This is a genomic window from Roseiarcus fermentans (genome assembly GCF_003315135.1).
Lineage (GTDB): Bacteria > Pseudomonadota > Alphaproteobacteria > Rhizobiales > Beijerinckiaceae > Roseiarcus > Roseiarcus fermentans.
Map to the genome: position 1 here is coordinate 1 of NZ_QNRK01000012.1, position 114293 is coordinate 114293.

General features: G+C 66.1%; 108 protein-coding genes and 2 pseudogenes. 63 read left to right on the plus strand and 47 right to left on the minus strand.

What is annotated here, in order from left to right:
• Nucleotides 1–84 precede the first annotated feature (84 nt).
• A pseudogene (locus tag DFR50_RS31365) lies at nucleotides 85–432 on the minus strand (ISAzo13 family transposase); the annotation flags it as partial.
• A 168-nt stretch (nucleotides 433–600) separates the two neighbouring features.
• On the opposite strand from DFR50_RS31365, the gene DFR50_RS32060 reads away from it, so the two are divergent.
• The 5 genes from DFR50_RS32060 to DFR50_RS12010 all read left to right on the plus strand — a co-directional run bounded on the left by DFR50_RS32060 (nucleotide 601) and on the right by DFR50_RS12010 (nucleotide 5705).
• Nucleotides 601–741 (plus strand): hypothetical protein, encoded by a 141-nt coding sequence (locus tag DFR50_RS32060; protein WP_170153183.1) that lies wholly within the window; start codon nucleotides 601–603, stop codon nucleotides 739–741.
• Nucleotides 742–762: 21 nt separating this feature from the next.
• Complete coding sequence (locus DFR50_RS11995) at nucleotides 763–1296, plus strand: CIA30 family protein (RefSeq protein ID WP_281015962.1); 534 nt, start codon at nucleotides 763–765, stop codon at nucleotides 1294–1296.
• Nucleotides 1293–1787: a DUF427 domain-containing protein gene (locus DFR50_RS12000; RefSeq protein ID WP_113889458.1), complete on the plus strand. Its 495-nt coding sequence runs from the start codon at nucleotides 1293–1295 to the stop codon at nucleotides 1785–1787. Before DFR50_RS11995 ends, DFR50_RS12000 begins: the two co-directional genes overlap by 4 nt.
• Before the next feature lie 272 nt (nucleotides 1788–2059).
• Nucleotides 2060–3280: an AAA family ATPase gene (locus DFR50_RS12005; protein WP_245427674.1), complete on the plus strand. Its 1221-nt coding sequence runs from the start codon at nucleotides 2060–2062 to the stop codon at nucleotides 3278–3280.
• A gap of 157 nt (nucleotides 3281–3437) precedes the next feature.
• The gene (locus tag DFR50_RS12010) at nucleotides 3438–5705 is read left to right on the plus strand and encodes a S8 family peptidase (protein WP_170153184.1); all 2268 of its coding nucleotides are present in this window, start codon (nucleotides 3438–3440) and stop codon (nucleotides 5703–5705) included.
• A gap of 44 nt (nucleotides 5706–5749) precedes the next feature.
• Here the strand turns inward: DFR50_RS12010 and DFR50_RS12015 are convergent, their stop codons facing one another.
• From DFR50_RS12015 to DFR50_RS12035, 5 genes are read right to left on the minus strand one after another with little or no spacing between them, the layout of a single operon-like run.
• Nucleotides 5750–7813 (minus strand): UvrD-helicase domain-containing protein, encoded by a 2064-nt coding sequence (locus DFR50_RS12015; RefSeq protein ID WP_113889459.1) that lies wholly within the window; start codon nucleotides 7811–7813, stop codon nucleotides 5750–5752.
• Between the two features lie 35 nt (nucleotides 7814–7848).
• Nucleotides 7849–9027, minus strand: a complete 1179-nt coding sequence (locus DFR50_RS12020) for a hypothetical protein (RefSeq protein ID WP_113889460.1) — start codon at nucleotides 9025–9027, stop codon at nucleotides 7849–7851.
• Nucleotides 9020–12124 carry a site-specific DNA-methyltransferase gene (locus DFR50_RS32935; protein ID WP_113889461.1) on the minus strand — a complete coding sequence of 1035 codons (3105 nt, stop codon included), beginning with the start codon at nucleotides 12122–12124 and terminating at the stop codon, nucleotides 9020–9022. The genes DFR50_RS12020 and DFR50_RS32935 overlap by 8 nt, the downstream gene beginning before the upstream one ends.
• Complete coding sequence (locus tag DFR50_RS12030) at nucleotides 12124–14007, minus strand: DUF262 domain-containing protein (protein ID WP_245427678.1); 1884 nt, start codon at nucleotides 14005–14007, stop codon at nucleotides 12124–12126. Before DFR50_RS12030 ends, DFR50_RS32935 begins: the two co-directional genes overlap by 1 nt.
• Complete coding sequence (locus tag DFR50_RS12035; protein WP_113889462.1) at nucleotides 14004–17000, minus strand: BPTD_3080 family restriction endonuclease; 2997 nt, start codon at nucleotides 16998–17000, stop codon at nucleotides 14004–14006. Before DFR50_RS12035 ends, DFR50_RS12030 begins: the two co-directional genes overlap by 4 nt.
• Nucleotides 17001–17347: 347 nt before the next feature.
• On the opposite strand from DFR50_RS12035, the gene DFR50_RS12040 reads away from it, so the two are divergent.
• Nucleotides 17348–20212: an ATP-binding protein gene (locus DFR50_RS12040; RefSeq protein WP_113889463.1), complete on the plus strand. Its 2865-nt coding sequence runs from the start codon at nucleotides 17348–17350 to the stop codon at nucleotides 20210–20212.
• Nucleotides 20196–21692 (plus strand): argonaute/piwi family protein, encoded by a 1497-nt coding sequence (locus DFR50_RS12045; protein ID WP_113889464.1) that lies wholly within the window; start codon nucleotides 20196–20198, stop codon nucleotides 21690–21692. Before DFR50_RS12040 ends, DFR50_RS12045 begins: the two co-directional genes overlap by 17 nt.
• A 96-nt stretch (nucleotides 21693–21788) precedes the next feature.
• Here DFR50_RS12045 and scpB read toward each other — a convergent pair whose 3' ends face one another.
• The gene (gene scpB, locus DFR50_RS12050) at nucleotides 21789–22478 is read right to left on the minus strand and encodes an SMC-Scp complex subunit ScpB (protein WP_113889465.1); all 690 of its coding nucleotides are present in this window, start codon (nucleotides 22476–22478) and stop codon (nucleotides 21789–21791) included.
• A 4-nt stretch (nucleotides 22479–22482) separates the two neighbouring features.
• Nucleotides 22483–23430 (minus strand): DUF1403 family protein, encoded by a 948-nt coding sequence (locus DFR50_RS12055; protein ID WP_113889466.1) that lies wholly within the window; start codon nucleotides 23428–23430, stop codon nucleotides 22483–22485.
• A gap of 298 nt (nucleotides 23431–23728) precedes the next feature.
• On the opposite strand from DFR50_RS12055, the gene DFR50_RS12060 reads away from it, so the two are divergent.
• From DFR50_RS12060 to repC, 9 genes are all read left to right on the plus strand, one after another.
• Complete coding sequence (locus DFR50_RS12060) at nucleotides 23729–23977, plus strand: type II toxin-antitoxin system VapB family antitoxin (protein WP_113889467.1); 249 nt, start codon at nucleotides 23729–23731, stop codon at nucleotides 23975–23977.
• Nucleotides 23974–24360 (plus strand): type II toxin-antitoxin system VapC family toxin, encoded by a 387-nt coding sequence (locus tag DFR50_RS12065; RefSeq protein WP_113889468.1) that lies wholly within the window; start codon nucleotides 23974–23976, stop codon nucleotides 24358–24360. Before DFR50_RS12060 ends, DFR50_RS12065 begins: the two co-directional genes overlap by 4 nt.
• Nucleotides 24361–24451: 91 nt before the next feature.
• Complete coding sequence (locus DFR50_RS12070; protein WP_113889469.1) at nucleotides 24452–25495, plus strand: tyrosine-type recombinase/integrase; 1044 nt, start codon at nucleotides 24452–24454, stop codon at nucleotides 25493–25495.
• Between the two features lie 255 nt (nucleotides 25496–25750).
• A complete protein-coding gene (locus tag DFR50_RS12075; RefSeq protein WP_113889470.1) occupies nucleotides 25751–26047 on the plus strand; it encodes a type II toxin-antitoxin system TacA family antitoxin in 297 nt (98 codons plus the stop codon).
• Nucleotides 26048–26049: 2 nt separating this feature from the next.
• Entirely contained in the window at nucleotides 26050–26544 is a 495-nt protein-coding gene (locus DFR50_RS12080; protein WP_245427680.1) for a GNAT family N-acetyltransferase, read from the plus strand.
• Between the two features lie 525 nt (nucleotides 26545–27069).
• Nucleotides 27070–27741, plus strand: a complete 672-nt coding sequence (locus tag DFR50_RS31370; protein WP_147262739.1) for a site-specific integrase — start codon at nucleotides 27070–27072, stop codon at nucleotides 27739–27741.
• 881 nt (nucleotides 27742–28622) lie between these two features.
• Nucleotides 28623–29828, plus strand: coding sequence for a plasmid partitioning protein RepA (gene repA / locus DFR50_RS12095; protein ID WP_113889472.1), 1206 nt, complete (start codon nucleotides 28623–28625; stop codon nucleotides 29826–29828).
• On the plus strand, nucleotides 29828–30847 hold the full coding sequence (gene repB / locus DFR50_RS12100; RefSeq protein ID WP_113889473.1) for a plasmid partitioning protein RepB: 1020 nt from the start codon (nucleotides 29828–29830) through the stop codon (nucleotides 30845–30847). Before repA ends, repB begins: the two co-directional genes overlap by 1 nt.
• A gap of 208 nt (nucleotides 30848–31055) precedes the next feature.
• Nucleotides 31056–32282, plus strand: coding sequence for a plasmid replication protein RepC (repC, locus tag DFR50_RS12105; RefSeq protein WP_113889474.1), 1227 nt, complete (start codon nucleotides 31056–31058; stop codon nucleotides 32280–32282).
• A 29-nt stretch (nucleotides 32283–32311) separates the two neighbouring features.
• Here repC and DFR50_RS12110 read toward each other — a convergent pair whose 3' ends face one another.
• A complete protein-coding gene (locus DFR50_RS12110; protein ID WP_113889475.1) occupies nucleotides 32312–32593 on the minus strand; it encodes a hypothetical protein in 282 nt (93 codons plus the stop codon).
• A gap of 1083 nt (nucleotides 32594–33676) precedes the next feature.
• Nucleotides 33677–33934 carry a hypothetical protein gene (locus tag DFR50_RS12120; protein ID WP_113889477.1) on the minus strand — a complete coding sequence of 86 codons (258 nt, stop codon included), beginning with the start codon at nucleotides 33932–33934 and terminating at the stop codon, nucleotides 33677–33679.
• 237 nt (nucleotides 33935–34171) lie between these two features.
• On the opposite strand from DFR50_RS12120, the gene DFR50_RS12125 reads away from it, so the two are divergent.
• The 25 genes and pseudogenes from DFR50_RS12125 (at nucleotide 34172) to DFR50_RS12245 (ending at nucleotide 58163) form a co-directional block, all read left to right on the plus strand.
• Nucleotides 34172–35122: a DUF3991 and TOPRIM domain-containing protein gene (locus DFR50_RS12125; RefSeq protein WP_113889478.1), complete on the plus strand. Its 951-nt coding sequence runs from the start codon at nucleotides 34172–34174 to the stop codon at nucleotides 35120–35122.
• The gene (locus tag DFR50_RS12130; RefSeq protein ID WP_210208872.1) at nucleotides 35119–35817 is read left to right on the plus strand and encodes a phosphohydrolase; all 699 of its coding nucleotides are present in this window, start codon (nucleotides 35119–35121) and stop codon (nucleotides 35815–35817) included. The genes DFR50_RS12125 and DFR50_RS12130 overlap by 4 nt, the downstream gene beginning before the upstream one ends.
• Nucleotides 35804–37954, plus strand: coding sequence for an ATP-dependent helicase (locus DFR50_RS12135; RefSeq protein WP_113889479.1), 2151 nt, complete (start codon nucleotides 35804–35806; stop codon nucleotides 37952–37954). Before DFR50_RS12130 ends, DFR50_RS12135 begins: the two co-directional genes overlap by 14 nt.
• A 387-nt stretch (nucleotides 37955–38341) precedes the next feature.
• Nucleotides 38342–38719 (plus strand): annotated as a pseudogene (locus tag DFR50_RS12145) (TSCPD domain-containing protein); the annotation flags it as partial.
• 123 nt (nucleotides 38720–38842) lie between these two features.
• Nucleotides 38843–39091: a WGR domain-containing protein gene (locus DFR50_RS12150; protein ID WP_245427681.1), complete on the plus strand. Its 249-nt coding sequence runs from the start codon at nucleotides 38843–38845 to the stop codon at nucleotides 39089–39091.
• Between the two features lie 378 nt (nucleotides 39092–39469).
• Complete coding sequence (locus DFR50_RS12155) at nucleotides 39470–40024, plus strand: helix-turn-helix domain-containing protein (RefSeq protein ID WP_113889481.1); 555 nt, start codon at nucleotides 39470–39472, stop codon at nucleotides 40022–40024.
• Between the two features lie 215 nt (nucleotides 40025–40239).
• A complete protein-coding gene (locus tag DFR50_RS12160) occupies nucleotides 40240–40650 on the plus strand; it encodes a hypothetical protein (protein WP_113889482.1) in 411 nt (136 codons plus the stop codon).
• On the plus strand, nucleotides 40647–41141 hold the full coding sequence (locus tag DFR50_RS12165; RefSeq protein WP_113889483.1) for a hypothetical protein: 495 nt from the start codon (nucleotides 40647–40649) through the stop codon (nucleotides 41139–41141). Before DFR50_RS12160 ends, DFR50_RS12165 begins: the two co-directional genes overlap by 4 nt.
• 335 nt (nucleotides 41142–41476) lie before the next feature.
• The gene (locus tag DFR50_RS12170) at nucleotides 41477–42427 is read left to right on the plus strand and encodes an ArdC family protein (protein ID WP_113889484.1); all 951 of its coding nucleotides are present in this window, start codon (nucleotides 41477–41479) and stop codon (nucleotides 42425–42427) included.
• 83 nt (nucleotides 42428–42510) lie between these two features.
• Nucleotides 42511–42777: a hypothetical protein gene (locus DFR50_RS12175; RefSeq protein WP_113889485.1), complete on the plus strand. Its 267-nt coding sequence runs from the start codon at nucleotides 42511–42513 to the stop codon at nucleotides 42775–42777.
• A gap of 25 nt (nucleotides 42778–42802) precedes the next feature.
• Nucleotides 42803–43150: a hypothetical protein gene (locus tag DFR50_RS12180; RefSeq protein ID WP_113889486.1), complete on the plus strand. Its 348-nt coding sequence runs from the start codon at nucleotides 42803–42805 to the stop codon at nucleotides 43148–43150.
• Entirely contained in the window at nucleotides 43147–43515 is a 369-nt protein-coding gene (locus tag DFR50_RS12185; RefSeq protein WP_113889487.1) for a hypothetical protein, read from the plus strand. The genes DFR50_RS12180 and DFR50_RS12185 overlap by 4 nt, the downstream gene beginning before the upstream one ends.
• Nucleotides 43516–43782: 267 nt before the next feature.
• Nucleotides 43783–44763 carry a hypothetical protein gene (locus tag DFR50_RS12190; protein ID WP_113889488.1) on the plus strand — a complete coding sequence of 327 codons (981 nt, stop codon included), beginning with the start codon at nucleotides 43783–43785 and terminating at the stop codon, nucleotides 44761–44763.
• A gap of 452 nt (nucleotides 44764–45215) precedes the next feature.
• The gene (locus DFR50_RS12195; RefSeq protein ID WP_113889489.1) at nucleotides 45216–45629 is read left to right on the plus strand and encodes a DUF3085 domain-containing protein; all 414 of its coding nucleotides are present in this window, start codon (nucleotides 45216–45218) and stop codon (nucleotides 45627–45629) included.
• Nucleotides 45626–45853: a hypothetical protein gene (locus tag DFR50_RS12200; RefSeq protein ID WP_113889490.1), complete on the plus strand. Its 228-nt coding sequence runs from the start codon at nucleotides 45626–45628 to the stop codon at nucleotides 45851–45853. Before DFR50_RS12195 ends, DFR50_RS12200 begins: the two co-directional genes overlap by 4 nt.
• A 245-nt stretch (nucleotides 45854–46098) precedes the next feature.
• Nucleotides 46099–47037: a Mom family adenine methylcarbamoylation protein gene (locus DFR50_RS12205; protein ID WP_113889491.1), complete on the plus strand. Its 939-nt coding sequence runs from the start codon at nucleotides 46099–46101 to the stop codon at nucleotides 47035–47037.
• Nucleotides 47038–47488: 451 nt separating this feature from the next.
• Complete coding sequence (locus DFR50_RS12215; RefSeq protein WP_113889493.1) at nucleotides 47489–47845, plus strand: hypothetical protein; 357 nt, start codon at nucleotides 47489–47491, stop codon at nucleotides 47843–47845.
• A 470-nt stretch (nucleotides 47846–48315) separates the two neighbouring features.
• Entirely contained in the window at nucleotides 48316–48891 is a 576-nt protein-coding gene (locus DFR50_RS12220; protein ID WP_113889494.1) for a hypothetical protein, read from the plus strand.
• Complete coding sequence (locus DFR50_RS31375) at nucleotides 48888–49292, plus strand: hypothetical protein (protein WP_147262740.1); 405 nt, start codon at nucleotides 48888–48890, stop codon at nucleotides 49290–49292. The genes DFR50_RS12220 and DFR50_RS31375 overlap by 4 nt, the downstream gene beginning before the upstream one ends.
• A gap of 173 nt (nucleotides 49293–49465) precedes the next feature.
• Complete coding sequence (locus DFR50_RS12225) at nucleotides 49466–54565, plus strand: lactate dehydrogenase (protein WP_113889495.1); 5100 nt, start codon at nucleotides 49466–49468, stop codon at nucleotides 54563–54565.
• Nucleotides 54566–54672: 107 nt separating this feature from the next.
• Nucleotides 54673–54870, plus strand: a complete 198-nt coding sequence (locus DFR50_RS12230) for a hypothetical protein (RefSeq protein ID WP_113889496.1) — start codon at nucleotides 54673–54675, stop codon at nucleotides 54868–54870.
• A gap of 4 nt (nucleotides 54871–54874) precedes the next feature.
• The gene (locus DFR50_RS31380) at nucleotides 54875–55192 is read left to right on the plus strand and encodes a hypothetical protein (protein WP_147262741.1); all 318 of its coding nucleotides are present in this window, start codon (nucleotides 54875–54877) and stop codon (nucleotides 55190–55192) included.
• 196 nt (nucleotides 55193–55388) lie between these two features.
• Nucleotides 55389–57158 carry a ParB N-terminal domain-containing protein gene (locus tag DFR50_RS12235; RefSeq protein ID WP_113889497.1) on the plus strand — a complete coding sequence of 590 codons (1770 nt, stop codon included), beginning with the start codon at nucleotides 55389–55391 and terminating at the stop codon, nucleotides 57156–57158.
• 187 nt (nucleotides 57159–57345) lie between these two features.
• The gene (locus tag DFR50_RS12240) at nucleotides 57346–57726 is read left to right on the plus strand and encodes a hypothetical protein (protein WP_113889498.1); all 381 of its coding nucleotides are present in this window, start codon (nucleotides 57346–57348) and stop codon (nucleotides 57724–57726) included.
• Nucleotides 57727–57761: 35 nt separating this feature from the next.
• The gene (locus DFR50_RS12245; protein WP_113889499.1) at nucleotides 57762–58163 is read left to right on the plus strand and encodes a hypothetical protein; all 402 of its coding nucleotides are present in this window, start codon (nucleotides 57762–57764) and stop codon (nucleotides 58161–58163) included.
• A gap of 298 nt (nucleotides 58164–58461) precedes the next feature.
• Here DFR50_RS12245 and DFR50_RS31385 read toward each other — a convergent pair whose 3' ends face one another.
• The 5 genes from DFR50_RS31385 to DFR50_RS12265 all read right to left on the minus strand — a co-directional run bounded on the left by DFR50_RS31385 (nucleotide 58462) and on the right by DFR50_RS12265 (nucleotide 62059).
• Nucleotides 58462–58926, minus strand: coding sequence for a hypothetical protein (locus tag DFR50_RS31385; protein WP_147262742.1), 465 nt, complete (start codon nucleotides 58924–58926; stop codon nucleotides 58462–58464).
• A 12-nt stretch (nucleotides 58927–58938) separates the two neighbouring features.
• Nucleotides 58939–59487, minus strand: coding sequence for a hypothetical protein (locus DFR50_RS12250; protein WP_147262743.1), 549 nt, complete (start codon nucleotides 59485–59487; stop codon nucleotides 58939–58941).
• Nucleotides 59488–60159: 672 nt separating this feature from the next.
• Nucleotides 60160–60597 carry a YqhG/Tai3 family protein gene (locus DFR50_RS12255; RefSeq protein WP_113889501.1) on the minus strand — a complete coding sequence of 146 codons (438 nt, stop codon included), beginning with the start codon at nucleotides 60595–60597 and terminating at the stop codon, nucleotides 60160–60162.
• 33 nt (nucleotides 60598–60630) lie between these two features.
• The gene (locus DFR50_RS12260; protein ID WP_113889502.1) at nucleotides 60631–61371 is read right to left on the minus strand and encodes a BPSL0067 family protein; all 741 of its coding nucleotides are present in this window, start codon (nucleotides 61369–61371) and stop codon (nucleotides 60631–60633) included.
• A 112-nt stretch (nucleotides 61372–61483) separates the two neighbouring features.
• Nucleotides 61484–62059 carry a hypothetical protein gene (locus DFR50_RS12265; RefSeq protein WP_113889503.1) on the minus strand — a complete coding sequence of 192 codons (576 nt, stop codon included), beginning with the start codon at nucleotides 62057–62059 and terminating at the stop codon, nucleotides 61484–61486.
• A 433-nt stretch (nucleotides 62060–62492) separates the two neighbouring features.
• Between DFR50_RS12265 and DFR50_RS12270 the strand changes: the two genes are divergently transcribed.
• The 7 genes from DFR50_RS12270 (at nucleotide 62493) to DFR50_RS12305 (ending at nucleotide 67462) form a co-directional block, all read left to right on the plus strand.
• Nucleotides 62493–62885 carry a single-stranded DNA-binding protein gene (locus tag DFR50_RS12270; RefSeq protein WP_113889504.1) on the plus strand — a complete coding sequence of 131 codons (393 nt, stop codon included), beginning with the start codon at nucleotides 62493–62495 and terminating at the stop codon, nucleotides 62883–62885.
• Between the two features lie 80 nt (nucleotides 62886–62965).
• Complete coding sequence (locus DFR50_RS12275; RefSeq protein WP_113889505.1) at nucleotides 62966–63373, plus strand: hypothetical protein; 408 nt, start codon at nucleotides 62966–62968, stop codon at nucleotides 63371–63373.
• A 93-nt stretch (nucleotides 63374–63466) separates the two neighbouring features.
• The gene (locus DFR50_RS12280; RefSeq protein WP_113889506.1) at nucleotides 63467–64042 is read left to right on the plus strand and encodes a Uma2 family endonuclease; all 576 of its coding nucleotides are present in this window, start codon (nucleotides 63467–63469) and stop codon (nucleotides 64040–64042) included.
• Nucleotides 64043–64198: 156 nt separating this feature from the next.
• Nucleotides 64199–64522 (plus strand): hypothetical protein, encoded by a 324-nt coding sequence (locus DFR50_RS12285; RefSeq protein ID WP_113889507.1) that lies wholly within the window; start codon nucleotides 64199–64201, stop codon nucleotides 64520–64522.
• Nucleotides 64519–65175 (plus strand): MT-A70 family methyltransferase, encoded by a 657-nt coding sequence (locus tag DFR50_RS12290; protein ID WP_113889508.1) that lies wholly within the window; start codon nucleotides 64519–64521, stop codon nucleotides 65173–65175. The genes DFR50_RS12285 and DFR50_RS12290 overlap by 4 nt, the downstream gene beginning before the upstream one ends.
• A 1271-nt stretch (nucleotides 65176–66446) precedes the next feature.
• A complete protein-coding gene (locus DFR50_RS12300) occupies nucleotides 66447–67025 on the plus strand; it encodes a hypothetical protein (protein WP_147262744.1) in 579 nt (192 codons plus the stop codon).
• Between the two features lie 65 nt (nucleotides 67026–67090).
• Nucleotides 67091–67462: a hypothetical protein gene (locus DFR50_RS12305; RefSeq protein ID WP_113889511.1), complete on the plus strand. Its 372-nt coding sequence runs from the start codon at nucleotides 67091–67093 to the stop codon at nucleotides 67460–67462.
• Between the two features lie 102 nt (nucleotides 67463–67564).
• Here the strand turns inward: DFR50_RS12305 and DFR50_RS12310 are convergent, their stop codons facing one another.
• The 3 genes from DFR50_RS12310 to DFR50_RS12320 are packed head-to-tail and all read right to left on the minus strand — an operon-like array spanning nucleotide 67565 to nucleotide 69662.
• On the minus strand, nucleotides 67565–68149 hold the full coding sequence (locus DFR50_RS12310; RefSeq protein WP_147262745.1) for a hypothetical protein: 585 nt from the start codon (nucleotides 68147–68149) through the stop codon (nucleotides 67565–67567).
• A gap of 56 nt (nucleotides 68150–68205) precedes the next feature.
• Nucleotides 68206–68991, minus strand: a complete 786-nt coding sequence (locus tag DFR50_RS12315; RefSeq protein ID WP_147262746.1) for a hypothetical protein — start codon at nucleotides 68989–68991, stop codon at nucleotides 68206–68208.
• On the minus strand, nucleotides 68988–69662 hold the full coding sequence (locus tag DFR50_RS12320) for a hypothetical protein (protein ID WP_170153185.1): 675 nt from the start codon (nucleotides 69660–69662) through the stop codon (nucleotides 68988–68990). The genes DFR50_RS12315 and DFR50_RS12320 overlap by 4 nt, the downstream gene beginning before the upstream one ends.
• A 651-nt stretch (nucleotides 69663–70313) precedes the next feature.
• Between DFR50_RS12320 and DFR50_RS12325 the strand changes: the two genes are divergently transcribed.
• The 4 genes from DFR50_RS12325 (at nucleotide 70314) to mobF (ending at nucleotide 74903) form a co-directional block, all read left to right on the plus strand.
• Entirely contained in the window at nucleotides 70314–71009 is a 696-nt protein-coding gene (locus DFR50_RS12325; RefSeq protein ID WP_113889515.1) for a BRO-N domain-containing protein, read from the plus strand.
• Between the two features lie 124 nt (nucleotides 71010–71133).
• Complete coding sequence (locus DFR50_RS12330; protein WP_113889516.1) at nucleotides 71134–71346, plus strand: hypothetical protein; 213 nt, start codon at nucleotides 71134–71136, stop codon at nucleotides 71344–71346.
• A 57-nt stretch (nucleotides 71347–71403) separates the two neighbouring features.
• Nucleotides 71404–71769: a hypothetical protein gene (locus DFR50_RS12335; protein ID WP_113889517.1), complete on the plus strand. Its 366-nt coding sequence runs from the start codon at nucleotides 71404–71406 to the stop codon at nucleotides 71767–71769.
• Nucleotides 71770–71777: 8 nt separating this feature from the next.
• Nucleotides 71778–74903 carry a MobF family relaxase gene (mobF, locus tag DFR50_RS12340; protein WP_210208873.1) on the plus strand — a complete coding sequence of 1042 codons (3126 nt, stop codon included), beginning with the start codon at nucleotides 71778–71780 and terminating at the stop codon, nucleotides 74901–74903.
• 312 nt (nucleotides 74904–75215) lie between these two features.
• Here the strand turns inward: mobF and DFR50_RS12345 are convergent, their stop codons facing one another.
• The 4 genes from DFR50_RS12345 to DFR50_RS12360 all read right to left on the minus strand — a co-directional run bounded on the left by DFR50_RS12345 (nucleotide 75216) and on the right by DFR50_RS12360 (nucleotide 79440).
• Nucleotides 75216–76277, minus strand: coding sequence for an HAD family hydrolase (locus DFR50_RS12345; protein ID WP_245427684.1), 1062 nt, complete (start codon nucleotides 76275–76277; stop codon nucleotides 75216–75218).
• A gap of 44 nt (nucleotides 76278–76321) precedes the next feature.
• Complete coding sequence (locus DFR50_RS12350; protein WP_147262748.1) at nucleotides 76322–77188, minus strand: transporter; 867 nt, start codon at nucleotides 77186–77188, stop codon at nucleotides 76322–76324.
• A gap of 24 nt (nucleotides 77189–77212) precedes the next feature.
• Nucleotides 77213–77647: a hypothetical protein gene (locus DFR50_RS12355; RefSeq protein WP_113889520.1), complete on the minus strand. Its 435-nt coding sequence runs from the start codon at nucleotides 77645–77647 to the stop codon at nucleotides 77213–77215.
• A 101-nt stretch (nucleotides 77648–77748) separates the two neighbouring features.
• The gene (locus DFR50_RS12360) at nucleotides 77749–79440 is read right to left on the minus strand and encodes an arylsulfatase (protein ID WP_113889521.1); all 1692 of its coding nucleotides are present in this window, start codon (nucleotides 79438–79440) and stop codon (nucleotides 77749–77751) included.
• Nucleotides 79441–79719: 279 nt separating this feature from the next.
• Between DFR50_RS12360 and DFR50_RS12365 the strand changes: the two genes are divergently transcribed.
• Together DFR50_RS12365 and DFR50_RS12370 are read left to right on the plus strand one after the other, a co-directional pair.
• Entirely contained in the window at nucleotides 79720–80754 is a 1035-nt protein-coding gene (locus DFR50_RS12365; protein WP_113889522.1) for an AraC family transcriptional regulator, read from the plus strand.
• 130 nt (nucleotides 80755–80884) lie between these two features.
• Nucleotides 80885–82258, plus strand: a complete 1374-nt coding sequence (locus DFR50_RS12370; RefSeq protein WP_113889523.1) for a transposase — start codon at nucleotides 80885–80887, stop codon at nucleotides 82256–82258.
• A 332-nt stretch (nucleotides 82259–82590) separates the two neighbouring features.
• On the opposite strand, the gene DFR50_RS32065 is transcribed toward DFR50_RS12370, so the two are convergent.
• The 22 genes from DFR50_RS32065 to DFR50_RS12475 form a co-directional block, all read right to left on the minus strand.
• Entirely contained in the window at nucleotides 82591–82746 is a 156-nt protein-coding gene (locus DFR50_RS32065; RefSeq protein ID WP_170153186.1) for a hypothetical protein, read from the minus strand.
• Nucleotides 82743–83000 (minus strand): DUF2726 domain-containing protein, encoded by a 258-nt coding sequence (locus tag DFR50_RS12375; RefSeq protein ID WP_113889524.1) that lies wholly within the window; start codon nucleotides 82998–83000, stop codon nucleotides 82743–82745. Before DFR50_RS12375 ends, DFR50_RS32065 begins: the two co-directional genes overlap by 4 nt.
• 8 nt (nucleotides 83001–83008) lie before the next feature.
• Nucleotides 83009–83371, minus strand: a complete 363-nt coding sequence (locus DFR50_RS12380; protein ID WP_113889525.1) for a hypothetical protein — start codon at nucleotides 83369–83371, stop codon at nucleotides 83009–83011.
• 13 nt (nucleotides 83372–83384) lie between these two features.
• Nucleotides 83385–85751, minus strand: coding sequence for a type IV secretory system conjugative DNA transfer family protein (locus tag DFR50_RS12385; protein WP_113889526.1), 2367 nt, complete (start codon nucleotides 85749–85751; stop codon nucleotides 83385–83387).
• A gap of 49 nt (nucleotides 85752–85800) precedes the next feature.
• Entirely contained in the window at nucleotides 85801–86274 is a 474-nt protein-coding gene (locus DFR50_RS12390) for a hypothetical protein (RefSeq protein ID WP_113889527.1), read from the minus strand.
• Between the two features lie 83 nt (nucleotides 86275–86357).
• On the minus strand, nucleotides 86358–87497 hold the full coding sequence (locus tag DFR50_RS12395) for a secretion/conjugation apparatus DotM-related subunit (RefSeq protein ID WP_113889528.1): 1140 nt from the start codon (nucleotides 87495–87497) through the stop codon (nucleotides 86358–86360).
• 2 nt (nucleotides 87498–87499) lie between these two features.
• The gene (locus DFR50_RS12400) at nucleotides 87500–88054 is read right to left on the minus strand and encodes a lytic transglycosylase domain-containing protein (RefSeq protein ID WP_113889529.1); all 555 of its coding nucleotides are present in this window, start codon (nucleotides 88052–88054) and stop codon (nucleotides 87500–87502) included.
• Nucleotides 88051–88482: a hypothetical protein gene (locus tag DFR50_RS12405; RefSeq protein WP_113889530.1), complete on the minus strand. Its 432-nt coding sequence runs from the start codon at nucleotides 88480–88482 to the stop codon at nucleotides 88051–88053. The genes DFR50_RS12400 and DFR50_RS12405 overlap by 4 nt, the downstream gene beginning before the upstream one ends.
• Entirely contained in the window at nucleotides 88479–88727 is a 249-nt protein-coding gene (gene icmT, locus DFR50_RS12410; protein ID WP_113889531.1) for an IcmT/TraK family protein, read from the minus strand. Before icmT ends, DFR50_RS12405 begins: the two co-directional genes overlap by 4 nt.
• Before the next feature lie 22 nt (nucleotides 88728–88749).
• Nucleotides 88750–89925, minus strand: a complete 1176-nt coding sequence (locus DFR50_RS12415; RefSeq protein WP_113889532.1) for a type IV pilus twitching motility protein PilT — start codon at nucleotides 89923–89925, stop codon at nucleotides 88750–88752.
• 8 nt (nucleotides 89926–89933) lie between these two features.
• Nucleotides 89934–90995: a type IV secretion system DotC family protein gene (locus DFR50_RS12420; RefSeq protein ID WP_113889533.1), complete on the minus strand. Its 1062-nt coding sequence runs from the start codon at nucleotides 90993–90995 to the stop codon at nucleotides 89934–89936.
• Nucleotides 90988–91461 (minus strand): DotD/TraH family lipoprotein, encoded by a 474-nt coding sequence (locus DFR50_RS12425; RefSeq protein ID WP_170153187.1) that lies wholly within the window; start codon nucleotides 91459–91461, stop codon nucleotides 90988–90990. The genes DFR50_RS12420 and DFR50_RS12425 overlap by 8 nt, the downstream gene beginning before the upstream one ends.
• Before the next feature lie 86 nt (nucleotides 91462–91547).
• Entirely contained in the window at nucleotides 91548–94601 is a 3054-nt protein-coding gene (locus tag DFR50_RS12430) for an ATP-binding protein (protein ID WP_113889537.1), read from the minus strand.
• Nucleotides 94602–94641: 40 nt separating this feature from the next.
• Nucleotides 94642–95199 (minus strand): hypothetical protein, encoded by a 558-nt coding sequence (locus DFR50_RS12435; RefSeq protein WP_113889539.1) that lies wholly within the window; start codon nucleotides 95197–95199, stop codon nucleotides 94642–94644.
• Between the two features lie 21 nt (nucleotides 95200–95220).
• The gene (locus tag DFR50_RS12440; RefSeq protein WP_113889541.1) at nucleotides 95221–95625 is read right to left on the minus strand and encodes a hypothetical protein; all 405 of its coding nucleotides are present in this window, start codon (nucleotides 95623–95625) and stop codon (nucleotides 95221–95223) included.
• A 250-nt stretch (nucleotides 95626–95875) separates the two neighbouring features.
• Nucleotides 95876–96415, minus strand: coding sequence for a hypothetical protein (locus DFR50_RS12445; protein ID WP_113889542.1), 540 nt, complete (start codon nucleotides 96413–96415; stop codon nucleotides 95876–95878).
• A 13-nt stretch (nucleotides 96416–96428) separates the two neighbouring features.
• A complete protein-coding gene (locus DFR50_RS12450; protein WP_147262749.1) occupies nucleotides 96429–98165 on the minus strand; it encodes a hypothetical protein in 1737 nt (578 codons plus the stop codon).
• Between the two features lie 132 nt (nucleotides 98166–98297).
• Entirely contained in the window at nucleotides 98298–99584 is a 1287-nt protein-coding gene (locus DFR50_RS12455) for a DotG/IcmE/VirB10 family type IV secretion system protein (RefSeq protein WP_113889545.1), read from the minus strand.
• A gap of 4 nt (nucleotides 99585–99588) precedes the next feature.
• Nucleotides 99589–100548, minus strand: a complete 960-nt coding sequence (locus DFR50_RS12460) for a DotH/IcmK family type IV secretion protein (RefSeq protein ID WP_113889546.1) — start codon at nucleotides 100546–100548, stop codon at nucleotides 99589–99591.
• A 10-nt stretch (nucleotides 100549–100558) separates the two neighbouring features.
• A complete protein-coding gene (locus DFR50_RS12465) occupies nucleotides 100559–101188 on the minus strand; it encodes a DotI/IcmL/TraM family protein (protein ID WP_113889548.1) in 630 nt (209 codons plus the stop codon).
• 371 nt (nucleotides 101189–101559) lie between these two features.
• Complete coding sequence (locus DFR50_RS12470) at nucleotides 101560–102567, minus strand: hypothetical protein (RefSeq protein ID WP_113889550.1); 1008 nt, start codon at nucleotides 102565–102567, stop codon at nucleotides 101560–101562.
• A gap of 199 nt (nucleotides 102568–102766) precedes the next feature.
• Complete coding sequence (locus DFR50_RS12475) at nucleotides 102767–103222, minus strand: helix-turn-helix domain-containing protein (protein WP_113889552.1); 456 nt, start codon at nucleotides 103220–103222, stop codon at nucleotides 102767–102769.
• 174 nt (nucleotides 103223–103396) lie between these two features.
• Between DFR50_RS12475 and DFR50_RS32525 the strand changes: the two genes are divergently transcribed.
• From DFR50_RS32525 to DFR50_RS12515, 9 genes are all read left to right on the plus strand, one after another.
• Nucleotides 103397–103804: a hypothetical protein gene (locus DFR50_RS32525; protein ID WP_210208874.1), complete on the plus strand. Its 408-nt coding sequence runs from the start codon at nucleotides 103397–103399 to the stop codon at nucleotides 103802–103804.
• An 86-nt stretch (nucleotides 103805–103890) separates the two neighbouring features.
• Nucleotides 103891–104310, plus strand: coding sequence for a hypothetical protein (locus DFR50_RS12485; protein ID WP_113889553.1), 420 nt, complete (start codon nucleotides 103891–103893; stop codon nucleotides 104308–104310).
• Nucleotides 104307–104843 (plus strand): hypothetical protein, encoded by a 537-nt coding sequence (locus DFR50_RS12490; RefSeq protein ID WP_113889555.1) that lies wholly within the window; start codon nucleotides 104307–104309, stop codon nucleotides 104841–104843. Before DFR50_RS12485 ends, DFR50_RS12490 begins: the two co-directional genes overlap by 4 nt.
• Before the next feature lie 10 nt (nucleotides 104844–104853).
• A complete protein-coding gene (locus tag DFR50_RS12495; protein ID WP_113889557.1) occupies nucleotides 104854–106047 on the plus strand; it encodes a TrbJ/VirB5 family protein in 1194 nt (397 codons plus the stop codon).
• Nucleotides 106048–106826: 779 nt separating this feature from the next.
• Nucleotides 106827–107450 carry a hypothetical protein gene (locus DFR50_RS32530; RefSeq protein ID WP_210208875.1) on the plus strand — a complete coding sequence of 208 codons (624 nt, stop codon included), beginning with the start codon at nucleotides 106827–106829 and terminating at the stop codon, nucleotides 107448–107450.
• 124 nt (nucleotides 107451–107574) lie between these two features.
• Nucleotides 107575–109917 (plus strand): DotA/TraY family protein, encoded by a 2343-nt coding sequence (locus tag DFR50_RS32075; RefSeq protein WP_170153189.1) that lies wholly within the window; start codon nucleotides 107575–107577, stop codon nucleotides 109915–109917.
• A complete protein-coding gene (locus DFR50_RS12505) occupies nucleotides 109914–110516 on the plus strand; it encodes a hypothetical protein (protein WP_113889561.1) in 603 nt (200 codons plus the stop codon). Before DFR50_RS32075 ends, DFR50_RS12505 begins: the two co-directional genes overlap by 4 nt.
• 61 nt (nucleotides 110517–110577) lie before the next feature.
• Nucleotides 110578–110883, plus strand: coding sequence for a hypothetical protein (locus tag DFR50_RS12510; RefSeq protein WP_113889562.1), 306 nt, complete (start codon nucleotides 110578–110580; stop codon nucleotides 110881–110883).
• A gap of 93 nt (nucleotides 110884–110976) precedes the next feature.
• Complete coding sequence (locus DFR50_RS12515; protein WP_113889563.1) at nucleotides 110977–111420, plus strand: DUF29 domain-containing protein; 444 nt, start codon at nucleotides 110977–110979, stop codon at nucleotides 111418–111420.
• Between the two features lie 6 nt (nucleotides 111421–111426).
• Here the strand turns inward: DFR50_RS12515 and DFR50_RS12520 are convergent, their stop codons facing one another.
• The 3 genes from DFR50_RS12520 to DFR50_RS12530 all read right to left on the minus strand — a co-directional run bounded on the left by DFR50_RS12520 (nucleotide 111427) and on the right by DFR50_RS12530 (nucleotide 113780).
• Nucleotides 111427–111945, minus strand: coding sequence for a hypothetical protein (locus DFR50_RS12520; RefSeq protein ID WP_113889565.1), 519 nt, complete (start codon nucleotides 111943–111945; stop codon nucleotides 111427–111429).
• Entirely contained in the window at nucleotides 111932–113035 is a 1104-nt protein-coding gene (locus tag DFR50_RS12525; protein WP_210208876.1) for a hypothetical protein, read from the minus strand. The genes DFR50_RS12520 and DFR50_RS12525 overlap by 14 nt, the downstream gene beginning before the upstream one ends.
• A 64-nt stretch (nucleotides 113036–113099) precedes the next feature.
• Nucleotides 113100–113780, minus strand: coding sequence for a hypothetical protein (locus DFR50_RS12530; protein ID WP_113889567.1), 681 nt, complete (start codon nucleotides 113778–113780; stop codon nucleotides 113100–113102).
• Nucleotides 113781–114293: the final 513 nt, after the last annotated feature.

Genomic DNA, 114293 nt, shown 5'->3' on the forward strand with positions numbered 1-114293 from the left:
AGCGATTCTCGGCGGAGTTCCGCGGCCCACACGGCGCAACGTTCTCTATTCGTCCCCTTATGCGTATCTGGTGGCCGTTTCGTTAGTTCGGGCCGTCCAGCGCAGCGGCGACATCGGATCGCCGCGCGTGTCGGGCTCGACCAGCGCGTTCAGATCGTCGAGCAAGCCGGGGTCCGTTTCCGTCAGCGATTTGCGTCCCCCTCCCGGACGGCGAACCAGACTGGGCGACGGCGGCGGCGCGTCGAGCTCCTTCAGCCCGCGTCCGATCGTGCTCGTGGCTATGCGCGTGACGCGGGAAACCGCGGCGATGCCCCCATGCCCCGCAGCCCTGGCTTCCGACGCAGCGAAAAGCCGTCGCTGCCGTTCATCCAGTTGAGGCAATATCGCCTCATGGCGCGCCCGCAGCTTTTGGAGAGAATCTTCATCAATCATCCCCAAAACTACGACGCCCAACCGCCCAAGGGAATCCCCGCCGCCTAACGTCGGCCGATTCAGCTATTGTCTGACGGGCCCTTAGGGTCGCCGGTCACGCTGGCGTGGTGGGCGGCATATTCACTGGCCTGCGCCAGCGCAGCGGCGGGGCCAGGTCTGATCTGGCAGATGGCGCATGTCAGCGCGGGCGCGCTAACCCTGCATGTCGGGCTGCTGACCGCGCTGATCCTGTTGTGGCGCGACCCTGTGGTCGGTGCGCGGCTGGCCATGATCGTCGCTGCGCGGCGGTCAGCATTGCGTTCGCGATAGGGCAACGTGCTTACGTCCGCGGTGATAGACGACCTAAGCCGCGCGCCGCCCGTTGCGACGATAGGGACCCACTGGCGGCTATTCACCGACCAGGTCATGGGGGGTGTCTCCATTGGCGCTATGGCGCGCGACGTGATTGCCGGCCGGCCGGCCATACGAATGCGTGGCGACGTCAGCCTCGAGAACAGTGGTGGTTTTGTTCAGATCGCCCTCGATCTCTCGCCTGATGCTGGGGTCGTCGACGCCAGCGTCTGGAGCGGGATCGAACTCGACGTATTCGGCAATGGCGAGGAGTACGGCGTTCACCTGCGGACTGCCGCCCTGATCAGGCCGTGGCAATCTTACCGCCAAGGTTTCACGGCCCACGCGGCGTGGCGGACGGTTCAGCTGCCGTTCGATCGCTTTGTTCCCTATCGCACCGGTATTCCGCTCGATACGCATCGGTTGCGGCGCATTGGTGTGGTCGCCATTGGCCGCGATTTTTCGTGCGATCTTGCTCTCGGTGGGCTGCGGTTTATGACATCGCCGCGGTCAGTGAAGGAGCCCTCTTCATGAAGGTCATCCGCGATCCTGCCGGTCCGGGACAGGAAAGCGTCTGGTCATATCCGCGGCCGGCAGTGGCTGAGCCAAGCCAACGCCGTCTCAGGATCGTGCATCGCGATGTCGTCATCGCTGACACGCGCAGAGGCGTGCGCACGTTGGAGACGAGTCATCCGCCGAGTTATTATTTTCCGATGGATGACATTGCAGCGTTCGTTCTGCGGCCGTCGCGCCGTCGCTCTGTCTGCGAGTGGAAGGGCGAAGCGACCTACTTCGATGTCCGCGTGAACGACGAAACGCTGCGCGATGTCGCCTGGAGCTATCCCAATCCGAACCCGGCCTTCAGGTCCTTGCGCAACCACGTCGCATTTTACGCGGGGCCGTTTGACGGCTGCTTTGTCGATAACGAGCGCGTGACCCCGCAACCGGGAAACTTCTATGGCGGGTGGATCACCTCTGACGTCTCCGGCCCCTTCAAGGGAGCGCCGGGCAGCCTGCTCTGGTGATGGGCAAGTCGGTCCTCGGAGAATGCTTCCTGCGGCGACGCCGAAAATCTGTCCACGCTTGATCCGCTGGAGCGAGCGAACCCATCGGCGGGGATTGCGTCGGACGCGCTCCAAGAGAGAGCAGCGCGTCCTCCGTTCGCGGAGATCGGGGGTCATGGAACCGGAATCGGCATAACGTTTGCTGCCGCAAGGCTTCTTGCATTCCTCCCACCTTGGCGACACCGCACCCGCGCGGCTTGTCAGGCCTTAGGCCAAATCCAATCAGGAGGCCCTTGACGGCGCATGATGGGACGTCGGAAGCGCCTCGATCTCCAATTTCTGGGATAGCGGCATTTCGGATCGCGCTTCGGGGTGTCACCGCTGCGCCCAAAATGTTAACCAATCCTTCGGTACTGATTTGCGGTTTCTGGATTCAGCCAGCGGTGGCCCGAAGCGACCTACTTCTCTCGATTGTGCGCGCCGGCGCGGCTGGTGACCGCAACGCATTGCGCTCGTCGGTCGAGGCCATTGTCGCAGAGGAACGGGGCAAGAATCATCACATTCTTGCAGACCGTCTCCAGCGAGCGCTAAGCGCGGTGTCCGTGACGCCCCCTTCCGCGCCGCAATCCGGCGGCCAGTCTGGCAAGGATACGATCCTTGAGAGCACACCCCGTCGACGGCTTGATGAGTTGATACTTCCGCTACCTGTGGGCGAACAGATCAAGCAGCTCGTGGAAGAGCAACACCGTGCTGATTTGCTTCGAGCTAACGGCATGCAACCGAGGCATCGAGTACTTCTTTCGGGCCCTCCCGGCAACGGCAAAACATCCGTAGCAGAAGCCGTCGCAGAGGCGCTCGCGGTGCAGTTCTTTACGGTCCGCTACGATGCGCTTGTGGGCTCGTATCTAGGCGAGACCAACGCACGTCTGGCACGCCTCTTCGACTACGCGCGTACCGTTCCGTGCGTATTGTTTTTCGATGAATTCGACTCAATCGGAAAGGAACGTGGTGACGTTCACGAAACGGGCGAAATCAAGCGTGTTGTATCCTTTCTCCTCATGCAAATCGACCAGTTGCCTAGTTATGTTGTAACCGTCGCGGCAACAAATCACGCAGAACTTCTGGACCGCGCGGTGTGGCGGCGGTTCCAGTTACGGCTAACAATGCCTCAGCCAACACGAGAAGGACTGGCGGTGTTTCTCGACCGCCAGCTTGATTGCTGGCCGGAGTCTGCAGGTATGGAAGCCTACAAACTCGCCACTTTCCTCGGTCCTGTCAGTTTCGCTGAAGCCCTTGAGTTTTGCCAGACTGTAAGGCGCCGGCACATTCTTTCCCTCGGCAACCAAACGCTGCGGGACATCCTCACCGAGCAAATCAATTTCTGGACTACCAGAGTCGCGCCGGAAGAAGCCGATGCCACACGATCCGGAGAAACCTCTCCTCCGTCTGAACGAACCAAGCGGCGCCGGAAGGCGACGCTCGCCCGCCGGGGGGAGTCGAGCCCGCGCATTTGACCGAGGCGCACAGGAACGTGCTCACGGTCCACTCTTTCGGCGGTTGCACACTATACTCGACAGAGCTGACGCAGCGCTTGAGTTGCGCGCAGATGCAAGTTCACTGGCACCAGAACGTCTGCTTGTTTTCGAAGTAACTGGGTCGATTCAGAACTTCGTGAACGCTATCTCCCGCATACCAGGATTAGAATTTGCCGGCGAAGAGGAGTTGGCACCGGACGAATTTGACAAGAATCCGGAATTCTATCTCCTTGTACCCCAACTCGATGCACTGAGGCAGATCGTTTCTCTTTGGGAAGGGTGGCAACGAGCCGGAACGGTGCCGAGGAACTACGGGCCATGGGCACAACTTTTTGCCCAGCTACGCATGATCCGACCCTGGGGACCGGCTGATCGCGTCTCTGAACAGAACCGAGAGTACTTCCGCCACGCCATTGACGGCGCGGCTGACGATGAACTGCTCAGAATCGAAATCGAGTTGGTTTTTCGGGCAAGCGGAGACACCGCACAAGCGGCCGAAGCGGCGATCGCCAACCAAATCACGCACAGCGGCGGTGCCATCATCGATCGATCACGGCATCCCGAATTCGGTTATCATGCGATCCTCGCTGACGTACCGGCAGCCGAAATCCGGCGTTTGGCCGAACTCGACCCCGGCTCGCTCGCAGGCGCAGATCCCGTCGCCGCAATCGTCCCTCAGAGCGTAGGAACGCCAATCGAGGCGGAAGACCAAACACCTGTCGATCAGGCCCGGCCGCATCCTCCGGTTGAAGATCCGATCGCGGCAGTCTTCGATGGCGTGCCAGTGCAGGCCCACCCGTTGCTCGCCGGTCGGCTTGCGATCGATGACCCCACCAATCTCGAAGCAAGAGCTGTTGGACAGCGGCTTCACGGCACAGCGATGGCGTCTATTGCGTTGCACGGCGATCTGAACGACCCCCCGACGCCGATTAGTCGTCGTGTCTATTTCCGTCCCGTCATGTATGCGCCGGCGATCGGTGATGAACTTTTCGATGGCGACCGGTTGGTGGTCGATGTTATCGTTGAGGCCGTTATAAGAATGCGAGCTAATGGCGGTGGAAACGTCATTATTGTCAATGTTTCCCTTGGTGATATAACAAAACCATTCACTGGCAAGATCTCCACATGGGCCAGGGCATTGGATTATCTCGCGTTCCGCTATGGAATTCTTTTCCTGGTGAGTGCGGGCAACGTGAATGCTGGCATCTCGATGCGAGACTTTGCAAATGCCGCGGAATTTGAGGCTGCGCGGTCGGCAGATCGTTCGAGGGGAGCATTGCGTGGCGTTGATGCGGCAAAAGCGGACCGACGGCTGCTGGCGCCGGCAGACAGTCTCAATTCACTAACTATCGGAGCTTGGCATCGCGACTCATCGTCTGAGGTGTTTGGTGGAGTAACTCCTTTCGTGCCCTATGACGGTGAGGAAATGCCGAACCTATCGTCACGCCTCGGGCCAGGCCTGCGGCGCAGTACGAAGCCCGAGGCGCTGTTTGCGGGTGGTCGGCAGCGAGGTCGGCTCGATCCGGTGGCAGCTCCTCCAATACTGCTGAGCCATCCCAATCCGAGTCGCTTTTGGGGTCTGAAGGTGGCGGCTCCTCCGGGAAACGGAGGAATGGGACTGCACTACACTATGGGAACCAGTGCAGCGACGGCGCTCGCGACACACTCGGCACATCGGATCTTCGACGCCCTCGAAAGGGCCTACCCCGCATTGATTGCTCAAATGCCCTTGGCGGAGCGCGCCGCATTGCTGAAGGCGTTACTGGTTCATGCTGCATCTTGGCGTGGCTCGGACAAATTTATCCGATCGGTCATCGATCCGGATGCAGAGATGCATCACGAGCATTGGCGGCGGGAGGTTTGCCGTCACCTGGGTTACGGATTTGTTGACCCCGAGGACGCGATCGCCTGCGCATCTGATCGCGCGACCATGTGGGCCACTGGCTCAATCGGGCCTGAGGGGTCAATAGTGTTTGACGTCCCAATTCCCGCCGTCTTCGGCAACAGTTCCAGCCCTCGCGAAGTTCGCGCCACGCTCGCGTGGTTTGCGCCGACACGTCCTGGCCACCTCGCTTATCGAGCGGTTAAGTTGCGAGTTCCTTCGCTCCACACGGATGACTTGGAAACAGCGGGGATCAGCACGACCACAGGGCAGCCTACGAACACTCAATCCGAAAGCGGAACGATCGTTCACCGTCGTTGGCGCAACGCGCGGATCGGCACCGCCGCGGGTGGCGGGACGATCCCAGTTCAGGTTCAGCGCGAAATTGATCAAGGCGCACGCATCGACGAAGGCGTTCCATTTGGACTGGCAGTCACTGTTGAAATGCCCGGGGCGATTCAGGTTTACGATCAAATTCTCCCCAGCATTCGGGTTCGACCACGCCCGCAGGTCCGAGCCTGAGGATCATTCTTGGACACGCGCGATGGGACTCCGAGATCTCATAGCTAAGTTGTGAAATCCGCCAGATATTCCGATGTCGGCGCTACGCCCGTCAGCAGCAGGTGTTCGCGCGCCCGCGTGCAGGCGACGTAGAGCAGTCGGCGCTCGGTTTCGTAGATGTCGTCGAGTTCCGCTTCGTCGGCTGCATCGGCGACCCGCTCGTCGAGCGGCAGAACACCTTCGTCGCAAGCCATCACGACGACGGCGCGGAATTCCAGTCCCTTTGCGAGGCTCATAGGCGCGGCCGTCATCTCGGCCGCCCCCGGAAGGTCCGCGATGGCGGCTCGGGCGCGCGCGACGAACTGCCGCGTCCGGACGAACAGGCCAATCTCGTGCGGCGCGATTCCGTCGCGAAGCCACGCCTCGACGGTGTCACGCACGGCGGCGGCTTCCGCGGCGACCGTGTCGAGGGACTTCACCTCGGGAGGCGGACCTTCGAAAACCGAGACGATCCCGCGTCGCTCGTCCTCCAGTCCATCGGTGTCGCGCAGCACCGTTGGCAAGAGTCTGTCGGCGGCCCGGCGGATCTGCTGCGAGGTGCGATAGCAGACCTTGAGCGTGTGCGAGCGGCCGCGCACGTCGACGCCGAGGCTCGCCCACGAGAATGGGTGCTGGAAGATCCGCTGTCCGAGGTCACCCGAAAGAAACAGGCCATCCGCGCCCGCCGGAGCGAGCGCGGCGAAGAACCTCAGTTCGGCGGGCGCGAGATCCTGTGCTTCGTCGACGACGACATGGTCGAATGGCTTCTTCTGCCGCTCCGAGAGCGCGTCCGCCAACCCGGCGAAGACGCTCGCCCACGTCGTGGCGCGTTCCGCTGTCAGCGCTTCTCGCACCGCCTGGAAAACCGGCCACAGGCGGGCGCGCTGGTTGGGGCCAAGCCGGCTCTTGCGGCCCATACGCTGGACGGTCGAATAGGCGTCGAGCGACGTCAGGCCCCACGCGTCGACGACATGCGTCCACTCCGACAGCAGGAACCGCTCGGAGAAGCCCTTGAGGCCCGCGGACGCGGTCGCCCCGCGCAGGCGGTCGCGCAGCACGGCGTCGCCGGCGATGCGTGGACGCACCCCGTGCTCGAGTTGGAACATCTGTTCGGCGATGCTGCGGAACGACGCGGTCGTGATCCGGCGGACAACGCCGCCGGTCTCCGGCGCCAGGACGTGCGCCTTCTTCGACAGTTCCGCCGCCAGAGGATCGGAGAAACTGGCGAGCAGCACCTTCGCATGGGCGTTGTCGCGAGCGAGCCGCACAGCGCGATGGATCGCGACGATGGTCTTGCCTGTGCCGGCGGAACCGGCGACGCGCGCCGGTCCCGAGAAGGAACGCTCGACCAGCGCACGTTGCGAGGGGTGAAGAAAGACGCCCCATTTCTCCCATGGATAGGCGAGCGCCTGCTCCAGCTCCTTCTGGTCGGCGATGAGTCTAATTCGGCGCGAGGCGTCGGGGTGTGCAAACGGATCGGCGACAGTGGGCGGCGGAGCGGGCGCCGGAAACCTGCCGTTGGCGGCGTACTCGAGCAAAGCCTCGGACGCCTCGGCAGGCAGGTGGGCGGTCAACGCGAAGAAACCGTCTTCCGTCGCCGTGCGAACGTCGGCGAGCCAATCGGCGGGCACGCCGATCGACAGCAGGGAGTCATCGTCGAGCGAGGAAAACAGCGCCGTTGAGCCGGTCTCCTTTCCCTTGGCCTCCGCAGGCGCGGGAAAGACTAAGTCGAACGTCGCCGGCGGCGCGACGTCCTCGACGCGCTCGCGTACCTCGACGATCTGAACGGCACCGGTGCGCGGGTGCGCCTCGATCCGCCGGCGTTCAGCCCAGGCATAGGCGTCGTCGTGACGCCCGACATAGGCGACCAGCAGGCTATCGCCCGTCTTGTGGACTATCAGGCGGATGTCGCGATTGACCCGTGCCGACCAAAAGTTGGGGTCCTTGCTGGCGTCGATCCGGTGCAGCTGGAGGCCATTCCCGCCCGGGTCCATCTGAAGATCGAAGACGCTCGCCTTCACGGCCTTTTGGTCGGGGCCGCTGAGCCGGTTGAAGGAGGCTGTGAAGGTGTCGGCGATCAGGAAATTCATCGTCAATCCGTCTCCCGGGCGCTGGCAAGCGCGCCCTACCGGTGCGGGATGATCTTCCAAGCCCGCTCGGCCAGCGTGACGAAATCAGTCTGCGGCCCTCCCCGTTCGATCTCAGCGCGGTGGGCGCTCAAAGCATGAAGAAGCCGGTCATGCACCCTTGAATTCGTCGAATCCGTGCGAAACCTACCCCGAAGGCCCGTGCAATAGGAGCGAAACTCCTGTATCGTCTCGTGGTGATTGATCGCGCGCTTGTGGTGCAGGCGCCAGAATGCGTCATCCCCCAGACCTTTCTTGCGAAGAAGATCGAGAAGCCGGACGGTTATTTTGGGGTCCGTGTTGTCTCTGAATTCATCGGGGGTTTGGTTCATCGCCCGGGCTTCCTGCGATCGCTGCGATGCGGCTGATGTCGCGGACGCCGGTCTGACGCCGATCCCCGTCGCCCGGACAGCCGGCGCTGCAACGTCATCCGCCCGGGCAAACCGCGAGGCAACCGGCTTATGCCCTATGATCGCCCGGACAAGGCTCTCCGCAAGGTCAAAGCCCATCTGGCCATTGCCAAAGAACGGCGTGACGAAGCGGAGGCGTCCTTCAGCATCCTGGGCTGCAAGAACACTTGGGGCACCCGGCACTTGCTGCCAGGCCAACGCCGGCAGCAGACCTTGATACGCATGTTGTGCAGTCAGGCCATGGCAGATAACGATCGCTGGGCGATGCTGTTCGATCAAGGTGCGGATGCGTGCGGCACGCTGCGCCTGATGCCGCGTCACGTCCACCCCCGTCTGCCGAACCAGTTCAGTCCACTGGCGCGTGTGCAAACCCTTTTCAGGGACGGGCGACGCATACGTCATGAACGTCGCACCGTCGGACCGGCCCAACCGTGCTCGGATATACGCCCGGGCAGACGCGAGATCCCGCCAGTCATCGGCACCGCCGATTGCCCGGGCAAAACGCGCCATCCAAAGCCAGACCGGCGAAAATCGATCCCGCCGCGAGATGTCATACGGCCGGCCGTTTTCGACCAGGGTCATGTGCGCTTGAGCGAGGTCCATCGTCTCGTCGAACCGGCCTCGGGAGAAAAGGTTGGCGCGAACATCCGCGTCGGCCATGGCGCCAAGACCCTCCTCCAGCCCGATGAACCATAGCGGCGCGGCCAGATTGCCGTAGCCGACGAACCCCAAGACGCGCGCAACCGCGGCCGCCGACAGGTCACGCATCGAAGCCTCGCCCGATCCGAAACACTTTCATCACCTCGTCGCCGAAGTGGTTGATGACCTTGACCGCGATGCGGCCGCTTTCCGGCCGCTCGAATGGGCGTGAGGTGTCGCAGTAGAGCGTCGCCCAGGCGTCCTCGTCGATGTCGGCCTGGAGCGCGGTCTTCAGGCTCTTGTAGGGGTCGTTGGCGCCGAGAAAGTAGGCGTGGCGGACGAAGAAACTTTCCTCGTCGTAGTCGGTGTCGATGAACCAGGCGGCGATGCCCGCCGCGTCGTTCGAGCGGATGTCGCCGGTGTTGGGATCGAACACGTCGACCCCATTCACCTTCACGCGAATCTCGGGCCCGCCGTCGTCGAGGATTTCGACATCGGGCTCGCCGAAGACGACGAACATGTTGCCGCGCCCGGTGTTCTTCAGCTCGTCCGACATGTGCATGTCGGGGTTGATCCGGGCCTTGAGGATTTTCAAGCTGCCGAGGCTTCCCAATTCCGACGAGTGCGCGTCGAAGTTGAAGGCGCAGGCGATGAGCACGTCGAAGCGGGCGTCCACCGCCTCGCGCGCGGCGGCAACGATGTCCTGCCGGCCGACCGTGCCGTATTCCGGTCCGATCAGGATCGCGGCGCGGCGCTCGGGGCCGTTCTCGCCTTCGACGAAAACGCCGCTGGCGCCGACGAAGGCGCCCGGCCAGGGGGTCAGGCTCTCGAACGTGATCCGGTCGCCCTTCGCCTGTTGCTTGACGCCTTCGGCCTTCAGATAGTCGATGACGATGGCGGCGAAATCCTGCGCCGCTAGATCGGCGTCAGCCGGGGATCGTCGGCCCTCGGCGGCCTCGATCTCGTCGATCAGTTCCTCCTCGCTCGCCGGCAGCACGCGGTGGGGCGACAGGCTCTCGACGGTGAACGGGCCGGCGACGCGGATGCGGGCATTGTCGACGTAGGGCTTGTCGTAGAGATATTCGACCTCGGCGCGCGCGGCGATCGAGGCGTCGATCTCCTTCTGCCGGGCGACGCGCGCCTCCCACCATTTGGCATGGAGCGCCTCGGCTTCCGGGTTCCAAGGCGTGCGCGGTTTGCTCGGCAAGGTCTTGAGGGTGAACTCCGCACCGATGTTGAGCGCAATCACGGCCAGCGCGTGCAGGCGTTCGCCTTCGGGCCTGGCCTCGTTGCGGGCGATGTAGAAGGCTTGCGTCGCGCCGTCGTCCCACGGCTCGCCGCTCTCGCGCGGAATCTCCCATTCCTGCCAGCTCTTGCCGAGCGCGGCGTCGAGACCCGTGCGTAGGGGTTCAAGAACGGCCTGCCACTTTTCCCAGATGTCGTCGATCAGTGGGTTGTTGGCGATCGACTTGAGGGTGATGTGCGGGACGCGCTCATAGACGAAGCCTTGGCGGAGGTCGTTGTGGACCGGCATGTCTAGCGGAACGCGCTGGGTCAGTTCGGCCTCTTTGGCGCGACCCTCGCGGCTGTCTGAGAGAAGATACCAAGGATACCGCGCCGCCATCAGCCGCGTGCGAGCCAACGCCAGCGCGACACGGCTAGTGTCGATGGTGATCCATCGCCGTCCCCATTGTTCAGCCACGTAGGCCGTCGTGCCCGAACCGCAGGTAGGATCGAGGACAAGATCGCCAGGGTCGGTGGCCATCAGGATGCAACGTTGGATAACTTTTACTGACGTTTGAACAACGTATACCTTCGGATCGAGCGTACTTGCACCGCTGCTCGTATCATTCCAATAATTCACAAAAGGAATAGCTGCAAAATCGTCCAAGTACCTCTTATACATAATTCCTTGACCCGATGACGTTATACGTCCTGCCTTTATGAGACGTGGCATTCCAATTTCGCCGGTTTTCCAATATCCAGTTCGCGGCCGAATCTCACGACCTTCAAATTTCACAGGAAAGCTTCCAGGCGGTCGCTGCGAGACCAATGTATCTATCGCCAGCGGTCTACCAAATTCGCTGACCTTCGATTCATCCCAGTCATCTGAGAGCCTACGTCGATCTCCAGCGGCATTTTCAACAAATTGATACTTCTCGGAGCCAAGTCCACCAAGCTCCTTCCCAACATACAGCTGTCGGTATTTTACACTCGATTTGTCACGAGCGTAGTGAAGTATGTAGTCTAGCGTACCAGCCAAACCTAGTGATGATTGGCCGGCAGTTTTCTTGAAAGCAATTTGCGATACGAGATTTATCTCACCCAACACCTCGTCCATCACCTCCCTTACTCGGTGTACGTTTTCGTCGCCAATCTGGACGAAGATTGATCCGCTCTCAGTGAGCAAATCTCGCATCGCGGTTAACCTATCCCGCAGATAGGCGAGGTAGCTGTGGACACCGTCCTTCCACGTGTCTCGAAACGCCTTCACCTGCTCGGGCTCGCGGCTGATGTCGGTCTGCTTGCCGTCCTTCACATCACGTGACTGCGTCGAGACCTGCCAGTTCGAGTTAAATTTGATGCCGTAAGGAGGGTCGAAGTAGATGCACTGGACCTTGCCCTTCAGACTCTCTCGTTCGGCCAAGCTCGCCATCACCTGAAGGCTGTCGCCGAGAATCATGCGGTTCGACCAGTGCTGGTCGTGCAGGTAGAATTCGGCGCGCTGATCCGGCGCGATCCCATTGAAGTCGGCGAACAGGTCGGGCATGTCGGCCTCGGCCTCGCGCTTGTTGGCCGTTCGCCGCTTTAGGTCGTCGATGATCGCCTTGGGATGGATCTTCTCCTGGATGTAGAGCGGCGGCACGTTGACGACGAGGTCGGTCCAGTCCTGCCGGTCCTTGCCCCGCCAGACGAGTTGCGCGTCGGACAGGGTGAGCTCGCCGGTCTCCGCCAGCTCCTTCATCTGCTCGGCGGTGATCCTGATCCTGGCCCCGTTCCAGATCAGCTCCGGCCGGCTCGGTTCCTCCGCCGCCCGCGTCTCGCCCTCCGCTAACGGCCGCGCCCTCGGATAATGCTTCGGCGGCCGCGGCGCCGCGTCCTCGTCCCGGCGGAAAAAACTCTCCATCTCCGCCGTCGGAATGTTCCGCCGCGAAGCCTCGGTGTGTTTGAGAGTGCCGACCTGCTTCGAGGGCCTGCTGTCGGAGGAGCGAGGAGAGCGGGCCATCAGGCGGCAACCTCGCTCTCGGCAGCTTCCATCAGTTCGGCTTCCCGTTCGTCTTCACCGAAACTGTCGTCAGGATCAGGCGGCGCCACATCCTCGCGGACCGCGGGCTTGCCCATGGCGGTCTCGATCAGCTTGAGCAGGCGCTCGCGCCGATCGTCAAAGAACGCGGTGAAATCGTTCGCCTGCAGGAGCGCGACGCTGATCTCATGCGTTCGCAAGATTGACTCCAGACGGTCGGCGGCTATCGGCGGATTCTGCGCGCTGCCCTTTTCAAGGCGAGCGAGGTAGGCAGACGGAGCGACGCCCCCGATGACGCGGTTGGTTCGCGCCGACAGGGGCGCCTTGTTGACGATGCTGTTGTAGACTTCTGGCTTGATGTTGTTCGACTTGCACCAAGCCTCGGGAAAGACGTGGTGGATGTCGACGTTCTCGTCGAAGAAGACCGTCTGGTCGAAAGGCTGCCCTGACCTGAAATCCTCGGCGCCACACCGCATCAGCAGGGCGTGGACGCCCTTGTAGGCGGCGGACAGCCTGGTGCGCAGCGTCCGCAGGCGCTCCTCACGGAAGTCCGCCCGTTCGATCGTCTGAGGAACCGCTCCGCCACTGATCCATCGGGGAACGTCTCGGATGTCGAGGGCGAAGCGGGACTCGACTGCCGACCCATAGAGTTCGCCGAAGACACCGCACCAGTACCATTGTGCAAGCAGCTTACGGACCGCGTCGTTCTCCCAGTTTGGCCCGAGCTCGGCGAGGATTGCCGCCAACGGCACGAGTTGTGTTTGATACGGCAGGTCGCGGGCGCGAAAGACCTTGAGCCAGTGCAGGAACTTTGCGGCTGTGACGTAGCCCTGCTCGACCTTGCCAGCATATTCGACATATGCCGACAACGGGATCTGCAGAAGGCTGTTGCGAGTCGCGCTGATTGCTGGCGGGTCGCGCCCCTCGTCCTCGGCCTTGGTCCGAAGGGCCTTCGTATGCAGAAGCGACACCGCCTGAAGGAACTCGACGGGCTCGACATTGGCGAGGACGGGCTGTTTCACCAGCTTGTCGCGACGGGCCTTCCAGTCATCGCGAAGGCGAAACGGCTTGCCGTCAACCTCCTGGCCGGCATACATGGCCGTTACCAGTTCGAACGCGTCGAGTGGTTTCCCGCCAGTATTCACCTTCTCGAAAACAAGGCAAACGGCGGGGCGACTGGTGTCCTTGCCTAGCGTGATCACCGGCACCTGATAATCGGAGAAGTTGTTGATGACCTTGATCGAGAAGTCGTTGATCAGCGCCATGTGATCCTTGCGGGCTTCCATGTCCTGGAGCACCCATGTGAGCGCCGCCTGCACCCACAACTGCGCCTCGAACATGCGATCGATCGGGAAGTGAAGCGCGGCAAACTCCGACGCTTCGGTCGACAGATCGAGGACGATATCGCGACCGAAGTTCGCGCGGATGACCCGATCTTCGGGGACCGGGACGATCGCGTCCCGCCGGGCGATGTTTGGGTTCAATGCAGCCCTGATGTCGAAATAGAAATGGAGCCGGGCTGGCTGCTTCTTCGCGGTCAACGTCGCGACCGCGGAGCGGGTCGATGTCGACTGGTACAGCGACGTCATCCGCTGCTGGCCATCGAGGAGATAGGCCTCGAGCGGTTTTGCCGCGGGAGGCGCGCCTTCGACGGGACGCACGGCGAACGCCACCTCGCCCGAGGCGTCTAGAGTCATCAAGGCCCCGACGGGAAAGCCCTCGGAGATCGAAGCCAGCAAGTCGATGATGCGGTCCTGGTCCCAGACCCAGCCTCGTTGGAAATCGGGCAGCTGCAATTTTCCCTCGTGGCACTCGCGCATCAGGTCCTTGAGGGCGATTGGATTCGTCTTGAACGACGTCGTCACTTGCTGCTCCCCATAAGCCTTTCGACGAGCGCTGCGAAATCCTGGTCCATCACCGTCCAGTCGCGAAACTCGGCGAAGGCCCAGCGGCCGAAGCCGCCGAGCCCGTTCACTCCCGGAATCCAGAGTTCGCGCATCGTCTGCGCCTTGGCCTTGTCGCTCTCGTCCTTGATGCCCTTGACCTCGAGCACGATGTTGAGCGGCTCGTCGCCGCCGTCATCGAGCCGGACCAGGAAGTCGGGCAGGTAGCGGCGCGTGACGCCGCGATCGAGATAGGGGATCTCGAAGCCGAGCGCCTGGTTCTTGGCATAGGCGAGAACGCGCGGATGGGCCTCGAGCGTTTGCGCCAGCGGCTCTTCCCAGTCGCTGTCCAGCACGACATGGCTGATCTGGCTTCTGGGCGGCTGCGCGCCGGTCTTCCAGCAGGGCTTCGAGGTGATGAAGTTGACGTGCCGCGTCGATCCCTTCGGATTGTAGGGATCGAGCACCGCGAGGATGCGCCCTTCGCTGGCGCGCGTGCAGGCGATGTCGATCTTCTCCGCCGCCCGCGCAAGCTGGTCCTGATAGAGGATCGCGCCGACCGGCACGCCCTTGGTGACGAGATAGCCTTCGTCGAGCCAGCGGCGGGCGAGGCGCTGGATCTGCGGGAAGAGATGCTGTTTCGGGAAACCGTCCTCGTCGCGAAAGCTCGTATAGAGCAGGTGCTTGGCGAGGTTGAAACTGATCTCCGACGGTCGCAGACGCTCCAGCACCTGGGGCGTGATGGTTACGCCGGCGCCGACGATGCCCTCCATAACGACCGAGGTGGGCCCGATGTCCGCCGGCGTGATTTCGAGCCTGCTCTCCTCGTTGAAGACGGCCTCGAGCTTCTCGGACGGCAGGTCCCGACGGTAGCCGCTTACGCGCGGGAAGACGATCTCGAGCTCGGCGCGCTCCTTGATCGCGTGGACGCGGGTGACCGGCTTCGGCTTGGTGGGCGTGGCCACTTGCGGCGAGGCGGCGAAGTCGAACGGGATGCCCATGATGTCGGCGTATTCGACGTCGAAGAGGCCGGTCTCGGGGTTGAGATCGTAGGACTGGCGGCGAAGGCCGCGGCCGACGACCTGCTCGCACAAAAGCTGCGTGCCGAACGCACGCACGCCGAGGATGTGGGTAACGGTATTCGTGTCCCACCCTTCCGTCAGCATCGACACCGAGACGACGCAGCGGATCTGCTCGCCGAGGCGGCCGGGACGGCCGACCGTGTTCATCACCTCGCGTAGCAAGGCCGCTTCGCTGGCTTCGCCCTGCGCGGCGCCAGCGCCTTCGCGCGCCGCGAGCTCGCGCTTGAACTGCTCGATCTCCGCGCCGGCGGCCTCGCGGAATCCCTTGTCGAGCGCGTCGCCGGCCTCGATCTGGCGAGAGTCGATCAGCAGCGTGCGCGGGCGGGGAAGGCGTCTGCCCTCATCGTCGTAGTTGCGGAAGAGCTCAAGATGGCCGGCATGAAAGGCCGCGCGCTCGCCTTCCTCGGCGTCGCCGCGCTCGAAGCCGGCGATCCACTCGAAAACAAGTTTGGAGATGGCGGTGTTCTGGCAGACCACGATGAAGACTGGCGGCACGCCGATCCCCGCGCGCTCCCAGCGCTCGAACTCGCCGGCGTAATGGCTGTAGAGCGTGGTCAGTCCGGTCCTGAGCATGGGTGGCAGGTCAAAGGCGCTGAGCTTGGCGGCGCCCGCGGCGGTCTTGGGCAGATCCTTGCCGATGTGCTTCCAGAGATCGCGGTAGACGACGGTGTCGACGCCGACGAGGTTGTCGCTCACGGGCACGCGGGGCAACTTCACGATGCCGCTCTCGATTGCGTCCATCAGGCTGAAATCCGACACGACCCAGGGAAAGAGGTAGCCCTCGGAATAACCTGAGCCCCGCAGGAAGAAGGGCGTGGCCGAGAGGTCGTAGACGGCGCGCACGCCTTTCGACAGCTTGCGGTCGAGCGCCTCGATGCCGTTGATCCAGAGCCGCGCGGCTTCCTCGTTCTCGGCGGCCTCCTTCCTGTCGTCGCCGGTCAGCGCGCCCTCGGCGTCGGCTCCGACCTTGTGGCGATAGCAGTGGTGCGCCTCGTCATTGATGACGTTGACACGGTCGTAGTTGAGCAGCTTGCCGCAGGCCCTCTGCAGCATCTCGGCGTCCGTTTCGGTCGTCTTGAGCGGCTCGGGATCGTTTCCCTGCAGGAAGCTTCGCGCAACCTTCGGCAGCGCCAGCGTCTCGCGATGCTGAAAGGCGTGATAGTTGGTGATGACGATCTCCGCGCGCCGGATCTCCGGCAGCATTTCCGGCGGCGCGATCTCTCGGGTCTCGTAATAGTTATCCGGCTCGCTCGGCTGCAGAACCCGGAGCCGATCCTTGATCGTGATGCCGGGCGTGACGATCAGAAAGGCGCGAGAAAAGTCCTTGGAGTCCTTTCGCGCGGCGTTGACCGCCTGCCACGCAATCAGCATGGCCATGACCGTCGTCTTGCCGCTGCCTGTCGCCATCTTCAGGGCCAGGCGGAAGAGTTCGGGATTGGCCTCCTCGTTGGCCTTGGCGATCTGATCGAGAAGTCCCTTCGACGCCGCCCGCTTGGGCGCGACCTCTGTCAGCCAGATGACCGTCTCGACGGCTTCCACCTGACAGAAAAATGGACGCGGACCGACGAACCGGTGATGGCGCCAGTGCTCGAGGAGCCGCTGCGAGACGGCGGTAACGCCCCAGTCGGCGGGATTCCGCAAGCTTCGCCACCGCTCGACGTAGCTGCGGATCTCGTTGATCAGCGCGTTCTCGGTGTAGGTCTCGAGGTCCAGAGAGGCCTGCGCAGCGGAGGCCTTTTTCCGGGATGCAGGAACGGGGACGATGAAGCGCGACGGACGGCGTCCTTGCCTCGGCTCGCCCTCGAGCGGCTGACCATTCGGGCCGAGCGGATGATGGAGCTCCGGCGCGCGGTAGGGCGAATTCAGAATCGGCCGTTCGTAGAAGCTGTTCACCTTCGCCGCCCCGCCCCACGGTCCAAACCCGGACGCTGGGTCGTGTTATCCCGGCAGTCCCGAATCCCTTGTGAGGATGACAGTGTAGCCAAGGAACGCCAACAAATCCCCCGCAAAAAGCGTGCTTGGCCGCTGATGGCGCCGTAATATGCATTTTGATGGGTCGCAGGCGTGCCGATTTCAGCGGCCGTAATCCGGCGACGCACAGCGGAAGACGCTCAACGAGAAAGGTCCGCGCGGTCGCGATCTCCGACGCGTTTCGTGTGGATAGAGGAACGGCGACCTTGCTAATCGCGCCCGGGATGCACGAATAGGTAGCCAGGGCTCTGTACAAATTCTTGAGGTCCATGGCTGCGATCCCGAACATCCAAAGCGCCAGCGTCGGCCGGCTCTATTCGGTTTTGGTAGGCCAACCGACCCCCGTTCTTTTGCTGGGAGCGGGTGCGTCTGTGCGATCAGGTATCCCGCTCGCCGCAGATATGGTCGAACAAGCGGCGCGTTGGGCTTACGCGCGGGAGCATGGCAGATCACCAAAAGACCCCCGACTGCTGCGCAGCGATTGGTTCCCTTGGCTGAAGGCGAAGCCTTGGTACGATCTCACCGGTAGTGTTGCTGACAACTACCCTCCCGCTATCGAAAACCTCCTGCAGCCGCGTCAGGCGCGCGCAGATTTTTTTAGGGAACTCCTTCAGACAAAGATCAATCCAAGCGTTGGGTATGAAAAGCTCGCGGAATTCCTTCATCAGGGGTTGGTGAAAACGGTCTTAACCACGAACTTCGATATGAACCTGCCCGATGTGAAGGTGCGTATCCGGCGTCCCCACCACATCGACGTCATTCAAACGCCTTCGGACTATACGAAATTCTCAACAATTCCGCCATATCCGCAGCAAGTTTTCCTGCATGGTTCGGTGGACCATTACACCGATAAGAATATTCTGGATGAGGTGCAGCATCTTGATCCCGAACTCGTGCGGATGATCGCACCTTTGTTGCGGGACCATCCTCTGATCGTAGTCGGCTATCGCGGGGCCGAGCCTTCGGTGATGCAACACCTGTTGCTAGAGAACGCCGAGCAGGCCTACAATTACCGGCACGGAATCTATTGGTGCAAAATGAAGGGCGACCGGGTCGAAAGCCTGCCGCCCATGGTGTTGGCGCTCGCCAGCGCGATCGGCGCGAACTTTACCCTCGTCGATATCGACGGCTTCGACGAACTCTTCGCCCGCGACCTATGGCTGCTGCACCAGGATGCAGACGCCCCGTTGGCTATGGCCAGCGGCACAGGCGCAGCGCCCGCGCCCACCTTGGACATGGACGTCGTGAATTTGGCCGGGCTTGATGATCTGGACTGGCCGACAGTCCGGGCGCGTCTCGTCCTGTATTGCGAGGCGCTTCAAATCCGGGTGCCCGCACCGCCCGACCGCGCGTGGATCGTTGACCGGTTGCTCCAAACGAATCTGGCGGTGCGTGACGACAAGGGGGGCGTCCAATTGACGACCGCCGGGTGCCTGCTTTTCAGTCAGGGGCCGCAGAAGCTCATCCCGCAGGCGGGAGTGACGCTACGCGTGAGTGGAAATGGCGAGTGGTTGCGCCGCGCCCTTGGGGAAAAGGGCCTCGAAAGCGGGCTGGCGTCGGACGTGCTGGAACACACGATCAAGGGGAATCTTTGGGCCCAATACGACGGCATCAATGACGTCCTGACTTCGGTAAACAGGCCGTTTCGGCTGAAGGGGGAACAGTCCGAAACGGTCCTGCCGTATCCACCGCTGGCGCTGAAGGAAGTCGTCGTAAACGCGCTGGTCCACCGAGACTATTCGGTGACCAATCCGATCGTGATCGATGTAACCGCTGCAAGCATACGGATCACGAACCCCGGCGGCCTGGTCGATGAAGTGCAACGGCGCGTCGAAGCGGGTTCCATTGAAGAGGAGATTCGTCGCGGCCGCCGGGGAATTAAGGGATATCGGAATCCGGTCCTCGCTGACTTGTTCTACGGTAGCGGTGAAATGGACAAGGCTGGGTCTGGCTTATCCGACGTTTATAAGACCGTGCGTTCCAACGGCGGTGATGTACGCTTCGGCCCGACTCGGAACAATGACGAGTTCGAGGTGGTGATCATGACTCGACCGGAGGCGGTCGATGAGGTCACCGGAACGGCGACCCCAGTCGTGCTCACGACGTCGCGTTATGCGGCGAACATCCTTGAAGTGGTGAGCCTGCCGGAGAACATTTATCATGCGGGGACTGAGCTGCAGCACCACCGCCAGCTATTCGCTGCCCTCCCAAACGAGTGGCTTCCGCCATCGATTTTCCTGTCGGGGCGGCTCTACAGTTTCCATGATTTCGAGCACCCACGGAACCCTCTTGCCAAGGTCATCGACGATGGCGACGTCGAGCCACTTTTGCTTACGGAATTCACGGCGGATCAGGAGGGCGAGCGACGCCTCGTCCAGTTGCTCAATTTGGGACTGGAGAAGCATCTGTACCGTCGCGGTCTGATCGTAGACCGCAAGCGCAAGCGTGCGTACTTTCCGCGTACTGAGGCGGGGTCACGGTCGATCGCCTATCAGGCACGCCTGCGCCGGGCGAAACGCACGGTGGTAAAGGCGCGGGTTTCCCCCAGAACCGGCACGGTCAGCTACTGGGAGCATGAGGCCCTTGGCTATCGGTTCGACAAATTCGGGGCAACGTGGGGCCTTTTGCTCGAACCCGGATATGTCTTCACTTTCGACGGCGCCAAAGGACTGCTGGCCCCTGACCGAGTCAACCGACTTTCGACCAAGCGCGCTGCCCGCGACTACAACGCCACGGTCCATCAAGATCTTTCGTTCTGGGCGTGGTGCCTCTCCGGGGGTGAGATTTCGTTCGCGCTCGATCTCTCGTGGCCCCGTCCGACGCAAGTCGCGGACGATGCTGCCGGGGACGCGGACGACGATCGCTGGTCGGACGTCCACCCGATGCAGGTAGAGCGCGCGGGCGGTGGTGAGGATGCCAACCGGTATCCGCACATTGTTTTGTCCGCGCGCCTGCCAACCGTGACAGTGAATGATCTAGAACTTGCGCTGGGTAACTCCGAGGAGTCCGACTCCGACGACGCGCTGGAGGCCCTTGACGAGGAACTCGAGGGGCTAGCGGAAGAACAACGGTTGGGGGCGAGCGCTGCGGCTGAGACCGAGACTGAGGAGGCCGACTATGCCGATCAGTCTTGACCTAAAGGAGTTTGAGGCACCGCTGCTGGAGTTCGGCGGACCGGGCATGTTCACCGATCCGCGCGAAGGTTTGCGCGAAGGCGGTCCATTCGACATGCGTTTCGGCGCAGCGCGCGGCGAGCGAGTGAACATTGGTCTCATCGGCTGCGATCAGATGGTTGCTCGCACTCTCGATTGGCTGAAACGCACAGAAGGCTACTTGCCCGCCGATCGCGGCGTTGCGAGCTATCCGGCGTTTCCAGGCTTTGAGGCCGTGTTCCGCTCGAAGCTAACCACGAGTCCTCGCTGGACCATCACGTTCTCGGGGCCGCATAGCGAGCTGCACAAAGCGCTGGCGCTGACGAATATCAAGGACAGGTTCGAAGGGGTTCTCGGCGCATTTTCCTCAGCGCTGAGGCGGCTCGGGAAACTCGAAATCGCGAAACCGGATGTCGTTATATGCTGCTTATCAGACGAGATCATGGCGAAATGCCGGACGATCCAGAGGACCCTTTCCAAAGAAGAAAAGAAGGCGGCCGAGGCCTTGAAGAAACGTCAGGCCAGCATTCAGCTTGATCTTTTCGATTTGGTCACTGAGGAGCAGCCAGACGATCTTCTAAGCCGAGATTTCAGACGGGCACTAAAGGCGCAGGCAATGGTAGAGCGCCTACCCGTTCAGATCGCGACGAGCAGTCTCGTTTTAGAAGGGGTCTCAAACCAAGGCTCTTCGACGCGAGCGTGGAACAGCTCGGTCGGCCTCTACTATAAGGCTGGAGGAATTCCTTGGCGAATGAAACTTGACGGTCCGGAGACCTGCTTCGTCGGAATAAGCTTCCACCACGTGAAGACGCGCGAAAAGCACCTCGTCCGGTCGAGCATTGCGCAAGCCTTTTCGAGTCAGGGCGAAGGCTTTGCAATCCGTGGGGGCGATGTTGAGTACGACGACCGCCAGGGTCGCAACGTCCATTTGACGGAAGATCAGGCACGACAGTTGGGACGCGACATTCTCGCGGAGTATCGCGACCGGGTTGGGGGTACGCCACTCCGAGTCGTCCTGCACAAAACGTCCGCCTACTGCGAGGGCGAACGCCTCGGTTTTCGAGGGGCGCTTGCTGAGGTGCCGATCGTTGAACTTATCAACGTTATGCAGACGCAATTTCGGCTGGTACGTTTTGGTGCGTATCCACCGAACCGCGGAACGCTGTGCACAGTAAATGACTCGGCGGCATACCTATTCACCACGGGATACATGCGCGAGTTTCGGACCTATCCCGGACCGCATATTCCGACGCCTATTCAGATAAGCGGGGACCAGATCGGCGACCTGGACCAGGTCGCAAGGGACATCCTTGGCCTTGCTCGCATGAACTGGAACACAGCGAACGTCACTGGTGGAACTCCTGTGACATTGTTCTTTGCGCGCCGGGTCGGCGGCATCATGGCGGAGTATGGTTTGGCGACCGAGGAGAAGCCGCCTTCCTCGTTTCGATATTATATGTAGTCGGAGCCTCCGGATACGGAGAAGCTTGTCTCATGACCCGACCAGCCGGTTGCCGTCCGCACAGACGGGAACCGCAGCGGCCGTTGTCGGAAGCGGTTAAGGAACGCGAACCGGGAATACTCTTTTCTCCAGCCCTCCGTCGCTTGCGTATGGAGTGCTCCCTTCTTCGTCGGCATCGCCCGTCCTGCCATCGTCCTCGATCAGCCCCGCGTCCTTGAGCGCCTCGAGGTCGGGCAGGTCGCGCAGCGACTCGAACCCGAACTCGAGCAGGAATTTCTCCGTCGTCACGTACGCGTAGGGCGCCCCGAGCTTTGGGCTGCGCGGCCCGGCCGCGATCAGCCCCTCCTCGCGCAAGGCCCCAATCAGGTCGCGCGAGATCTCGCGCCCGAACATGTCGGAGAGCTCGCCGCGCGTCGCCGGCTGAAACATCGCGATTGCCATCAAGACCCCGGCCTCGAGCTTGGTCAGCTGCTTCGCGTCGCCAGAAATGTCGAGGGCGACGCGGATCGCCGGGCCGAAGGCGGGGCGGGTGTGGAGGGTGTAGGACTCCCCTGCCCGCACCAACTCGATCGGCCGCCCGCGCAGGTCTTCCTTGAAATCGTCGAGCAGCAGATCGAGCGCGCAGTTTTCTCCGACCACGCGGGCGAGCACGTCGCGGCCGACCGGCTTCGCCGCGGCGAACAGCACCGCCTCGACCCGCGCCTTCCACTCCCGCCAGCGGAGCTCCGCCGGCAGGTCGGCGAGCTCGCGGTCGAAGTCCGGCTCTTGGCTCGGCCGGCGCGCCATCGTCTCAGAGCCCGTAGAGCCGGAAGGTCGCCCGGCCGGTGAGCTCGCGCGCCGCGCCGAGCGTGACGAGGCGCTCGAACAGCCGCCGGCGCGCGCGATCACTCAGACCCGGGATCGGCGCCGCGGCGGAGATCGCGTCGTCGCCGAGCAGCGCCGTGATCGCGCCTGTCTTCCCTTTCGCCCGCAGCTTTGGCGCGGCGTCGGCCAGCTGCGCGGCGCGACGGGAAAGGTCGTGGGCCAGGTCGAGGGCGGCGAGCGCCGCGCGGGCGTACGCCAAGGCTGTTAGCTTTCCCCAACCGGTCTCCCCCGGGCGCGGCCACCGGCCATCGCCCCCGGTCTTGCGCGAAAAGAGCTCGCCGGCGAGGAGGGGCACGGCGACCGGCCAGGCGAGCGCTCTTGCCAGCGCGGCGTCGGCGCAAAACAGGGCGAGCGGCTCGGCGTCGGTGCGCATCTTGATCACCATCTCGGCGGCCGCGGCCGCGAGGGTCGGGGCCGGCCGGCCGCGCCCGGCGGCCTGCGCGAGCGCGGCGGCGAGCTCCCCTGCCCCGTCGAGGTCGAGCGGCGCCTGGAGATCGGCGGCGACGGCGGCGAGCCGCTTCGGACGGAAGGGATCGCCCGGACCGCAGAGCGTCCGGAAGGCGGAATAGACTCGTCCCGCGGGCCCGAGATCCTGTCCGGGTTTCGCGAGGGCGACGGCGTCGCGCAGCGCCGTCTCGTCTTCCCGGCGGTTGAGCAGGTTTTGGGCGACGGCGGCGGCGGATTTCAGGGCGAGGCGGGCGCGCCAGGCCCCGGCCCACGGCGGCTCGGATTTCGCGACGGAATCGAGGGCTGACAGCGCCGCGCCGGCGAAGAACAGGGCCTCGGCCTCGGAAATCTCGCGCAAATTCCGATCCGGACGCGCCCAGACGGGCGCGTGGGGAAGGTTGAACGGGGCGAGCTCGGCGCGAATCATCGTCGCAATCGTACCCGAGCGCGGCGCTTATCGCCACCGTTTGCGCGCGAAAGCGCCCCACCTGTCGGGCGAAATTGATGTCCGATAATGTTGCATTATCGGACATCGCTGTCATTATACAAGGAACCGCAGAATCCGAGCCCCGGAGACCCGATTTGAGCCCTCCCGCGAGCCCGGAACCGCCCAGCAGCCGTCCGCCGCAGGCGGTGGCGACCGGCGGTCGGCCTCCGCGGTGGTAGAAAGGCGTCAATTGCGGTAGAATGGTGGACGCACTGCCGTGTTGCGAGAAGGATCGGCCATGAGCCTCAACATCAAGGATCCGGAGGCCCACCGCCTCGCCCAGGCGATCGCCCGCGCGACCGGCGAGACAATGACCCGGGTCGTCACCGAGGCCCTGCGCGAGCGCCTCGCCACGATCGAACGGAGACGGGCGCGCGCCAGCGTCGAGGAATTGCTGGCGATCGCCGACCGGGCCGCGGCGCACGTCAAGCGCCCCTACCTGGACCACGCCGAGCTCCTCTACGACGAGCATGGGCTGCCGAAATGATCGTCGACACGTCGGCGCTGGTGGCGATCCTCTACCGCGAGCCGGAGGCCAAGCGCTTCGTCGAACGGATCGAGGCGGCCGACGTCTTGCGGCTCAGCGTCGCCAACTACGTCGAGCTCGCGATGGTCGTCGAGAGCCAGCTCGGTCACGATGGCATGCGCCAGGCGGAGGCCTTCCTGCGCCGCGCCGGCGTCGTGGTCGAGCCGGTGACGCTCGAGCACGGCGAACTCGCCCGCCAGGCGTTTCTCGACTTCGGCAAGGGCCGGCACAAGGCGGGCCTCAACTTCGGCGACTGTTTCGCCTACGCCCTCGCCAGAGCGACCGGCGAGGCCCTGCTGTTCAAGGGCGACGATTTCGCCCTGACCGACATTGCGCGCGCATGATGAGCGGCCATGTCTGCAGCGCTCCCTGCGAGCCCGCGCCGCGAGACGCTTCCTGGGAGCGGCTGCGCCTCGGCCGGTCGGGACGGCGTCCATGACTTCGAACGTCCCCCCGGCCCTGCCGGAAGCCGATCCCCCAGGCGAAGCTCGCCTCCCAGCGAAGCTCGAGCCGCTGGTCGAGACCGCCCGCGCCTACGCCCGCGCCGCGACGTCGCAAAACACCAACCGCGCCTACGCCGCCGACTGGCGCGACTATCTGCGCTGGCGCGCCCGGCAGGGCCTCGACCTGAAACCGCTCGCCGACCCCGAATGCGTCGGCCTCTACCTCGCGGCGCTCGCGTCCGGCGCCAAGGGCGCGGGCGGGCGACCGCGCACCGTCGGCACCATCGAGCGGCGGCTGTCCGCCCTCGTCTGGAATTTTTCCCAGCGGGCCCTGCCTTTCGACCGCAAGGACCGCCATGTCGCGACCGTGCTCGCCGGCGTCCGGCGCACCCACGGCCGGCCGCCGGTCCAGAAGGAGGCACTCCTGCCCGAGCATGTCATGGCCATGCTCGGCGCCCTTCCGCCATCGAACCTCCGAAACATCCGGGACCGGGCGATCCTGTTGCTCGGCTTCGCCGGCGGCCTGCGCCGCTCGGAGGTCGCCGGCCTGGTCATGAGCCCCGAGGATTCGCTTCAAGGCTCAGGCTGGCCGGAATTCTTCGACGATGGCGTGCTCCTTACCTTGCGCGGCAAGACGGGCTGGCGCGAGGTCGAGATCGGCCGCGGCTCATCGGACCGGACCTGCCCGGTCGCCGCGCTCGAGGCCTGGCTCAAATTTGGGCGGATCGCGCGCGGGCCGATCTTTCGCGCCGTGGTCGGACGCGAGGTCGGATCGGAGGCGCTCAACGACCGCCACGTTGCGCGCCTGGTCAAACGCCTCGCGGTCGCCGCCGGCGTGCGCGGCGACCTGCCCGAGGGCGATCGGGAAGGGAAGTTCTCCGGCCATTCGCTGCGCGCCGGGCTCGCCTCCTCGGCCGAGATCGACGAGCGCTACGTCCAGAAACACCTGGGCCACGCGTCAGCCGAAATGACCCGCCGCTACCAGCGGCGCCGCGACCGCTTTCGCGTCAATCTCACCAAGGCGGCGGGGCTGTGATTGCGGGAATCGGCCTCCATTGCAGAGCCCCCTCCCCTATTGGATGCGAACGCAAAGGCAAAATGGAACGCAAGGCTTTTGGCTAAGCGCTTCAATTTGAAATCGTGAGGCAAAAGCGACACCCGAGGACTGGCACGAGGACACGGTGCTTCCCTCTGGCCGGCGCGGATGCGCTTGCAGGTCACGTCGCTTCGACCTAGGTGTAGGTACACAATGTGTATCTATCACGCTATGGTGTGGGGAAGGAGATTTGCCATGGCTACGACCACGACCAAGGAGACGACCCCGCCGCCGGTCACGCGCGCCGTGAACCTGCGCGTGCGCGAGGATGTGCGGGACCTGATCGACCGGGCGGCGCGCGTCAACGGCAAGACGCGCTCGGACTTCATGATCGAGGCAGCGCGGCAGGCCGCCGAGAACGCGCTGCTAGATCAGACCTTCGTGCGGGTCGATACCGAAACCTATGCTCAATTCCTGAGCGTATTGGACCGTGCGCCGTCCGGCGAGGGGTATGAGCGGCTGATGCGCGCCCCGAAGCCCTGGAAAGGTTAAACGTGGAGTTTCGGGCGCCGGACCTTCTGACGGCCGAGCATGTTCTGACGGCGTTCGATTCCGGCGTGGCCTCGCTGGACGACTGGCTGCGCCGGCGGGCCCTGGCCAATCAGGTTTCGGGCGCCTCCCGCATATATGTCGTCGCGACCCCGGAAAACCGCGTCCTGGGCTATTACGCGCTGGCGTCCGGCGCGCTCGCGCACGCCGAGGCGCCTGGCCGGATCAAAAGGAACATGCCGGATCCGATCCCCATGGCTGTCATCGGCCGCCTGGCGATCGACCGCTCGATGCACGGGAGGGGATTGGGCGTGGCGCTGCTGCAGGACGCGGTGCTGCGCGTGCGACAGGCAGCGTCGATCATGGGGATTCGCGGCGTCCTCGTTCATGCGATTTCGGACGAAGCGCGGGCGTTCTATGAACACCACGGTTTCATCTCATCGGGGACGAACCCGTTGACACTCATCCTCTCTGTAGCGGACTGGGCGCCTGATGGGTGAATTTCCGGCCCGGGTGGGTCCGTATTGCTTCACTCGGTATCGCTAAGGATGCCCTTTGCGATGGTGAGCGGGGTGCCGGCCGACTTCGAGGCGTGTCGCGCGCCAGAATTGGCGGATCGGGCAGGAGCGCCTGTCCTGCGGTCCAGTTTCAACCCAGCCCGCGATTCCTCGCCCGAAATGCTGGTGGCGCGCACTCATCAGATTCGAGGGTGGCTCGGCGTGAAACGGCGTTTCCCGGTCATCGTCTACAAGAGCGCGAAGACGGTCATTCTGCGCGCCGGCGAACGATTGACGATGGTGACGCCGCAGGACGTGAAGCCGTCTTGCAGGCCTTCCGAGAGGAGGAGCCGGCACCCGGAACGGCGGAAGAAGTATCGCCGCAACCAGCTATCCCCTGCCCTCGCCCGCCGCAGAAGGCATGCTCCTCATCCCCCACCACCTTTGGACCCCCCCCCCAAGCGAGAGAGCGACACCCGACACGGCTTGCTTCCCGACGTCGCCGGATCCTTGCACGTAGAAGGGCCTTTGCGCGTCGACGATCGGCACGCTCCCTCGACGGTTCGGCGTTGTCTGTCGAGTTGGGCGCCCCTGCATCGCTGGAAGGGACACGAAGGACCGTTCGCCTCCCCTGCCCTACGCTCCGCGGGGCGGCTCGCCGTCCGGGCCACCGGGCGGCAATGCAAGCGGAAGAGCAAGCGTGCGGTGACACGCGACATCCCTGATCGGTTCGTCGCAACCTGCGCCTCCGATCGCCTTGTTGACACACGCTATCTTGCGATCCTCATGGTCGCGTTCGCGTCGGGAGACCGCCGGCGAAGCAAGGTCGGGCGGCTCAGGTTCGAGCAATTGCAGGAAGAGCCGCCTGTTCCCGTCGATCCCGCCGATCCGGATTCGACCCCCCTGCCCTACCTTGTGATCTGCCTCGGCCGCACCAGGATGACTTCGGCCGACGACGAGGCGAAGGTGTTCCTGGTCGTCGCTCCGGTCGCAGTGGTGAAGGAATGGCTCCAACGCGCCGATATTCCCAAGGGTCCCACTTTCCGCGCCGTAAATCGCTTGGGCTCCGTCGGGGACCGAGCGCTGACGCCCCAGTCGATCAACGTGATCCTCAAGCGCCGATGTGCGGCGGCCGGGTCAACCCGGCGGACTTCTCGGTTCAAGGCCTGCGATCCGAAGGCGGCGTTTCTGGCAACGTAGCCTCGCCGACGCTTCCTCACGAGCCACGGCCGGCCTTGGATCGCTTCCTTGACGCTCGGACGGGGCTCGACGTCGGCCATGCCGCCCGATCAGTCGTCATTCGCTGACCAAGCTGACGTCTACGAACAGCGGCGGCGACCGACGTCTTACTTGATCGAGGGCGACGACGGAAAGGCGCTTGCCCTCATCGGGCCGGGCTGGTTATCCTCCGGATGGTGAGGGGAGGGGCTCGGCGTCCAACAAAGCGGGCTGATCCTCGACCGGAAGCGGGATGAGTTGTCCGCGTACAACTGAACTTCGAGGATGCGATTGGCGAGAACGGCGCGCGCGTTCATTCGGTTGCGGCGGTCGGCGTCGAACGGTCCGACAGACGGCGGAAGGAGAGAGGATGGGACATACCTCCGATTGAGTTGTCCGCGGACAACTCAACGGCAGCTATGGCTGTGCGACGGCATGTCGGCTATCCGAGAGCGGGTGGTCGGAGGATCCCCCTCTCTGCGCAGGAGGCTGCCGAGGAAGCTGCGCTTGGGGAACGTCATTGGAGTTGTACGCGGACAACGCAACGCCACCGGGGACGCGATCCTGTGTCGTCGACGGGGTCGCGTTGGGCTGTGACCGCGTGCCCTCTGCCCACGGGTTCACGCTTTCTCAAGCCGCAAAGTTTGGCGCGCCGCCTCAGCCGAAAAAAAATTCGTATCAGGGCAGGGCCGTGGGGGCGGTTTTCGGTTGTCCGCGTGCAACCGAAGGTATTCCAGACCGCCTGCTGCGTTAAGATCTCATTAACCGAAAACTCCTTGCGTTCTGGCCCGAATCGCCTCCTTATCGGCATCAGCGCTTATTGAGGCTACCAGCCAAAAAAAGCGCAGACGCAGAGATCGAGCATGCCGTCGTCAGCGAATCCTCAGACAGACAGTTTGGGCGACCTTCGTTCGCTCATCAACGCTGACGCCGTCGAGCTTTCAAGGCGGCTGCGCGCCCAGCAGGTTCGCGACTTTCCGCCCGCAGCCGAAAAGACGATCCGAAACTTCTCACCGGGCGAAGCCGCGCGCTTCATCGGAATCCACGAGGGCTACCTTCGGCAACTGGTCTCCGAAGGGAAGGGGCCGCCGCCTCTGGCGAACGGCCGTCGAACCTATTCCATTCACGACATTGAATCCCTGAGGGCGGACCTCGACACGGCCGGAAAGGGCGTTCGCCGGTATATCCCGCGCCGTCGGGACGGAGAACACCTTCAGGTCATCTCGGTCATGAACTTCAAGGGCGGGAGTGGAAAGACCACGACCGCGGCGCACCTCGCACAGTACCTAGCGCTTCGCGGCTATCGTGTTCTGGCGATCGATCTAGACCCGCAGGCCAGCCTCTCGGCGCTCTTCGGCAACCAGCCCGAGCTTGATGTCGGGGAGAACGAGACGATCTACGGCGCGATCCGCTACGACGATGCCCGCCGCGACATGGCCGAAATCGTCCGCGGCACCTACATTCCGAGCCTTCACGTCGTCCCGGGCCACCTGGAGCTGATGGAGTTCGAACACGAAACTCCGAAGGCCCTGATGAACCGCGAGAGCGGGGATTCGCTGTTCTTTGCCCGAATAGGGCAGGCGTTGGCGCAGGTCACCGACGCGTACGACGTCGTAGTCATCGATTGCCCGCCGCAACTCGGGTTCCTCACCCTTTCCGCCCTGTGCGCGGCGACCGCGGTTCTGATCACGGTGCATCCGCAAATGCTCGACGTGATGTCGATGTCGCAGTTCCTGAACATGACCGGGAGCCTGCTCGACGTCGTGGCCTCCGCCGGCGGGGCCACCGAATACGACTGGATGCGCTACCTCGTGACCCGATACGAGCCGAGCGACGGGCCGCAGACCACGATGGTCGGCCTGATGCGCTCCATCTTCGGCGCCAGGGTGTTGACCCACCCGATGGTGAAAAGCACGGCCATCGCCGACGCCGGGCTGACCAAGCAGACGCTCTATGAAGTCGAGCGGCATCAGTTCACACGAGGGACATACGATCGCGCGATCGAGGCGCTGGATCTTGTCAACGGCGAGATCGAGGCAATCATCAAGCACGTTTGGGGTCGGAAATAATGGCGCGAAAAATCTCCTTCGACGCTCCCGACGCCGAAACCGCGCCGTCTTCGGAAGAGACGCATCCGACGCCCACGCAGAAGGTTCGGCCGCTCCTCGGGATCGAACGGACAATCCGTCAGCCGAGCGCGGTCGGCGCGATCTCCCAGAGCTTGGGGGGAATCGCCGAGAGGGTCAAACGCGCCGATCAGATCGAGCAGAAGCTGATCGAAGGCCAAGTCGTAGTCGAACTCGATCCCGCTCTCATCGACAACTCTTTCGTGCCCGACCGCATGGAGGCGACGGAAGCGCAGAACGCGGAATTCAGGGAGATCATTCGGCGGCACGGCCAGAGCGTCCCGATCCTCGTGCGTCCGAATCCGTCGAACGCCGAGCGCTATCAGGTCGCTTTCGGGCATCGCCGGCTTCGGGCGGCGCGGGAGCTCGGCGTCAAGGTCCGCGCGGTCGTGCGCTCCCTCAGCGACGAGGAACTCGTCGTCGCGCAGGGCCAAGAGAACAGTAGCCGGACCGATCTGACATTCATCGAGCGCGCCCGCTTCGCCGCACGGCTCGAAGACCGGAAATTTTCGAGAGAGACCATCATGTCGGCGCTCAACGTCGACAAGGCGGCCCTCTCGCGCCTCATCTCGGTTGCGACCCGAATCCCGCAGGCGGTCATCGAGGCCATCGGCCCCGCGCCGGCGTTCGGGCGGGTGCGGTGGCAGGAACTCACGGAGCTTCTCGAAGACGAGGGCGCGAGGTCACGCGCGCTGTCCTTCGTCGCTGAGCCCGCGTTCGCCGAGATGGATACCGACGCGCGTTTCGAAAAGCTCGCTCACGCGCTGAAAACAAAGACCCAGCGCGTACGTTCGGAGCCATGGGTCACCGACGACGGGACGCACGCCGCCCGAGTATCCAGATCCGGGAAGAAGCTGACCCTCATGTTCGATGATCGGGTCGCGCCCCACTTCGGCGAATTTGTCAGAGAGAACCTTCAGGCGCTGTACGTTCAATACAAGGCCTCAAGTTCGTCGACCTAACGCAAATTCACTGGACGGCAACGTCCGGAGCAGAGCTTCAACTCAACCCAGACGGAGAAAACGGCAAAAGAAAAAGGCCCCCGAAACGTCGCCGTCCCGGAAGCCCTCTCGTGTTGTAGCAAGCCGAGAATCGCACTTCCGAGAATCTCAGTCAAGAGTCGCGCCGATTCGGTGAGCAGGTTTTCTTTGCCCGAGCAGAGGCAAGGACATGGAGACTCACTTACCAACGACGCCCTTTGGGCGGCGATCCCTTACGCTTGCCCATGTGGCGGCGCAGGTCGCCGCGTCGAGCCGGCCGCCCGACAAGATCGTCCACAAATGGAAGATTTTTCGCGCGATTTGCATTGCCCGGCCGATGCTCGGCGTGTCCGAACGGGCACTGTCGGTCCTCAACGCGCTCCTGACCTTCCATCCGGAGACGACGCTGACGGGTGAGGCGCTCACCGTCTTTCCGTCGAACGAGCAACTGTCGCTCCGCGCGCACGGAATGCCCGCCTCGACGTTGCGGAGGCATCTGGCGGTCCTGGTCGACGCCGGGCTCATCATCCGCAGGGACAGCCCGAACGGGAAGCGCTACGTGCGGCGGGGCAGGGGAGGGGAGACGCTTCACGCATTCGGCTTCGACCTTTCTCCGCTCGTGGCCCGCGCCGACGAATTCGAACGCCTGGCAGCCGAGATCGAAGCCGAAGCTTGCGCCGTCAAACTTGCCCGGGAACGGATAACGCTCTGCCGGCGCGACATCGCCAAGATGATCGCGACTGGGATCGAGGGAGGCGTTCCAACGCTCAGGGAAGGGCAGGGACCTGCAAGCTGGCAGGACGTTCACGGTGCCTTCCGGGCAGTTGTGGAGGGCCTACCCAGGGCGGCGACGCGCCCGCAGATCGAGGAGGCCGCCGATGCGCTGTCGCAGCTCGCCGACGATATCCGCATCCTCCTGGAAACGCAGGTCAAAACGACAATTATGAGCGCCAATGAGTCCCAGATTGAGCGCCACATACAGAATTCAACCTCAGAACCCCCAACTGATCTTGAACCCGCTTTCCAAGAAAGCAGGGGCGAGGAACCGATACGCCTTCATCCCGAGGCGAAGAGGGCGAGGGAAACCGTGTACCCACTCGGCATGGTCCTCGACGCCTGCCCCGATATCCTCGACTATTCCCGGGGAGGGATCTCAAACTGGCGGGATTTGCTCGCCGCCGCAAGCGTGGTTCGTTCCGCGCTCGGTGTCAGCCCAAGCGCCTGGCAAGAGGCCCAGACCATCCTGGGCGAAACGTCCGCGGCGATCGTGATCGCAGCGATCCTGCAACGCGGAAATGCGATCACAAGCGCCGGAGGCTACCTGCGCGAACTCACCCGGAAGGCGCAGGCGAACACGTTCTCGATCGGGCCCATGCTCATGGCGCTCATCTCCGCCAGACAGAAAAAGCGTGCGTAGGCGAGCGACCTGTCGCCGCCTGTCAGCTCCTACGCCCAAGCCTGAGTCATCAATTTCGCCAAGCCTTCGCCAACCGCTGTCGCCCAGCGGCGGGGCGCAGGGGCGGGATCCGAAGTGGCGAGGTCCGGCGTATCGGGCGTAGGCTCGCTGGACGACTTCGGCACCGTGATGCGCTCGAGTATCTCGCCGACAAGAAGGTGGGCTTGGACCGCCGTCAGTCCTTCGGCAATCGAGGTCGAGTCGATGCGCAGCCGGAACATTGTCCGAGAGGCGCCTGGAATGTCAGTCTCGATCACGATCTGTCTGACCATACCCCTGTCCTCGGCGCCGTCGGCGGCAGGAACGGTATTGCGTTCCTCGCATGAGGTCGAGCCAACGAGCGGGTCGGGTCAGGATTTGGGGCCTCACGTCCCCACCTTTTCGAAGGCGTCGACGACGCGCTCGAGGAACTTGCCGAACACGAGCCCAGCCGGTGCCGGCAGCTGCGGTGATCGGGCATCTAACTGAAATGATTGCACTATCGTTCTAGAAGTAAGCGTAAGCCGACAAGCAGTAGGTCAGCGGCTCATCGCCCTTTGAATAGCCGTCGCTTCCAACGTTCTCCCGGCTTGAGCTCGTTGCCGAACACATAGCGACCCATGATGGTTCGCTTTCGCTTTGGACACGAAAGCTCGTCGATGGTCACGGGGAGGGGCGCCGAGGCGTCTGTCCTGCGGATGAGAGTTCGGTCGTTGACGGAAGCTGAGGCCGGCACGGCGTCGAAAGTGATCGGAATCTGGGCCCTGCGTTTTGTCTTTGGGCGCGGCGCTGGAACGCTGGAGTTTTGGACGACCTGATTCGACGCCGGCGTGGCCTCGTCTGCTGAAACGGCTATCCCGTCGATGGGCGGCCCGATGCACCGAGCCGGCTCAACTGGCGCAACGTTCCACGACCGCGCCGCCGGGTCGCAGGGGACTTCCAACGTCGGCGTCGACTGCGAGCCCTGCACTCTTCTCGGGCGCCCCGGTCGCGGCCTCAGCGTTCGCGCAATTGGATCCGACGCGGCCGGGGGCTCGACGAGGCTTTGAAGAATGCGACCCGTTGTAAGTGGGGCGGCGACTTCAACGGAGGGCTGAATTGGACTCTTGGGCGGCATGAAGATAGCTGACGCAAGATGATGAGAAGCACTGCGGAGTGCAGTGGGCCGGATCTTAGGCGCCATCGATTGAACTTCGCTCGAGCTTGTCGATTTGCCAGCAGATCGCGATCGATGCCGAACTTCGACGGTGAACGACGGTTTGGCGCGTCTCAATGAGGCTCTCAATCAATTGATGGAGGCGATAATTCAGCTCGCAAAATAACTTGCGAGCCAAAACGCGGTAGCTCAATACGCTACACCAACAGCAAAGACAAGCTTAGTTCGGCCGCGTCCGACTCGCCGCGAGCGCCGAGTCGCCCCCCTGCCCCTGCGACTGGCGCCAGGCGTCCGGCGAGACTCCGAGCGCCGCCTGGGCGAGGTTCGCCGCATCGACGAACTCGCCCGTCCTCTCGGTCGGCTTGAGGGATCGGCTACTCGGAGGCGGTCGCGGTCCCGCCAGGTGGCGCTTGCCGGTCATGGCCCAGATGAAGCGCGCCGCCCGAGCCGCGCCGTGACGATAGCTATCCTCGCCCATGCCGGAGCCGAGGATTTCCTGTTCGCGCCAACGCCCTCGAACCTCGTCCTGAAGAGCGAGGGAGAGAAGGATGGCTACCGCTTGCGCCGGCCGCGCCGACAAGGGTTCGTCGCAGGCTCCCGCGCGTTCCGCGCGCCCTTGCAGCGCGACCGCCTCGCGGTCGGCGGGAAGGGCAGGGGCGAGGACCAGCCCAAGTCCAGACAGCCCAGCTCCTGCATCCGAACGCGAGGAGCGACCATGAGCGATTCCGAAATCGAAGACTTGCGCGACAAGGTGCATTGCGCCGTCGTGCTCGAGCGCACGCCGCCGCCCTGGAGGCTCGACCGGAAGGAGAGCACGAAGCTCAGCCTGAAGTATCGCCGCGGGAAGGGCGAGATCCTGATCGTCAGCCACGGCGGACGCGGCTGGTGGGACCCTATGAGCGACGCCAAGGGCGACGTCTTCGGGCTTGTCCAGAGGCTGGAGCCGGGGATCAATTTCGGCCATGTCCGCAAGCGCCTGCGCGAATTCGCAGGGCTGTCGCCGGCCTTTCCGATCGCCGAGAGGGCAGGGCGACGCAAGGACCCCGATCGGCCTGTGCCCCTGCGCTGGGCGGATCGGAAGCCCGTGTGGCCGGGTTCTCCGACGTGGCGGTATCTTGCGCGAAAGCGATTCCTGCCGACGATGACCATCGAGGCGGCTTCGGGCGCCGGAGTCTTGCGGGAAGGTCCGGCCGGCAGCGCCTGGTTCGCTCATTTCGACAACGACGGCGTCGTCGCCCATGTCGACGTGCGCGGCCCGACGTACAAAGGCTCCCTCACCGGCGGATCGAAGTCGCTCTTCCGGTTGCCCCCGGCCGCCACAACCCGGCCACGGCTCGTTCTCGCCGAGGCGGCGATCGACACGCTGAGCGTCGCCGGGCTCGAGCGCCTTCGTGGCGACACGCTCTACGCCGCGACCGGCGGCGGGATGGGACCGGGCACGATCGCCGCGCTCGAGGCGCTGATCGCCGAGATGGCGGCGCTCCCCGACGCTCTCCTCTGCAGCGCCGCGGACGCCAACGACGCAGGCGACCGGTATGCAGAGCGTCACCGATCGGCGGCGGAAAAATTCGGGGTGGGTTTCGCGTGGCTACGGCCTCCCATCGAAGGCGGCGACTGGAACGACGTCTTGCGCGCCCGCGCCGCGAGCCGGGGAGGCAAGTCATGACTGCGATCACGAAGGGAGCGCCGCGGGCCTTCGTGCTCTTGCGGTCCCGCCGTCGCCTCGACCTTCTCGATCCCGATCCCGAGGCCTGGACCGACGAAGACCTCGCCGGGGGTCTCTCGCGCACCATGCGATGGGGCGGGGCGTCGCAATGGGAGCACCCGCTCTCCGTCGCCCAACATAGCCTCACCGTGCTGGCGATCCGGGAGGCGGACGGAGCGCTGACCGCGGGGGAGGGGCTTCGCGAGCTCCTGCACGACGCCACGGAATTCATGCTGGGCTGGGACTGCATCACCCCGCTCAAGGCGCAACTGGGCGAGCCGTTTCGCGCCCTCGAGGCCCGCCTGCAGACCGCGATCGACGCGCGCTACCGATTGCCGCGATGGACGCCCGAAGACTACGCGCTCCACAAGCGGGCGGACCGGCTCGCCGCGGCTTCCGAGGCAATGCACGTCGTCGGCTGGAGCCGGGTCGAGATGCGCAAGACCCTCGGCATCGCGGAGACTCCGCTCGTTCACGACCCACTCTCGCCATGCGCCTTCGCGCCGTGGGAGCCCTGGCCCCCGCGCGTCGCCGAGCGGCTCTTCCTCGAGCGGTTCCATGCCCTCGACCACGCTCATCGGTCCGAGCTTCGAAAGCTGGAGCCAGAGCTCCGATCTTCTCTCGTTCTCACAGGAGCCGAACATGCCGCTTCCTGACGATATCCCCGGATACGACGTCGACCCGGGCGGTGACGCTGCGGCTTACGACGAATGGGCGGCGCTCGCGGCCGAACCGGCTCACCCGCCCCACGATCATCAGCAACGCGAGGCCGGCGATTGTCGGACTTCCTTCGACGCGATTGCCGCGACCCTGACGACGACCCAGATGAGGGCCGCTTCTCACCCCGGATCGATCCTCGTGCTGGCGGGAGCGGGGACCGGCAAGACATCGACGCTGACCGCAGCCGTCGCCCACCGGGTCGCCGTCGACGGCGTCCCGCCTCATCGCGTCCTGGCCGCCACCTTCACCAACAAGGCCGCAGCGGAAATGGCGGGCCGGATCCGCGTCGCCCTCGGTCCGGACGCCGCTCCCCATTGGCTCGGCACGTTTCATGGGCTCGCCGCCCGCCAGCTGCGCGCCTCTCCCGAAGTCGCCTCCTTGCGCGACAATTTCGACATCCTCGACGCCGACGACTCCCGCCGGATTCTCCGCCGCGTCATGAAGGCGCTGAACTTCGCGGCCGACGAAGACGACGGCGGCAAGCGCGACCCGGTCAAGATCGTGGCGGGGCACATCGGCAGGTTCAAGGACCTCCTGATGACGCCGAGAGCTGCGTCCGCCCACGTCGAAAATCGGATCGGCGAAGCAAACCGTCTCCATGCCGCGATCGACGCTGCCGGACTGACCGCGGCGGCGAATGTGTACCCCGAATATCAAGCGCGCCTGCGGGAAGCGAACGCCGCCGACTTCGGCGACCTTCTGCTATGGCCGACCCTCGCTCTGGTCAACGACGCCGACTACCGTGCGCGATGGGCGGGCAGATTCGACTGGGTCCATGCGGACGAGTACCAGGACGTCAATTTCGCCCAATACACTTGGCTGAAGACGCTCGCGTCCCATGGGCGTCGCATGTTCGTCGTCGGCGACGACGACCAGTCGATCTACGGCTGGCGCGGCGCCGACGTCACCTTCATCCGGCGCTTCAAGCTCGACTTTCCCGATGCCGTCGATATTCGCCTCGAGGAGAATTTCCGCTCGACCGGCCACATCCTCGCGGCCGCCAACGCGATCATCGCAGAGGACAAGGCGCGCTTCGGGAAGACGCTCTTCACCCGGAAAGGGCAGGGGGCGCCGGTCGAGCTCATGAGCTTCCGCGACGGCGAGAACGAAGCGGCCGGCCTCGCCGAGGCGCTGATCCTCCGCAAAGGGGAGGGCGCCCGCTGGTCGGAGATGGCCGTCCTCTACCGGAACAACTTCCTGTCGCGCGCCTTCGAGGAAGCCCTGTTGCGCGCGAAAATCCCGTATCGCCTCGTCGGCGATGTCGGCTTCTACGCGCGCGCCGAGATCAAGGACGCGCTGGCGCTCCTTCGACTCGCGGCCATGCCCGACGATCGCCAGTCGGACGAGGCCTTCCGGCGCGTCATCAACGAGCCGCGACGCGGGTTTGGCGCCAAGGCGATCGAGATCCTCGAACGCGACGCGAGCTTCTTCGGCGTCTCGCTGCTCAAGGCCGTCGAGACAGCGGCGCTTCCCCCGAAGACCCGGGAAGCAGGCCTCCAATTCGTCGACCAGATTCGCGCCGTCGCCGGCGACACGACGCTGACGCTCGCCGACCAGCTTTCCCTGTTGCTCGATCGGACGGGCTATCGCGCCATGCTGCGGGCGAGCAGGGCCGAGAACATGGAGCCAAAGCTCGAGAACCTCGGGGAGCTCCTCGACATCGTCGGCGGCTTTCACAGCGCCCGGGAGTTCCTCGATCACGCTGCGCTCGCGACGAGCCGCGAAAGGGAAGGGGACGAGGACGCCGTCAGCCTGATGACCTTGCACAAGGCCAAGGGGCTCGAGTTCCCGCACGTCTTCCTGCCCGCCTTCGAGGCCGGAATTCTTCCGTCGAGCTACGGCGAGATCGACGAAGAGCGCCGCCTCGCCTATGTCGGCCTGACCCGCGGCATGCGTCGGGTTCGCATCTCCTGGGCGCTCTATCGCCGCGGGCCGGCCGAACCGTCGCCGTTCCTCGACGCCATCCCCGAAGGCTCGCGAGTGTTCCTCTCCCGCCCCGACCCCAGACATCTCTCCCCGCAAGCGAAAGCGGGCCTGCGACACATCGCCGGCCGGCTGCATCGCCGCGGCTGAGAGAGGGCAGGGGGCGGCAATGCGATCGCTGTTCGATCGTTTCTCCTCCGATGAACCCGCAGCGCCGGCGGCGCCGGCGACGCCGATCCTCCGTGCGGACGGGCAGCGAGCCTGCGCCGTTTGCGGCGAGCCGGCGCCGTTCGGATTCGGCGTGCGCCTTCTTCACAACCGCGAAGGGCGATGGGCCTGCAGGGACCACCGCGAGGCGGTCGAAGCGATGAGGGAGACCAACCCATGACCATGGACCACGATACCGTCACTGATCGTTGCGACACGCTCGAACTCGAGGAGGTCGCTTCGCGCGCTCCGCACGACTCCGGCGCAGACGAGAGCCCAGAAACCGAAGGGCAGGGCGGCGCCGCCACTCACGACGGCGGACTTCCGCATCGAGAACGCCTCCCCAATCGGCGGCGCGGCTACACCCAGAAGGCGCGGGTCGGAGGGCAGAAAATCTACCTCAGAACCGGAAACTACGCCGACGGCCGCCTCGGCGAGATCTTCATCGACATGCACAAGGAAGGCGCGACCTTCCGGTCGCTCATGAACAACTTCGCGATCGCCGTCTCGCTCGGCCTGCAGCACGGCGTCCCGCTCGAGAAATTCGTGGACGTCTTCAGGGGCGCCCGCTTCGAACCCGCAGGCCTTGTCGAAGGCAACGAAAGAATCGAACACGCGACCTCGATCCTCGACTACATCTTTCGCGAGCTGGCCATCTCCTATCTCGGCCGCGACGACCTCGCGACGGATCAATCCGAGGAAGCCGGTCTCGAATGACCGAAAGGTTAGGCCGCCGGCGCCGACGATCCATCGCGATCGGGAATCGATCCCGATCCGTCGATTCCTACAATTCATTTGACGCAATAGTCATATTCGCTGTCTGTTCCCGCCATGCCCCAAGACGCCCTCGACGCCATGCTCCTCGAGAAGGTCGATCCCGCCAAGGGAATGGCGCGGTTCTATGTGATCTCGGTCGAGCCGACGCTCTTTCCTGAGACCGCGCTCGTGCGCCGGTGGGGCCGGATCGGAACGGCGGGACGACAGCGCATCGAACTCCATCCGTCGCCTCGGTCGGCCGGCGACGCTCTTCGCAGGTGGCTTCGCCGCAAGATCCGCCGCGGATACATCCCGAGAGGGTGATCTCGCCTCAAGTCGCTGCGAGGACGTGCAGTGCGCTCGCGACCGTGCGGGAAGTCAAGGCTGGCAAGGGGCCGGCTTCGGGACGGACCTGCGGTTCGCAGGCTCGCTCAAGCTCATCGCCGGCGCAGCGTTACGAACTCATCCCCGAGGACGAAAAAGCAATTCCTGTTCGCGCAGACGCCGAAGACGCTTCGGTGAGAGACGGAGAGCGAACGGAATGGCTACCGCTAGCGCCGATCGCGCAACAAGAGTTCGTCGCGACGCTCCCGCGCGTTCCGCGCGCCCTTGCAGCGCGACCGGTTCGCGGTCGCTCCGGTCGACGGCAGGAAGCTCCCAAGGGCTTGAAAGTCGAACCTGCCGGAACCCGAGACGAGACCAATGACGATCTATCCCAGCGAGCCCAAGAGCGCGGCCGAGATGATCGCGCGATACCGCGACGTGAAGCGCCGGCTCAATACCCCTGCGCCGACAGTGCGGTCTGAAGAGATCGCTCTCAAGGATCTTGAGACCATCGTTGTCTTCGTTCTCGCCGTCGCCGCCGTGACGCGCGTTCGCAACCGCGAGGCCGCGAGGCGCGCCGATCTCCTTTCGCTGCTCCACGCGCCGGTCACTACGCCGGTCATTACGCCGGGCAGCGCGGCGAAAGCGGAGCTCCGCGCCGTCTCGGAGAAGACAGGCGTTCCCATAAAGGCCATCCTCGGACGAGAGCGGGTCGCCAACGTCGCGGCCGCCCGTCACGAGGCGGTCTGGCGGGTTCATCAGGTCACCCGCTGGTCGTTGCCGCGGGTCGGCCGCTTCTTCGGGGACCGAGACCACACCACGGTTCTGAACTCGCTCCGGCGCATGGAAGAGAAAGCGGCCCTCGACCCGGAGCTCAGCGCCTGCATGACGCGGGTCCGCGAGCGGGGAAGGGAACGGATCTCTTCCCACTGACGCCTCGAGCGGGAGTCAGGCGCGCCGGCGAGTCTCTCGAAGCAAGAGCATCGACGAGAACCGACAGGCCGCATTTCGAGGCGCGAACGAGCGCGCCGGCTATCGCATCCCGGCGGCCCGCGACAAGGGTTGGGCCGGGCGCTTCGCGCCCTTGCCGCGGCCGCCGGGATGCGAGGCGCAAGAGGCTGTTTCCGTTCAAGGAGGACGACAGCCCAATGCGAACCTCGAGAATCGATTCCGCCGGGAGGACCCCGCGCACGAGGACCACCACGCTCGACCTCTTCCGCCACGACATGCGCAAGCTCACGGTTTACGGGCTTCCGCTCAATCCGCTCTCGGCGCTCGATCAGCTCGCCGGCGCGTCTTTCTGCGTCTCCTACGGGACGCGCGACAAGCTGAACCGGCAGCTCGACGACGCCATCCGCCTCGTCGGAGAGGACCAGATCCTGCTCGTCGACAACGGTGCCTTCGGCATGCACAAGCGGGGCGTCGACGCCCGCGACGAAGCCTACCTCGAAGATTACGAACGCTGGGCGCAGGCCATTCTCGACCGCTGCCCGCACGCGATCGCCGTGATCCTGACGTCATCGAAGGCGCCGAGACCGAGAATAGGGACCTCGTCATGACGACGATGCTCGACTACGAGCGCGCGATGCCGATCTGGCACATGCACGAAAGCATCGACACCCTCATCCACCTCTGCGAGAGCCCGTTCAACTACCTTGGGTTCGGGTCGAGCGGCGAATTCTGGAAGGTCGGAACCGGCAAGTGGGCGCGCCGGATCGACGAGGCCTTCGCCGCAATCGACCGCTGGGAGTGCGAGAGCGAAGGCGCCTACATCCGGCCTCGCATCCACATGATGCGCGCGCAGTCGAAGGCCCATCTCTTCCCGTTCGATTCGAGCGACAGCTGCAACGTCGCCATCAACCACAACCGCTACCGCGGCGAGGGCGGCGACTGGCTCCGGCGGCGCGCTCTCTTCGTCGACGAGCGCGTCCAGGGGAGCGCCGGCCCGGAGGCCGAGCACCAGGTCAAGAGGCCGTTGCTCGAGCATCTGGAGACGGCGCGCTGGCGCGCCTCGTTCTGGGAAGGCGTCCGCAGTGGCCGTGACTTCTGACTGGCTCGCTCGCGCGCTCCGGCTGCGCGCCAACACCCGGACGCGGTCGTCGGCCCACGCCGCCGCGTTCAAGCCCTGAATTGCGCCGGGCCTCGACATGACCGTGCCTGCGGCCCGCGACGAGCCGGGCTGCTCGACCTGCCGGTCTCACGGGCGAAGACGAGAGAGAGCACTGCGAGAGGGAAGGGGAGGACGAAAGAGAGGCGCCGGCTATCGCATCCCGTCCGCCGCGGCAAGGGTCTGGCCGGGCGCTTCGCGCCCTTGCCGCGGCGGACGGGATGCGACGCGCGAGGGGCTGTTTCCGATCGAACCATCGAGAAAGGAAAAGCCCGAAAATGAGACCCTTCAAACACGAATCCGCACGGCGCGACCATTATCAGGAGCTGACCGAGGCGGTGATCGCCAAGCTCGAAGAGGGGACGCCCCCCTGGCGCAGGCCCTGGGACCCGAGCAAATGCGCCGCCGCCACGAGCCCGATGAACCCCGTCACGGGACGCTCGTACCGCGGCGTCAACGCGCTCGCGCTCGCCCTCTCGCCGCTCGCCTTCGCCGGCGACCCGCGCTGGATGACTTATCGCCAGGCCGGGGAGCGCGGCTGGCAGGTGCGCAAGGGCGAGAAGGGCGCGATCGTGTTCTTCTACAAGAAGCTCGAACTCCGCGACCGCCAAGGCGACGACGACGAGCGCCGCACGATCCCGCTCCTGCGCGCCTACACGGTCTTCCACGCCTCGCAAATCGACGGCGTGCCGGAACTCGGGGCGCCGATGGCCGCGAGACCCGTCCCCGAGCGGATCGCCGACGCCGACCTCATCGTGAAGGCGAGCGGCGTGCGGGTCGAGATCGGCGGAGACCGCGCGTACTACGCCCCCGCGAGCGACCACATTCGCATGCCGCCGGATGAAGCTTTCGAGAGTCCGGCCGCAAGGTCAGCAACGGTTCTGCATGAATTAGGACACGCGAGCGGGGCGCCACACCGTCTCAACCGCGATCTTTCCGGCCGATTCGGAGATACGGCGTACTCGCGCGAAGAACTCCGGGCGGAATTGGCGAGCTATTTCGTCGGAAGCGCACTCGACCTGCCTTGCGACGTACCGAATCACGTAAGCTATATTCAGTCTTGGATCAAGGTGCTCAAATCCGACACGCGGGAAATCTTCCGCGCCGCGGCGGACGCGAGCCGCATCGCCGACTGGATCCTCTCTCATCACCCAGACCATGGCGAGAGCCGCGACCCGGCGAGCGAGGACGAGCCCTCACCCGCGCCGACCGAAGCCCTGGCCGCCTGACCCAAGGCTCCGCCATCGACGACGAGATCGGCCGCGTCGTGCGACGCGGGCGACCCGCGCGAACGCAGAAGGGAGAACACCTCATGTCCGAAATGAAGCCGCGCGGATCGCGGTTCGAGCGAGGCTTCCGCCTCGGGTCGGAGGGCGAAGACGGGACGCATCTCCGCGACACATCCGGATGGCCTTACTCGATCTACCTTCAGGACGACAGTGTCGGCGGGTGCGACGCCGTGCTCTGCCACGGCATCCAGAACCTGAGCGACGCCGAGCACCTGCTCGCCGTCTGCAACGGCGCCGAACACCCCGCGATCAAGAGCTCCCTGCAGGTGTTCGCCTGGGCGAAGCCCTGACGGCGGCGGGAACGGAGGCAGCCCCATGCAAAAATTCAGGATGATCGAGATCGGCTACGACGAGTTCCGGGACGCCTGCGAGGTCCTGCCGCCAGCCATCATGCTGCATGACGGCTTCCTGCTCGGCGAGCCCTACAGCGACGGCCCGTGCTCGATCCTGAACAGGCAAGACACGGTCTGGTGGGCCTACTTCGGGCCCGGCCACGAAGGCGCGCAGCACTTCAAGGCCGACACGCCCCTGACGAAGACGGAGTTCCGCGAGGCGATCCGCCTCCTGCGCGCCGGCCAGGGCGGGACGTTCGCGGGGAGGGAGGAAGCCGATCGAGATCGAAGACTCAACCAAAACGGACATCAGCAAGGAGACGCAACGTGAAATACTCGATCTGGTACATGCGTCCCGAATGGTTCGGGGAAGGGATCTCCGGCGCAAGGCCGGACCCGAAGAACCTCGAGGCGACCCACGTCCACCTGAAGGACATCCACGAGTTCGCCCAAACAAGCCCGCTCGAAGCCATCTACCGCGCCATGCAGGGCGAGGTCTGGTCGCCCAGGGGCGAGGCGCGCGGCCTGATCCGCTCGAAGGGCCTCGAGCACACGTCGATGAGCGTCGGCGACATCATCGTTCCCGAGGACAGCGGCCAGGTCTTCATCGTCGCGTCGTTCGGCTTCGAGGAGGTCACCGCGCCCCGGACCGTCGCGGAAGCCTTCGCCGCACGGAAGTCGGAACCCGCCCGGTAACTCAATCCGACTGAAACTGATCGGGAACAGGAGGTCGGAGCCGGAGAGGCCAGCAGGATCCGGGTGCGGGTCAAAGGGAGTTGGCGTCTACGCGTGCCGCGCACCTCGAACGCTTCAACCGTCGCCCTGCGGAGCCCCTGAGAGAGCCGCAGTCCGAGACCGCACGCCTCAGACCGACTGTCTTCGAAAGCGTGAGCGTCAGCGCGGTCCGGCCGCCCAAGGCGACCGGACGACGCGGGCGATCCTGCCCTGCGAGCGGAGATGAGAATGGGATCGACAATCACTGTCGGCAAGCACGCCGCGGCGTTTCGCGCCGCCGACGGGCTCGTCTATTTCGCCCTCTACGAAAAAACGTACGAGAGCAACGTGTCGCCGAAGACGCCGCGCTGGAGCTGCATCCATTTCGGGACGCTCGACTCCGCCATCCAGCGCATCTTCGACTTCGGCGGCTCGTGCGAAGGCGGAATGCTCTGCGGGCCGGCCAGGCGGCAGATTCTGCCGGAGACCTACATCGGCCACTGGCTCAAGCTCATGAAGGCGCCGCACGCCATGCCGGATCGCCGCGTCACACTGAGGACAGGCGACGGATTCGCCAACGCCTTCTCGGGCGAGACCTGCGCCCGCGGCGCAGACGCCTTCAATCAGGCCGGCTTCGGCTTCATCGCCGACGAGATCGCGCAGGGAAAAGCAGCTTCGCCCGATCTCCACGCCTACGCCGGACCCCTGGCGCGTCTATGGGCCGACAAGATCGTGCACCCGTGGCGGATCATCGAGGACGGTCCCTGCCTGGACTCCACGACCGCTCCCAGCCTCGGCTACAACCCAACGCCGGCACGAGCCTTCACCGTCCGCCAGGTCGAAGCGTACAAGGCGGATGAGAACAATATCCTCATGCGCGACGCCGACGGCAGCTGGCGGATCGCCGGCTGGGCCTATTCGATCGTGGGCGACTACGTGAGGAGCCTCGCCGCCGAAGAGCAGAGTCTGCCTGGCTCTTACCGGACACGGATCGAAGCGTTGCGCGCCGCGCTCGAAGCCGCGCCCCCTCTGCCGGAGGGAACGACCGTCACGATCAACCCCGGCGAGTGGACGTGGCGGTGCAGCGACGAGTTTCGGGCGCTGATGGCCGGATCGGAGCCCTTCACGGTGCCGGCGCAGATCGCGCTCGAGAACTGCATCACCTTCGCAAAGCCCGATCGGGTGACCTGGAGCCTGCCGGGCGAGCAGGCCCTGATTGCCGCGGAATAGGGCCGCGTGTCGGGGGCGGGCGTGCTCGCTTTCGCTGAAGCCGAGAGCCGCTGAAGGGAGAAAAGCAAATCGGTCTACGACCAGTGGAGGTCCTACCCGGACGCAACCTGGCGGTTCCGGTCCATCCGCAATCGGAAAACGAAGCCTACGCGCCGAGCCTGACACGCTCGATGTCGCCGCCGCAGCGCGGAGCGCGTCGAACGGGAAGCCGCGGGAATCGCGTGCGAGCGGGAGCAGGCGGCATAGATCGCAACGAACGTGAACACGGTCGGAGCACGCAAGACGACCTGCCAGCCGCCGACGCGCCGCGCAAGGGTCCAGCCGGGCGCTTCGCGCCCTTGCGCGGCGCGCCGCCGGCCCGCCGTCCGAGGATGTGTTTCAGGAAGTCCTGAACCCACGAACGCAACGACGATGGAGACATCGCCATCGAAACTCGCAGCAGGGAAAGACCAATGTCACGACTTGTCTTCAAGGCGGAGGATCTCCGCCGAATCGTCACGCACGCGCTCGCGGCGCCGAGCCATTCCGTAGGCTACGGCGGCGTCAAAGGCGACGTCATCCTCGTCCACGATCAGGGCGTCTACCTGATGAGCGCCGGCCAGCCGCGCGACCTCATCAGCGAAGGCGGCGTCTCGAGCTACGTGGCCTACGCTGAGGGCTGCGACCCCGGCAAGGACTCGGCCTGGTGGGAGAGGGCGCGCGAGCTCGTCGGCGGCGACGACTTCGGCGAGCATTTTCCTTGGGCGAAGGCGATCGGCGCGGCCATCGACGCCGGCGCGACGACCGTCGCCATCAACATCACCCAAGAGAGCATCTCTCTCGTCGCATTCGGTTCGAACTCTTGCCTCGGGGAGCGCGCGTCGTGATCCTGACCACCCACCCCCAGCGCGTCTCGATCAAGCGCAAACACGAGCAGCTCGTCTCGACCTTCGTGGAGCGGATCAGGCGCGGCGAGCGCCCCGCCCTCCCCCCGACCTATCGGGAGTTCCGCGCGACCGTGCAGCCCACCTTCGGCTGCGACGGCGCGGTTGTCGTGAAGTGGTGCGGCATGTGGGTCTGCATCGAACGTGACGGCTACGCCCACACCTGACGCCCAGCGCCACGATGTTCCTGTTGCCGGACGAGTAACGACTAGCTGACATGGCTCGCCGGAGCGATCCGGCGGGCTGAAATCCCCGCTCCCGTCGGCGCCCCTTGCGCGCAGATGTGGACGCTCGAGCGCCCGAGAGCGCGACGGGCGCCGTTGACCACACGGCCGCCGGCCGAACCGCCGACTCCCCCCACGCACTCCGACTCACGACGGCCCAGCCACACCGAACGGAGGCTCGATCCCCCATGCCCTTCGCCGTGCCCTATCTCGATCTCACCCTTGCCTGCCAGCGTCACACGTTCAAACGCACGACCTATCAGACGGCGCGCCCGCCCTTCGATCCCTCGCGCTTCGGCGTCGAGCCGATCGAAACGGCTGTCGCGCGCAGCTTTGTCGAGACGCATCACTACAGCGGAACGTTTCCGGTCGAGATCGCCTCGTACGGGCTCTTCGAGTCGAAGCCGAACGCGCGCGCCACCCTGGTCGGGGTCGCGGTCTTCTCGATCCCTGTGAACACGCCGAGGACGCTCAGCGGCCTCCTCAAACCCGGACAGGCGGTCTCGGACCTCGGCCGCTTCATCCTCAACGATCATGTCCTCGCCAACGCGGAGACCTGGTTCCTGGCGCGCGCTTTGAAGGCGCTGCGGCGCGACCGCACCCTTGCCGACGGCAAGACGCCACGGTTTCCGTTCAGCACATCCTATTCCGACCCCTGCCCGCGCCTGGGGGTCGACCGGATCATCTTTCCCGGCCACGTCGGCGCGATCTACCAGGCGAGCAATGCCCTCTATACCGGTCGGTCGCGAGCGCGTGTCCTCTGCCTCACCCGCTCCGGCATCGCCATCTCCGACCGCGCGCTCTCGAAACTGCGCGCCGACGACAATGACGCGCGCCACGTCTACGCGCAGCTTCGCGATCACGGCGCGCCGCAGCTCGAGCCCGGCGAAACGGGCGCGCGCTACCTCGCCCGGGCCCTCGCCGACGGCCCGTTCCGCCGCGTCCGACATCGCGGCAATCACCGCTACGTCCTCCTCCCGCCGACCCATGCCCTTCGCCGGAAGATCGTCGGCGCGTTTCCGACGCTCGAATACCCGAAGCGCACCGATCCCCCGCCGGAGACCGACCCTCGACCCCCTCGCGTCGACGAGGACATCAGCGAGGACGCACACGGGAGGGCGCAATGACGGTCGCGAGCGCGCCCTTCGGCGACGATCCGATCGTCGTGGCGTACGGCGCCGGGGTCGACAGCACCGCAATGCTGGTGGGCCTTCATTGTCTCGGGGTCAGGCCGGCAATGCTCATGTTCGCCGACACAGGGCCGGCGCTGCATCTACCTTCGCCTGCGCTCTCCCGTTCGCCCCGGAGCGTCCCGCGATCGACGGTGCCCTCGCCGTTGCGATCGACGCCGAGGCCGCAGCCTGGGCCTCGTTCTTCGACGTCACCGACGAGGCCGGGATCGAGGGCCGTCGCCAGCTCATGCGGGCCAACGCGCACGTCGGATACCTCGCCCCGCTCGTCCCGTTCCTGCCGCGCCCCCTTCGGCAGCGGCGGAAGGATCGAGACGAGTGGCGACAGTGACGCGCTTCGCGCGACCGCTGTCGAAGACAACCGCCCCAAACTCGAAGGAGGTTTCCAATGAAGCAGTACAGCACAGAGGTCACATGGCTCGTGCCGGAATATGTGACCCTGACCGTCAAGGCGGAGACGCCGCAGGAAGCGATGGAAAAGGCGCTTGCGGAGGTTGCGCTCGATCCAGATCGATTTCCGCGGAAGCTCGACTACGACACCTGCGGCCCGGACGCCGTCACGGGCCTCTGGAAGGGACCCGAGGCCTATGCCGACGCCAGGGAGCTCGACCTTCCCCGGACGCCGACCCAGACTCTGGAAGCCGCGATCGCGGCCGTCGTCCAAGAGGCGCGTGCCGGGGCGGCGGCGCCGCCCGAGATCCATGCGCTCATCGAGGCGTTCGACGCCTGGAGAGAGGCGCGCTGATTTGGACCGAGACCCATGAGAGCTCGCTCGAGCCCCATGGTCGTCACCCACCCGAAGGAAATCAGTGCCATGCCGAAGATCAAGATGATCTGCCCCTATTGCGGCAGCGACGACGTCACCCGCGACGCGCTCGCGCGCTGGAGCGTCCCCGAACAGAAATGGGAGGTCTCGAGCGAGCTCGACACCATGCAATGCGAGGCCTGCGGTCGGGAGATCGGACCCGACGGCTTCGACACGGCGCCCGTCGAAGCCGACACCCGCGACATCGGGCTCGCCGTTCGCGATTTCCTCGAAGGGCGAACGCTCTCGATCCGTCGGGACAACGAGGACGGCGGGACCCTCGATCCCGGTCGCCGACGCCGCCGTCGACGCGATCGACGCCTCCGATCCGAACAACCTGATCGTCGTGCTGGACAACGGACAGCGCTTCACCCTGCGCGTCATCGCCGGCGCCTGACTGGAGGTACTTCATGGCCAAGCAACTCACCCTCGACGAACTCATCGAAGCCGCCGACCGTGCAAGGCTCCCGACGGCGAAGCCAATCATGCGCGCGATCGAGAGCCTCGCGATGGCGCTCGGCGTCGATCTCGCAGACAGGCTCGGCGTCCTCTGCGGCGAAGCCCGGTTCGACTCCCTCGACGGTCTCACGATCCCGTTTCATGCGAGAACGAAATGGCAACGGTGCCCCGAAGCCTTGTCCGAGTTCAATCCCGACGAATGGGACGAGGGGCCACAGTCCCAAGCGACCGAACCGCGCGACGAGACTTCGCCCGCGGCCGCGGAGACGACGGCGATGTTCGTCGCCCGCTACGAGAATCGCCACGGCGAAGCCGTCACGCGCGTCTTCGCGACGACAACGCTCGCTCGAGACTGGAAGAACGCGATCGGCCGCGACAACTGGGACGCGGTCCGCGACGGCCCACGGCCGGAAGAGGTCGGCGACGCATGGTTCGACCTGCAGGCTGACCGCGGCTCGGAGAGCTTCTCGATCGAACCCTGTACCCTCGAGCTCTCGCTTGCGGCTCCTCAGGGAGGCGCGCCATGATCCGCCCCTGCCCTTGCGGCTCCGGCCTCCCGAGCTGGTGGGAGCACGACGCCCGCGGCATCCCGCTCGCCCGCGTATGCGACGCCTGCATCGACCAGAAGCTCGCAGCGTACCGGCCGGAGATCCTGACCGACCCGGCCTACCTGGCTGACGAGCCGATCGAAGACGACGACTTAAAGGCGGACAGCGCCCGGAATCGTGGTCCTCGACGACAGGACGACCTGACGGCGTCTTCAAGAGAAGGGACACCCGAGACAGAGATGCAAATGGGAACTGCCAGCCGCCGCCACGGCTGGCAAGGGTCGGGCCGGGCGCTTCGCGCCCTTGCCAGCCCCGTCGGCGGCCGGCCGGGGAGATCGGGTTCTTCGGAAGAGTCCGAATGCGGAAAGGAAGCCCGATGAACGACCGACGAGAAGCCGACACAAGACCCCGGTCCGATCGCGGCTGAGCCGCGCCTCCTCGACCTCCCCTCCCCTCCCTTCCTGCGTGCGAACTCGACTCGTACCGAAGCGCCCTGCCCCGCTCCGGACCCACGAGGACTCGCGCGCTTTTTCGTTTCGAAGAGGCCTCGCCCATGGACCACGACCAGTTCTCCCTGCCCTTCCTCGACACGACCAGCCTCGGCGGCGGTTTCGGCCTTTACGGCGGATCGTCGGCGCCGAAGCGGTCCCCGAAGTCCGCCCCGACGCGCGAGGACGCGGAGCTGTTCGACCCGCCGGTTTTCGAACCCGCGACGTCCGACGAGACCCCGATCCCGACGCCGGCCGTCGCCGCGCAGGATTACCAGCTCGCCGGAGATCGCCGTCTTGGCCAGACCTGGAAAGAGCGCGCCGAGGACAATCTCGCCGCGATCCGCCTCATGACGGCGATCCAGGCCGAAGGCCGCCACGCCCGTCCGGACGAGCAGGAGCGCCTCGCCAGATTCGTGGCCTTCGGCGCCTCGGATGTCGCAGACAAAGTCTTCCGCCGCGTCGACCAGGATTTCGAACGGGCATGGGAGGAGATCGGCCTCGAGCTCGAACAGGCCGTCTCGCGCGAGGACCTCGCAAGCCTGAAGCGCGCGACGCAATACGCCCATTTCACACCCGAGTTCATCGTCCGGGCCATCTGGCGGGCGCTTCGCCGTATGGGCTTTTCCGGCGGGCGCGTCCTCGAGCCCGGCTGCGGGACGGGGCTCTTCTTCGCGCTTTCGCCAGAGCCGCTGTCCGGCAAGCTCGCGCTGACGGGTGTCGAAATGGACGCAACGACCGCCCGGATCGCAAGACTCCTCTATCCGAACGCCCGCATCCGCCACGAGGATTTCACGAAGGCGCGATTGCCCGAGCTCTACGATCTCGCGATCGGTAATCCGCCCTTCTCCGACCGCACCGTGCGCGCCGACGATCCGGCCGGGGCGCTCAGCCTCTCCCTGCACGACTTTTTTCTCGCACGCTCCGTCGAGCGGCTGAGGCCCGGCGGCCTCGCAGCGTTCGTGACCTCGCGCTGGACGATGGACAAGATCGATGGAAAGGCGCGCGAGCACATCGCAGCCATGGCCGATCTCGTCGGCGCCGTGCGGCTCCCCGAAGGCGCAATGCACGACCGCGCAGGAACGGACGTCGTCGTCGACATCCTCTTCCTTCAGAGGCGGGACGCAGGAGCAGCGCCTGCCGGCGCGTCCTGGGACAGCCTGTCCGAAGCCGTGCCGGCCGAGGACGGCGACCCGGCGCTCTCGATCAACCGATACTTCGTTGAGCACCCCGAAATGGCGCTCGGAACCCATGCGCGAACCACGAGCGCCTACGGGCCAGTCTATACCCTGAAGCCGGTCATTTCGACGGAAGGTGCGCTCTCGGATCTCCTGGCGGAAGCCCTCGACCGCCTTCCGCGCGACCTCTTCAAACCGGCCGCGGCCCTCCCGAAGCCGTCGTTCGAATCGAAGGTCCGGGTCGGCACGGCCGCAGACGGCGCCGCAATCAAGGAAGGCAGCTATCTCGTCCATGAAGGCCACCTTGTCCAGATCGTCGCCGGCGAGCCGCAGCCGATCGCCGTGCGCGACGGCAGGGGAACCGAGGGCATCCCCGCAAAGCACGCCCGCATCATCCGCGGCCTCATCGCCGTTCGCGACGCCGTCCGCGAGGTTCTGCGCACGCAGGCCAACGACGAGCCCTGGGGCTCGGCGCAGATCCGGCTGCGCTCGGCCTACGCGCTCTTTGTGCGCAACTTCGGCCCGATCAACCTGACGACGATCAGCCACACCGTGACCGCAGAGGGCGACACGCGAGAAACCTTCCGTCGGCCGAACCTTCAGCCCTTCCTCGACGATCCCGACGTCTGGCTCGTCGCCTCGATCGAGGACTACGACCTCGAAAGCGGAACGGCGAAACACGGACCGATCTTCCGCGAACGGGTGCTCCATCCCGAGACGACGCCGCTGATCGAGACGGCCCAGGACGCGCTCGCCGTCACGTTGCACGAGACCGCCCTCGTCGACCTCGACCGCATCGCCGAGCTTCTCGGCCGCTCGCGCGAGACGGCCATCGCGAACTTAGGCGAGCGCATCTTCCTCGATCCCGAACCGAGCGTCGCCATGAACCGCGACGTCTGGGTGACGGCCGACGCCTATCTCTCGGGCAAGGTCCGCGACAAGCTCACGGCGGCGCGCGCCGCCGCGGCGCTCGATCCACGATATCGGCGCAATGTCGACGCGCTCGAGAAGACCCTGCCCGAAGACCTGAAGCCGTCCGACATCACCGCCCGCCTCGGCGCGCCGTGGATTCCGGCCGACGTCGTCGCCGCCTTCTCGGAGGAGGTCCTCGGCGTCAGGACGCCCGTCTATCACACGGTCGAGATCGCGTGCTGGTCGATCAATGTCCACGCCTTCGTGCCGATCGCCAGCTCCTCGACCGATTGGGGCACGGCCCGTCGCCACGCCGGCGAACTCCTCACGGACGCTTTGAACGCCTCCCTGCCCCAGATCTACGACGAGTTCGAGGAAGACGGGGTCAAGAAGCGGGTGCTGAACGCCTCGGACACCGAGGCCGCCAAGGACAAGCTCGCGAAGATCAAGGCGGCGTTCGAAACCTGGGTGTGGAAGGACTTCGAACGCGCCGAGCGCCTCGCCCGCATCTACAACGACCGCTTCAACAATCTCGTCCCCCGACACTTCGACGGGTCGCATCTGACGATTCCCGGCGCCTCGAGCGTCATCAGCTTCTACGCCCACCAGAAGCGCGTCATCTGGCGGATCGTCGCCTCGGGGACGACCTATGTCGCCCACGCGGTCGGGGCCGGAAAGACCTTCTCGCTGGCGGCTGCGATCATGGAGCAGAAGCGGCTCGGCCTCATCACCAAGGCCATGATGGTCGTACCCGGCCATTGCCTCGCCCAGGCGTCGCGCGAATTCCTCCAGCTCTACCCGACGGCCCGCATCCTGGTCGCCGACGAAACCAACTTCGTCAAGGACAAGCGCCAACGCTTCCTCGCCCGCGCCGCGACCGCGCAATGGGACTGCATCATCATCACCCACTCCGCGTTCAAGTTCATCCCCGCCCCGGCCGAATTCGAGCGCGCGCTGATCACACGGCAGATGCAATCCTATTCCGATCTCCTCGAGCGGATCGACGGGGCCGACCGGCTTTCGCGAAAGCGCATCGAGCGCATGAAGGAAGGCCTCGAGGAGGATCTCGAGCGGCTGAAATCGCGCAAGGACGACATGATCACGATCGCCGAGCTCGGCGTCGACCAGCTGATCGTCGACGAGATGCAGGAGTTCCGGAAGCTCTCGTTCGCGACCAACCAGACGACCCTGAAGGGCATCGATCCGGACGGCTCGCAACGGGCCTGGGACCTCTACGTCAAGGTCCGCTTCATCGACATGACCGTGAACCCCGGCCGGGCGCTGATCGCGGCCTCCGGCACGCCGATCACGAATTCGCTCGCCGAGCTCTTCACGCTCCAGCGCTTCATCCAGCCGGACGCTCTCGCCGAGCGCGGCATCCAGGAGTTCGACGCCTGGGCGGCGAGTTTCGGCGAGACCAGGACTGAGCTCGAGTTGCAGCCCTCCGGCCTCTACAAGCCCGTCACCCGGTTCTGCGAGTTCGTCAACGTGCCGGACCTCATGGCTATCTATCGCATGGCGACCGACGTCGTGCTCAAGTCCGATCTTCGCCAGTATCTGAAGCTCCCGGCGATCGCCGGCGGGCGCAGGCAGATCGTCGCCGCCCCGGCGAGCGACGCCTTCCTCGCCTACCAGCGCCGTCTCGCAGAGCGGATCAAGGCGATCGAGGCGCGGACCGGCAAGCCGGTCAAGGGCGACGACATCCTGCTCTCCGTCATCACCGACGGCCGGCACGCCGCGATCGACCTGCGCTTCGTTGGCCCGGACAACGACAACGATCCTTCGAACAAGTTGAACGCGCTGATCGACACCGTTCATCGCATATGGGAACAAACAGCGAACATTCGCTATACCCGCCTCGACGGCGTCCCCTACGCTCTCCCCGGCGCAGCCCAGATGATCTTCTCCGATCTCGGCACGCTCGCCGCCGAGGAGACGCGCGGGTTCTCCGCCTATCGCTGGATCAAGGATTCACTGATCGCGCGCGGCGTGCCGGCGAGCCAGGTCGCGTTCATGCAGGACACCAAGAAGTCCTCGGCGAAGCAGCAGCTCTTCAACGCCGTGAACGCCGGCCAGATCCGCGTGCTGATCGGCTCGTCCGAAACAATGGGGACCGGGGTCAACGCCCAGCGTCGCCTCAAGGCGCTCCACCATCTCGACGTTCCGTGGCTCCCCTCGCAGATCGAGCAGCGCGAGGGCCGGATCGAGCGCCAGGGCAACGAGAACGACGAGATCGAGCTCTACGCCTACGCCACCAAGCGCAGCGTTGACGCAACCGGATGGCAGATCCTCGAACGGAAGGCCCGCTTCATCGACGCGGCCATGTCCGGCGACCGCTCGGTTCGACGGATCGAGGACGCCGGCTCGCAGGCGAACCAGTTCGCTCTCGCCAAGGCCATCGCCTCGGGCGACGAACGGCTCATGCGCAAGGCCGGGCTCGCGTCCGAAATCGCCCGGCTCGAGCGCCTGCGTGACAGCCATTTCGACGATCAGTTCGCCATCCGGCGCAAGATCGGCTTCGGCGAAAAGCGGCTCGAGGAGGCGACCCGTAGAATCGAGGCGATCACGCAGGATCTCGCCAGGCGCATCCCGACGCGGGGCGAGGCTTTCGTCATGACGATCGGCGATCGGCCCTTCGCCGAACGCAAGCGCGCGGGCGAGGCGCTGATTGCGGTTGCCCGAAAGATGAAGCCGACGAAACCGGGGGCCGTCGTGCCGATCGCCGCGATCGGCGGCTTCGCGGTCGTCGTCAGGACGGGCTATTTCGACGACATCGAGATCAGGCTCGACCGCGCCGCCGCCGGGACCGACGCCATCCCTCTCGACAAGGATGCGACGCCGCTCGGCCTCGTCTCGCGCATCGAATCCGCGCTCGCCAGGTTCGATCTCGAGCTCGCCGAAGAGCGCCGCACGGCGGCCGAGGTCTCCGGGTGGCTCCCCGGCTTCAAGGCGAGGCTCGGCGACGCCTTCCCGCATGAGGCGGAGCTCGAGGAGAAACGCGCCGAAATGGCGGAGCTAGACGCGTCGCTCGCGGCCGCCACTGACGCGCCGAATCCGGATCGCGCCGAGGCGTGATCCGGGATCCTGGATCTCGGCGACCCCGCCTGAGGACCCGTCGCCGCCCCGACGCACCCGGCCGGCCCCACGATGGGCCCACGACCATCACGCAGAAGGAGCAAACCATGCCGTCGTATCGAAACGACCCGCGGTGGATCACCGCGAAGTGGCCCGGCAAGGACCGGGAGGGCGCCGAGTACAAGAAGGGCGACCGGGTCTTCTACTATCCGCTGACGAAGACCATCGTCGCCGGAGAGGCAGCGGAGAAGGCGGCGGCTGAGTTCGCGTCGGACCGCGCCGACGAAGAGTTCACGGGAGGCTGACGCGATGGAAGAGCAAATTGTGGTCGCCCTGACTACCGCGCAGGTCGATTGGCTCCGCGGAGCCTTCACCCAGCGACTCATCGTCGAGAGCGATCCCGGGCTGCGGGACTTTCTCGACACGCTCGCCGACCAGTTCGAGCAGAGCGTCGACGCGTCAGCGTGGCGGTCCCAGACCGATGGGCGTCATCCGCCTGCCGCGATGAGTCACGCCTCGAATTCTTCAGAAAAGGGAGCTCATGGTGAGCAGACAGACATACGACGCGCGCCAATCCCCCTCCGTTCGGATTGTAGACGACGTCCATCGCAAGAAGGCTCGCCGTGAAGGCTGACGGGCGGGCAAGGAACCTCCGAGCACGGGACGCCCGTCCGCCGCAAAGGGTGGGTCCGTCCCGCCGCTTCGCTTGGCGGTCCGGATCCCGGCGCTTCAAGCGCCGCCTTTGCCCCGGCCGGATCGCCCGCGCTTCTCAGGGTTTCGTCTTCGAGAAAGTCCTCGAAGAGCAGAAGCCAGGAGCACTCAGATGGAACTGCGACGCGTCGATCCGGTCACCCTCAAAATCAACCCCCGCAATCCCCGTAAAATCCAGCCCGGCGAAATGTCCGACGAGGCGCTCGCCGCGAGCATCCAGCTGATCGGCATTCTGCAGCCGCCGGTTGCGAGCGACAAGGACGGCGAACTCGAGTTGGTCTTCGGCGAGCGTCGCGTCAAGACAGCCATCAAAGTCGGCCTCCCCGAGATCGACGTCCTGGTCAAGGATCCAGACGACAAGGACAACATGCGCGCCGTCAGCGAGAACGTGATCCGCGCGCCCATGGCCACGGTCGACCTCTGGCGCGGGATCGAAAGCCTCGCCTCCGAAGGCTGGACCGAGGAGGCGATCGCCTCCGCGTTCGCAATTTCCGTCCGCCAGGTCCGGAAGCTCCGCCTGCTCGCAACCGTCCATCCGGCGATCCTCGACCAGATCGGCGCCGGAGACATGCCGAAGGAGCAGGAACTGCGCACGATCGCGTCGGCCTCGCGCGAGGATCAGGAGAACGTCTGGAAGAAGATCAAGCCAAAGAAGGGGGAGCGCGCGGTCTGGTGGCAGATCGCGCAGGCGCTCAACAAGACCCGCTTCTTCGCCAGGGACGCGAAATTCGGCGAGGACGAGCGCGCGGCCTTCGCCATCGTCTGGCAGGAGGACCTCTTCGCAGAAGGCGACGAGGACAATCGCTTCACCGTCGACGGCGAGGCGTTCCTGGCGGCCCAGCGGGCGTGGCTCGACGCCCACATGCCGAAGAACGGCGTCCTTCTCGAGGTTGACGACTACGGTCGCGAGAAACTGCCGCCCAAGGCCGAGCGCACCTGGACAAAGCCGAAGAAGGGCGACCAGATCGGCTTCACGATCCACCCGCGCGACGGGACGATCCACGAAACCGTTTTCCGCATCCCGAAACCTGAAGCCCCGAAGGGAAAGGACCGCGCGGAGGACGCGCCGACGCCGAAGACAACCCGGCCCGAAATCACGAGCAAGGGAACCGAGATCATCGGGGCCCTCCGAACCGAGGCGCTCGTGAAGAGCCTCGAGGTCGATCCTTGCGACGACGTCCGCCTGATCGGCCTCCTCGTCCTGGCTCTCAACGCCAACAACGTCATGATCCAGACCGACGACTACAATCGCCCCGAACGGAAGTCTCTCGTTCAGTCGATCACCGCGGGCGGCGAGCTCACTGCGGACGCTGAGCGCCTGCGCATCGTCGCGCGACAGATGCTCATGAGCGTCCTGTCGTGCGCGCCCGGTCGGGGCGACAGCGGACTCGTGGCCCGAATCGCCGGGCGCGCGCTCGGCGCCGACGCGCACATCGCGAACATGGCGACGGAGGACTTTCTGTCGTGCCTGTCGAGGGCGGGCATCGAAAAGGTCGGATCAAGCCTCGGAGTTCTGCCGCGCCCGCGCGTCAAAGACACCCGCGCCGAAGTCATCAAGCAGGCGGCCGGCGCAACCTACGTCCATCCGGCCGCCCTGTTTGCGCTGACCGAAGCAGAGATCGCACGGCAAGCAGAGGCGCCGCGCCAATACTCGTGGGAAAACGCCGATCCGGAAAAGGCCGACGAGGAACTGGGGGAGGGCGCAACGGGCGCCGAAGACGGGGAACCGGCCAACGAGCCACAGGAGGCGCTTCAGGACGATCCGGAGCACGACGGCGAAGGGGGCGAGGGGGCGCGGGACGACGAGCGTCGAAACGACGGGGAAGCGGTCGCAGAGACGGGCAATCGTCGCCGTCGGCGACGTGAGACCGCGGCGACCTGATCCCGGGGAGCCACGATCCTTCTCGCGCGAGCGCGGACATGCCGGCGCTCGCGCCCGACGGTCGCGCCGACCCCGTGCACGACGCCCGGGCCGAGGCGGAATGACGATCAACCGGAGCCTGGGTCCCGTCCGCAAGCGCGGTCGGGCTCGCGCGGACCACCGCCAAGCAATCCCGGAGGGTTCATCAATGACGACTTACAGCATCGACGACCACGATCTCGACGCGCTCCGAACCATCCGGACCTGGATCCTCGACCCACGACGCAACCCAAGAGCCGGCGAGGCGCTCGCCGCGTGGATCGAGAACCTCGTCCCGGGCTCCGATCCAGCCCCCGTCCACGTGTTCCTCGTCGAGGGCTACGGTCCCTTCCCGTGGCACGGCCTGACGGTCGCCAAGGCATGGCCGTACGCGAACATCGACGCCCAGGCGCTGCGCCGGTCAGCGTATCGGCGGGTGATCGCGCTGGAGAGCGCCCAGGCGCCCGACGCCGCGCACTGGGACGAATACGGCTGGACGCTGCGCACGGTCACCCCGCCCCTGCCTGAGCCCAAGCACGGGCGGCGCTGACGGAAACGACGACGGACCATGAAGGAACACGAAAAATGCCCATCAACATGGTCACCCTGCCCGCGATCGAACGGGGCCGCCTGAACGAACTGGCACAAAGCGTCATTGCGGCGATGGACTACGCCGACGCCCTGAAACGCCCGCGCACCAAGGCGGATCTCGCCGAGTTGCTGGCAGCCCTCAACGCGGCCGGTTGCCCGTCGAACGAGGGGGAGCCGCCCGCAGTCGTCTTCGCCGGCCGGCGCCTGATCCTCTGGGAGGTGGACGCCATCGTCGAGGCCCTGCGCCTCGCGGTAGAATTCGCGCCCGACGACAGCGTGCGGAGCAACAGCGAGCACCTCCTGCGCCTCCTCGGCACGGACGTCGATTGCGACGCAGACGCGGAGGCGTGCCCGACGCTCATGCTCGAGAAGGAGGCGCGCCGTGGACCATCCTGATCGCGCACCAGCCCGATCTTGGCGAACGGACCAAGCGGAATGGACGCCGACCGACCTGATCCTCGCCTGCGAGCGCGCCGCAAGCCGCCGAAATCCGCGCGACCGAGATCCAGCGCGTTGGAACAAGAGCGCATGGCGGAGGTATCTCTACACAGCCGCACACGCGCCGAGTCCTAGTCAATGGAGAAAAACTACCGAAAATAGGCAATAGATTTCGTAAAGGACAAAGAAGGGCTCACCGAGCCGCCGTGGCTCGGTGCGCCCTTCTTTTTGCCGCACAACGCCGTTGGAAAGACCTTTAGCGAAGTTTGTCTTTCGGAATGTCATGACCATCCGGAAAGAACCAGGCCTTCGCTCCAGGATCGAGATGGAATTGAACACGGGCTCCGCGCCACGACAATGTACAGCCGCCGGTCGATCCTGGCGCTCGATACAACGGTCGGATCACATCCTCAGAGATCCACCCAAGCTGGCCACCGACCCGCAATGCTCGTACAAATCCATTCTGCCTTTGAAGAGGCCAAGCGACATAAACGACACCCGGCGCAACACCTAATTTCCCACTATCGACAGATGGACCGTTGAACACCGGCGGCAAACCTTTCCCAACCCACAGGTCGTCCGGGGTCAGTTTTAGGCGTTCGGCATCGACATGATAACACTGATATCCAAACAACGGGCTCCCGGGCTCTAGACGATCTGCATGAGCGGGCTGGCTGATAAGAACTGACAGGCTGATCAAGCCGACATAACTCTTGTTCATTCTGGTCTCCAATTATTGTAGGACTGTTTGGTAGGCTGTACCCGATCCCAATCGATTTATAATCGTGCTGCGCCATTGGCCCACCGTGCTTGACGTTGTCAGGCCATTTGCAGCTAGTTGGCTTGCAGTTAATCCGGTCAGCGTTGCAATATTATCTGAATCGCTTGCGTCAGCAACGCTTGGGCCGACTCCGGCTCCGAATTGATATACTGCTCTTGCATCCAAGACAGTGGGATTGGAAATCGTCGTTTGCGCCTGAAGCAACAGCGCGTCTTGCCTCAACTCATACGCCGCCGCATAAGCTTCGGTCGCCGGATCCATTCGCCCGTCGAGCCCAGAAACGATGCTCCCGGAGATATCGGAATTGTAGGCGACCGCGCCGTTGATGTCGGCCGTATAGGTGGAGCTGATCATCTGAAACGCGCCAGCGGCCGAGCTCCCACCGGACGCCCCCACATTCTGGCAATTCGACTCCATGACGCATGTCGCGGCAAGGGCGTTGGCGCTGACGCCCATCGCCGCCGCCGCGTTCGCGGCCTGCGAACCCCAATCCTGCGCCATCATAGTATCGTAGGCCGCGCCGGTCCCGCCCGTCCCGGCTCCAACCCCGGTTGTCACCCCGCTCCCGACCCCACCGGTGTCGGCGCCCGCGCCCGAACCCCCGAGCAGCGTGTCGCCGCCTGACGGGAACGAGAACGCCGGAAGGCCGGGCTCCGGAAACGTCGGGTGAACCTGGACCGGCAACCCTTGAGGCAAGACGATCTGCGGCTCAGCATGCGCTCGCGGAGCCGACATGATCGCCGCCGCAAACATCGCCGCCCTCAGGCTTCGCGGACATTCGCGACGCGACGGCCGTTCCGCGCGCGCTCTTCGGGCATGAACTCTGCGAGACATGAGGCCTCCTCTCGAACCAGAGGCCAGATGGTTCAGGACGCCTGCGCGAACAGGAACCCGCGAAATCGTCACCGCTTCGATCGATGTCTCCCAATCCAGACGGGATGCGCGCCAATGCACCCTTCCCGACGGGGAAGGCGGGGTCCGGTGCGCGGGCTGCGGGGCGGACAAAGGCCCTCCTACGGGCGCGCGGGACCGGACCGGGCGCGGCCTTGCGCGGGCGCGCTGCCGCGCGCCGCCATTGGCCGTTGTCGCGCATCGACCGGTTCGAGCGCCGGTCGCGTCGATGCCCTTCAGAACGCCAACACCAAGACGCCCACCGACCCGTCCCGTCGCGACCTATCGATCCGCTCTGCCCAGCACCTCGCGAAGCGATTCTCCGCGGCGGACATAGACGATGTCGTTGATGAGCCACTCGCCGGTCGGCGTATGCAACATCCGAAACTCGATGGTCTGATCGGGACCATGCTGAAGTTGCATTGTCGCAACCACTCGGTTCGGACCTGCCATCTCAGCCGAGAGGGACTTGATCCCGCCGCCGCCTTGCGTCCCCGTCAACGGGTCGGCGTCGAACACAGGAAAGTCCTTGTTGTGTTTCATCGCCGTCGTCCACACCTGATTGAACGAAGCCGAGAAATACTTGCGCATGAGCGGCGTCGGCGTGGCGTCGAAGATTCGAACCTGATCCTCGATTGCGTCCAAGGCCGCAAGCGCCTTCACGGTGTCGATCGGCCCGCCGTCGCCGGCGACCGCTCGACCGACCAGCATCGCGAACACAAGAATGGATAAACGCTTTCGCATCGGACTGCCTCACCGAATTGTGTAGTAACGACTGCCGCCTTCGGCCGTGTTCGTACCCCAGGCGCTCCACGGAATCGTGTGAATCGAAGCGCCGCCGGAATTCTTATACTGGTCGAGGATCTGAACACCGGTCGCGTCCTGGCCGAGGTAGATCCCTGTGTGGCTGACGCCATAGTCGCCGCCGGGACTGTCAGGCGGACCATACGCGCCGTTGAAGTTGAACGTCGCGATCGGCGTTCCCACAGGAATATCCGTCGCTCCCTGGACGAGCTCGCCCTGCTGCCATTGGCTCGAAGGCGGCAAAGACGGATCGAAGGAGCGCGTCAAAGACACGCACTCCTGGTTCACACCGTAGTAGGACCCGACATATTGCTGATAGTCTGACGCCAGGGTCGACAACGGCTGACCCCCCGAGCCGTCCGACGTCCCCCCGACCGTCCCTGATCCGCCGGGATCCCCGCTCCCAACCGATCCCCCGAGCAACGTCCCGCCGCCGGCCGGAAACGAGTACGCCGGCAAGCCGGGCTCCGGAAACGTCGGGTGAACCTGAACCGGCAACCCGCTCGGCGTCACGACCTGCGGATCGGCCCAGCTCGGGCCGCCGAGGACCGCAAAGCCGGCCGTCGCCACGAGCCCCAGACCAACCGGCGCCACGATCGGCCAAAGCCAGTCCGCCGATCGCCTCCTCTTCCGTCTGCCCGCCGCGACGGTCGCCCGCCAGAGGACGGGCGCCCGGTTTGGCGTCGCCATCGCTCTTCTCCCTGATCGTCAGGACGATCAGGGTCGAAGCGATCCGCGCGAACACGAATCCCTTTCTTCGAGACGCGCGCAGGCGGCGCGCTGGGAACGGAGTTGCGCCGCCTTAACGAGAGCGGGCGTTGTGCGCCGCGATTACCGCGTTCATGTCGTCCTCGGCGTTCGCGGGCCGCCAGGCCTCGCCGCGCATTGCGAAGGCGACCGCCCGATCGGCGCCATGGGCCGCCTCGGCGGCCTCATGGGCGACGATCTGAAGTCTCGCCGCCTCGATCGCCCAATAGTCCGCCGCCTCCCTCAACGGCGCAATCCAGTAGCCGCCCTCGATCTGCGCGATCGCGAGCTTCTCGTTGTCGGCGTCCGATCGCATGGACGCCTGCCGCGCCTGAGCGCAGGCGGCGACGGCGCGATCGATGAGCGGCCTCAGGATCCCGTTCAACGTCGCGCGCCGCGCCTCGCGGTCGACGGGCAAGTCCATCGCCGCAATCCTCTCCGCCATCGCCCGGTCCGCCTTGCCGCGACCCTCCGGGTCCGACGCGTCGAACCCGAACGCCTCGGCGATCAACTCGACTTCGCGCGAGTCGGGCGCGACGTCGATCAGAAGCTCGATCGACGGCTTTGCGCGCAATTCGACGGGGAAGCGGACGATATTCCCGCCCAGCAGGGACAACGTCTCGTAACGCATGGAACTGCCTCCCGGATCGAACAAACCATGAACAATTACCAGCGGGCGCCCCGCCTCGTCAACACAAGATGTAGGGGTTTTGGAGAGAAAGCGAGAAAAGACCGGGAGAGAACAAGCGCAGGAATGCGCAAGAGACGGGACAGGAATGGGCTGCGCTCGCGGCCCGTGCGGTCCCCCGGATTTCCGTGCGGCCATGAAGCCGGACAGACCGCGCCGCAACGGCTGCGGGCGACGATTTTCCCCTTCGGCCCCCAAGGGGCCGAATTCCTCGCGCGGCAAAATCGCCGCCCTTCGCCGTCCTCCGCTCATCGCTACGGCCCGCTCGCGAGGCTCGCGGGTGCTGGCCCGGCCCGCCCGGCTTCCTTCGAGCCGCACCTGAGGGACCGACGGCACGAGCCGAAGGCCCGAGGAGAACGGAAGAAGGAGCGAACACATGAACACGCCCGCGGAATTCACGATCGTCGGCCGGGTCGGCGAGATCAAGCAGGTCGGTACGACGCTGCGCGTCAGCATCGCCTCGAGCTACAGCCGCAAGGACAATCGCGGCGAATGGATCGAGCGCACCCGCTGGAATGAAGTCACCATCTTCAGCGAGACCACGCGTGGCTACGTCAGACGCAACATCGGCAAGGGCGACCTCGTCTTCACCTCGGGTTCCCTCGGCCAGACGCAGTGGGAGAAGGACGGCGAGACCTTCTACGGCGTCACACTCGCCGCCGAGCGTATCGAGCGCCTGTGCAAGGGCCCGAACCACCGGGGCGACAAGGGGGACGAGCCCCAGGAGGCGCAGCGTCCGGCGGTCGACGATTCGGATATCCCGTTTTGACTCAACCGAGGGGAGGCTTCGGCCTCCCCGACCTTTGCTCGTCTCCCCCTTCCCTCCTTCCCGCCTCTTCGAGACCCCCCATGTTCCACTTCGCGAAACTCCGACTCGCGCGCCGCGCCGACCCTCCGAAGGACGCCTGGCGCCGCCTCGCCGAACAGGTCGCCCTCGACCGCGCGAGCCGCCGCAGCGAGAGCAGAGCGCGCATCGCGCTCACGCTGACGCAGGACGCCGAACTCCGCTGGACCCTCGCCGACACCGGCGTCATCCATCTCCACGGGCGCGACGGTCGCGGCCGCCACGTCCCGGCCGTCTGGCGCGCGCCCGAGGACTTCGATCGCGACCGCGTTCGAGCCCTCTTTCGCCGCCTCGCCTCAGGTGCCCTGGTCGAACTCGAAGGGCTCTGGCGAACCCGTGACGTGCGCGGAACCCCCTTGATCGATTTCGTCGCCCAGTACATCACCCTCGACGCCGATCCGCCCGTCCCGTGAGCGCCGCGAAGCCGACAGTCGCCAAGCCGAAAGGAAGCATCCGATGCGGAACCGTGCTACCCTACGCACCATGAACCTCGTCCTCGCAAGCCCATGACGCTCGCCGAATTCCTCGCCTGGGAGGAGCGGCAGGACCTGCGCTACGAGTTCGATGGTTTCCAACCCGAAGACATGACCGGCGGCACAGTCGGCCATGCGGCCATCCAGGCCAATCTTGCCATCGCCCTCGGCGGACGACTCCTTGGCAAGCCCTGTCGATTTTACGGTAGCGACCTCAAGATCCAGGTCGCAGACGATCATATCCGCTACCCGGACGGCATGGTCGTTTGTTCGGACGTCGATCAACGAGCGAAGGTCATTCAGGACCCCGTCGTGATCTTCGAGGTGCTGAGCCCGAGCACCGCGGGCAAGGATCGCATCGTCAAGGCGCGCGAATACCAGGCGACGCCCTCTGTCCAGCGCTACGTCATGCTCGAGCAGGACCGGATCGGCGCCACCGTCCATGGCCGGGCCGCCGACGGATGGAGCGTCGTCGTCCTGAAGGAGGACGATACGCTCGCCCTTCCCGAGATCGGCCTTTCGATCCCGCTCGCCGAGTTCTACGAGGACCTGACCTTCGAGCACGATCCGGCCGAAGACGACGACAGGCCGCCCTTGCCTGTCGCCTGACCCGGTCTGGTCTGGGCGTTCGTAGCCGAACGGACCCGTCGCCCAATCGCCTGAGCGCCCGCCGCCTTTCCCCATCTTCCCCAAGATTTCGCGTCTCGCGCGCCGGCGAGAGCGCCGACGCGCGCCGATCCTCCTTCCGCAAACGGAGTTCGCCCCATGTCCAACCTTCCCGTCCGGCGTGACATTCCCGCCGGCAAGATCCTTCTCGCCGATTACGGCGATCGCGACTACGAAGCGGCGACCCTCGAGACGATCGCCGAGGGTTTCGCCCCGCACCCGGCGATCCACGCCACGGTGCGACTGCAATGGTCGTCGCCCGGCTTCGAGCCGGCCGGATCGCGCGCTCGGTGGACGAACGGATATTTCGCGGTGCGGTGGACAGATCGCTGCGGCGCAACGCAAGGCCAGCGATACCCCGATACTCCCTCTGGCGAAGCCGACGCCCGCGCCCGTTTCGCAGCGCTCACGGCGCTCCGATGATCGCCGGCGATCCTGGGCCGCTCGCGGAGCGACGCAAGTATCGGGTCGTCTATGCCGACCCGCCCTGGCTCTTCCGCAACCGAAGTCGCAAGGGAGAAAGTCGCAACGCGCTCGCACACTACGATTGCCTCGACTTCCCGGCGCTTGCGGCGTTGCCTGTTCCCGAGCTCGCCGCCGACGATTGCGTCCTCTTCCTGTGGGCTGTCGATCCCCTTCTCGATCAGGCCTTCGACCTCATCCGCGCATGGGGGTTCGTCTACAAGACCGTCGGCTTTACGTGGGTGAAGACCAATGCGAGGCGCGACGAGGCGCGCCCCGACGACGGCGGCTTCTTCACAGGCCTCGGCTACTGGACCCGCGCCAACCCCGAACAATGCCTGCTCGCGACGCGGGGCGCGCCTCGCCGTCTCGCCCGCGACGTCAAGCGCCTTGTCGTCGAGCCGCGCCGCGAACATAGTCGAAAACCGGACACCGTCCGCAGGCGGATCCAGCGTCTCGTCGAAGGCCCCTATGTCGAACTCTTCGCCCGCGAAACGCGACCAGGCTGGGACGGGTGGGGCGGGGAGCTCGGGATCTTTGACGCAGGCCTGGTCCAGACGCGCCGCCGCCCAATCCGCCCGCAGATTGCAGGGCCCGATCCCTTCACGCGATAGGTCGATGCCCGAGATGGATTCCCACCTCCCCCCGTCTCACGCGGAACAGCGGGTCTTCGTGCGTGCGATGGGCTGCGGCGTCGAGGACTTCATCGCCCGGTTCGGAGCGGAGCCGGCGATCCGACGCGTGAAGACCGAATTGCGGCGCGCCAGGCGCGCCCGCTCGAGGAAGCTCTATCAATTCTGGAGCACGATGCTCGTCCGCCTCGAGGCGGACATCGCGGCTCAGGCGCCACACGGCGTAACCACAGCCCGAACGCCTCCAGTGACGCGACGGACAGGCTGGAGACCGGGCGAGGACCTTTCGGTCCCCGCCGGCGACGTCGCTCGAGCAGCCCTTCCCGGCTCATAGCGCACTTGTCTCGAGCTGGACGTCGCGAGGAGCTTGTCAGAGGCCCGCGCGTCTTCGCCGGCGAGGTCCTGAAGGCGGCCTGACGAGCGCAGACGCGGCGGCGAGGAGGCACGCCTTGCAGGAGCAAAGCGTTCGTCGACGCCCGGATGGCAAGGCCGAGCTTGCTCTCGAAGCCGATCAGAACGCGGCGCTTGTGGCGCAGCCGAGATCAGCACCCATGCGGCGACGCGGACCTCGCTGTCCCTCTTTCTGCGCGCGACGAACCGCCCCGCGCCGATCGCGAATTCGGAGAGAGGCTCTCCCCGGCGTCTCGCTGAGAGCGCATGGTTCGCCGCAACATTGTCGTCGAGCGAGCCCTCGAACGCCGATCCGCGACCCGCTCGAGGGCGGACATCTCCGCACGACGCCGATCGCCTCGTATTCGGGAACGATGAGGTCGACACATCGGCGCGCAGCGACGGCCTGACGACGGCGCCGGGGGAGAGTGCGAAACTGGGCGGCCATCCGGTGCGCGCGGCGGAAGCTGGTCTCACGCGCCTTGGGAAGGACGTCGCATGCGATGCGCGAGCCATCGCCGCCGGTTCCTTCATCTTGCACTGCGGACCGCACGCGAAGCCCACCGCCAGCTCATGTCCCTCGGCTATGGGCGGCGATAAGCCCGGCCCGTTCGGCCAGCAACGGCTTCGGTCGACGAATTTCCCCTTCGGCCCCCCGATTCATAAGGCAAAAGAGCTTCTCGTGAGGGGGGCCGAATTCCTCGCGAAACAAATTCGCCGCCCTCGGCCGTCCTCCGCTTCGCTTCGGCCCTCCGCTGCGCTTCGGGTGCATGCCGCCCAGGCCGGGCTTCTTCATGCCGCACCGAGGGACACGAGCTGGCGATGGGCCAGCGGCCCGCGGCAAGATGAAGGAACCGACGACCATGGCCACGACCCGCTCCAAGTCCAAGACCCAGGCCTCCAAGACCCAGACCCGCCCGGCCCTCACCTTCGAGATGGCCGTCCAGCTCTGCCCCCACCAGGGCGTCGCCGAGAACGTCGCACAGGCCTTCGGCCTGATCGTCCCCGAATACGAGACGATCCGCGCGGAGCACGCAACCGCCCTCAACCAGATGGCCGGTGCGTTCGAGGGCTCCCTCAACGACAAGGCGACCGAGATGCACTTCCAGCGGATCGTCGGGGCCTTCGTTTCCTCCGCTGTCGGCGCGGGGCGGTTCTACTCCGAGAAGGTCGGCGAGGCCCGCGCCGCCACCGCCCGGGCCGCAGACGGCGGCGACGACGAACACGGCGCCCCGATCGGCCTCGAAAGCAAGGCGCAGCGCATCCGGGAATTCGCCGCCGACATGGCCATGCAGGCCTACGCTCTTCTCGCCGCAGCCCACGGCGCGATCGACGCCTACAAGGACCTCACCGGCGAGGAGTGGAAGGCCTACGAAGCCAAGCCCGACGCCCAGGTCGAGCAGAAGGCCGCAGCCTCCCAGATGGGAGCCTTCGGGGGCTGACGCCCCTGAGCGGGGACCGAAAGGTCCCCGCCCTCCTATCCCTTCTCTTCTCCCGGAGCCTTCCGATGACCGTCTCCTTCAACCCGCTCAAGGCCAACGGCCACACTTTCTCCCGCGTCCCCGAGTTCGACGATCTCGAGGTCTCCCTGTCCAACGACAACGCCAGAGACGTCCTCCAGGCCCTCGGGATTGACGACCTCTACTCGACAACGCCGTGGCCCATCGCCTGCTTCAGGGCCGTCCTCGTCGTCGCCCGCCGCAAGCGCCTCGGCCACGCCTCGCCCGCCATCCCCCGCACAGAGACTCGTGAACCGGGCTCCATGCTTATGATCGATTGCGGCCGGGACGAGGGCTATGTCGAGCGGAAGCTCGCGCTTCTCTCCGACCTCGTGAACCGGGCCGCCGACGTGGGCGCGACCCATATCGATTGGGGCTGAGGCCCTTCGCCCGTTTGCTCCCGTCGGCCGCGTATGCGCGAAGAGGGCGTCGCCGTTTGCCTCGAGCGCGACTGGCGAATCTGAACGATCTTCGCCGTCCGACTATTTCGGTCGACCCGACGTCAAGTCCGCAAGCGGACAGACGTCCATGGTCGTTCCGTTCGACATCCGAACCTTCATCGGCTCATACCAGCACCGGTCGACCGCGTTGAACATCGCCTGCCGCGACTCCGTCAGTGGCAGGTTCCAGTATTGCGAGGTCGCGTAGCCGGCGATGAAGAGCGCGATCGCGCCAATCGCCACCCGTGTGGCCAACTTCCACGCGTACTCGCGATGCCGAAACTTCTGTTCGAGGATGAGCCAGTTCGGGCACTCCTTCACGAGCGCGTCCGACATGCGGCGCTGAATGCCGGCAACCGATTCGTCGATCATCTGTCGCGCGTGCGCGCTCGCCTCGCCCGCGTTCTCGGCAGCGCGATGCGCCATCGCCAGCGCGTTCGAAGTCGCCTCGATCAGCCGTTCGACCCGGCGCCGATCGGCTTCGCCTTCTCGTCGCGACTTGTCGAGAATCCCCTCCGCCTCGACGACGATCCCCGCAAGCGCCTCGACGGACGCCCGCTGCCACCGAACGAACACCGCATGCGACCCGAAGGACTCGAATCCTTCCTCTCTCAGCGCCTCGTCCATGTCCCCGGCCGCCTCGCGAAGTCTCGCGAGGCGATCCGGGCCAACGTCCGCCGCCGTCACGGCAACCAGCCCTCGACCGGTGCGAGGCGTTGCTCCATCCGGTTGATCCACGTCTTGATGATGAATTGATGCCCAAGCGACATCGGCCGGCCGCTTGCGCCCCGCTCGCCCTCGACAGCCTCATAGAGGCTCAGCTTTTCATCGCGCATCGCCTCCATGCAGGCGAGCTTCGGCATTCTGATCGATCGAATGTCGTCCTCTATCGCTCGATAGCGCGGATCCTCCATGATGAAGTCGAACGCGCCGCCGGCGCCCTTGCCGTTCTCCACGAGGCTTTCATTCGCCACAAACAATGTCCGCTCAGACCGGACGTACCCCTTCTCATAGATGCCCAGGGCGTGATGCAAATCCGCCGGCCTTGGACCCAGCGTATAGATCGCCAACAGGGCGATCCCCGACGCCTCGCAGAACTCGGCGAGATTCATCTGCTTTGCGTGCGCTTCGAGCACCTCGTCGCCGGCGCCCATGTCGAGCACCATCGACACTTGCTCATCCGCCATCTGACTGACGACCTCCGTCACCCATTCGGCGACGTCGCCGATCTCCGTCCCTTCGGGACGCAGCGCTCCCCCCGCCTTTCCGACGGGATACAGGTCCGACAACGTCGCGTTGCGACGATCGCCGTCAGCGACCTTGATCATCGTTCCACGGCGTCTCGCCCTCTGAACAAGAAAGTCCAGAACCGTGGTGCCTCCAGTCCGGCCTCGCCCGAGACGAACCGCCAATACAGGTCGGCTATCCGCCACCGTGTCCTTGACCTCTTCAATCGCATGAATGTTCATCGATATTCGCTCCTTAGTTCGAGTTTCGCGTACACATGCTCCGTCTTCAGATTGACCGGGCGACCGCTATCGATGTTCATCTCCTGTCGAATCGCCAGCTGCGACGCCAGGTTGGTCGACGGCACGATCGTCCCGTCCTCCTTGAAGACGTAATCCGGACCGTCCGGACGGAGTTTGAAGACGCGCGTGACCTTGGTGATCACGACGCCCTCGGCAGTCGAGAGCTGCAATCCAAGCTCCGCCTGCCGCTCGAGGGTCATCGGCAGCTTCGGCTTCGCGGTCTTTGGGGTGGTCGCCAGCGGCGGCCCGTACTCGCCCTTCGGAAAGCGCGACGGCCGGCTCCCATTCGCCGCCGCGCGGCTCTCGCGCTCCGCGCGCTCGGCGGCGCGCAGCGCGTCGAGGCGGACCTTCTCCTTTCGAACGCGCCACCACGTCATGCGTGCGGTGTGCATTGTTGCGGGCTCACCGTCCCGATCGGTGAGCCCTTGATCCGCGAAGGTTGCACACAACCCCTTCCAGTCGTGTCGACGCCCTTCCGCGCTGTGCACCACGGCGTCGTAATGATCGAGCAACCACCAGAAGAGCGACGACCGGGTCTTCGGCCGCGCGATCTCGTCCAGCACCGCTTTGGTCGTCGCCGTCGGATTTTTCATCCGCCGCTCCTTCTCCAACACCGCGCGAACCGATCCATCCGTTCACGCCTGCGCTCCGATGCCGGCGACTGGAGCACCCCCAGCGCCTCGGCGATTGAGAGCGTAGGAGCGGCCTGCGCGAACAGCTTCGAGAAAATTTGCGGGCCTCGCGGCGCGTCTGAGCGCTACATCAGCGTTACGGCTCCGCCACACCGACTGCCGCTTCGCCACGGCTGCGTGACACATCCGCTACGGCACGCGGCACGAAAAACAGCCTACATGGACCAATGCACCTTTGGTGCGGTCCGCCCGCTGGCGCGGGCGGGCGCGCTCCGGCGACAAAGAGCCGCAAATTGCGCCGCGCGCGGCAAGACCGGAAGCTTCTCGTCCGGCAAAACGGGCCTCTGCGGCCTTCAGGGAGGCTAAGGACCGCTTTTCCCGGCATGGCCGCTACCCGCCCGTCCTCAGCCCTTTCTGCGCGGGATCGTCCGGCCCGCTCTCCTGCCGGGTTCCGCCCGCGCCGCCGCGCGAAAAATCTCTCAGTTTCCGTTCCTGTTCGCGCAACTGGCGCTGACGTTCGGATCACGGCCGCGGCGCCCGCGCTGCGGCCCGTGCGGCGGGAACAGCCGGGCCCGGCTCTTCCCGTCCGCTCTCAAACCGTACCGTCAACGCCTTCACAAGGAACAGGCAATGTCATTCGAAGATATGGCCGAATCGGCCCAGGACCCCAAGAACCTCCCGGTCGAATTCGAGTTCGACGCGACCCTCGTGCGCACGATCGCGCGGGAAGGGCAGGCGTGGTTCGTCGCCAAGGACGTGTGCGACATCCTTGGAATCGACGACCCAAGCATGGCGGTCGATCGGCTCGAAGACGACGAGACGAGGAAAGCTAGTATTGGTACAACAGTCGGTCCCCGTGAAATGCTTATCGTGAGCGAGTCGGGTATGTACTCTCTGATCTTCACCAGCCGAAAGCCCGCAGCCAAGCGCTTCCGCAAATGGGTGACGAGCGAGGTCCTGCCCGCCATCCGCCAGACCGGACGCTATGTCGGCTACTCGGAGAAAGACCCCGATCCGATCACCGTCTGGGCGAAGCTCCTCGGCGTTCGACCCTCAGACGTGATCGCCAAGGGGTTCGGCGCCGCCTATCTGACCGGCGGGCCGATCAATCCGTCCGACTACCTCGTCCACAACCACCGCGTGCTGTGCCACCTGGTCACGAGCCTCGCGTCTTGCTGGCAGGGCCTGCACGCCGACGACTTCGACCCGCGCTGGTCCAGACGCGAATGGTCGGCGCAACAGTTCACCAGACAGCTCCAGAACGCCGACTGGCTCGCCAACCGATTCCTCGACACCGAAAGAGCACAGCCGACCTTCGTCGGCTAACGCCCCCACCTTTTCGCAGCCGTCGCCGAGCCCACCCTCGGCGACGATCGGTGACGCTCGCGGTTTCCTGTTCGCGCGGCTCGCCGAGAGAGTTGGGGTCCATCGAGACAAAGGTGCATCACCCATGAGCAACAAGCCGTCGGAACCGTCCCTGGTCCGAGAGGTCGCGCGCCTGCGGAGTTCCTTCGCCAAGCTCTTGGAGAGCCAGACCACCCTGCACGCCTACGTCGCGAAACTCGGCGACGATCTCGAGACTCTGTCGGGCGAGGTGCGACGCATGCTCGAGGCGATGAGGCCGGAAGCCGCCGAGCACGAAGCGCGCCGGCAGCTCCACTGATCGGCGCTTCCGCGCGCGACTGCGCTTCCCTCCTGACCCAAAATCAAGGACGATCTGATGGCTCCGCGCCACGACACGAACGACGCCGCGCTCGAGCGCATCGCCGACGATCTCATTGGGCTCCGCGCGCTTCTCGACAAGATGGATCACGCCCAGGACGCCCTGCTTCAGAACGGCGAATCCCTCCAGGGACAGCTCGAAGCCCTCACCGGCCAGATCACCCACATGATCGAGGTCCTGACGCCCGAGCGCCCCGAGCAAGAAGGACCGTCGCTCGCCGACCTCCTCGCCCGCATCCTGACCCAGCAGTCGGGAATGATCGCCCTCCTGCGCGAAATCAGCGAAACCATGAAGCGCCTCGCGGCGCCGGACGGCGGCGCCTCTGAGGCGCACGCGCCTGCCAACGGTGCCCGTCACGCCTGACGCTGCCGATGCTCAACTTCCGCAAAATCTCCGCCGCAAGCGACGGCGCCGCGATCCGCGCCTACATGACCCAGGACGAGCCGGAGCCCGAAGCCCTCAAGATCCATGGCGTCGCTCTCGATGGCCGCGACCTCGAAACCGGAGAACGGCTCACGGCCTACTACACTGGCCGGGGCGAGCGGGCGAACTGGCGGCCCGACATGGACCCGCGCGTCGCGGCGGCGCTCGGGATCGGAAGCCCCCGCACGAACCCCCGCAACGGCGATCTCGACGCCCTCTTCGAGGCCCGACGCGCCGACACCGGCGCGGACTGGAGCGAGCACGTCCGCAAGAACTCCGGCTTCGACTTCGTGTTCGCCCCGCACAAGTCCGTGTCGCTCGCCGCCGAGTTCGCCCCGACCGAAGCCGAGCGGCAGATGATCCGCAACGCGATCCATGCCGCAAGCGACGATGCGCTTCGCTACGCCGCTCACGACCTGGGCTTCGCCCGCAAGGGGCACGCGGGGGAGAAGGGGGCGGAGGCGGGCGAGATCGGCTGGGTCACCTTCGCCCATGACGCGGCCCGACCCACGGTCGCGGTCCAGAATGGGCCTGACGGGGCGACCTATCTCCTCGACGCGCCAATCGCCGGCGACCCCCACTACCATCTGCACAATTTCATACCGAACCTCGTCGTCACCGACGATGGCCGGGTCGGCTCGATCGACTCGAAGGCCCTGACCACGCACAAGGTGCCCGAATACGGAGCGTTCTTTCAGGCCCGCCTCGCCGACCGTCTGCGCGCGCTGGGCTTAAGGATCGGCCTCGACGCCGGCGGCGAAGCGGCCGTCGCCGTCGACATCCCCGAGCGCGCCGTCGCCACTTTCTCGAAACGCGACCGACAGGTGGTCGGCGACGCGCAACGCTACGCCCGTGAACACGCGATGGACTGGGACGAGCTTTCGCTCGAGCGCAAGAAGCAGATCCTGCACGAAGCGAGCGCCGCCGGGCGACTCGGCAAGACAAAGGAGGATGCCCGCTCGGTCTGGCGGGACCAGGCGGCCGCGATCGGCTGGACGCCGGCCTCCGTGCTCGGCGCCGCCGCGCTGACGGAGCGGACGGAAGCGGAGCGGCTCGAGGCTGCTTACGCGCGAGCCGCCGTCTCCCTCTCGGCGGAATTCCAGTTGAACGCCGTCCTCGACGCGGAGCGCCTGCGCGTCCATGCGGCGCGCGGCCTCATCGAAGCAGGGGCCGCGGGCGGACGGGACGACGTCGACGCGGTCGTGGCTCTCATCGAGAGGCGCGGCTTCGTCCATGACGGCCAGACCGTCACGTTGATCTTCGGCCTGCATGAAGGCAGGGAGCGGATCAGCCACACCGAGCAGCTCCGTATCGAACAGAGCGTCGCTGCCATGGCCGGCAAGGCCGCCTGCGACCGCTCGGGGAACCTCGCCGACTCGGCGATCCGCGCGGCGATCGGGCGGGTCGAAGCCGACGATGCCGGCGTCCGCTTCTCGAAAGAGCAGCTCGCCGCCATCCATGCGCTCGGCGGCGGCGGAAATCTGTCCCTACTCACCGGGGTCGCCGGATCCGGCAAGACCACGCTCCTCAGGCCCCTTGTCGAGGCCTGGCATGAGGACGGCCGCACCGTGATCGGCATGTCGACCGCCTGGCGGCAGGCGGACGCCCTCAAGGAGGCCGGCGTCGACGAGACCTGGGCGCTCCAGCCCCTCCTCAATGCTATCGACTCGGGAGAATTCCAGGCGGACGAGACGACCGTGCTCATCGTCGACGAGATCAGCCAGATCGGTCCGCGCCCGATGCTGACGCTCCTCGAGCTCCAAGCCCGGACCGGCATGACCATCAGGATGCTCGGTGATCGCGAGCAGGTGCAGTCGATCGAGGCCGGCGATACGATCGCGCTCCTGAAACGCGTCCTGCCGAAATCCGCGATGCCAGAGGTTCTGACCGCCGTCCGGCAGAAGCACGATCGCGACCGCCGGATCGCCGCCCTCATCCGCGACGCGAAGGCTGAAGCCGCGTTCGCGATGAAGCGGGAGGACGGCACGGCCAGACTCCTCGAGGGCGACACGGACCAGGTCGTCCGCCAGATCGCCGATCTCTACATCGAGCGCAACGACGCCCTGAAAGCCCAGGACACGAGCTATGGCGTGACGATCACGACGCTCACCAACGCGGAGGCCGCCGACATCAGCAGGGCGATCCGCGAGCGCCTCAGAGCCCGTGGCGAGATCGGAACCGACGAGGCGACCTACAAGGCGATCACATATCGCGCCGACAAGCGGGAGCTGTTCGATCTCCCGATCGCGACCGGCGACCGGCTGCGCATGTACCGCAAGACGGTCGCCGAGATCGACGGAAAGCGCGCCACGATCGGCAATAACGGCGACATCGTCGAGGTGATCCGCAAGACGGGCGCCGGCCTCGTCCTCAGGAACGCGCGCGGCCAGACGGCCGAGATCGACTGGAAGCGGCTCTCCGACCCGAAGACCGGCAGGCTCCTTCTCGGGTTCGGCCACGCCTTCACGATCGACGCCGCCCAGGGGATGAGCACCAAGGGCGAGCATATCAACGCCCTGCCGCACGGAACCGGGGCGACCACGGCCTTCAAGACCTACACGGCCGAGAGCCGCGCCACGGGCCGGACCTGGACCATGATCTCGAAAGCGGCCGTCCATGGCGCGGTTCAGCGCTCCCGGGCGCTCGGCGACGTCACCCCCATGACCGAGGACGATCTCTGGAAGAAGGTGGCCAAAGACGCCTCTGCAAAGCCTTACAAGGCGCTCGCGCTCGACGTCGCCGGCAACGCGCGCCGTCAGCACGTCCGCGCCGTCGAGACGGGGCTCGCAAACCACGAACGGATCGAGACAGCCGCCGAGGCGCGACCCCAACTGGGGGACGAGATGAAGGCGGCGTGGCAGGCGGGGCTTCTGCGCCAAGCCTTCGACCAGCAGCGCGACGCGCTCTTGGCGCTCGTCCAGGCGATCGACGAGCAATTGAAACGCGCGGCCGGCGTCGTCGCCGACCGCGCCAGGGCGATCGCCGCGGCGATTGCGGGCGAGCCTGACGAAGCGCCCACGACTCCCCGCCCGCCCGAATCGCCGACGCCCTTGGCCCGCGGTCCTGGTTCTTAGCGACTTTGGCGGCCCAGTCGCGTTCCGCCTCCGGTTGCTGTCCGCCCGGAGCGCATTCGGGCGAGATCCGGCGAACCTGGGCGATGGGCCAAGAACAACCGGAGACGGCCGGATACCCGCCCTCCAAATTCGATCGGGAACGGGGAAGGTCCGCCCGGAGTTCGTGTTCGCCCCCGGCAATCGAACGGCCGGAGTCGACGTTTTGCGGACCTAAGGGGCCGCGGCCGTGGACGTCGCAAGTGGGTGGGTAAGCGGCCCTTGCCTTTCACGTATTCCCACCACGGTTTGGGTCTGGGGCCGAGCTCTGGCCGATTACTCGAACGCGAAGATGCGCTTCCAGTCGTCCTTCATGCTGATGATGAACCAGCCGCCCTTTTTCGCCTCATCATCGAGCTCTTGGGGGAACCTGCCGACCCGTGTGTCGGGAAGGCCGCGCGCCGGCCCGTAGGCGTATTCCCGGCTCGCGTCGTCGTGCAGCACGATCATCGAGAGGCGCGCGCCGTCGCCGGCCTTGGCGTATTCGAGCATCTGCCGGTCGCCGGTCGAGTTGCCGAAGGCGGCGTGCGGGCGCCGCCCGATCTCGAGATGGATGCCTTCGGGCTTGCCGGCGTTGTCGTCGTTGAGCAGGAGCTTCGGCTCCTTGGTGAGGAACGGCCGGCCGGCCTTGTCGTAGCCGAACTTGGTCCCCAGCGCCGATCCGACCACCTGCTCGGGCGGGATGCCGTAGACTCGCTGCGAGTAGACGCGCACGAAGTCCTGCCCGCCGCCGGTGACGATGAAGGTCTTGAAGCCGTTGGCGCGGAAGAAGGCGAGTACCTCCTGCATTGGCTGGTAGGTGAGCTCCGTGTAAAGCTTCTTCCAGCGGTGATCCCTGGCTTCGGCGATCCACGCCTTCACTTCAGCCGCAAACGCCTCCACGTCCATACCGGTGAGGGTCGCGACTGCAATCGTCTCGAAGTCGCGCAAAGAAAGCTTGGCGATCTTCTCGAAGTCTCCTGTGAGCACCGTCCTGAACGGCTCGACCTTCGCCAGATGCGGGTTCGCTTTGGCCAGCACCGGCACGCGGGCGAGGCAGTAGATGATCTGCGTGTAGATCGGCTGCTCGACCCACAGCGTGCCGTCCTGATCGAAGGTCGCGATGCGCTCCTCCGCCGGGACGAAGTCCTTGCTCGATGGGTCGGTTGTCGCGTGGATGAAATCGAGGATCGCCTGCTTCGTCGGCCCGTCGTTCCATGACGGAAGCGGCGGCGGCGCGTCGTCGGCCCGCGCGACGGACGCGCCGAAGAGCACAGGCAGAATGGGCAGCGTCGGCAGCGCTGCGAGCGCACCGAGCACATGGCGGCGGCTCATGTCCTTGGAACCGGATGTCGACACGGGATGGGTCTCCTTGGTCGTTGGCGCGGGCCTGTCGGCCGCCCTCAAAAGATGAATGTCAGTTGCGTGCGCCACTGCCAGTTTGCGCCGTATTCCGGCCTAACGAGGTTGTAGTACGCGGCGAGGCTGAGATTGATCGGCAGCTTTCCGAGCCGGAACACGCGGCCCGCGCCGCCGCCGATCGGAACCGTCCACTTTGTCCCCGGCGTCTCCCAGTTCGCCGTGACGATCGGGGCGCTGGTCACGTACCAGCCGCCGCCGAAGTTGTAGTTGACGAAGGGCTGGGTCAGGAAATTGTTGTAAGCGTTGCCCAACGGCCCGTGCGTTCCGCCGAACGACCAGATGTTGTTGACGAGGCAGCCGACGACCCAAGGCCCGTTCGTGTAGACGATCGCGGCGGTCGGCCCGGCGCCCCAGACGTTGGAGCCGATGCCGGGTCCGCTGACGGTCGGGATCTGGATGATTGGGCCCGCGCCCCATAGCCACCCGTTCGTCGGGTTCTTCGGCGACAGGAACGCGGAAAAGTCGGTCGGACCCGTGCCGACCGGCACGCTTGGCAGCGGCGACAGGTCCGGGTTCCAGACGACCGGCAGAATGGTGCGGGTGATGACGTTCCAGTCGTCGTTGACGTGGATCGGGATGACCGGCTGGATATTCAGGATTTCCTGCGTCCCCGGATGAGGTCCGACGCCGAAGTTGGTGTTGCTCTGGAACGGGAAGCTGTAGAGATCTCCGATCGGGTTCTGCAGCTTCTTGGCGAGATCTGTGTCGCTTTCGCCGGCCGTGTCGTCCGCGGGCTTCGCGGCGGCGCTCGACGCGACCGGGCCCTGTTGAGCCTGCGCCGGCGCGCAGGCGAGGAGACAAGCCGCAGCCAACGCGGCGAGGCTATGCGTCCTCGAATTTGCGATCACGCTCGCCTCGCCTCCGGGCTCCAATCAATCACCGGCTATCCCGCCGGGGGCGACGCCGGTGATCTTCCCGGCGGCGTCGAAGCCGAACAGGAGGCTCGTCGCGTCGCCGCGCGGAAAGACGAATTTCAGCACGGCGAAGGTCTGCTCGCCGTCCGTCTTGGTCTGGACGATTTCGGCCCGCAGCGGCGCCGCGCCGTAGCGGTTGAGGTCGTGCGATATGCGTGCGACCGCATCATCGGTCACCTGGGGCGCAAAGGCTGCCGAATATTGCGAGCGGTCGGTCCGGCCCGCCATCATCTCGGTGAACCAGCGCATCGCCCAGGTCGTCAACGCCGAGCCCGCCCGCACCGCGCCGGAAGGGGCCGCCGCCGGCGGCGCCTCATCGGCCTGGACCAACGCGACGGGACCGGCCGCAATCAGCCCAAGCGCCGCGAAAACGGCGATGCAGCGCGGCGTCAAGGCGGCGCCTCGGACTCGGCTCGTGGATCGGGTCGGCATGTTCGAGTCTAGACGAACCAAAGTGAGGGCGGCCGAAGCCGCCCTCCGTTCTTTCGATCCGGTCAGCCGCCGCCGCCCTGGACGGGAGCGAGTTTCCCGTCCTCGATCTGCTTTCTCAGCAGCGGAACCGGATCGCTGGGGTCCTGAAGGTTCGGCCGCAGGTCGGTCGAAGCGCCGCCGACATAACGGCGGATGTTCGGAAATTTCATGACCGACTTGTCGAACTCGATCATCACCGGCGAGATCAGCGCAAGAACCCACCCGTTGTCTTGTCCAGCGTACTTGCCGGGTGAAGCCTGCTGGACCGACACCGGAGCAGCTCCATTGAAGGTCATGTCGTATTTCTCATACGGGTCCATCGTGAGGTTGTAGGTCGCCCCGATCGCGCCGAGGTCGGAGTTCACGCCGAGCCACGAGTCGCGGGCGGTGTAGAGATATTTCCACGCGATGTTGACCCAGGGCTCGTCGGGATCGCCGCCGATATCCGCGCGCGCGCCCCAGAAGGTCTCGCCGTCGATATAGATCCACGACCGGCGCGCCGAATGGGGCGACTTGCCGAGGATGTAGTCGCTGTTGTCGATCGAGTCGAAATAGATCGGCTTGCCGTCGTTGCCGACCCATTCATGGGGCGGAGGCGTGACGCCGACCATGGTGGAGAGCGTCGCCCAAGCGTCGATATGCGACATCATCTCGTCGTACTTGGCGCGCGCCGGGATGTGTCCTGGCCACCACATGATGCCGGGCACCCGCCAGCCGCCCTCGAAGGGCGAGCCCTTCTCGCCGCGGAACGGCGTCGTGCCGGCGTCGGGGAAGGCGTCGAGCCAGGCGCCGTTGTCCGCGGTGACGATGACAATGGTGTTGGGCGCGTCCTTGCGGATCTCGTCCATGACGACGCCGATATCGGCGTCAAGCTCCATGAGCGAGTCCGAATAGTCCCCGAGCTTCGACTTGCCGGCGAAGCGCGGCGAAGCGTTGGTCGGGTTGTGCATCTTGAGGTAGTTCACGTCCATGAAGAAGGGCTTGTCGTCATTGGCGTGTTTCTTGATGTAGGCGACGGCGTTGGCGGCCTGATCCTCGTCGAAGGTCTGGAAGCGCTCGAAGTCGATCCGCCCGACGCTCTTGGCGGGCTGGCCCGCAACGCCTTCCCACTCGTTGAGGTTCACGTTCTCGCTGAAGTACTTCTTGAATTGCGGGTTGTACGACGGGAACCAAGGATGGAACCATTTGTTGGTGTAGTCATAGGTGTAGACGCCGGCGTAATAGGCGGCGAAGTTCTTCATCTCGTCGAAGCCGTGCTCGATCGGATAGGACTCCGGAACGTCTCCGAGGTGCCACTTGCCGGAGAAATAGGTCGAATAGCCGTTCTTCTTGAAGAACTCGGCGATGGTCGGCGTCTCCTTGCGCAGGAAGTTCGGGTCGGCCGGCGCCACGACGATTGACAGCGCCGAGCGGATCGGAATGCGCCCAGTCATGAACGAGGCGCGCCCCGCGGTGCAGCTCGCCTGCCCGTACCAGTTGGTGAAGGTCGCGCCTTCCTCGGCGATCCGGTCGACGTTCGGCGTCGGATGGCCGAGCGCTTTGCCGCCGTTGGAATAGGGGCCGAAGTCGTTCCAGCCGGTGTCGTCCGTCATCAGCATAACGATGTTCGGCCGCTTCTGAGGCTGCGCGTCGGCCGCGGCCAGCGGGATCCCGGCCAAGGCCGTTCCGAGGGTGAGCGCGCCGCCGAGCGAGACGAGACTTCGTTTTCGACTCATTCTAGGTCCTCCAACCTTGACTGCGCTTTCAACCGTCCACGCGACGTGGCGCCATTGCCTTCAGGCGCGTCGTTCCTCGGACACGGCGTCGCAACGCCGTACCGCAGTGTCGGCGCAAGATCACAAATTTGATTGGAGGCCCTGTCGCAGTCACTTGTACAAAATGTCGCGACTTATTAGCATTTTGCGCAATGTGCTAAGATGCTGCGTGGATAACCGCCCGTTGGCCGCATCTGGTGGGGAACGGCCATGAGAATTCTTGGGTATTGGGCATAGTCGATGGCGACGGCGCTGTTCAGTCGCGCTTCGGGTTTCGGCCCCCTGTTTGCTATCATCGAGGCCGAACACGGCGCTGAGGCGTTACGATGTCTGCGACGCGAGTCGGGCTTTGCCGCCGCCGCGCATGCGCCCTCCGCGCTGGTGCCGTTCGCCCTGATGAACCGGGTCTACAATAGCGCGGCGAAGCTCTGCGGCGACCCCCAATTCGGCGCTCGCGTCGGGCAGACCATTCGCCTTGAGGACTTCGGGCCGTTCGTCGAATATGCGCTTCACGGCGAGACTCTCGGAGACGTCATCGCCCGCTCCATCGTCGCGCAGCCCGCCCACAGCAGTGAACTGATCCAGGATCTGCGCCTCCTTGGCGGTGAGGCGCGCTGGCGGATTCGCTACCAGACCACCGCCGAGCCGACCGTCGAACACCATGCGCAACGGACGCTGATGCAAATGCTGGCCGGGGTCCGCCGCGCGCCAGGCGTGCAAGACGCCGCAATAGAGATCCATGTCGCGGAGCCTTACGCGGCCGAAGCGCGCATCCTCGAGGATCGCACCGGCGTCAGGGTTCGGCCCCGCGCGAACGACTATGAGCTGGCCTTCCCGGCGCGATGGCTGGGCGTACTGCCGCTGGCCATCGGTCTGCCGCCCGACCTGGCCGTCGAATGGGCGACGTATCCCGACCGGGCATTGCCGCGCACGACAGCCGAGGCGGCGCTCGCCGCGCTCGACCTTCGCGACAAGCTCCCGGGCATCGGCGCGATCGCCGCCGACATCGGCCTGCCGAGCCGGACGCTGCAACATGCGCTTCACAAGGAGGGCGTGAGCTACCGCGAACTCGTCGGGGCGTTCCGTCTGCGGCGGGCGCTCCAGTTGCTGGCTACCACCCGAAAGCCGGTCGCCGAAGTGGCACTGCGCGCGGGCTATTCCGAGCCGTCGAGCTTCGCCCGCGCGTTCCGCTCACAGACGGGCATGACGCCGGGCCGCTTCCGGGAGGCGTCGCGGGCACCCATGCGGGCTCCACTGGTGCGCGCCTCAAGCTAAAGCCTTCTTCGAGCGCCCGCACCGGGGCAACCGCGGAACGGCCGCAAAAGGTCGGATATTGTTGAAAAACACGCTTGCTTCGCCGACTCGGCTCTGATTCAGTTTTCTCAATGAATCTGGGGCTTTCGCGATGATCGGCGAGCGGAAAGTGATGCAGGAGGCGCTGTTCTACGGCTTCAGCCTCGAGCGGCATGTCCCGGACAATCACCTGCTTCGCAAGATCGATCGGTTCGTCGACCTTTCGGAGGTTCGCGCGCATCTGGAGCCCTATTACAGCGAGACGGGTCGCCCTTCGATCGACCCCGAGCTGATGATCCGGATGCTGATCGTCGGCTACTGCTTCGGTATTCGCTCCGAACGGCGGCTGTGCGACGAGGTCCACCTCAATTTGGCCTATCGCTGGTTCTGCCGCTTGGGGCTCGACGGCGACGTCCCGGATCATTCGACCTTTTCCAAGAACCGCCACGGCCGTTTTCGCGACAGCAATCTCCTGCGCAAGCTGTTTGAGACCGTGGTCGCGCGCTGCATCAAGGAACGGATCGTGGGAGGCGAAGCTTTCGCGGTCGACGCCAGCATCATCGTGGCGGACGCTCATCGACGGCGAAGCGTCGCCAAGGGCGAAGATCTCGACCCGACTTCCAGTCGCGCAATCGCTGAATATCTGTCGGTCCTGGACGATGCGGCCTTCGGCGGGTCGACGCCGGTCGAGCCCAAGGTGATCTCGCCAACCGATCCGGCGGCCCGCTACACCGCCTCGGCCAACTCCGTCGCCGGTTATGCCTACTCCGACAACTACCTCATCGATCTGAAGCATGCGGTGATCATGGATGTCGAGGCGACGACGACCATTCGCCAGGCGGAAGTCGGCGCGGCGAAAACAATGCTCGACCGCACGGCCGAGCAGTTCGACGTCACCCCGTCGCGCCTGGTCGCGGATGGGGGATACGGCTCGGCCGAGATGGTTGCGTGGCTGGTGGACGAGCGCGGAATCGAGCCGCATGTGAAACTGATCGACAAGGCCGAGCGCACGGACGGAACCTTCTCCCGCAGCGACTTCGCCTTCGATCCAGAGCGCAACGTTTATGTCTGCCCTGGCGGCCAAGAGCTCAGGAAGTACCACCGCGCTTTCGCCAAGCCCCGCGACGGGGTCACGAAAGCCGGCACCATGATTTACTTTGCGCGCAAGCAGGACTGCGAAGCCTGCGCGCTCAAGCCCAAGTGCTGCCCGAACGGTCCCGTACGCACAATCGGCCGCTCCATTCATGAAGCCGCTCGCGACAAGGCCCGCGCGATCGCAGAGACCGAGGCCTACGCCGTCTCATGTCGCGAACGAAAGAAGGTCGAGATGCTCTTCGCTCACCTGAAGCGCATCCTCAGGCTCGACCGATTGCGTCTCCGCGGCCCAAGCGGAGCAAAAGACGAGTTCCTATTGGCCGCCACAGCCCAGAATCTGCGGAAACTGGCGAAGCTGGCGCACTTCCCGGCACCGGTCTTCGCCACATGAAGCGGGGAGCCCCGCCTTTGCCTCGCTGACAGCCGCCCGCTCAAGCGTATCGCCGTCGGCCCCAGACGGGGTTTTTCAACAATATCGGTCGGACTTGTTCCGTTCGTACAGCCGCCCGCGACCGACCGCTTCGTGCGCACTGCCTCCGTCCCGACCCGCCGGGCGAAGGCGCAAGAATGGCGCGCTTGTCACGTCGCGCGACCGGCGGGAAACTGCCGCTTCGGTTACGTTCGTTTCGCTTCCCCTTGGGGTGGTCGCCGCCAGGATCTCCTCTCCGAGCGGCTGTGAGCGCGAGGTCGAGCAGGCGTTCGCGAGCTGCTGACGGACGTTGGTCACCAGCGATGATGACCGACCATATTATGGGCGACCTCGCGCCCGATCCCCCACCCGAATCCGTGTAGGACCGAGCGCATGAGGCCCGCGCCGTCATTCGGCGCGAAGACCGCGATCGCCACCACGGCGAGGCCGGCGAGAAGGACGAGTCTCACAGCGACGCTCCTTGCGGTGGAGGGAGGGTGTAGAGCCCGGCGCGCGCGCACAAGGTCCGGAGTTCATGGACCGAATAGGCGCGCTTTGCTGGCACTCGCAGGAGCGGCACTCCGATCTCGAGGAAGACCGCGTTCACGAAAGCGTCGCGCTGCCGGCGCTCGGGCAGGCCGTGGCTCCTGTCGTCGACCTCGATCGCCGCGACCGGCTCGAGGCTCAGGACGTCGCAGATCACGAAGTCGACGCTCTTCGCCATCACCCCGTTCAACGCGAGCCGGCGCGCGGTGGGCCGAGCGCCGAGCGTGGGGGTCGCGAGCTGGCGAGGCGCACCTGGGCGAAGGCGCGGTAGTTGAGGCCCAGCGCCGCGTCGAGCGTCATCAGAAACGACTTCTCGTTGGCGGTCATGAACCGGCCGCGCTGGTAGCCGGCACGGGAGGCGGACGGCAGGTTGCCTGAGAGGAACACGGCGATCGCGATGAAGGCCGCGAGATAGAAGAGCGCCGCCGGCCGATCGAGAAGAGCCTCCAGCCCCTTCCCCCAGCCGGCGCCGAACGCATGGACCACCGCGGCCAGCGTCCCGGTCATCTGCGCCGAGGCGTCGGAGAGTGCGTCGAAGAAGACGTTCATGGACAAGCCGCCGTCACCGAATCGCGCCGGAGAGGCGCGGCGACGCCGCCTCCTTCGCCGACGCTTCGGCAACGGCCTCGCGCGCCGCGCTCGCCATCTCGCCGATCAACGTCCGGATCGAGCGGGCCACTTCCTCTTCCGCTGCGCCCCGCAGGTCCGCGCCAGCCTCGATCGCGTGGCCCCCGCCCAGCACGGCCGCAGCCGCGTGACGCGCCTCCGCCGGCGATCCTCCCGCCGCGATCTCGACGCTCTCGAGCAATGCTCGTGTCTCCTCCGCCGGCCCGCCCTCTCCCGAGTAACGCGGCGCCGGCGTCGACGGGGCTTTCGGGGGGCGGCTTGCCGCGGCGCGCAGCATCGCCTGGAGCGGCGCGCGGGGCGCGAGGGCGGCGATCTCCTCGGCAGCCAGCGGCGCTCTGCCAGCGGCCTCGATCGCCGCCTCGACGCATTCGCTCCCCGGCCGCCCGGCGGCTGCGGCCTCGGCAAACGCCTGAAGCATGGCGGCGAGGGTCGCCGACTTCTCTCCCCTCGCCGCGCCGAGACCGCGCTCGAGTCGCTCGAGCGCGGCGGTCACGGGTCCGGTCGAGGCCTTGAGCGCTTCGGCGTCGGGCGGCGCCAGCACCACGGGGCGGTTCAGCCGCATCGGTCCTCTCGGGTCGATGTCGGCGTGAAAAAGCTTGGCGTGGATGCGGCGGCCGCCGAAGAGGATGATCGCCTCGCCCTCGATCAGGCTCTGCAGATCGCGCCATTCGACGCCGGCGACTTCGCGGACTTCGGCCGAGCGGCTTTCGGCGTATTCGCCCGTCCCGCCGCCCTCGTAGCTCGTGGCTTGGGTGACATAGGCCTTGCCGGCCGTACTTTCGATCCACTCGCGGGTCCGGTTCGCATCCTGCTGGCGCATCGCGACCGTGAGGTTGCCGTTGCCGAGCAGCGACTGGGTCTTTTCGCCGAGCCGCGCCCAGATGCCCGAGACCTCCTGGAACCCGAGCCAGAACATCAGATTGAGACCGCGCCCTTGCGCGAGCATGCGGTCCATGCCGCTCGTCGCGTAGTAGCCGACCTCGTCGAGGACGACATGGAAGGGGGCGACGCCCATGCCGGGCTTGTTCGCGACGATGACGTCGGAATCGCCCTCGAGGCGGGCGCCGAGCATCTGCGCCATCATGCCCCTGAGCGACGCGACCACGATCTTGCCGAGCGCCGCAAGGCGTTCGTCCGAGCTCTCGAGGGCGGGGAGATTCACGACCAGGATGCGGCGGTTGAGAACCACGTCGCGCATGTCGACGTCCGACTGCCTCACCTTGAAGATGTGGCCGAGCGAGACGCCGAGGAGCTGGAAGGTGTGGGTGAAGTAGAACTGGGCGAAGCCGTGCTGCTTCGACGGCTCCTCGGTCTTCTGCCGGTTCCAGTCGAGGCTCATGTCGTAGGACGGCAACTCGCCGAGATAGGCCTGAAGGGGATAGATCAGGTCCTCCGGCATTTCGGGGACGGGGATGTCGGTCGTCTCGCCGGTCATCGGGTTGCGGACCTCGAACACCCGCTTCGTCGCGACCTTCCAGATGCTGCGGAGCTCGAAGGAGAGACGGATCGTCTCGATGTTGAGCGGCACGTTCTTGTGGTCGCGCATCCAGACGAGCACCGGGGTCAGGGTGCCGACGAGCGCGACCGCGCGTTCGCGGAAGACGCCGTTGGCGTCGCCCGGGGCCGGCTCGCCGAGGAGGCTCGACAGCATCTCGCCGATCGCGTCGGCGTTGCCGACCGCGAACGGGTTGAAGCGGTTCGAATCCTTGACCCCGGACGCCACCATGAAATTGAGGCACAGCACGTCGTCCTCGCGCCCGAACCGGCGGGCGAGCGCCAAGACCTCGCCGTAGAGCTTGTTGTCGGCCTTGCCGTCGACGATCACGAAGCCCGACGCGTGGGTCAGCGCATTGGCGAGGAACGACAGAAGCGCGGTCGTCTTGCCGGCGCCGGTCGTGCCGGGCACGGTCGCATGCTGGCGGCCGTCCTCGAAGGCGATCCAGAGCTCCCGCCCGTCGACATCCCGGCCGAGATGGATCGAGCCCTCGGCCATGCGCGGCCTTCGGCCCTTCGGCGAGGGATGGTTCCAGTCGCGCATGCGCGCGGTGCGCGGCATGCGAAGCGGCAGGGTGACGCGGCGGGTGAGGACGAGCCCGGCGTAGAGAAAAGAGGCGGGGGTCACGATATTCACGAGCGCGGGCTCGACGAACATCAGCATGGCGCCGCTCGCGAGCATCACGCCCGAGAACTCGCTCATCATCGCCGACCACAGGCGCGTCGAGATCGGGCGGATGTCCCGCAGCCGCTGTGCGCCCGACCGTTCGAAGCGTTGCTGCGGCCCGACGATCTCCCGCTGGCTCATGATGGGCCCTCCGGATGCGGCCGGCGCGCGACCTCGTCCCCGGCGGCTCTCATTGCTCGTGCAGCCCGAATGTCGAGGGACCCGGCGGGCTCTCGGCCGACCTTTGCGGACTGGCCGGCCGGCCAGGAGTCGCTTGCGGCAAGCGGACCACGCTCGATTGCGACCCGGGGGTGGCCGCCGGGCGTCCGAGATCCTCGAGGCTGGCGACGGCGGACGCCCGCGGGCGATAGGACGTGACGGCGAGCGACGCGACCGCGCCAATGCCGACGCAGACGAGGAAGCCGAGCGCACGCCTGAGCCAGCCCCGCGCCTTCGGCCGCGCGTTCGCGGCGAGCGTCAGACGCTCGAGCTGCGCGTCGCGCAGCGCCTCGCGGACGCCGTCGCGGATCGCCCGCTCGATCTCGCCGGGGCCGGGACCGAACGCGCCGCCACCCGCGGAATGAAGCCGAATATCGATCTGAAGCCTTGGCGGGTCGCCCCCGCGGACCTCGGCTTCCATGCTGGCGTATTCCGAGACCGACATCGCCTTCTCCTCGTCTCCCGGGCGCAGGGTTGCCCCATCACAACCATGCCGAGGGGCTGCGCGAACAGGAAACCGCGGGCGCGTCACGCCTCCTTGGGTCGGATCGCGGCGATGGCAGATCCAAACTCCGCGGTCGGAATCGGAACGCCGGCGGCGCGTTCGGCAGCCCAATGAGCGCCCGCGCCGATCGCCTCGACCCGGAAGCTCGGATGGGGATGGGAATGAAGCGCATCCGATTCGAAGCCGAGCGCATGGAGGGCGTACCAGAGGGGGCGATCGACGAGCTTCAGGAACGCGAACTGCGCCGGCGCCAGAACGCCGCTCCGGAGGCGCGCTTCGTTCAGAACCGACATGAGTCCCGGCGTCGCGTAGTGATGTCTCGCCATGACCTCGAAGGCCCAGCCCGCGACTTCGGGTGTCGCGAGGACGCGATCGACAGCTGCGAGCGTCTTCGCGTCGAAGGCGAGCGGCTCTTCCGGTCCGGCCCCGCCGTCGGCCTTCGAGCGCGCCAGCCCTTCCGACAGAAGCCCGAGCAGCAGGGAGGCTTCGTCGCGGCGCTGGACGCCCTGGAGGGCGAAGACCGCGAGCATCGCCCGCGTTGGGTGCGACGCCGCGGCGGGCGCAGTCCACCGATCGCCGAGCTGGCGCATGAAGGCGCGCCGGGCCGCCGCCTCGTCGAACCCGCCCTTTTCGTTCGTCGCGTAGCGCACGATCCACTCGTCGACATGCAGCGCGGCGTCGGCCGGACGCGGCTCGCCGTCGCGGATCTTCGTGAGCTTCAGCCCCCGCCCGACGAAGGCCGCAGTGCTTCGCGAATGGATCGCCTGCTCGGCCATCAGCTTTTCGAGATCGAAGAGCCTGGTGAAGCGGGCGGCGCCGCCGCGCAGGAAGCAGAGGGCCGCGAGCGAAAGGACCAGCGCCATGGCTGGATAGAGGAGCGCGCCGCCGACGAGGCGGTAGAGGCGCACGAGCTGATCGAACCGGGCCCGATCGGCATGAGCGTGCTCGACGGCGACGTCGGCCGCGGCCAAGCGGTCGGTCACGAGGCCGATCGCCTGCATCTCGACATGGGCGACCATGAGCGCGATGCGGCTGATCTCGGCGTGCCAGACCCGCCAGCCCGCCCAGCCGAGGATGCAGAGGCCCACGACGATCAGAATGAGGCTGAAGACCGTGTAGTCGTCGCTTCCGATCGCGCCGCCGAATCGGGAAGACCGGGCCATGCTCATCGTCCTCCCGCAGCGTCGGCGCTCGCGAGCTCGCGCATCGCCTCGCGCTTCAGCCGCATCGCCTGATCGTAGACGAGCTTCATGTATTCGAGCTGTCGCGCCGGCGTATGAGAATGGTAGAGCGCGACGCCCTCCCAAAGGCGCCCACGCGCCTCGTCGAGCGCCTGACGCAGGATCCAGGCGCCGCCCTCGACGTTGGCGCAGAAGTTGTCCCTCAGGGCCCGGTAGGCCGCCTCGCGCGAGGTCCGCCAATGGTCGGCGATCTTTCCGAGCCAGGTGTCGTTGACCTGCATCGGGCCGATGTCGACCGTGCCGTTCGCGTTCTGGCTGACCGCGCCCAGCCGCCCGGCCTCGACCCGGATCAGAAGCGCCAGCACGCCGGCCGGAACATGATGAACCTCGGCCGCTGCTTTCAGGCAGCCCTCGATCATCGCTTCGTCGGCGCTCGCGGAGGAAGCGCCCGCGATTGAGAACAACGCGACCGCGGCCGTGATCGCCGCCTTTGCGAGCCTTCCTCTCCCGTCCGCCCCATGACCATTCCGTGCGGTCATCGAAGCGCCGCTCTCGCTTCGATGCGCGCCGTCGCCTCGTCGAAGACGCGCGCAAGATCCAGCACCATCACGCCCTCGCGCCCTGCGACCGTCGCGATCGCCTCCATGACCGACAGCAGCACGGCGGAGAAGGCCTCCGCCCGGATCGCGTCGACCCGCCACGACATCAGCGCGCCGAGATCGCGCTCGAGCGTGAGCTCGAAGCCGCGTCCGGTCACGTCGCGCCAGATCGCCTCCCCGGCGACGAGGAAGATCGGAAGAAGGCCGTCGACCGCGGCGGCGGCGTCGACGGGAATGCGGACGAGATCCCGTCGCGGGCCGTCCTCGACCAGAATGTCGCGGTCGGCCTCGATCAGGAGCGCCCGAACGACGCTCGACACATAGGCCGGATCGAGGGTCTTCATGGGTTCGACGCCGGTCGCGGTCATGCGAACCTCCGTCGCTTCCAGGCCGGGACGGCGGGCCGATAGGGGCCGACGAGGCCGCGCCGGATCATCCGCAGGGTCGCCGGAACCGTCAGCCCCGCCCAGCTGATCACCGAGAAGACAATCACCCCTGTCGCGGCGATATAGAAGGTCGTCCAGCTCCAGTAGACGATGAACACGAGGAGCGGCAGGCAGGCCCGCGCGTCGAGAAAAACGAGTTTGACCGGCCGCCCGGTGTCACGCCACATAGGGTCTCTCCCTTGCCCCTCATCATCCGATTTCCTGTCGGACGGCTTCCGCCGTCTCTTCGCTGATCCGGCCGTCTTTCAGCGCAATGTCGATCGCCTTGGCGTACGACTGCCCCTTCGTTTCCAGCGCCTCGGCCGTGATCTGCGGCCAGTCGTCCGCTTTGGTTCCGGCGAGGCGGCGTCGATAGCCGGCGTCGCACACCAGGAACTCTCGCAAGGGGGTCCATTTGCCGTCTCTCGACGGCACGAGGCGCTGGTTGATCACGAGCCGCAGCGCCTGGGCGCAGGACGTCATCGCGTCCTTCAACTGGGTGGGCGGGAGAAGGCTCGCGACGCGCTGCATGGTGAGCGGCACGGTCTCCGCGTGGATCGTGGTCGCCGTCGCGTGGCCCGAGATCGCCGCCTGGATGGTCGCGATCATGTGCTCAGGTCTCCGGCACTCGCCGATGATGATATCGGTCGGCTGACGGCGCATCGCGCCCGCCATGAACTCCTCGAAGCTCTTCACGTTGCGCGGGATCTCGCTCTGGGCGATCGAGCTCGTCGGACTTTCGACCCGGTCCAGCAGGAACTCGACGGGCTCGGCGCATTCGATGATGTTGCGGTGCGCGTCGGGATCGCGGAGCTTCTCGACCGTCATCGCGCCGATGAGCGTCGACTTGCCCGAGCCGGTCGCGCCCGAGACGATCATCATGCCCCTGGTCATCCGATAGTGGGCGAGGATCTCCGGCTCGACGTGCTGGCTCGAGAGCGGCTGCGGCAGATCGCGAACCGGGCGGATCACGACATGGGCGCCGGCGCCCCGGCTCGCGGTGATCGCGGTGACGTTGACGCGAAACCGCAGGGTCCCCTTTCTCGGCGATCCGATCTGGTACATCACGTTGATGTCCGCCCCGCCCTGAAGGCGGGCAATTCCGTCCGCGCCATAGAGGTGGTTGACGATCAGCCCCGCGTCGTTCTCGTCGAGCGGATCGCGGCTTGCGACCTTGCGATTGACCCCCCAGAGCCGGAACGAGGCCGGCTGGAAGGTCGAGAACATCACCTGTTCGGCCCCGAGCCTGTGGGCGTGCGCGAGGAACGAATCGAGCGCGGGGGCAAGCCGGCGCGGCTCCTTCACCCACCGGTCGCCGGGATCGACCCAGGCGTAAGGGTCGGCTGCGATCTCGGAGTTCAGCGCGCGGGAGGGGACGTCGAGCATCGCGACCCTCACTTCGGGCAGTGGCGGGCGCCGCGCCAGGCGCGGGCGTCGGCTCTGAGGCCCGGTTGCGCGGTGATGGTGACGATCCGGTCCCCTGCCCTGAGCTCCCCGCCGCCGCCGTCGACGAGTTGCTCTTTTGTCGCGACGCGCGGACTGGCGACGACGCCGGCGCGGAGCAGCACCCGGTAGCGGGCCATCCCGGTGATGTCGCGCTGAAGCCGCCCGAGATCGTTCAGAAAGATCTCGTTCGCCTGCCGCTCGCCCTCGGCCCAGCCCTCCGCGACATATTTGTTCCAGTACTGGACCTCCTGCTCGGTTCGGGGCAGCACGGCGTCGGCCGGGCGGCTCGGCTCGACCCAGGTCCGGACGAGGTAGGTCCGCCAGTTCGGGGGCGCAGAGGCGAGCTGGGCGATCTTGGTGATCGAATAGACGCAGGCGGTCTCGCGGGCGATCTGTCCGCCGTCGCCGAGCGCCATCGCCATCTCGGCTTCCGAGACGACCGGAGGGCGCATGACGATCTGGCTGCCCAACCGGCGCAGGATCACGTCGTCGAAATTGTAGACGGTGTCGAGCATCGGCTCGTAGCGACGCAGCATCTCGTTGATGGCGAAGGCGCGGGCCGCAAGGCCGCCGCGCGCGCCGTAAGCGAGGCCCGCGTCATAGAGGATGCTCTGACGGCCGGGCTCGAGCCCCTCCGCCGCAAGCCCGCTCCCCGGACGCGTCGCCTGCAGGGATTCGAGCGAGAGCGGCTTCTCGCCGCCGACGATCATGGGCTCGATCGAGGCGCCGGTCACAGGCTTGTTGATCGGGTTGGCGGTCTGCCGAGCCGCGGCGTCCACCGTCGCGGGAGAAGGCTGCGGCGGGATCGGCATGACGATCAGGCGGTTGTCGGTCGCAGACGGCGCCGCGGTCGTGACGGGAACCGCAACCTTTTTGGTCGGAAGATCGGGCGCCAAGGTCTGGGGCGAAGGCGCCGCGTCGGCCGCCGCCGCCGGCCGCACGAGGGCCGCCGGGGTCAGGAGGATCGCGGCGAACGAGACGGCGGCAATGAGGACCCGGCGGTCAGCCATGATAGATCACCTCGAGACGCTGATGTTGCGGGTCGACCCGGACGATCGCGGCGTCGCCCGCCTGGTCGCCGAGCCCCTGCAGAATGTCGTAGACTCGTTGAGGCGCGGGCTCGACCACGACAGTGACGGCTCGCGTCGCGGCGCCGGTGACGACGGCGCGGTAGCCGATCGTCTCGGCGAGCTTCCTGACGGCCCCATCGAGGGCGCCGTTCCAGGACATCGCGACCACCCGGTCGAGCTCGCCCGGCACGACGGTCGCTTTTGCGGCGACCGCGGCTTCAGGCTGAACAGCGCCGATCCGGGCGAGTTCGCGCGCGGTCTCGTCCATGCTCCTCTGCAGCGCGACCTCGGCGTTCGGCATGCCGGGCGTATCGACGTTCGGCGTGACCGGCGTTACGCCGCAGCCCGAGAGCGCGCAGGCGACGAGAGTCGCTGCGAGACACGACGCGCGTGACTGATGAATCATGCTGGGCGGCTTCCTGTGCATGGGGGAGAGCTTCGGCGCGCCTCGCGCGAACACGAACAGACGTCGCGGCGTTCTTTCGGGCGGCGCTATTCCGCGGCCAGCGCCCGACGGGCGGGCTCGTCGTCATGGGGTCTCAGCGCCAGCGCCACACCGCGACCGTCGATGACTTCGGCGGCGAGACCCTCGAGCACGCTCTCGGTCGCCCGGGCCTCGATCTCGCCGCCGCGCAGGCGCTCGAGGCGGCGACGCTCGACTTCCTTCTGCGCCGATCCGGTCGGGAAGACTTTCGCGAGCCGACGCAGCGCCTCCTGGAATCCGACCGCCTCGTAGAGACGGTTGCGCAAGGCCGCGTCATCGGGGGTCGTCGACAAGGCCCAGAGCTCGATCGGCCCGAGGCTGTTGACGAGGAGCTGCTCGTACTTCGAGTTCTCGATCTGCATGATGGCGAGAAACGGCGCGCCATGGGGGCCGGGCCCGTGCAGCCCGTGGCGCACGACCTGAGCCGAGGCAGGCGTGAGCGCGAAGCGGGCGATGACCTCGTCCGCCTCGCGTTCGTCGCCGGCTTTGAGGACAAAGCGGCCGGTCGACTGACTGATCAGCGCGTCGCCCATGTCGGACAGGCGCTGGCTCGCAAAGCCGAGCTGGATATTGTGCTTGCGGCCCTCGCGGGCGTCGAGCTCGGCCTGGGCGCGCACCTGAGGGCTGCCGAGCGTCCGGTGCCACTCGTCGTAGTCGAGCCGCTTGACGGTCTCGTAGGCCTCGCGAAAGCGTTTGGCGTGATGGGGCCGCACGGGTTCGGGAACGTATTGGACATAGTCCGGCCGCAGGAAAAAATTGCGCGCGAGAATGTGCCGGCCGAGGAGATACATGAGCTCGGTCTGGCGGTTCGAGGCCGCCGATCCAGTTGGAGCCACTTCCTGAAGATTGAGCACGATGATCCGCGCCGAGCCGAAATCGAGCTTCGTCGGCTGGTTCAGGATCGGATACTTGCGGATCGCGTCGTAGATGTAGCGGGCGAAGACGCCCGAGACGGTTTCGGCCGTCGTCTGGATCTTGAGCTCGGCGAACATGTCCTGAACCTGCTCGGAGCGGGACGCTGCAATCAGATCCTCGAGCACCGGCACGGCATGGCGCTGGGCGATCTCGGCGAGGCGGAACTCGTCTCGCTCGCAGAGCGCGGTGACGACGTCGCGCCAGATGGCGTCCGTCGGATGCAGCCTGATGCGATGCTCCTCGATCGCCGCGTCGACGAGCGGCTCGACCCCCTTTCGGTAGCGCTTCGGCGCGCCGTCCGGGACTTCCGTGCAGCGGCGATAGGCCTCGTCAATGACGAGCGAGATCATCTGCGCCATGCCCTCGAACGGGGTCGTCTCGTCGGGCGGAAGGGTGAGGAGCGCGAGAAAGTTCTGCAGGAAGGCCTTTTCGAGCGGCAGCGGATATTCGCAGCCGACCTGAAGATCGAACGCGTTGAACTCGTAGCCCGGCGCGAACTGCATGGTGACGAAGATCGCCTCGTGCCGCCGCGTCGGCCCGACCGCCTCCTGAATCAGCCGGACGAACCCTTCCGCCGAAGGCCCGATGTCGAGCTTGCCGATCATCGGCAGCTTCGCCTTGGCGCTGCCGAGCACAGCCGACGACAGGCAGAGGCCGATATTGATGGTGTTGGCGAGCACCGACTTGCCCGACCCTGGCGGGGCCACGAAAATGTCGATCATCAACGGCCGCATCGACCCGCCCGACGGATCGTAGGGCCAGATTGCGCCGTTGGGCAGGCGGAAGAGCACCGATCCGCGCTCCCAGGGCGAGATGGTGTGCGACCACGGCAGGAGCGGCAGCGCTTCCCCGATCGGGGCGAGCGAGGGGTTGCCGGTCGAGGCGAGCGCAAGGCCTGGAACGGAGCTCATCACCCCGTCGAGCGGATCGCCGGCGATCCGCGCGGTCTTGCAATTGCCCCAGCCCTCGATCCGCTGCGCCAGCGTCGAAGCGCGCCGCCTGAGCTTCCGGGTCTCGCCGATCGGCGCCCAGGTGGCGAAGGATGCACGGAGCTTGACAGAGATGTGGTTCTCCTGCTCGCGCATGTGCCGAAGCGCCGCGAAGGCGCGCTGAAGATCGCGGTTCGCCGGGAAGATCGCGAGGAACGACGAGCCGATCTCCTTGAACGCCATCCCGGTCTTGCCGCCGCCCTCGAGGATGAAGGCCGCCCGCCACGGGAGCCGGTCCTGGCCGAGCCAGCTTGCGAGCTCGACGAAGGGACGCGGATCTTCAGGCCCGATCATGAGGTCGACGCCGGCATATTCGTTCTCGCCGATCTCGACGCGCTGGCCGCCGTGAGTGATCGCGTCGATGCGAAAGAGCTGGCTGCGGATCGAGGGCCACAAGAGCCCCGACTTGTCCGGGTTCCTCTCCTCCTCCTCGGGCAGGCGCGGCATGATCCGGTCCCCGATCAGCGTGGGCTTCCAGTTCGAACCCGCGGTCTCGCGATAGAGCGCTTCGCGCGCCAGAACGAGGGCGTCACTGGCCGAAAGCTCGGTCGCCGCCACCTCGGCGCCGCGCAGCGCCGTCATCACCCGATTGACGAAACCGGTATGATGGGCAGCCATGATCTCGGAGCGGAGAAAGAAGCGCTGCGCGTCGCCGATGCGCGGGACCGCCTTCGCCGCCGCCGCCTTCTCCTCCTTCATCTGCTTCAGCTCTTCCCTGGTCAGCACCGCCCGGCGCGTCCAGAGCGCGAAGCACGATGTTTCGAAGCGCATCGTCTGGCTCCAGAGGCGGAGCCGCTCGTCGAGAATGTCCGTGAGATCGAGGCCGACCTCGCGGCCGACGCGCCGGCAGGCCTCCATGTTGATCCGCTCGATCTCCCGCTCGGCCATGTCGGGGTCCGACAGATACCAGCCGACGATGGCGTGGCCCTTGGCTTCGAGCGCCCCCGACAGATCGAGACGCAGGCCGTTCGCGAGCTTCACGACGTCGTCGCGGGTCGCCATGCGTTTCATGCCGCCGATCCGGACGAAGGTGCAGTAGTCGCCCTGCTTTGTGACGAGCGCGTCGCCGTGCGTCGTCTCGACGTCGCAATAGCCCGCGAGCGGCTGCTTCAGCGCGAGCGAGAGGCTCGCGAGCAGACTCGACACGATCCCCACCATCAAGAAACCTCCAGTGTCTTCGCGAAAAGGACGGGCGCGTTCAGGCGGCGATCAGTCGGGGATAGACGTCCTCGCCGGCGACGAAGAATCTTCCCCGCGACCACAGCCTCAATCCGCCGAGCCGCCTGGCGCGCTCGGCGTAGAGCTTCGGCTCCGCCCGCAGGAGCGCCTGGCCGAGCACGCGGGGCGACGCGGTCCCGAATCGCGCCTCGGCCTCTGCGCTTCGCATCTCGATCGCCCGGATCGCCTCGATCGCCGGGTTCGCAACATAGCTACGGGTCACGGAGAAGGGCGACGCTGCGAGATAGAGGGCGCCCTCGGCGGCGAGCAGCCTATGGGCTCTGTTGGCGAGCGCGTTGAGCGCGCTCTGCGTCATCTCCGGAAGCCAGATCAGCACGGCTTCCTCGGCGATTGTCTCGCGCTCGAGATGGCGAACGAGCGAGCACGGCGCGCAGGACGCCTCGTCGAAGCCGTCGGCGTGAAAGAGAGGCTCCCGCCCTTCTGCGAGGCGAACCCCGCAGAAGGGACAGGAGCGTCGTGTCGCGCCGCCCGGCGGTTCGCCTTCGCAAACGGAAAGAACGAGCGGCTCGAGACGCATCGGATCCTGTCCCCGCGCCTGTTACTGGAACGTCACGACGCCGGCGGTGTTCGAAATCGAGGCCGCCGTGCCGGTGGCGGTCTCGGCCGCCTTGTTGATCCACGAGCCGCCGGTGACGAGGAGGCCGCAGAGGACGAGACCGGCGGCGCCGGCCGCAACCTTGCCCGCTTCCCGGTTCTCTGGCTGACGCGACTGCCACAGGAACCACGCGCCGGCGACGAAGCAGATAAGCGCCCCAACGTACATCGCAGTCGAAGCCGCGGTGCCGCCGGCGGTCGAGAACTCCTGCGCCATCGTGCCGATCTGGGCGCCGATGGTGCCCCCGGCCGCCTGCGCGAACGAATGGGCGCTGGCGACGACGAGCGCGCCGCCGAGCGCCGAGGCGCGCAGCAGCAAACGACGAATCTTCAGCGAACGCTTTCTCATGAGGTTTGACTCCTGACGTTGACGACGAGGGCTCTCACGGGTCCCGTCCTGCCCTCGACGCCGAGACTCGTTCCCGCCTGCGCGAACGGAGATCAAAAAAACGCGGCGGCTGGAAAGAACTTTCGGGCGGGCCCGGTGCAATCGACCGGGGCGCTCGCGGCGCAGAACTCAAGAGGATCCCCGACCCTATCCAACGCCGCGGGTCGCCCCCTGACGTTTCCGGGCGACGCCCAGCGCTTGCCTCCGCTCCTCAGACGAACATCGCGATCAGCGCGTTGGTGATGGCGAGAATGTTGATCAGCATGATCCCGAACACGAACTGCACGACGCAGCCCATCTGACTCCGGTTCGCCTGCCCGCTGACGACAGAACGCCAGCTCATGAGCGCGAAGAACACGACCATGGCTCCGAAACTCTGGAAGAACGCCTGGAACAGCGTCACGACATTGACCAGCGTCGCGCTCGGCGTCGTCCCCAGCAATGTCGAGGCGTCGGGCGCGCTCGGCGGCGCGTAGCTCGAGAGCGCCGAGATCGAGGCGGTCACGCCCGACCCGGCGGTTGCGAGCGCCATGTTCAGGACCTTGTCGAAACTCGCGAACGCTCCGGACAGGACAAGCGACAGGACCGGAATCCACGGACGCCCTTCGAACGGGTTTCCGGGCTGCGACTGCATCCAGAATCCCCAGGCGGCGAACAGGAAGCACCAGAGCGCCGCCAGATAGGCGAAGGTCGGGACCAGAGTGGCGAGGGCCTCGCCGATCTGGCTCGCAAAATCGACAAGACCCTGCATCGGTCCGGTCCCTCTACTGGATCGAGCCGCGATCGGCCTTCACGACCCACGCCTGGCCGTGCTGCTCGATGCTGATGACCTTGCCGTAGCCGGGGAGAACCGTGCCGATCGCAACCTCGACCGGCCGATCGTCCGGGGCGCCGTCGACCACGCTCAGCATCGCAAGGCCCGGGGAGGCCGCCTGAATGCGGTAGGCGCGCTTCTGATCGAGAGCGGCCACTTTCATGCGCACGCCCTGCGCCTGCCCTGCCGCGCCCGAGCTCGGGGCCGCTGCGGGCGCGCCCGACGTTGGGACGCCCGCGGGCACGGCGCCCGCGCTTTCCGCCGCTGCGACCGCGCTCCTCGATTCGGCCAGCGAGACCCGCCGCGTCAGATCGGCGAGTCTCTCCTCCGAACCCGCTGACGTCGTCCGCACTTGCTCCTGCAGATCCTTCACCTGACCGGTGAGACGCGTCACGATCGCCGCGAGCCGCGCGACCTGATCGGACATCTGGGTCTCGGCCTTGTCGATGTCGGTCCGCGTCGCCGGCGCGTTCGCACGCGCCTTGATCGCCGCTTCGAGATCGGCGAGTCGCGCCTCGATCTTGGCCGCCTCGCCGAGCCCGGGCTCCGGCGCTCCCTCCGCGGCCAGACGGGCGAGCGGGGCGAGGGCCAGGAGGGGCGCGGCCGGCGGAAGCGAAGCGACCTCGTCAGGTTTCCGGTCCGGGGCCGGCGCCGCGGCCGGGGTGGGAGCGGGCGCCGCCGCCGCGGACGACGAGGACGTGGCTTTCTCAGGGGCGGACGCGAGCAGGGGCTGTGGACCCCTCGCGTCACGTGACGCGCCGGCCGTCGCGGAGCCCGGCTTGAACGACAGCATCTCCTCGACCTGGTCGCGCCGGGCCTGATGAACGCGGGGCCGTTCGCCGGCGACGTTCGGCTCTTCCCTCGGCGGCACGGTCGCCAGCGCCGCCGAAGGCGCCATCAGCTTCGACGGTTGATCGGCGATGAGGCCGGGCTCCACGATCTGCGGACGACGGCTCCCATGCGGCCAGTTCAGAGCCACGATCGCCGCGGCCGCGGCTACGGTCACGAGGACGACCGCGACCGTCCCCTTCCCTACCCCTCGCGGCCTGGCGGGCTTGTCCGGAGCCGCCGCGCCTTCGACGCCCGATTCGGGCGCGTCGCCTTCGAGCCCGCCGGTGAGGTTCGCGACCGTATTGGGCGCCGTCGCAGCCTTCGGCTTCCGCCGCGAGACGCGGCCGAGGAGGGGGCCCATGCCGGCGTCCAGGCGCGCGATCGGTTCGGGAGGAAGACCCGGCCCATCCTCGCTCCCGGTTTCGACGGCAGGAAGGGCATCCGCCCTCGTTCCGGCGTCTTCCGTCCGCTCGCGCGCTTCGGTCTTGTCGCCCTCGGGCGAGCTGTCGGGGTTTGCGGGCTCCGCTGCCGCCGTCGCGCCCTTCCGCTTCTGCGGCCGCGCGCGGTCGATCAGGCGGGCGAGGACGCCGCCGAGGACGGTCTTGGGGCCGGGACGGCGACCCGCGCGATCCTCCGGCTCGGCGACGAGCGGAGGCGGTGCATCGCCAAGGATCCAGTCCCCCTGGCGATCGTCTTCTCCGGCGCCCCGGGAACCAGTCTTCGCATGCGCGTCGGCTGCCTGGCTGCGGGACTCCTCCGGAAGCCCCAAGGGCGCCTCGTCGGCCTCGGCGCCCTCGCCTTCGAGGTCTCGGCGTTCCTCGCCCGGGGGCGAGACCAATCGGATATGCGCGGTCATGGTCGATGAGCTCCTCAAGACCGTCCCTGAAGCCTCGAGGATCGCGAGGCCCCGCGCGAACGCCGAACATGAAAAACGTTCGGCGGCCCGAAAGCCGCCGAACGTCGACATCGCCCGGATTGATGCGCCGCGTTACTTCGCCGTGAGGTTCGACAGGAACATCACCCCGACCGAGACATTGGCCGCCAGATGCACGGTCGGCCCCTTGGGGATCGACGACGTCATGGCGTTGCTGACCGCAGACGCCGCCGCCCCGCCCGCCACCAGCGCCTGCTGCTGGACGGTGAGCGGTCCGAAGCTCTGCGTCGTGCCCCATGGGCTCGTCGTCGTCGTCGAATTCGAGAGCGCGACCGCCTGCCCGAGGCCAGACACGAAGGCCGCCGCCGCCGGCAGAACGAACCGCTCGAAATAATGCTCGTCGATGCTGGTCGCGACCGCCGTCTCCATCGAATCGGGCGCAATGACGATCCCGTTCGCATCGAGCGACTTGCCGCGATGCTCGACTGTCAGAACCTTGACGACGAGCCGGTCCAGCCCCGACTTCGAGAACGTCCCGATCAGCCGGTCGCCGGAGATCGGCCCGGTGTCGGCCTCGAGCACGATCGGGCCATTCGTGTCCGAATCGACCGCAAGCACCGTATGGGCGTAGACGCCGCGGCCGGCCGGAACGAGCACCTTCTCAAGCCCGACCGCGCCCTCGGCTCCCCTGACGCCGCGATCGCCGAGTGCCGGGGGATCGCCTGCCCCGGGCTTCAGCGCCGCAGGCTCGATCACGACCGTCGTTTGCGGGGGCCGGGCGTTCCAGCCGCCGAGGAGGTCGGCGATCGCCTTCTGCCGCCGCTGGTATGCGCCCTTCGCCTCTTCAGCCGTTTCGTCGCCCTCGACGTTGGTCGCCGCGATCTTCGTGACGCGGGCGCCGTCGAAACGTCGCTCGCCGGGCGGAGGCTCGAGCGCCGCGCGCTCGGGCGGGGTGAAAACGGGCGGCGCCGGCGGCACGATCGCGGGCGGCGGCGGCACGGGCCTGGCTGCAGGCAGGTCGGGCGCCGGGGACTCCCCCATGCCGACCTCGGCCGGCGGCGGACCGGTGAAGGCGGTCGAGCTCGGTATGGGTGGCGTAAACGACTTGTGAGCCTCCGCGGCCGCCTGAGCCTTTTCCTGCGAATCCTTCTTCAGAAGCGCGTCCTGCGCCGGCGTGCCCTGCGTCCCGCCGGGCAGGAGATTGCCGGGGGCCATCTTCGCGACGCGAGAACCCAGCGGGACGTCGCTGTGGCGCCCCGAGAAGACGTACACTACGCCGGCCATCGCGGCGATCGCCGCGGCGATCGCGACGAGGCGCGCCGGGCCTCCGCGGCCGGCGCCGCCGAAGAGCCCCGTCCGAAGCCAGGCGAAGCGCGGATGGTGCGAGGGGACGAGCGACATCGGTTCACGGCTCCGAGAGTGAGGCGGACACCGTCACGCCGTCCTGCGAGAGCAGCACGACCGGCGTGATAGGCAGGGAATAGACGGTGACGCCGCCCTCGCCGGTTTGCGAGGCTAGCCACTCGGGCGAGATCAGCGCGAACCGGGTCCGCAGCACCACGCGATTGCCGACCTTCCAGGCCCTGAGATCGTCCGGAGAGACGCCCGCGACCGCGAGCGGCTCGGCTTCGGCCGGCGGCGCGCCGTCGAGCATGGCGGTCAGAAACGGCGAGGCGGTGTCGGGCGCGACCGGGCCGGTCGCCACCCCCTTCGCGTTCGGGCCGCGATCGGCGACCTGAACCGTGAGATCGGCGTCGTAGGTTCCCCCGCCCGCGACCAGCATGAACGAGATCGGCTTCGGCGCGCCCTTCAGGGTCACGAGGAGCCCGCCGCGCGGCTGCAACGAGGCCGCCGCCACCTGAAGGACGTTCGATCCGACCGTCGGAGTGCAGACGTAGAAGCCGGCGCTCGCCACCGCCGGCCCCGCTCCCCCCGCCGGCCCCTGATTGCAATTGCCGTTACTGGCCTGGGCCGCCGCCGGATTGGAGTTCGTGTCCCACTCGATCGGCCACGGCTGCCCGGTGCGATCGAAGAACGACAGCGCCGTTGGATAGCCCTTGACGATCCGAACGATCGGCGTCGACTGGCCCGGGGCGAAGGAGACGTTGACGCGCCGGCTGATCGGCGAAGCGATCTCCGTGTTGACCTCTTCCTCCGCGCGCCGGTTGTCGCCGACCCGGCGCCCGAGATCGCGGATCATGCCCGGGGTCAGCGGGATCGCAGAATCGACGTCGGTCCTGGGCGTTGCCCCGGGCGGCCCGGCGGGCGATGCGCCCGGCGGCCCTGGCTCAGCTGCAACGGGGCCCGCCGCCATGACCGCCAAGACGAGTGCGAGGGCGGACCAATCGGGCTGTCTCTGCCGCATGTATCTCCTCCTACCGGGCTTCGGCGACGAGCTGATCGATCGCGATTCCGTCGCGATGGTCCTCGTCGTTGGTCCTGACGACGAGCGCGGTCAGGATCATCTTCTGGGTGTTGGCCTGCTGGCTGTTCTGGCAGGTCTGAAGAATCGGGAACTGGATGCGGTAGGCGAGCGCGCCCCCAATGAGTTTGGTGTCGACGATCACGGCGGCGCGTTGCGCCTGCGCGAAGCAGAGCATCAATCCCTGCTTCATCGCCTCGTAATTGCCGGACTTGATGTAGCTCTCGGCGAAGGTGCGCCAGCCGTTCTGGGTGAAGCGTCGCCCAGCCGTGTTCAGCTGCTCCGGGTAGTCGTGGTAATTGACGTTGTAGGGCGCGGACGCCCACTTGACCGTCCAGTCGAGCAATTGCGCGTCGTTGACGATCGGGCTGTCGAGCGCGGCGACCGCGCGCGGCGCATGCTCGCCGTCGACGATGAAATACTTCGGCGTCGGCGGGTTGGCCCAGATCCAGGCGTCGTGGATCACGAACGCGGCGAGGACCACGCTGAGCCCCATGACGAGGCCGAAACTCTTGTTGACGAGGGCCGCCTGAAAGTCCGGATCGGACAGCTTTCGGGCGACGGCGGCGCGCTGGTTCTCCATGTTCGGCAGAGTGCCAAGGCCCCGCGCGAACAGAAACGGAGTCGATCACGTTTTTCTCGGCCGGAGAAGGCAATCCCTGGCGTACGACCTGGAACAGAGTCTGCAGTGACGCCGAAGCGCCGAATGAGGCGCGTCCCGTCGTCGCCCGCACGCAGTAGGCCCCGCAACCTCTCTTCAGCAGGCGCGGAGGGCTGCTCAGGGAAACAAGGACGTGCATCGCTGAGCGGTCCCACGCCTCAGCGGACAGAGCAGGACCCCATGGTCGCGTCGCGGGTCGACGCCCCACGAGCCGTCAAGACGGATCGTGGCGCAGCCGGGGTCGGAAAGACCGCCGAGCGGCTCGTCGATCGATTCGGAACCGCTTCTGAAACTTAAGCCGCCATCGCGGTGACGTCGCTCATCGACCGTTCGGCGCGACGCTGCGCATATCGCGGCGCTGTCAGGAACTCGCGGCAGACCCAACGGCGGCCGCCGATCTCGCGGGACCACCAGAACGACCGGCGAAGCTCGACGCACTGGCGCAAGATCGCTCCGACCCGTCGCTTCGCTTCCGCCGCGCGGCGCTGCACCGTCTCCTCGTCGAAACGATCGATGAGGTCATGGCGATCGCGGACGATCTGGAGCCGGCTCAGCCGGGAATTGACGGCGCCGACCGTCAGATAGACGCCGAACTCCATCAGCATTCGCTTGGCGATCGTCGCGGCGCTGAGCCCGGCAAACCCGAGGATCGAAAACCGATCGTCCTTTTCGGCGTCCCGCCCGAGCTCCCATCGAGCGCCGACGGCGGCTGCCTCGCTCGGCGTCTCCCCCTTTGCCGTCCTTGGGGCCCAGAGACGCGAGAGGATCGGTTTGATGTTGAGCGCGGGCTTCCAGGGGAGCGGGGTCGTGCGGCATTCGGCGGCCGCACGGTCGGCGACGGTGTTGCGCGCACGCACGCCGAGACCGAGCCAGCGGCGCTTCCCCTGAACGCTCGACGCGGATCGCCTGAGCGCCTCGGCGATCGACTTCACCGAGACGTTGTCGAGCCACAGCGCGATCAGGCGGCGCACCTCCTCGACCGACCAGGGATTGGCAGACCCGACACGGCGGAGCGGTCTTTCGGTCGCCGCAGGCAGATCGAGCGCCGCGATCCGCTCGCGGACCAGATGTTCCTCGAGGCCCAGATAGAGCGAGAGCGCCGCCACGCTGTGGCCGGCGCTCGCCATGGCGATCAGCAGGCGGTCGACGACCGGCCTCGCCGCGACCGGCTCGGCCGGGGCAGCCAGAGACGAAGGGGCGAGCCTCGGGAGCGCCGGCATAAGCCGGAATTCTTCGGAGAGCACGGCGCCGATGGTGATGATCGAGGCGGTGGACAGCGTGAAGCCGGGAAGGACAACCATGGCGAACCTCTTGCAGCAAACATGGCAATGATGTTCAGCAAAACGTTGGCGTCAAGATAGATCGCATGATAAAACGTTAGCTGCGCCCATGGTTCGGCGGCGCGCGGGTCCCGCTCGCTAAAATTCGCCGAGGAGTGTGATATTTATGTCACTATGGACTGTCGCAGGGAGGCGGAAGCTGTACCCGCTTCACGAGCCGCTATTTGTCCTTGGGCCTCCGGGAGGCTTTCTCGGCTTTGCCGATCTGGATCCGCGTCTCCTCATCCGCTTGCGCGAAGGCCTCAAAACGCGCGGTCAACTTCAAGAGCTCATCCCGACACTGTTCCAGTTGCCGGCCGACCTGATCCAGGTCGGACCTGAGCGTAACCACCATGCCTTCGAACCCCTTCGTCGTCACGCCGGGCGTGTCTTCCAGTAACGCAACGAGCGGAACCTCAAGAGCTCTGGCGATCCTCTCCAGACTCATGAGTGTTACATTCGCGTATCCAGATTCGATGACCCCGAAGTTAACCGAGGAAACCTGCGCCAGATCTGCGAGTCGTTTCCCCGACAACCCCCTGTCTAGTCGGATCGTGCGGATGCGCCTTCCGACCGCCCGTTTCAACTCGTAATATTCCTCACTGTCCTCGTAATCGTCGGTCCTCCGCTTCGCCATCTCTCTGCCCTTTAATATACCAGCGATTTGAGCCGTTACTCGACGGCTCGCTTCATCGCTCTACCAACTGCCGACGCTCCGCACGCTGATAAAGCGTACAACCGGACAACAATCAATACGACATGGTCTGCATTCGCGCCGCAGGGTCCTAACACTCACGGAACGGAGGACCACATGCGACGTGCGACCGTGACTCTCTTCATCATGTGTCTGGCGGCCGGGCCGGCCAAGGCCGAGTTCGTCATGCTGTCTGCGCCGGACGCCCGGGCCACACGCGATCCGGCGGCGCCGGACGCCGCTCATACAGCCCCCAAACGCCGCCCGACCCGCCACAATGTCTCGCGCCCAGAACCAGCGCTGTCGGGCTTCGGCGACCGGGTTCCTCTGAGCTTCGCGGTCCGCCAGGTCGTTCCGGCCGGGTTCGAGGTCGCCTTCGCCGAGGCGGTCGACCAGAACACGCCCGTCGACTGGAAGGGCGGCAGGCCGTGGCGCGCAACGCTCGCCGACGCCCTGCGCCCGCTCGGGCTCGTCGTCAGCGTCGCCGGACCGAAAGTCACGATCGCCACCGTCCCGGATCGATGATCCGATTGCCGCCGCCGAAACCGGCTCCCTGTTCGCGCAGACGGCCCTCAGGCTCGGGATGCCACGCCTGTTGGAGACCCGTAGAGATGCTCGACCCCGCCTCGCTCCAGGACTGGATCGACGCCCCAGACGACGGACCGCTGCCCTTCGCTTCCCCTCCAGACACCATCGACAAGGCGCTCGACGCGCTCGCCGATGCGATCCGTCAGGCCGAGGACGGCGAGCGCAAGAGCATGGCCGCATATCTCATGGGCCTGCCCGCGCGCTCCCGCATCGCGAAAATCCTGGCGCAGCTCCCATCGTCGCAGCTGATGGCGTTCCTCGAGCGCCACAAGCCCGAGACCGGCGTCGCCGACGCCCTCGCCCCGGGCCTCGTTGCATCCGGGGCCGCCGACCGCGTGGCGCGAGCGAACCTCTTCCGCCGCGTCATGATGGCCCCCCGGCAGTACGCCTTGAAGCGCGCGTGCGGCGCCGCCGCTCGCGAACACGCCGGAGCCTTCGCATGACTCTCGCTCGCGCCCTTCTCGTCGCCGGCGCGCTTGCGTGCGCCCTGCCCGCCGCCGCCCAAACCGCCGGCAGCGAAACCTGCACGACGATCACCCAGAGCGGCATGAATGCTGCGACCGCGCGCATCAACGCCGACGACACAGACATCCCGCAGCCGCAGAGCGTCAAGAACTTCACCTGCCTCGACAAGTTCTTCAATGGCGTCGGGCTCAACGTCGTCGTCAATCTCCTGAACCCTGAGACCCTCCTGAACGCGGTCGAAAACCAGATCTGCAACAAACTCACCCAGATCTGGCAAAGCACGATCGGCAAGGCCCAGTGCGGAATTACCGTCACCGGCTTCAAGATGGGCTTTCTCGGGGGGTCGACGCTCGGCGGCGGCCTCACTTGCCCCAAGCTCTCGATCGGCGGCGGAGGCCCGACGCTCATGTCGATCGGGGTGGGCACGAGCAACAGCGGCAAGCTCACCGTGACCGGTAACGCCGTCGCGCCGACCGGATACCCGATCACCTCCCAGCTCGGCCTCTACTGAGGACTTTTGCATGCCGAACGCTCGCCCTCTCCTTTCCGCCGCCGGCGTCCTGACAGGCGCGCTTCTCTTCGCCGCGTCCCCCGCCTCCGCCCAATGGCCTGTCTTCGACGGGATCAACTATGCGCTTCAGGGGGTCATCAAGACCATTGAAGAGACGATGTCGAACACGCTCTCCAACATCACCAAACAGCTCGAGTCGACCGGGCCGCTCGGGACGATCCTCGGCAGCGTCGAGAACGGCAGCGTCACGACGCTGCTGCAGCAGGGCTTCACCCAGAACGCCAACTACGCCAAGGCCTCCGTGGACGCGTATAGCCAGATCGCCGACGGCGCGTTGACATCGAACGCGCGGTTCCAGCGCGACATGAGAAACGCGCACATCCGCGACGAACACACGACGAGCTCGCTCCATTGCGTCGCGCTGGACGCAGGTCAGAGCGTCACCGGGGCCTCAGGGTCATCGTGGAAGGTCGCGCAATCCATTTCCGACGTCGCCGACAACCGCGGTGAAGCCGGTCCGAACCAGCCAGCCTTCTTCGGCCAGGCGCAGGCGGTCGCCGCGATCGCGCAACTCCACTTCGCCCGCTATTGCTCGCAGGCCGAGGCCACGGCCGGCCTGTGCTCGTTGTCCCAGACCCCGAACGCCGACCAGCGGGCCACGACTCTCTTCGGGAGCGGGACGCTCGCTGGCCAAGCCGGCGTCACGGCGGCGAACGACTACGCGACGAACCTCATCGAGCCGATCGTTCCGGCGGCGCTCCGCGGCGACCAGCTGACCTCCGAGACCGGTCGCGACGCCGCCGTCCGCCGTCACGCCTACAATGCGCGCATCTCGCTTGCCCGGCATATTCTCGACTACGCGATCGGCATCCAGTCGCCCTCGGTGACGCTGAACGCGACCCAGAAGGCCCAGATGCAGAATGACGGCCTCACGGCGACCGACACCGCATCCTGGCTGCAGGTCCTGACGCTCGACGCCGAACGGCGCGTGTCCGACATCAACTACGCCGCGCAGTTGCAGGCCATGACGCCCGCCGCGGTCAATCGCGAAATCGTCCTCGAGCTCGGCGAGACCAACTATCTCCTGGCCCAGCTCCTCCGCGTCGGGATCATGCACGCCTCGACCGCCGCCGCCCACATGGCCAACGACGTCGAGCACGATTTCGCGCCGACGGCGCCCCTCCCGACCCCGACCATCAACTGACGGTCGCCGCCCCACGCGAAGGACATCCGCAAATGGCTGACATCGCAACCGACGTCCCCGGCGCCCCGACCCCGACCCCGGACGCCGCGAAGCCCAACGCCACGGCTGCGCGGCAACTCGCCGCTTTCGACCCGGTCCCGGTCGAGGCGCCCGAGCCCGAATCGCCCGAGGAGCGAGAGGCAGCGACGGTCGATGCGTGGGAAGCGAGCGGTCCCGCCAAGTCTCCGGACGCCCCGGTCGTCGAAAGGCCGGTTCGCGACGCGAGCCGGTCGCCACGCGACATCGCGCCGGATACCGCCGCGGCGCCGACGTCCCCGCCCGCTTCGGATCGCAATGCCGCGAGGTCGGCGCAAGCCACGAGGTCGGCGCAAGCCACGACGCTTGAGGCGCCGCCGCGGACTCCGTCGACCGCGTCCAACCCGCCATCGCCGAGCCGTTCCCCGTTCGCCCAACCCCCCGCGCAAAACGATCAGCCTCAGCAGGGAACCGCCCCGGTCAACGCCGCCGCCATGGTCGCCGGCGCGATCGCCGGCGCCTTCCGGCGTCCGGAGAGCCGGGCAGAGGCGGTCCTTCCCTCCGCCCCGGCAGGCCCGCGCGGCTCGACTCCGCCGGACCCGCGCGGCTCAGCCGCAGAGTCTCTCCTCAACCGCTTCGCCGTCAGGAACATCCTCGACACGCTTCGCGGGCGCCCGGAGGAGACGACGGCCGCGGCGAAGACCGGGCCCGACACGGCGATCGCCGCCCCGCCCTCTCCGGCAGTGGCTGGTGACGAAGCGTCCATGCCAACCACGCGCGTCGCTGGGGCCGAGAAGAGCGCTCCGGCCGGCGGGCTTCGGGCCAAGCTCACCGCCTTCGAAGCCGAACGCCTGCAACCGCGCCGCGACGCCGAACAGGCCCGCGGAGCAGCTGTGGCCGCGGCGGGCGTCGTCGCGTCCCTCGAAGCCCTCGAGCGGCAGGAAACAGCCGGAATCCTCGCCAGGATCCGAGAGGCCGCCAAAGCCAACGGCGGAATCGAGAACGTGCTCTCGGAAATGCGACCGGGCGGCCGGTTCGAGGATCTCCGCAAGGAATTCAACACGGTCCTTTCCCACGATGAGGGGTTCGCGGCGGCTTATGAAAAGGCCACCGTCGCCGTCGCCGGCTACGCCGAGGCCCGCGCCGCCCTGCCGACGGCCGCGCAGTCGAAAAACGATCCGAACCTCGCGCGGCTTCAGACCCTCGATCACGAGATCGCCGAGGTCGCAAGGACGCTGCCGGGACGCCAGGACGGGAAATCCGCTCTCGACGAGCTCGTCGAGACTGGCAAGGAAGCGGTTCAGAGGCTCTTCGCGACGGTCCAGCAGGCGTTCAGCCGCGACGCTCATCTCCGCGGTCCCTCGCCGAGCCCCGGTCTCGGGCGGTAATCCTACCCCCGCCCGACCCTCGAGCCGACGGTCCTTCGGGCCGCCGGCTTTTTCCCGTCGAACGGGCGACCCTGTTCGCGCAGCTCTCGGTCATCCTCGAGCCGTCCGCGCTCGAGGCCGCCCCATGACCATCCCCCTTCGTTCCCTTGTCCCGGCGATCGCTGTCTCCCTTCTCCTCGTCGACGCAGCTTTGGCTCAGTCGACGGACACAAGCTCCTTCAACATCAGCTGGTCGGCGCTCGATCCCGGCGACGACTGGACGTGGCAAATGCTGCAAAGCGTGTTCCCGGTCAGCGGAACGCCGCCGACCGCGACCGGAACCGCCGCGACCGTGATCGGAAAGATGCTCGGGCAGATCACCGCCGTCGTCATGGCGCTCGCCATGTTCTTCCTCTGCTACCTCACCATCATCAACATCCACCGGGTCGCCGAATCCGGGCAGATCCTGACCTCCGCCATGACCTCGATGGCCGGGGTGCGCATCGGCTTCGCCGCCATCATGATGTTTCCGCTGGCCTCCGGCTTCTCGGTCGGGCAGGCGGGCGTTATGCAGGTGGCCGGGTGGGGCATCGGCATGGCCCGCGCCCTCTACGCCAACGCGGTCAAGGCGATCGGGCCCGACGCCATGGTGATCGCCGACCCCGTCATCCCCGGCGCCCGCACCATCGTCCTCGGGCTCCTGACCGACGAGCTCTGTCGCAGCCTCGTCAACCAGGCGACGAGCTCGACCCTCATGCCCGCCCCGACCGCCACGACCGTCAACGCCGGAAAGGGCGCCGTCGTCACCTACGCCTATTCGATGGCCGCTGGGAACGGCACCGGATCGCCGACCTGCGGATCGATCTCGGTCGCCGACTCGTCGGCCGGCGCCGCGACGCTCGGCGGCGTGACGATCAGCATGGCCGACCAGCAGCGGACCATCCTCGAAGGCATCTTGAGCTCGCTGCGGCCACAGATCGATTCGATCGCCCAGTCCTACTGGCAGACCAAGACGCAAGGTGCGCTGCAGCCGCTCCTCGGCCTCTATCAGAACGCGACCCAGACCTATACCGATCAACTCACGACCGCAGCCCAGGCGATCACCGCCCAATTGCGCGCGAATCTCAAGGCGGCCGACGCGCGCGACGGCAATCTCGGCCTTGCCAAGAACGAGGTTCAGCTCTCGACGCTCGGCTGGAGCTCGGCCGCGTCCTACTACCTCGGCTTCGCCCGCCTCAACGGCCTCACGCTGTCGCTCGCGAGCGGCACGCCCACGGTCAACATGCCGAGCTTCGAGGGCCTGTCGCCCTCGCTGAAAGCCGACATCGCGCCCCTCTTCACCTCCTCGAGCTCGTTTCTTGACAAGCTCAAGACCTATGTCGCGACCGCCGACGGGCTGACCTCGCCCGGCGGCAACGCCGATACGCTGACCGGCACGATGACCGGCTCGGACGGCGGCGGCATGATGGAAAAGCTCTTCCGAGCGCTGAACTTCACCCCGACCCTCCTGCAGAGCTTCGTCGACAACCTCTCCCCGACCGCGCAGAACTGGGCCGACCCGTTCGGCGGCCTCATCGCGCTCGGCAACCAGATGATCATGGTCGCCATGACCGCCCTCGGCCTCGCCGGGATCGCCTCGACCACAACGGGCACGGCCGCGACCACCCTCTTCAACGCCCTGACGCTGAACTGGGCGGGCGCGGTCGGGACCATCACGCTCAGCGTCCTAATGCAGTTCTTCGCAACGCCGATTTTCTTCGGCTGCATGGCGCTCCTGATCCCGGGCCTCACCATCGCCTTCGTCTTGCCGATGATCCCCTGGGTCATGTGGATCGCCGGGATCGCGGGCTACCTGATCCTCGTCTGCGAGGCCATGATCGCCGTCCCCCTATGGATGCTCGCTCATCTGACCTTCGAGGGCGACGGGCTGCACGGGCGGGGCCTCGCCGGCTACGAGCTCCTGTTCAACATTCTCTTCCGGCCGGTGCTGATGCTGATCGGGCTCTTCCTCGGCTATTTCATCTTCACCTGCATCTCCTGGCTCATCCGCATGTCGTTCGGCGTCGCGGCAGCCTTCGTGCTCGGCGACGGCTGGATCGTCACCGATTGGCTTGGGCTCTTCGTGCTGCTCTCGATCTTCGTGCTCGCGCATGTCGTGGCGGCGATTGCCTCGTTCCGGATGATCACCTTGATCCCGCACCACGTGCCGCGCATGATCGGGTTCTCGTCGGCCAACCGGGTCGACATGGACGAGTGGGCGCAGGCCGCCGGATTGATCGGGACGCAGAAGACGCTCGAGACGATCCGAGGAGCCGTAAAGCCGAAGGAGATCGGGTCGGAGACTGGACCGTCTGTAGGACGGGGCGGTCAAAAGGCGATCGGATCAAATAACGCCGGCAAGAACGACCCCTCCTCGGGGTTGGACACGACGATGCAGGCGCAGATGAACATGGGTGGCGGCCGGCGAGAACCGGAGGGCGGTGAATGAACGGCTGGATCGGTTACGGTCTCGGTTATGACGCCGGACGCTCGGACGCGGAAAACTTGCGTCGCGACCGCGAAATCGTGGACCGACTCTTTTATGGTGAGCGACCCGTCAAAGTCGATCAATCGTACATTGATCGCCTTCACGCCGCGCTGACTGAGGCCAGAGCGACGGCGGCGCATAACCACAAGGTCGCGGATAGCCTCGAAGAAAAGGTCCACCAGTTCCGCAACGAGGCCCTCTTCTGGCGCGACGAACGACTCGCCCCCGCCGCGGCCGAGGCAAATGCCCTGCGGCAGGAAAACGCCGCTCTCCGCGCCCGTTTTGAAGAGCGAAACCCCGACCTCGCCGCTGAGGAGGACGCACATCAGAAGACCCACGAGGAAAAGCAGAGCCTGCAATGCTTCCGCCTCGTCGCGACCGCGATCCTCGACGCCCTCCTCGCCGGGCGCGCCGATCGGTCAGAATTCGGCGAACTGGTCGCGATGGTCAAGGAAGCCGCGGAAGTCATCGATCTGGGCGGCCTCTTTTTCGGCTTCAGCGAGACGCCGGAAAAGGCTGAGAGACTCGACGCCCTGACCGACGCCCTGGCGCGGCCCTGATTTCCGACGCGGCGTTCGCGCGGCCGCCCGTCAGGATGAGCTCCGAACCCGGAGCCCATCCATGAACCGCCTTCTCCCGATCGCCCTCCTTGTCCCGGCCCTCGCCGGTTGCGCCCAGGGCAACCTCCGCACCCCCTCGAGCTACGCCGCGCTAGCCCCTCCCACCGTCCGAAACCCGTGGTACGATCCGTACGCGCCTTACGGATCGGCCAACGCGACTTGGCGGCCGCCGGCGTATGACGTGCAGCGGACGATCGTGAAGCCGGCCGAGCCCGCCTCGCAGGCCTCCCGCCCTGACTACGAGGGCGCGGAATGGGCGACCGGGGCCGGCGGAGGGTCGGCGCTGAAGCCGCCCGGAACGTTCTGACGCTGAGCTGTCCGTGGCGGCATGCGGAAGGGGCGCCGCATCCCAGGCCCGTCCGTTTTGCCCCCTCAGGCCTGCTCGTGGTAAAAGGCCGCTATGGGCGACACCAGTTCCACCACCTATCAGACTGATTTCTACGCCTGGGCGAACGAACAGGCCGCGCTCCTGCGCCAGGGACGCCTGAGCGAGGCGGACATCGCCAACATCGCCGAGGAAATCGAAAGCATGGGGAAGACGGAAAAGCGCGAGCTCGTGAGCCGTCTGACTGTGCTGCTGGCGCACCTGCTCAAGTGGCAGTATCAGCCAGGACGTCGCGGCCCGTCATGGGAGGTTACGATCACCAACCAAAGGCGCGACCTTGCTGTTCATCTCAAAGACAATCCGAGCCTTAGATCAAGACTGCCCGAAGCCGTGGAGTACGCCTACGCCAATGCGCGCGGAGAGGCTTATGCGGAAACGGGTTTGCCCAAGACGATGTTCCCGCCGAGCGCCCCTTGGACTTTCGACCAGATGATGGACCAAGATTTCTGGCCCGAATGACATCCCTCAGCGCGGCCAGAAGCCGGACGGCGCGCTAAAAAATTCCCGAACCGAGACCTTTCGACCGAGCCGAATCTGATAGTTCTCGAGCCCGAACAGGAGCGCGAGCAGGAAGAACACCGCGCAGGCCGGGGTGAACTGCAACGCCGTCACCGTCGCGTTCACAGTCCAGCTCATGGTCGCGAGCCGATAGAGCCAGGCGACGAAGAACATCGCCCCGAGCCCCAAAAAGATCCACGCGTAGCGCGCCGTCGATCGCCGCCGGCGCGCCAGCGTGTCTTCGAAGCGGCGGCGCGCCTGCCCGTGCAGGAAGGCCATCGCTTCGAGGTCGAACGCGCCCGTCTCGTCGAGCCGAACCTTCGACGTCCGTCCGTCGTCGCGGGACCGGAGCCGCTCGAGGTCTCGCCGAAGCGCGACGTAGCGCTCGCGGAGCTTGAGCGAGAGAAGGGGCGACAGGGCCGGCTCGCCGAGACGGCGCAGAAGGCGCCGCCGAACCGGATCGCGCTCGTCGCTATCGCGAGACATTGTGCGCCTCCTCGACCTCGGCGATCAGCGCATCCCAATTTTTCGGTATGCCGTCGATCTCGCCCGCGCTCCCGTCCGCCTTGCGCCAGATGAGCGTCGGCGTCCCGCGAAGTCCGATCGCGTCGGCGATCCGATTGTTCATCTCGAGCCGTGCGGGCGCCTCGGGCGACGCCGCCAGGCGAAAATTCTGGTGATCCCAGGCCTCGGCCATCTTCGATGGCGGTTGGCTCAACAGGGACTCCGCCGATCGCGTGCTCTGCCCGTTGTCCTCGTAGTCGAGGATCGAGATCGGCACGACCGCCACCTGGATGCGGCCAGCCGTCACATAGGGCTTGAGCGCGTCGAACGCCCGCACGGAATAGCTGCAGAAGGGATCGACGATCATCCACAGCCTCGGCGCGGCCGGATCGCCGATGAGGCCGAAGGCTGCGCGCTCGACGCCGAGCAGCGCGTCGGCCCGGGCGACCGCCTCGACCGACCTCGCCCCATCCTTGTCGACGACGACGGTTGGGATCGCGCCGTCGATCTTCGACACCTGTTCGCGGGTCAAATTCTTGCCGGTCGCGTCCCACATCACGCCGGCGATCGTCGCCCGGCCGTCCGGCGTCGCGTAGAGCACCTGAAACTCTTGCCCGTTCCGCAGATAGAGCCCGCGCAGCCCGTGCGTTTCGCCGAGCTCCTTCACCTGCCCCGCCGCCAACGTCATCAGCCTGTCGACCGGAAGATCGAGCTGTGGGCCGCCGACGACGGCCTGCCCATCCGGAGCGATCTGCAGGATCATGAATTGCTCGCCGCTTCGGGCGCTGACGCTGCGGAGCCCATGCGCCTGGCCGAGATCGAGCAGCTGAGCGCCGGTCGCGGCGATGTGCTTCAGGACCGGCACGGCGTCGATGTCGCTCGGCGCGGCGAGCGCAAGCAGCGCATCTGAGCCCGATGCGGTTGCGGTCGAGGGCGCGGACTGGACCGCGCCGTCGACCGCAGCGTTGCTTGGAGCGCCTGGGCCGGCGGTCGGGTTGTCCGAGCCGGCGAAGGCGAGGGTGGAAAAAGCGATCAGGCTGACGCCGACCGGCAGAACACAAGAGCGCCGCATGCGTTTCGAACTCCATGTCGTCCCGGACGACGCTATGAAGGTTCCGCGCAAACGAAAAACGGGATCAAGGCCGCCGTTGGCGTAGCGGCTCGTCGCTGAGGCGAGCGGACGCCAGCGCTCTAAAGTCGCTGAGATAGGACATCTGCAGCGCGCCCAGCGCCTCGGTCTCGTCAGCCACGCGCCAAAGCTCGTGGAAAATCTCGCCCTTGGCCTTGAGGCCGAGCGAGGTCTCGGCCTGGTGTCCAGCGATCGCCAGGATTGCCTCTCGCAACTGCGCCAACCACGATTCCCGAACGGCCTCGTCGTCCGCCGGCGCTGCGGCCAACTCTTCACGGACCCGTTGACACGCGGTCCACAAGAGGGGCTCGAGCGCCTCCAGACCTTGATCACCCTCGCCTTCGTAGCCAAGCGCCCGTTCGCAATCCGCGGCGCAGCTCCGGGTCAGGCCGAGACGCAACTCCCCATCCGAAAGAAGCGAAGAGATGACGGTCGTTTTCAGGACCGATTCCCTGATCGTCGGTGCCGGAGCATCGACAATCTCTCGCACCAATTGCCGCCGCCGAAGGCAAAGCTCATCAAATTCGGGAGGAGGCGTCTCAGAATCCCCGTGTTGCGCGTCGATTTCGTCCAGACGGCCGGCGATCGCGGACAGCTCCTGACACCGGTCGAAGATTTGCCCTGAAGAATTCGATTCTACCAGACTCTGCGTATTGTTGACGTCCCCAAAACGCTGTTGCCGAAACATTTAGGCTCCTCGGTATAGAATAGGTTGGTATTGAGGCTCCCCCTCCCAGACGTGCAGATCCTTCCGCCATTCCCGAGCCGCTGGCCCGGAAGCTGCGGAGCGCGCGGTAGGTGTGAAGCAATGCCTCTCTAGAGAGACGTCCGCCCCGCAGATTTCAGGGAGAATCGGCCAACAGCCCTTGGTGATTCTTTCGATGGCCGCGAGGAAGTCGGTCGTGGTGCGGGAACCCCCGAATTTTCGCGACATCAGACCTCCATACCGGAGTGCTGCGCGTGAGGTCCTCGGCTCGAGAGAGCGACGACGGGCTTAGCCGCGAGACGTCGAGACGCGCGTTCGCAGTCACAGGTTGCGGCTTGAGCGCTGCGCAACTCGCAAATCAGTTTCATCGTTAGTCCTGTTCAGAAGCGGGGATGTGCAGCTTCCCCGTGGTTGACGCGTGTTCCCTACAGCGGTAGGTGGGGGCTCTTCGGAAGTATCCAAATTAAGATGCATTAATGTGAGGGGGCGTTGCGA

Coding starts and splice junctions, on each gene's coding strand:
- DFR50_RS12235 (WP_113889497.1), top strand. CDS start 55,389: ATGGAACTGCGACGCGTCGATCCGGTCACCCTCAAAATCAACCCCCGC.
- DFR50_RS12265 (WP_113889503.1), bottom strand. CDS start 62,059: ATGCGTTACGAGACGTTGTCCCTGCTGGGCGGGAATATCGTCCGCTTC.
- DFR50_RS12110 (WP_113889475.1), bottom strand. CDS start 32,593: ATGGTCAGACAGATCGTGATCGAGACTGACATTCCAGGCGCCTCTCGG.
- DFR50_RS12175 (WP_113889485.1), top strand. CDS start 42,511: ATGTCCGAAATGAAGCCGCGCGGATCGCGGTTCGAGCGAGGCTTCCGC.
- DFR50_RS12505 (WP_113889561.1), top strand. CDS start 109,914: ATGAACGGCTGGATCGGTTACGGTCTCGGTTATGACGCCGGACGCTCG.
- DFR50_RS12530 (WP_113889567.1), bottom strand. CDS start 113,780: ATGTTTCGGCAACAGCGTTTTGGGGACGTCAACAATACGCAGAGTCTG.
- DFR50_RS12465 (WP_113889548.1), bottom strand. CDS start 101,188: ATGGAGAACCAGCGCGCCGCCGTCGCCCGAAAGCTGTCCGATCCGGAC.
- repC (WP_113889474.1), top strand. CDS start 31,056: ATGGAGACTCACTTACCAACGACGCCCTTTGGGCGGCGATCCCTTACG.
- DFR50_RS12150 (WP_245427681.1), top strand. CDS start 38,843: ATGCCCCAAGACGCCCTCGACGCCATGCTCCTCGAGAAGGTCGATCCC.
- DFR50_RS12430 (WP_113889537.1), bottom strand. CDS start 94,601: ATGGTGGGGATCGTGTCGAGTCTGCTCGCGAGCCTCTCGCTCGCGCTG.
- DFR50_RS12460 (WP_113889546.1), bottom strand. CDS start 100,548: ATGCGGCAGAGACAGCCCGATTGGTCCGCCCTCGCACTCGTCTTGGCG.
- DFR50_RS12375 (WP_113889524.1), bottom strand. CDS start 83,000: ATGGCGAAGAGCGTCGACTTCGTGATCTGCGACGTCCTGAGCCTCGAG.
- DFR50_RS32525 (WP_210208874.1), top strand. CDS start 103,397: ATGCGACGTGCGACCGTGACTCTCTTCATCATGTGTCTGGCGGCCGGG.
- DFR50_RS32060 (WP_170153183.1), top strand. CDS start 601: ATGGCGCATGTCAGCGCGGGCGCGCTAACCCTGCATGTCGGGCTGCTG.
- DFR50_RS12190 (WP_113889488.1), top strand. CDS start 43,783: ATGGGATCGACAATCACTGTCGGCAAGCACGCCGCGGCGTTTCGCGCC.
- DFR50_RS12360 (WP_113889521.1), bottom strand. CDS start 79,440: ATGAGTCGAAAACGAAGTCTCGTCTCGCTCGGCGGCGCGCTCACCCTC.
- DFR50_RS12055 (WP_113889466.1), bottom strand. CDS start 23,430: ATGATTCGCGCCGAGCTCGCCCCGTTCAACCTTCCCCACGCGCCCGTC.
- DFR50_RS12335 (WP_113889517.1), top strand. CDS start 71,404: ATGGCTCCGCGCCACGACACGAACGACGCCGCGCTCGAGCGCATCGCC.
- DFR50_RS12195 (WP_113889489.1), top strand. CDS start 45,216: ATGTCACGACTTGTCTTCAAGGCGGAGGATCTCCGCCGAATCGTCACG.
- DFR50_RS12435 (WP_113889539.1), bottom strand. CDS start 95,199: ATGCGTCTCGAGCCGCTCGTTCTTTCCGTTTGCGAAGGCGAACCGCCG.
- DFR50_RS12070 (WP_113889469.1), top strand. CDS start 24,452: ATGACTTCGAACGTCCCCCCGGCCCTGCCGGAAGCCGATCCCCCAGGC.
- DFR50_RS12230 (WP_113889496.1), top strand. CDS start 54,673: ATGCCGTCGTATCGAAACGACCCGCGGTGGATCACCGCGAAGTGGCCC.
- DFR50_RS12405 (WP_113889530.1), bottom strand. CDS start 88,482: ATGACCGCGACCGGCGTCGAACCCATGAAGACCCTCGATCCGGCCTAT.
- DFR50_RS12315 (WP_147262746.1), bottom strand. CDS start 68,991: ATGAACATTCATGCGATTGAAGAGGTCAAGGACACGGTGGCGGATAGC.
- DFR50_RS12225 (WP_113889495.1), top strand. CDS start 49,466: ATGGACCACGACCAGTTCTCCCTGCCCTTCCTCGACACGACCAGCCTC.
- DFR50_RS12440 (WP_113889541.1), bottom strand. CDS start 95,625: ATGAGAAAGCGTTCGCTGAAGATTCGTCGTTTGCTGCTGCGCGCCTCG.
- DFR50_RS12160 (WP_113889482.1), top strand. CDS start 40,240: ATGCGAACCTCGAGAATCGATTCCGCCGGGAGGACCCCGCGCACGAGG.
- DFR50_RS12180 (WP_113889486.1), top strand. CDS start 42,803: ATGCAAAAATTCAGGATGATCGAGATCGGCTACGACGAGTTCCGGGAC.
- DFR50_RS12280 (WP_113889506.1), top strand. CDS start 63,467: ATGACGCTCGCCGAATTCCTCGCCTGGGAGGAGCGGCAGGACCTGCGC.
- DFR50_RS12390 (WP_113889527.1), bottom strand. CDS start 86,274: ATGTCGGTCTCGGAATACGCCAGCATGGAAGCCGAGGTCCGCGGGGGC.
- DFR50_RS31385 (WP_147262742.1), bottom strand. CDS start 58,926: ATGAACAAGAGTTATGTCGGCTTGATCAGCCTGTCAGTTCTTATCAGC.
- DFR50_RS12170 (WP_113889484.1), top strand. CDS start 41,477: ATGAGACCCTTCAAACACGAATCCGCACGGCGCGACCATTATCAGGAG.
- DFR50_RS32530 (WP_210208875.1), top strand. CDS start 106,827: ATGCCAACCACGCGCGTCGCTGGGGCCGAGAAGAGCGCTCCGGCCGGC.
- DFR50_RS12240 (WP_113889498.1), top strand. CDS start 57,346: ATGACGACTTACAGCATCGACGACCACGATCTCGACGCGCTCCGAACC.
- DFR50_RS12075 (WP_113889470.1), top strand. CDS start 25,751: ATGGCTACGACCACGACCAAGGAGACGACCCCGCCGCCGGTCACGCGC.
- DFR50_RS12270 (WP_113889504.1), top strand. CDS start 62,493: ATGAACACGCCCGCGGAATTCACGATCGTCGGCCGGGTCGGCGAGATC.
- DFR50_RS12040 (WP_113889463.1), top strand. CDS start 17,348: ATGGCTGCGATCCCGAACATCCAAAGCGCCAGCGTCGGCCGGCTCTAT.
- DFR50_RS12455 (WP_113889545.1), bottom strand. CDS start 99,584: ATGTCGCTCGTCCCCTCGCACCATCCGCGCTTCGCCTGGCTTCGGACG.
- DFR50_RS31375 (WP_147262740.1), top strand. CDS start 48,888: ATGATCCGCCCCTGCCCTTGCGGCTCCGGCCTCCCGAGCTGGTGGGAG.
- DFR50_RS12370 (WP_113889523.1), top strand. CDS start 80,885: ATGATCGGCGAGCGGAAAGTGATGCAGGAGGCGCTGTTCTACGGCTTC.
- DFR50_RS12495 (WP_113889557.1), top strand. CDS start 104,854: ATGCCGAACGCTCGCCCTCTCCTTTCCGCCGCCGGCGTCCTGACAGGC.
- DFR50_RS12525 (WP_210208876.1), bottom strand. CDS start 113,035: ATGCGGCGCTCTTGTGTTCTGCCGGTCGGCGTCAGCCTGATCGCTTTT.
- DFR50_RS12520 (WP_113889565.1), bottom strand. CDS start 111,945: ATGTCTCGCGATAGCGACGAGCGCGATCCGGTTCGGCGGCGCCTTCTG.
- DFR50_RS32075 (WP_170153189.1), top strand. CDS start 107,575: ATGACCATCCCCCTTCGTTCCCTTGTCCCGGCGATCGCTGTCTCCCTT.
- DFR50_RS12015 (WP_113889459.1), bottom strand. CDS start 7,813: ATGAATTTCCTGATCGCCGACACCTTCACAGCCTCCTTCAACCGGCTC.
- DFR50_RS12020 (WP_113889460.1), bottom strand. CDS start 9,027: ATGCGTGACCTGTCGGCGGCCGCGGTTGCGCGCGTCTTGGGGTTCGTC.
- DFR50_RS12385 (WP_113889526.1), bottom strand. CDS start 85,751: ATGAGCCAGCGGGAGATCGTCGGGCCGCAGCAACGCTTCGAACGGTCG.
- DFR50_RS12450 (WP_147262749.1), bottom strand. CDS start 98,165: ATGACCGCGCATATCCGATTGGTCTCGCCCCCGGGCGAGGAACGCCGA.
- DFR50_RS12250 (WP_147262743.1), bottom strand. CDS start 59,487: ATGGCGCAGGATTGGGGTTCGCAGGCCGCGAACGCGGCGGCGGCGATG.
- DFR50_RS12395 (WP_113889528.1), bottom strand. CDS start 87,497: ATGGCCCGGTCTTCCCGATTCGGCGGCGCGATCGGAAGCGACGACTAC.
- DFR50_RS12285 (WP_113889507.1), top strand. CDS start 64,199: ATGTCCAACCTTCCCGTCCGGCGTGACATTCCCGCCGGCAAGATCCTT.
- DFR50_RS12490 (WP_113889555.1), top strand. CDS start 104,307: ATGACTCTCGCTCGCGCCCTTCTCGTCGCCGGCGCGCTTGCGTGCGCC.
- DFR50_RS12275 (WP_113889505.1), top strand. CDS start 62,966: ATGTTCCACTTCGCGAAACTCCGACTCGCGCGCCGCGCCGACCCTCCG.
- DFR50_RS12485 (WP_113889553.1), top strand. CDS start 103,891: ATGCTCGACCCCGCCTCGCTCCAGGACTGGATCGACGCCCCAGACGAC.
- DFR50_RS12420 (WP_113889533.1), bottom strand. CDS start 90,995: ATGGCTGACCGCCGGGTCCTCATTGCCGCCGTCTCGTTCGCCGCGATC.
- icmT (WP_113889531.1), bottom strand. CDS start 88,727: ATGTGGCGTGACACCGGGCGGCCGGTCAAACTCGTTTTTCTCGACGCG.
- DFR50_RS12400 (WP_113889529.1), bottom strand. CDS start 88,054: ATGACCGCACGGAATGGTCATGGGGCGGACGGGAGAGGAAGGCTCGCA.
- DFR50_RS12045 (WP_113889464.1), top strand. CDS start 20,196: ATGCCGATCAGTCTTGACCTAAAGGAGTTTGAGGCACCGCTGCTGGAG.
- DFR50_RS12245 (WP_113889499.1), top strand. CDS start 57,762: ATGCCCATCAACATGGTCACCCTGCCCGCGATCGAACGGGGCCGCCTG.
- DFR50_RS12215 (WP_113889493.1), top strand. CDS start 47,489: ATGAAGCAGTACAGCACAGAGGTCACATGGCTCGTGCCGGAATATGTG.
- repB (WP_113889473.1), top strand. CDS start 29,828: ATGGCGCGAAAAATCTCCTTCGACGCTCCCGACGCCGAAACCGCGCCG.
- DFR50_RS12220 (WP_113889494.1), top strand. CDS start 48,316: ATGGCCAAGCAACTCACCCTCGACGAACTCATCGAAGCCGCCGACCGT.
- mobF (WP_210208873.1), top strand. CDS start 71,778: ATGCTCAACTTCCGCAAAATCTCCGCCGCAAGCGACGGCGCCGCGATC.
- DFR50_RS12130 (WP_210208872.1), top strand. CDS start 35,119: ATGACTGCGATCACGAAGGGAGCGCCGCGGGCCTTCGTGCTCTTGCGG.
- DFR50_RS12445 (WP_113889542.1), bottom strand. CDS start 96,415: ATGCAGGGTCTTGTCGATTTTGCGAGCCAGATCGGCGAGGCCCTCGCC.
- DFR50_RS12290 (WP_113889508.1), top strand. CDS start 64,519: ATGATCGCCGGCGATCCTGGGCCGCTCGCGGAGCGACGCAAGTATCGG.
- scpB (WP_113889465.1), bottom strand. CDS start 22,478: ATGGCGCGCCGGCCGAGCCAAGAGCCGGACTTCGACCGCGAGCTCGCC.
- DFR50_RS12475 (WP_113889552.1), bottom strand. CDS start 103,222: ATGGCGAAGCGGAGGACCGACGATTACGAGGACAGTGAGGAATATTAC.
- DFR50_RS12155 (WP_113889481.1), top strand. CDS start 39,470: ATGACGATCTATCCCAGCGAGCCCAAGAGCGCGGCCGAGATGATCGCG.
- DFR50_RS12310 (WP_147262745.1), bottom strand. CDS start 68,149: ATGGACGAGGCGCTGAGAGAGGAAGGATTCGAGTCCTTCGGGTCGCAT.
- DFR50_RS12000 (WP_113889458.1), top strand. CDS start 1,293: ATGAAGGTCATCCGCGATCCTGCCGGTCCGGGACAGGAAAGCGTCTGG.
- DFR50_RS12260 (WP_113889502.1), bottom strand. CDS start 61,371: ATGGCGACGCCAAACCGGGCGCCCGTCCTCTGGCGGGCGACCGTCGCG.
- DFR50_RS12165 (WP_113889483.1), top strand. CDS start 40,647: ATGACGACGATGCTCGACTACGAGCGCGCGATGCCGATCTGGCACATG.
- DFR50_RS12065 (WP_113889468.1), top strand. CDS start 23,974: ATGATCGTCGACACGTCGGCGCTGGTGGCGATCCTCTACCGCGAGCCG.
- repA (WP_113889472.1), top strand. CDS start 28,623: ATGCCGTCGTCAGCGAATCCTCAGACAGACAGTTTGGGCGACCTTCGT.
- DFR50_RS12125 (WP_113889478.1), top strand. CDS start 34,172: ATGAGCGATTCCGAAATCGAAGACTTGCGCGACAAGGTGCATTGCGCC.
- DFR50_RS32935 (WP_113889461.1), bottom strand. CDS start 12,124: ATGGCCCGCTCTCCTCGCTCCTCCGACAGCAGGCCCTCGAAGCAGGTC.
- DFR50_RS12415 (WP_113889532.1), bottom strand. CDS start 89,925: ATGCTCGACGTCCCCTCCCGCGCGCTGAACTCCGAGATCGCAGCCGAC.
- DFR50_RS12515 (WP_113889563.1), top strand. CDS start 110,977: ATGGGCGACACCAGTTCCACCACCTATCAGACTGATTTCTACGCCTGG.
- DFR50_RS12300 (WP_147262744.1), top strand. CDS start 66,447: ATGGCCACGACCCGCTCCAAGTCCAAGACCCAGGCCTCCAAGACCCAG.
- DFR50_RS12365 (WP_113889522.1), top strand. CDS start 79,720: ATGGCGACGGCGCTGTTCAGTCGCGCTTCGGGTTTCGGCCCCCTGTTT.
- DFR50_RS12120 (WP_113889477.1), bottom strand. CDS start 33,934: ATGGGCGAGGATAGCTATCGTCACGGCGCGGCTCGGGCGGCGCGCTTC.
- DFR50_RS12305 (WP_113889511.1), top strand. CDS start 67,091: ATGACCGTCTCCTTCAACCCGCTCAAGGCCAACGGCCACACTTTCTCC.
- DFR50_RS12325 (WP_113889515.1), top strand. CDS start 70,314: ATGTCATTCGAAGATATGGCCGAATCGGCCCAGGACCCCAAGAACCTC.
- DFR50_RS31380 (WP_147262741.1), top strand. CDS start 54,875: ATGGAAGAGCAAATTGTGGTCGCCCTGACTACCGCGCAGGTCGATTGG.
- DFR50_RS12330 (WP_113889516.1), top strand. CDS start 71,134: ATGAGCAACAAGCCGTCGGAACCGTCCCTGGTCCGAGAGGTCGCGCGC.
- DFR50_RS12205 (WP_113889491.1), top strand. CDS start 46,099: ATGCCCTTCGCCGTGCCCTATCTCGATCTCACCCTTGCCTGCCAGCGT.
- DFR50_RS12425 (WP_170153187.1), bottom strand. CDS start 91,461: ATGATTCATCAGTCACGCGCGTCGTGTCTCGCAGCGACTCTCGTCGCC.
- DFR50_RS12470 (WP_113889550.1), bottom strand. CDS start 102,567: ATGGTTGTCCTTCCCGGCTTCACGCTGTCCACCGCCTCGATCATCACC.
- DFR50_RS12510 (WP_113889562.1), top strand. CDS start 110,578: ATGAACCGCCTTCTCCCGATCGCCCTCCTTGTCCCGGCCCTCGCCGGT.
- DFR50_RS12380 (WP_113889525.1), bottom strand. CDS start 83,371: ATGAACGTCTTCTTCGACGCACTCTCCGACGCCTCGGCGCAGATGACC.
- DFR50_RS12060 (WP_113889467.1), top strand. CDS start 23,729: ATGAGCCTCAACATCAAGGATCCGGAGGCCCACCGCCTCGCCCAGGCG.
- DFR50_RS12135 (WP_113889479.1), top strand. CDS start 35,804: ATGCCGCTTCCTGACGATATCCCCGGATACGACGTCGACCCGGGCGGT.